This is a genomic window from Olleya sp. Ti.3.14 (assembly GCF_038154885.1).
Taxonomy (GTDB): domain Bacteria; phylum Bacteroidota; class Bacteroidia; order Flavobacteriales; family Flavobacteriaceae; genus Olleya.
The window spans coordinates 1-115,343 of sequence record NZ_JBAKAO010000007.1 but is presented as its reverse complement, the minus strand read 5'-3'; the positions used below and the strand labels follow the sequence as shown (position 1 = coordinate 115,343).

The following is a 115,343-nucleotide window of genomic DNA, read 5'->3' as shown; positions in this document are numbered from 1 at the left end:
TTGCAAGAGATGGAAGTGAGGCTTTAGAGATATTAAAACATCATATTCCTAACGTGGTTTTGTTAGATATTATGATGCCAAACGTTGATGGTTTTCAAACCTTAACGCAAATTAAAAATACAGATAGTTTAAAGGATACCAAAGTGGTATTTTTAACTGCAAAAAATAAAGCTTCAGATATTGAAAAAGGTTTAAAACTTGGAGCAGATAAGTATTTAACAAAGCCTTTTTCAGTAAAAAAAATAGTTTCAGAAATATTGGAACTAGTGACTTAAAACAGTTTTTTAAGTTTATTTAAAATTGGTTTTGTGTGCAAACAAACTAAGTTTAATTAAAGTTTAAAGACATGAAATTTCACATCAACCCATTAGCGTCAGATATTATAATTAGTATTTATATTATCGCTACGCTTTATCTTAGGTTTAAATTTGAAAGTCAAACCTATACAAGCCCAATGCTCTCAATTGTTTTGGGTCTCTGTTTTGTGCTTATAATCTATGCACTTGTCAAATTAAAAGTACTTAATCCCAATTGGTTCGGCTTATTTAATTCTAAAAAAGCCTAGCTATGTATTATCAAGAATTTTATAGAAAAAGTATAGATCAACCAGCGCAATTTTGGCAAGAACAAGCCATGCAATTGGAATGGTTTAAAGTGCCAAAAACCATATTGTCTAAGGATAAATATGACTATGATCAATGGTTTGAAGATGGGCAACTTAACTTAAGTTATCTGTGTATTGATAAACATATCAAGGAGGGTTTTGGCGATCAGAATGCTATTATTTACGACTCTCCTGTAACTAATGTAAAACAACATATTACTTTTAATCAATTACATCATGAAGTGTCAAAACTGGCAGGTGGATTACAACGTTTAGGATTGCAAAAAGGAGATACATGTATTATTTATATGCCAATGATTCCGCAAGCCTTATATGCTATGTTAGCTTGTGCTAGAATAGGCGTAATACATTCGGTAGTATTTGGTGGTTTTGCACCACATGAGTTGGCTATCAGGATAGACGATTGTAAACCCAAAGCAATTATAACAGCATCCAACGGAGTAGAGGTTCAGAAAATAATACCTTATAAACCATTTGTAGATCAAGCCATCACTAAAGCCAAAAACAAACCAGAACACGTTATCGTTTTTGATAGAACCTTAGGTGTTGAGATTCCGAAGAAAAGCTACGATATAGATTATACAACTTTAGTAGAGGCATCGCCCTCCATTGCTGCTGTTGCTATAGAGTCTACACATCCTTCTTATATTTTATATACATCAGGAACAACAGGCACACCAAAAGGTATTATTAGAGATACGGGTGGTTATGCAACCGCTTTAAAATTCGCTATGAAATATATTTATGGTGTAAACGAAGGCGAAACATTTTGGGCAGCAAGTGACGTTGGTTGGGTTGTGGGACATAGTTTTATTGCTTACGGACCATTATTAAATCGAAACACAACCATTCTGTTTGAAGGAAAACCAATCAAAACACCAGATGCATCGACTTTTTGGCGTGTCATTAGCGAGCATAATGTAAAAGCAATGTTTACAGCGCCTACCGCTATTAGAGCAATCCGAAAAGAAGACCCTAAAGGGCATATGATAAAGCGTTTTGATTTGTCGTGTTTAAAATATTTGTTTTTGGCAGGAGAACGTTGTGATGTGGCAACCTTAAGTTGGACTGAAGAAAAACTTCAAATTCCGGTAATTGACCATTGGTGGCAAACCGAAAGTGGATGGCCAATGATTGCAAATATGGTTGGTGTTGCTTTGCAAGACATAAAACCAGGTTCGGCTGGATTACCTGTATCAGGTTATGATGTTAGGATATTAAATGAAGAAGGAGAGGAAGTAGAATCTAGTGTGGAAGGCTACGTTGCTATAAAATTACCATTACCGCCAGGAACATTAAGTAACCTTTGGGGAAATCCACAGCGTTTTAAATCGGGCTATTTAGACCGTTTTCCTGATTATTATTTTTCTGGAGATGGTGGTTACAAAGACGAAGATGGTTATGTGTTTATAACTGGTCGTGTAGACGATATTATAAACGTTGCTGGACATCGATTATCTACTGCCGAAATGGAAGAAATTGTATCCTCACATAAATCTGTAGCAGAATGTGCTGTATTTGGCGTGCATTGCCAACTTAAAGGACAAAAGCCATTAGGCTTAGTGGTTTTAAAAACAGAAACAACTTTAAATAACGATGCTATTCAAAATGAAATTATACAAGATGTGCGTCGCGAAATAGGAGCAGTAGCCTCCTTTAGAGAGGTATTGGTAGTAAACCGATTGCCAAAGACACGTAGTGGAAAAATTCTTCGTAAATTGTTACGTAATATCGCTGATGAGCAACAATATAATATACCGTCAACCATTGATGATGTTACAATTATAGACGAAATAAAAATAGTATATAAAACCCATAGTATTGGGATTCATAAATAAGTTATGGATACAATGCGCTTTAAATTATACGTCACATCGAGTGATTTTTGAGGTATGAGAAAATTGTATCGAGATGTAAAAAGATAAATGGCTATTTGTCAAACTTAGCGTAGTCAAAGTGTCTCGAAAAAACAGAAAAAAAAACTAAATTAATAATATAAATATCCCAATAAACACAAGTAAAGTGTTTAATAAATTAAACTAATTATGAGTAATTATCACATAAAACATTTAGAAGAGTACTACCAAGTTTACCGTAAATCCGTCAGAAACCCAGAGAGTTTTTGGGAAGAAATAGCCGAAGAGCATTTTATGTGGCGTAAAAAATGGGACAACGTTTTAAGCTGGGATTTTGATAAACCTGAAGTCAAATGGTTTGAAGGAGCCAAATTAAATATAACCGAAAACTGTATAGACAGACATTTATATACAAGAGGAGATAAAACAGCTATTATCTTTGAACCTAACAGTCCAGACGAAGAAGCACTTCATATAACCTACAGAGAATTGCACGATCGTGTTTGTAGATTTGCAAACGTATTAAAAGAAAACGGAGTTGCTAAAGGAGACAGAGTGTGTATTTATTTACCAATGATTCCTGAATTGGCAGTTTCTGTATTAGCATGTGCACGTATAGGTGCAATTCATTCTGTTGTATTTGCAGGATTTTCTTCTACAGCTTTAGCAACTAGAATAAATGATAGTGATTGTAAAATGGTAATTACAAGTGATGGATCTTATCGTGGTGCAAAAACTATAGATTTAAAAGGTATCGTTGACGAGGCACTTCAGGATTGTCCTGGTGTAAATACTGTTTTAGTAGCAAAACGTATTAACTCAGACATTAATATGCAACAAGGTCGTGACCAATGGTTACAACCTTTATTGGATGACGCCTACCATGACTGCGTACCAGAAATAATGGATGCAGAAGACCCATTATTTATTCTGTACACATCAGGATCCACAGGGACACCAAAAGGAATGGTGCATACCACAGGAGGTTACATGGTATATTCGGCATATACGTTTAAAAATGTATTTCAATACAGAGAGCAAGACGTGTATTGGTGTACAGCAGATATTGGTTGGATTACAGGACACAGTTACATTGTTTACGGACCATTATGTAATGGAGCAACAACCGTAATGTTTGAAGGTGTTCCCAGCTATCCAGATTTTGGACGCTTCTGGGAAATTGTCGAAAAACATAAAGTCAATCAGTTTTACACAGCACCAACAGCAATACGTGCCTTAGCAAAAGAAGGCGTGGAGCATTTAGAAAAACACGATTTATCCTCATTAAAAGTATTGGGTACAGTTGGCGAGCCAATTAACGAAGAAGCTTGGCATTGGTACGATGATAACGTTGGTAAACGTAAAGCTCCAATTGTTGATACCTGGTGGCAAACCGAAACTGGAGGAATAATGATTACACCAATTGCATTTGCGACACCAACAAAACCAACCTATGCAACCTTACCATTTATTGGTATTCAGCCAGCATTAATGGACGAGCATGGACAAGAAATAAAAGGAAATCAAGTCGATGGTCGTTTGTGCATAAAATTCCCTTGGCCAAGTATGGCAAGAACCATTTGGGGAAACCACCAACGTTATAAAGACACTTATTTCTCTGCCTACGAGGGTAAATATTTTACAGGAGATGGCGCATTACGTGATGAGGTTGGCTACTACAGGATAACTGGTCGTGTGGATGATGTTATTATTGTTTCAGGACACAACCTTGGAACTGCACCAATAGAAGATGCTATTAACGAGCATCCGGCTGTGTCAGAAAGTGCCATAGTTGGCTTTCCACACGATATTAAAGGCAACGCATTGTATGGTTATGTAACGCTTAAAGAAACAGGAGAAAGTAGAGATCATGTCAACCTGCGTAAAGAAATAAATCAAATTATTACGGAACAAATAGGACCAATCGCTAAGTTAGATAAAATACAGTTTACCAATGGATTACCTAAAACACGAAGTGGTAAAATTATGCGTCGTATTTTACGTAAAATAGCAAGTAATGAGACAGAAAATTTAGGAGATACAAGTACATTATTAAACCCAGAATGTGTGCAAGAAATCATGGATAATGTACTGTAGTATCATTGTAAAAAAGCATGACAAAGCAAACTTAAATAGTAATATATAATTATTTATTTGGGCATTACACTTTTCCGCTTAAGCTACAAAGTGTCGGGCTTTCCGTTATATCTTTTGCAAAAAAAGCAAAAGGATGCCACTACAATCCCTAATGCAAAAAACGCAACCTTTTTAGGTTGCGTTTTTTTTATTAAAAAGCAATAATTTAGTCTGCATAATTTATTAAAAAGTACTTTTTTGTAACAAAAACAGATTAAAAACGTCTTATTTTTAGGATAAATTAACCATTAGCCTATATTCAAGTTAATTATTAGCATAAATCAAAACCATTACCAAAATGAAAAAACTAATAGTAATTCTTATCGTATTTATCGTCAGCTTTCAAGCTAAATCACAAGACGTTCTAATTCCAGATGAAGTTAAAACATACATTCAATCAAGAGTTAATAATCAAGTTAATGTTGGTATTGTAGTTGGATATATTGATGGTCAAAATATAGACTATTATAGCTTTGGTAACACTGCAATTAAGGATGGAACACCTGTAAATAAAAATTCAGTGTTTGAGATTGGATCTATTTCAAAAACATTTACGACCACTATTTTAGCATTAAAGGTTAATAATGGCGAAATGAGTTTAAACGACCCAATTTCAAAATACTTACCAGAAACAGTTAAAGTACCTACAAAAAATGGCAAAGAGATTACATTACAACATTTAGCAACACACACGTCAGCTTTACCACGTATGCCAGATAATATGGCTCCAAAAGACGTTAACAATCCGTTTGCAGATTATACCTATAAACAATTATATAGCTTTATTTCTAATTACGAGTTAACTAGAGATATTGGTGATTTTAGTGAGTATTCAAATTTAGGAATGGGATTATTAGGTCACATTTTAGAGCTTCAAAGTGGTCAAACTTTTGAAGAGTTAGTAATACAACATATTGCTAATCCCTTACAAATGGATGATACCAGAATAGTATTAACACAGCAAATGAAAAATCGTTTAGCAAAAGGACATGCAGGATTATCAGAAACTAATAATTGGGATATTATCACCTTAGCTGGAGCAGGAGGAATAAGGTCGACTACCAGTGATATGGTAAAATATATCCAAGCAAATTTAAACTGTGCTTCTGGAAACACACCATTAGATAAAGCGATGCAACTAGCACATCAGTCTACTTTTAAAAGTGAAGAACAGCGTATAGAAATGGCATTAGCTTGGCATATTGAAAATGGTAAATTTTTAATGCATAATGGTGCAACAGGTGGTTATTGCGCAATGTCTGCTATTGATAAAGCGGATAAAAAAGGCGTAATAGTATTGACAAATAGTAATGAAAACGTGGATGCTATTGCTATTAAATTAATGGTACCAACATATCCATTACAACCTGTCAAACCATCGATAGCAAAGGTGATGGCTAAAAAAATTGAAGAGAGTAGTATAGTTGAGGCTATCATGTTTTATAAAGATGCTAAGGTAAGTCAAGCCGATACTTTTAATTTTGATATAGACCAGCTCAACACTTTAGGTTATCAGTTTTTAAATGATGACCAAAACGAAATTGCTTTAGCATTATTTAAATTAAATGTAGCACAATTTCCGGAGGCTTCAAATCCATACGACTCATTAGGTGAAGCATATTTAAAATCAGGAGAACAAACATTAGCTATCACTAACTACAAAAAGTCTTTAGCATTAAATCCAGCAAACGACAATGCGATAGACGTTTTAAAATCGTTAGATGTGGTATTGGATGAGGTTGTTATATCTCCAGAAATACTAAAAACGTATGTTGGTAAATATCAATTAGCACCAGATTTTTTTATTACTATTTCAACAAACGATGGACGTTTATTTTTACAAGCAACTAACCAATCAAAATTCGAAATTTATCCTTCAGAAGTAAATCAGTTTTATTTAAAAGTTGTGGAGGCTAAAGTGGAATTTAAAGCAAACAAGGAAGGTGAAATAGACCAAATGATTTTATTTCAAAATGGTCAAGTATTACGAGGTCAGCGCGTAGAATAATAAAATTAATTCGCGATATTTGTAGTGTACATGCAAATATGATTAATATTAGAGAATATATAGAAAAAACAGTGGTTATATCTGATCAAGATTGGCAACTGTTTTCGTCTAAATTAGAGAATAGAACTTTTAAAAAGAAAAGCACAATACTAGACATTGGCGATACAGAAAACTATATTTCGTTTATAGAAAAAGGTATCGCTCGTTTTTTAATTCCTAAGGAAGAAAAAGAAATAGATTTGACCTTTGGATTTTGTTTTAAAAATGAGTTTGTAAGTGCTTACGATTCTTTTTTGACCAGAAAACCTTCATTATATAAGTTACAAGCGTTAACGGATATTACCATGTGGAGCATCTCATATGACGATCTGCAGGAAGTGTACGAAAAAAGTTTTGCAGGTAATGTAATTGGTCGTTTATCCTCAGAACGGTTGTTTTTAATTAAATCAAAACGTGAGCAATCGCTTTTAAATGAAACAGCTGAAGAGCGTTATTTAAATTTGTTTACAGAGCGACCAAACTTAATAAAGGAGATTCCGTTAAAATATATAGCATCTTATATTGGTGTTACTCCTCAGGCTTTAAGTAGGATTAGAAAGCGAATTTCTTAACTTAGGTTCATTGTATGAGCATAATAGTATGTAGACCTTTGTAAATAAAGTAAAGTCTATGGCTATTTTAATATTTATCATAATTTTATGGTATACAGGTTTGTTCTTTCAGACCTTCTTTTTACATCGTTACGCAGCACATCAAACCTTTACAATGTCCAAAGTGACAGAGCGTGTTTGCTTTGTATTAACATGGGTTTTTCAAGGATCAAATTACTTAAGTGCCTATGGTTACGGAGTAATGCATAGGATGCATCATGCTTATGCAGATACTGAAAAAGATCCGCACTCACCTAAATACGATAGTAATTTGTTTACTATGATGTGGCGCACAAAAAATATTTATCAGGATATTAATAAAAAACGTATTGCAGTAGCAGATAAGTTTACTAAAAATGTACCACAATGGAAGGCATTTGATAAGATAGCAAGTTCTAGAATTTCAAGATTGTCATGGGCTGCAGCCTATATTGTGTTTTTTAGTGTCTTTTCAACTGCTTGGTGGCAATGGTTATTATTACCTATTGCCTTTTTTATGGCACCAATCCACGGAGTTATTATCAACTGGTTTGCGCATATTTATGGCTATCGTAACTTTAAAGTTAGTGACACGTCTAAAAATTTACTGCCTGTAGATATTTTGATGATGGGAGAAGGATACCATAATAACCACCACTCGCATAGTGGACGTGCTAATTTTGGTGTACGTTGGTTTGAAATTGATTTTACATACTGCATAATGTATGTTTTAGATAAACTACATATTATAAAAATTAAAAAAACTGCTAATTAATTAGCAGGTTTTTTTTGAATAAATATTTAATCCAAAATGATTAATTTTTATATAGAGCTGTTTTTTAATGATTTACAAATGGCTTGGATTTAGCTAAATAAAAAGTAAAATAGACTATTTAGCTTTAGTGACTAAAAAGTAAATTTAGTGCTTAAATAACTAAATATAAGTTTCTATTTTAGAGGTATGAAAACCAACCTAAAATTATTTCTTCTTATATATATATGCATTACTTGTCTTATTAGTAATAAGGCTTTTTCGCAGCATCAAACAGATAGCTTATCATACTATACAAATGCTATAGAGAAAGTAACCTCTGAAGAAACGCTAGCTAAGGCATATCAATATTTAATAGAGCATTTAGAAATTAAAAAGAAAAAAAATAGCAAATTAGGTATAGCTTATGATTTATATTTTTTAGCAAGAATAGACTACAAAGTGGGTTTTTATGATGATAGTGAAGTAAGTGCTGTTGAAGCTTTAAAGATATTAGATGGTCTAAAAGTTAATGATTATAATACTAAACTAACAACAGGAGTTTTAAACCTTTTGGGTCAAGTATATAATCAAAAAAACATGTTTGATAAAGCTAATGAGACGTATTTAAAAGCGTTATCTATTACTTTGACTTCAAGAGATAGTTTGGTATTGTATAACAACATTTCTAATATTTACAAAAATCAAAAATTATATAATAACGCTCAGAGTACATTAATAAAAGCAACTAATTTATTTAATAGGGTAGAAGACTCAATAGAAAAGGCTAGAGTTATTGATAATTTAGGGGTTATAAAATTTAAATTAAATAATCAAGGTGCATTTGACGATTTTAAGACAGCCTACACCATACGTCAAAATGTTGATAATTTAGCCGAGTTATATCCAAGTTATAAAAATTTATCCGAATATTACTTAAGTAAAAAGGATACAGTCCAAGCTTTATCCTTTGCAATAAAAGCCTATGACGTTGCTAATAAGGTAAACAGTTTGTCCTACAAATTAGATGCAGTTAAAACAAGGTATAATTTAGGAGATAGTAGGGTGTTTAAGGAGTATTCATTTTTAAACGATAGCTTATTAAAGGCGACAAAACTGAGTCAAAATAAGTTTGCTTTGCTAAAATATAACGTTAGTAAAAGTCAATTACAGTCTCAAATAGAGAAAGCTCAAAAACAAATCTACCAATTATTAGCAGTTGTAATATTGATTTTAGCTTTGGGATTACTCTATTTTTTTAGAGCAAAACATAAAAAAGAAAAATTAAAAGAGGTTTATACAACAGAAACTAGAATATCTAAAAAAGTACATGACGAGGTAGCAAATGATGTCTATCAAATAATGACAAAATTACAGAGTAAAGCCACTATAAATGAAGACTTTTTAGACGATTTAGAAAAAATTTACATTAAAACTAGAGATATTTCTAAAGAAAATAGCACAATAAATGTTAATCAAGATTTTGAAATCCTACTTACAGATTTATTAGCTAATTATAGCAGTAATCAGGTTAATGTGATTACAAAGGACATTGCAAAGGTAGATTGGAAAAAGGTGTCAGATGTTAAAAAGACTGCACTTTACAGAGTCTTACAAGAGTTAATGACCAATATGAAAAAACATAGCAAAGCTAATATTGTAGTCGTAGTTTTTAGTCAAAACAATAAAAAAGTGACTATTAATTACAACGATAATGGTGTAGGAACACTATTAAAAAAGAATAATGGTTTGCAAAATGTGGAAAACCGTATTCAATCTGTTAATGGAACAATTACTTTTACATCCACAGTTAATAAAGGGTTTAAAGCAAACATTATATTATAAAGTATGTTTAGTAAAGTAATTATATCAGATGATTTAGGTAGTATTAGTCAAGGCGTTTTATCTGTCTTGGATAATTTATCCATAACTAATGTCACACAAGTACAATATTGTGATGATGCTTATCTTAAAATATCTAAAGCAATTCTAGATCAAGAGCCATTTGAGTTGTTAATTACAGATTTATCGTTTTTTGCAGATCATAGAGACCAGAAATATAAATCAGGAGAAGAGCTTGTTGCTGCTTTAAAGCAACAGAATCCTGATTTAAAAATTATTGTTTATTCTGTAGAAGATAGATTACAAAAAGTAAGAGTATTGGTTAATAAACATAACATTGATGGTTATGTTTGTAAAGGTAGACGTGGTTTGATAGAACTTGATCAGGCTATTGTTACAACATATAAAAATGGTCAATATTTATCACCTCAAGTACAACAAGCTTTAAGTCCAAAGTCTAATTTAGAGATTGATGATTATGATATTTTATTAATTAAATTACTATCTAATGGTTTGTCGCAAGAACAAATTAGAGAACAACTAAAAACAGATAATATTTCGCCTAACAGCTTGAGTACTATCGAAAAAAAGCTAAATAAACTACGTATACAATTTAAAGCTAACAATGCCATACATCTTGTTGCAATCGTAAAAGATTTAGGATTAATTTAAAAAAAAACAAGTCTTTACGGGAAACCGTAAAATACATAAGCTAACAAGTCTTAAAATTGTATGCTAATTAATTAATAATGTTTTTTCTAAGGGAAAAAACTTTAGGCAATCCTTAGTGATTGCCTTTTTTATGATTTACTATAACCAAGTAAATTGATTAGAGTTTACAGGAATAATTATAGCTAATTGACTTTATGTATTCTCGATTAAAGCCTTGCAAATTTATTGTAGGGCTTTTTTATTTTGTATTAATCTTGTAATCAAAAATAAAACTCAATTAATGGTTTTAATTTTAATTTGTATGCTACTTTTTATTACATTTAATTAATATGTAATTCATTATTAAAAACAATAATTATGGCTAAATCACAAGACGCAAAAAAAAATGTAAAAAAGGAAGCGACCTTATCGCCTAAAGAAAAAAAGGCTGCTAAACTAGCTAAAAAAGCAACACGAAAATAATAGCTTATCCATAGACTGTTAAAACCACTCAAAAATGAGTGGTTTTTTAATTTAAAGCTATTACCTTTAGCTACGTTATAAATTTCAACTTAGCACTTATGGATATAAAATTAGCAGTACTTATTGATGGAGACAATATTCCCTCAGCATATGTAAAGGAAATGATGGAAGAAATTGCTAAATATGGTAATCCAACAATCAAACGTATTTATGGAGATTGGACCAAACCAAATCTTAATAAATGGAAAAGTTTACTATTAGAAAATGCTATAACTCCAATCCAACAATATGGCTATACTACAGGTAAAAATGCTACAGATTCTGCTATGATTATTGATGCAATGGATATTTTATATTCAGAGAAAGTAGATGGCTTTTGCTTAGTATCTAGTGATAGCGATTTTACACGTCTTGCAACGCGTTTGCGTGAAGCTGGAATGAAAGTCTATGGTATTGGAGAAAAGAAAACGCCAAACCCTTTTATAGTCGCTTGTGATAAGTTTATTTACATAGAAATACTTAAAAACCTAACGGAAGACAGTACATTAGAACCTTCAACCAAATCTTCTAAGTCCAAAAATAATTACGACACCATCACACAAAAAGAAATTAAGCTTATTGCTACAACTATTGACGATGTTGCAGATGATGATGGTTGGGCATTTTTAGGTGATGTTGGAAGTTTATTACAAAAAAAGCAACCTAATTTTGATTCTAGAAATTATGGTTTTCAAAAACTAACACCTTTAATTAATAGTATTCCAGCGTTTGAAATAGATAGTCGTGAGGACACCAGAGGTCGCATGAAATTAATTTATGTCAGAATTAAAGAGGTAAAACCTAAAGGCCGAAAGCGATAATTAATCACACAATTATTACTACGATAATTTAAGGTAATTGCGACACTTTATATCGCGCAGCTAATAAATCTTGTACTTCTTTAATAGGTTTAAAGCAACCTTTAAGTTTTAACTTGTTGTTTTTACTAAGGTATTTTACGTCAATAAACTGACCAGAATCATTATTTTTCAATCCTTGTTTTGTTCTAAAGCGTAGCAATACTCTAAATGCGTTTATGCACGAGTCAAACAAATCTTTGTGCTGAGGTTCAATTTCAACTAGTTTTTGGTAGCGTGCTATGGTATTGTTTACATCCTTAATATCATGCGACAAAATTAAAACACGTGCAGCATCAACAAGTGGCATAATAGCTCTGGATTTAATATCAAATTGATCTTTATGTTCTCCAGAATGCTCTACTAAAAAGCTTCTAAAAAAGCTTAAAGGTGCAGGTTTTTTTAAAGCATTTCTACCCATAAAAGTTAAGAAAATTTCATGACTATGTATAGCTCTAAAAATATTGTCAGACATACCACTAACTAAACTTTGGTTTCCATAAACAAAGTTGTAATCAAAAAAAATGTTGCACAACATCATTTTATCCTCGTCAGAGTGGGTAATCCAATTGGTAAATTGAGATTTCCAATCAGAGACTGTTAAACACCATTTAGGGTTACTAGCCATCATATTATCAGGACACAACTTAAAGCCAACAATAGCTAGTTTTTGGTTTACTGCAGTGGCTAATTTTAAAAAGTAAGCTTTTGTTTTGTAGTCTTCCGTACTGTCTTCGTATACTAAAGCATTATCTTGATCTGTATATAATAATTGTTCTTTTCTACCTTGACTCCCAATGGCTAACCAAGCAAAAGAGACAGGAGGTTCTTGTTTAAATTCTGCAATTGTTAAATCAATAAGACGTGAAGTAATAGCATCATTTATTGCCGAAATTATTTTAGATATAAAACTAATTGGGATGCTTTGTTTAAGATAGCCTTTTAATAATTCTTGGGCTTTTTCTCTAATATATTTTAACGATTCAGCAGAATTTGCACGTTTTATCTCTTTAATTAAAACCGAAGGATTATTACCATAAATTACAATAATATCATGCTCTGATAGGATACCAATTAACTCAGAATATGGTGTCCCATCTTTGGTAATACATAGGTGTGAAATATCATTTTTCAGCATTGCAATTTGTGCTTCGGCAACAGATATACTGTCAGGAAACGTGATAACTGGAGAAGACATAATGGCTTCCACATTGTCCGTTATGGTGTGTAATCCAGTAGCCACTTTATTACGCAAATCTTTGTCTGTAATAATACCAATTGGCTGTTTGTTATTAGTAATTACAATAGATCCCACTTTATTAGTGCTCATTATTTGCGAAGCTTCTTGTATGCTAATTAATGGATTGCATACCACAGGGTTTTTAGAAAACTTAGCCGATTGCATTTCTGTAAAACTAGAGGCTTCAGGTTTTAAAACACCAATGTTGGCAAACAATGTACCCTTGTCTTCATCACTATAAGGGTTACGTGTATTAGTAGCAAAACTGGCAATTAAAAACTGATTGGCTTTTGCGTTATTTATTATAATGTCTTCAATAACCTGAGCAGGTATACTATAAATAATACTTTGCTCAATAGCTCTTGCATCCAATAAATAATGGTCTTTACGTATTATTGCACGCAATCCAAAAATATCTCCAGCATCACATTTGTCAACTAATTTATCATCTTTAAAAATACCAATTGCACCAGCCTTTACCACGTAAAACACCTCTTGTAAGGCTTCATTTTGTTTAAAAATAAAATTATCCTTTTCAATGTAAATTACCTCAACCTCAGACGCAATAACTGTCAACTGCTCATGACTTAAAGCATCAAAAGGAGGAAAGCCTTTAAGGAAATCTAAAATACGTTCTGTAATGGCGTTTTTCATCTTACTAATTTATGCAAAATTAATAGGTTAAAACTGGACTATTACTATCATTTTGTTAAAATAATTTGCACAATAAAAAGACATATTATTTGATTAACTTAGTCTTCTAATTATCAAGTTTATGAAAACCAAACTATTTATTTTAAGTCTATTGTTTGTTTTATGTTTTAATTGTAAAAAAACAGAAAAAATAACTATTGTAGAAACAGCTAATACTGCAGAAAATTATTTAAAACCTAATACAGAAGATCAATTTTTAGGAGGTATTAAAATGATTCCGATTACAACACCTAAAGGCGAATTTAAAGTTTGGACTAAACGCGTTGGAAATAACCCAACAATGAAGGTGCTTTTATTACATGGTGGTCCAGGAATGACACATGAGATTTATGAGTGTTTTGATGGTTACTTTCCGCAGGAAAATATAGAGTATTACTACTACGATCAATTAGGGTCGTATTATAGTGATCAACCCAAAGATTTAAGTTTATGGGATTTGGACAGATTTGTAGAAGAAGTAGAGCAAGTCAGAGTTGCATTAGGTTTAAATAAAGATAACTTTTATTTATATGGACAATCTTGGGGAGGAATTTTAGGCATGCAATACGCTTTAAAATATCAAGACAATTTAAAAGGCTTAATTATATCTAACATGGTAGCTTCAATACCTGACTATCAAAAATATTCTGACCAGGTGTTAGCACCAAAATTAGATCCTGAAGTTTTAAAAGAAATTATGAGCTATGAGGATAAAGAAGATTACACAAACCAAAGATATTTAGATTTAATAGTTGAAAATTATTATACCAAACATGTTATAAGAATGCCAGTCAAAGATTGGCCAGAACCAATTAATAGAGGCTTTAAGCATTTAAATCCTGATGTGTATGTAACAATGCAAGGACCAAGTGAGTTTGGTATTAAAGGTAATGCTACGCTTAAAAATTGGGATGTAAAAGACCGTTTAAAAGAAATAAAAACACCAACCCTTACCGTTGGAGCAACGCATGATACTATGGATCCAGAACATATGAAATGGATTAGTACCGAAGTCCAAAATGGACGTTTTTTGCTTTGCCCAAATGGTAGTCATTTATCTCAATTTGATGATCAAAAGGTGTTTTTTAAAGGGTTAATTAGTTTTATAAAAGATGTAGATTCTGGTGCGTTTTAATACGTGTCAGGTACATCTGTTAAGGTTTTTAGATAAGCTATAATGGCTTGCTGCTCGGTTTCTGTTAGGTTTAAATTATCAAAAGGAAGCGTTTGATGGTCCAAATCAAAACCTAATCCACCACCTCCACCAAGGTTGTAAAAATTTAGGACTTCTTCTAATGTAGTATAGACTCCATTATGCATATATGGACCTGTTATTGCAACGTTTCTAACCGTTGGTGTTTTAAACATACCTTTATGTAAGGCTTCTTTATACTTATAATAAAAACCAGAATCGTCGTCTAGGGTTTTATTTTGGGCTGTTTTTGGAACACCAATAACTTCTTTTTCAGTTTCAGTAAAAAAAGGTGGTACAGTTCCGCTAGTTAATGGCATAAAATGGCATGTGGCGCATAAGGCTTTTCCCATAAATAGGTTATAACCTAAGGTTTCTTCATCTGTAAAATTATTAAGTTCGCCTCTAATATTTTTATCAAATTTAGAGTCAAAACCGTTTAAAGTAGAAATATAAGCAGACAATGCTTTAATAACATTGGTATTATTTTTTGGAACTTGCCCATAGGCTTCCTTAAATAATGTAACGTAAGTTGAATCTTGTAAAATAGCTTCAGAAAAGGTGTGAACATTAGTATTAAATTCTTTATCATTTAAAAACACAGATGAAATTTGTTCAATCATCGTTTCTGATCTACCATCCCAAAAAAAGCTTTTTTGAAAGGCACTATTTATTAAAGTTGGTGTGTTGCGCTGTAATGGCTTACCGTTATTATCTAAGTTAACAGTCATAGCATCCGCATATCCTAAAGCAGGACTATGACAGGTAACACAAGCCATACTGTTATTAGCAGAAAGTTGTGTGTCAAAAAACAATTTTTCGCCCAAAGCTATTTGTCTGTCGCTTGGGTTACGGTTGGTTGTTGGTGTAAAATAATTTAAGTTGAAACTGTTGCTTTCAAAAAAAGTAGGTGCATCAAAATTGAATGGTTCGGTATTAGTAGGTTCCCAAATGTCAGCTGTTTTGCGGATAGATACCCAATGACCTGTGATTGGATTTAGGTAATCTCTGGTAAACGTAAACCTATCAAAAGTATCAAAATCCTGATGTTGATTAATGTAATTAATTGCTTTTAAAATCGAGTTGTTAAACGCATCATCTAAGGATTTGTCTTTGTTTACAATAGAAGATTTTATGGTTTTATTATAAACGTTTTGAAGGCTTTTTAATGAAATAGCACTCTCTTTTATACCTAAATGGCTAACAGGTGTATCAAATCCTGACATACCTAAACTTACAATACGTAATAACTGTTGGTGTGTAGCTATAAAAAAGCGTTGAGGTGTTAACGCTCTGTTTTGCATATTTTCTTTTAATATAGCAAATAACCCTTGTGTTACATAGATTTCTTGATTAAAATCTGTGACAGACGTCTCTTGCTCATAAATACTTTCTTCTATTTTTTGAAGACCAATTGGTTTTAATATTTTGCCTGTATCTTCTTTATACACAGGAAGTGCAGGACCATTAGCTCTGTGTCCTACTTCAGGATTTAAATACGAGGCAAAAGGCTCTGCTTTTTTAAAAGCCTTTCGTGCTAATGTAAAATAGTGTTTGGTGTTTTTACCAGTAAGACCTTCGGTTTTTAAACTATCTAAGTATTTAGAAGCAAGCTCTATATTGTTTATATAATACTTTTGAGCTTTGTCCCAATTTATGACGTCTACGGTTTCGGTTTTATCCGATTTGCAAGCTGATAATGTTACTAATAATACTATTATAATTAAAAATGAATGGTATGATTTCATGTTAAGATTGTAATAAACAAAATGAATCTCCATTAAAAAACAGAGATTCATTATTAATAATAAAAAGCGTTGTCTTATCTAGGTAATCCTTGTAATAAAACGATTTGTCCACCTTGATTGTGTGGTAAGTTTGTAGATATAAAATCGTCACTTTTCCAGTAGTGTGGTTGTAAGTTTAGGATAAAAGTATCTGGCACTCCAACTTTGTCAGAAATGTCAATTAAAGCACCAAACTCTCCTGATAAAGATGTGCTTCCTGTAGGAGATAAGTTGCTTTCAATTTTTAAATCTAAAACAGCTGTAGGGTTGTTACCGTTTAAATCTGTTTGGTAGATTCTAGCAGCATGTCCTCTAGAAAAAGAATTAGGATCTTCTTGGATATAAATATAGTTTTCTGTTACACAAATGTTATCAGGACTTTGTAAACTAGATAAGTTTCCATCTTGATTATTAGTGTCTGTGTTACCACTCACGACTTGTGTTAATTGACCTTGTAATGGATTGTTGGCATCTAAGTTTAATTTGTAAACGGTTCCCCAATCATTATAAGTTCCTGCTCCAGGACCTCTTCCAGTAACTGCAAAATAGACGTTTCTACCATTGGCATCACTTCCTTTTTGGTAATCAACATCTTCCACACGCATAAATTGTGAAGCAAAGACACCAGTGCAAGCTGTTTCCATTTCGTTTTTGGTCATCGATGCACCATTTTCTATTTCAACAAACTCGATATCGTACGTCATTCCAAAGTCTAAGCTTCCTTCGTTGTAGACTGTATTTGGAGCAACATCTTGAACACCTCCAATGCCATCAGACATTTCTTTTAAACGTAAAACGTATATTTTACCGTTAGTTAAGTCTGCGTCTCCATTTTCTGATAAGTACATAATAACTTGACCTTCAGATCCACTAGAGTCGTCATCTCCACCAATAATTACTGTTTTACCAGCAAAAGAGTTTTGAGGTAATGGTACTGCGTTTTCCCAAGAAAATTCACCTAAAGCATCCAATCCAAAATCGGCAGTAGGCGTAGGTGTTTCTATCCAAGGATCTATTGCTTTAACATCGTATGCTATACTTTCTGAAGCAGATAAAAAGAAATCTTGAGTACCACCATGTATTGCAGCTTCCCACATTGTACCAGAACATTGTCTTGCAAAATCAGCAACTCCAGCGTTTAATAACCATTCTCCTTTTATAGGTCTCATGTTTTCGTCAAATCTAATTCTAGAGACACTATAATCGTCCTCTGCATTGACAACATAAATATATTCGTTACCATCTTTTAATAAACCAGCACCATCTTGTGCACCAACTAAACGGAATCCATTAGGTAAATAATCTGTTGAGCTAATTAAAGAGTAAGCTTTTACAGTATTAAAATTAGAACTAATATCTACTAAAGGATCTAAAGCAGATTTGTTACTAAATAATTCTTCGGTAGGTGTAAAATCTTGTCCATCCTGACCGTTAGTTCCGTCTAATCCATTTTCTCCTTCACAGCCTACTAATCCAAATCCAAGACTTGAAAGTATACATAATTGAAAAAAACGTTGTTTAAATAATTTCATTGTATTTGATTGTTTAAGTGGTTAATTTTTGTCAAAACTAAGGTCAAGAGATGCAATGTGTGTTAACTTAAAATGAATGAAGTTTTAAGAAAACTTTACGCTAATGTTACTATGTAAACAAAGTGTTAATTAAATATTTTAAGCACATAATTTATTGATTTATAGTTGTTTAAATTTGTTTTAGTGCTTTTTTAGTATTTACGTTTTATTTAAGATTAGTTAATCTATGGATAACTTTAAAACGTTAAAAAAGAACGGAATTTGCAGAAAAAACAATGGAATTATTTTTAGCAGTATTTGGAGCTTTATTTTCAATTATGAACCCCTTAGGAACCGTACCTGTATTTGTTGGTTTAACAGGAGACCACAGTAAAAAAGCACGATCCGTAACAGCCTTTTGGACAGCAATAGATGTTTTGGTTATTTTATTGCTTTCGTTTTTTGCAGGTCAGTATATCTTATCATTTTTTGGAATTAGTCTTAATGCTTTAAAAATTGCAGGAGGATTAATTATCACCTCTTCTGGTTTTGCATTATTGACAGGGAAATTTAGAGAACACAAAGGGATGAAACGTAAAAAGGTACAAGAGGATATACAGACAAGAGATGGAATAAGTTTAACTCCTTTAGCAATACCTATGTTGGCTGGACCTGGAACAATTTCGTTATTAATTACTTATAATCAAGAATTTGATTTAACTGCAGAAAAATTCACCATAGTTGGTGCTATGTTTTTGGCAGCAATTACTATTTATATAATACTTAAAAGTGCTCATTTTATTGTTAAGTTTTTAGGAGCTTCAGGTATTAACGCGCTATCTAGAATTATAGGTTTTATTGTAATAGCAATAGGTGTGGAGTATATAATATCTTCCGTTGTAAATATACTTTCAACAATAAATTTATAAACTAAAGACTTAGGTGTCGTTTTCTAGTTCGTTTAATAAACAAAAACAATGCTAGAGACATAAAACCAAAAACGGTAAATCCAATAAATAATGGTAACGCTGTTGTGTCAACAAAACTACCAATATAATTTGCAATTGGTACAGCCATAATAGTCGATATAAATCCTGTTATAGCAGCTCCAATACCAGCAATATGTCCAATGGGTTCCATTGCTATAGCTCTTAAATTTCCAAAAATAAAGCCTATTGTAAAAAATTGGATAGCCATAAATATTAATATAATTGGTAATGCTGGGTTAGTGGTAGCATTCCAAAATAATAAGACATATAGTAAAGCATTAACACTAAAAACAATAATAGCTAAATAAGATAAACGCCACATACCAAGACGCATTACAAAACTACCATTTAGAAAAGTAGATAAACCAACACCACAAGCTAATCCAGCAAAGATGTAAGGAAACTCGTCTATTAAGCCATATTGGTTTTCAAAAATGACCTGAGATGCACTTAAATAAACAATAAAAGCACCAGAGATAAATCCAGAAATTATGGTAAATCCAATAGTTTCTTTATGCTTTAATAGCTCTTTTAAACCATCTATAAAAACATGCTTAGTAAATTTTATTTTATATTCAGGTTTTAAGGTTTCAGGTTGACGTTTCCAAAACCAAATAGCGACAGCTAAAGCCATAATTAATTGGACATAAAAAATGCCTGTCCAATCATAATGATTTAAAATAAACTTACCCATTACAGGTGCAATTACAGGAACTAAAATAAAAAATGTCGTAACAAACGACATAATTTTGGCCATATAATCACCTTTAAACATATCCCTAATAACTGCAATAGCAATAGTCCTTGGTGCAGCTAACCCAATACCTTGGATGATACGACCAACAACCATCATTTCTAAACTATGTGATAACACACAGACAATACTACCTACAGCAAATACAGCAAATCCAATATAAACAATTGGTTTTCTACCAAAACTATCAGATAAAGGACCAAATAATAGTTGTCCAAATCCTAAACCTAAAAAAATCATGGTTATTAGTAATTGGTTATTGCCAGTATCTAAACTATTAACAGAGATGCCAATAGCTGACATGGCTGGTAAAATAGCATCAATCGCTAATGCTACAATAGACATTAAGGATGCCATTAATAAAATAAACTCTAGCTTAACAGGTGGATTTTTTTGCATGCTGCAAAAGTAGTTTAAAAAAGATTTATCCTTGGTTTTATTAATGTGAAATAGGTGTTAAATTAGACCTAATTAATTTGATATTTATCAAACTTTTATAACAACTTTGCAAAACAATTTTATATGCAATAAATAATTATATTAGTATGTTGTATCTTGTAACAAACCTTTGATTTTCAATGAGAAATAATCTAATAATCAGCCTGATTTTTTTAATGGTTTCTAACCAAATATCAGCACAACAAATTGCTTCGGATGTCATACAGGAGCAAATTGCTAAATACAAAAATGATTTACGAGGTCCTTACAAAGATATTCGTTGGTTTTGTACAGATGGTAGCGTTAGGCAACCCAAAGACCCTTGTCCAGATAATATTGGTCCAGGAAATCAACATGCTAGATATAAGGGTGACGTCGAAAAATTAGCAGTAAGTAATCATATATTTTTAGGTCAAATTTTGGCCTATACAAAAACTGAAGCATTTTGGGATGCACCAGCTAGCCATTCTAGATTAAAACAATACCAATTAGATAAATATTTAAGAGGAGTTGATGATGGTTGGATTAACAGAAAAAGTCAGTTTTATAGAGGTGCCATTCAGTCGGAGGACGAAGAAGCTTGGGGAATTGATTTTTACAAATGGCTTTTGGCAAAGGACGATGTTATACAACAAAATTACTTTTTAGTAAGACAATCCTTAAAGGATATTCCGCATAATGGAGACGATAATTTAGCGCAATTAATGCGAAGCCAATCCAAAGTACTATCTGATGCTTATTTACCATTTATGGATTTGCGTGTTAAAATCCATGCACAACCAGAATTTAATGATATCGAAAAAGTAAAAACTTTTAAGGCTAAACACCTAACAAAATTATCTGTTAATCAAATCAAGTTGATTGACGAGCTAATAATTACTATGACTACCTTCTTTAAACCAATAGATTTAACTGCTGTATTGCAAAAAGCAACATTGATAAAAGACACAACTTTTGGAAAGGCATTTAAGGATTATGTATCTGAACAGCATGAAACAAGTAAAACTTCGGATTTAATCCAAAATACAGCAGAGGTATTAGCGCTATTAAAAAAGGCTGTCATGGATGAAAAACGTCCATTAGCACGTTTACAATTATTAGATATATCATTAAAATTAGAAGAAGTAATTTTTAAAAATGCACCACTTTGGGAACCAAAAACGGTAGAACAGTTAGTAGATAAAATTTGTTACCTAGGTATGGCTACAGCTGCTGCTGGTTATATCGAACAGCATGAGTGGGAAGCTCTAACACTTACACTATCTGCAAATACAACAAATGATACTACTTTAGGTGACTTAACCTCTGTTTTGCAAAATGGTAGAAGTTTGGTTGAATGGAGTTCTGGAATGGTTAAAGCCACTTATCAAGAAACCGTTAATACCTATACTACTTTTGAGCCTCTAGCTTATGGTTTTATTGATGATAAAATTAGAGGGTCTATTGCTTTACATTTAGGTAAAGCAGTAGGAGAATTAGGCGACTTTATAGCCAACGAGTCTGCATTGACTAACAAAGTGCTTAGTATTCCAAATCAAAGTACGATACGAGGTTTAAATCCTGGTTATGCGTTTGGAGAGTTAGTGGTCGTAGCAGGATCTCCTGATGATATTGAGGTATCTTCAAATAAAATATATATTTTCCAGCGTCCACCAGCAGATTTAAAGCCTATTGCAGGTATAGCAACGGTATCTGAAGGTAATATGGTGTCTCATGTACAACTATTAGCACGTAATTTAGGGATACCAAATGCAGCTTTATCAGATCAAAATTTAGCGGACTTAATGACTTATAGTGGTCAAAAAGTATTTTATGCTGTGTCAAATAAAGGCAATGTGATTATCAAAACAGAACAAGACATGTCTGAGGAAGAACGCGCTTTATTTGTTAAAAAAGAACGTCGTAACGAAAAAATAGAAGTCCCTGTTGAAACCATTATTTTAAACCAGAATAATGTTTTAAATCTCCGAAGTGTCGATGCGAGTAATTCTGGTAAGATTTGTGGTCCAAAAGCAGCCAATTTAGGACAACTTAAAAAAATGTTTCCGGAACAAGTTGTGGAAGGTTTAGTAATTCCGTTTGGGATATTTAGAGATCATATGAATCAAGAAATGCCTGACCAAAACAAAACTTATTGGCAATTTTTAGAAGCAATGTTTAATGAAGCAATTGCAATGGAAACAAATGGTATTGCAGAAGAAGAAATTGAGCATTACCAATTAAGACAATTAGAAACATTACGTGCTGCTATTAAAAAAATGCCTTTAAAAACAGAATTTATAGCGCAAATGGAAACTGATTTTAAAACAGTTTTAGGACAAGATTTAGGTGCTATTCCTGTGTTTTTAAGAAGTGACACCAATATGGAAGATTTAAAAGAATTTACAGGAGCAGGATTAAACCTAACACTGTTTAATGTTGTTGATAAATCCAAAATATTAGAGGGTATCAAAGATGTTTGGGCATCACCTTATACTGAGCGTAGTTTTAAATGGAGACAAAAATATTTATTAAATCCAGAAAATGTATTTCCATCAATTTTAGTAATTCCTAGTGTGGATGTTGATTATTCTGGAGTGCTAATAACAAAAGGATTAACGTCTGGAAATGATCAAGATTTAACGATAGCTTTTAGTAGAGGAGCAGGTGGAGCTGTAGATGGTCAATCCTCTGAAACGTATTTATTAAAAGATACTGGAGGTTATCAATTTTTAGCACCTTCGCGTGAGCGTTATTATAATAGTTTACCAATTACAGGTGGTACGCTTAAACAATCTGCAACCTTTGAGCAGCCTATTTTAAACGCTCAAAATATTGCAGATATAAAGCAATTAGCTAAAACCATTAGAGAAACCATGCCAAATGCTACAGATACCGAGTATGAAGGTGCTTATGATGTCGAGTTAGGTTTTAAGGATAACAAACTATGGTTGTTTCAAATTAGACCTTTTGTAGAAAATAAAAAGGCATTAAGTTCTACGTATTTACAATCCATAACACCAATAGTAAACACTAATAAAGCGATAGCGCTTTCAAAAAAAATATAAATGAAAAAAGTATTAATTGTTCTAGTTTTAGTGCTAATCTGTTCTGCTTTTACAACAGTAACTTTATATCCAATTGATGGTTATGAGTACACTGGAATCAAACGTTTAAAGCGTTTAGAATTGATTAAAAGTGGTGAAATAGTGGAGAAACAAACCTTACCTGAAGGTGCGTTTAAATCCTATTTGGATATCAAATTAAATTTAAAAGAAAAAGCAGCAGACAGTTTACATTGTTTTTTTAAAGAGAATGAAGCTTTTCAGAAAGACATTAATAATCTGTTTAGAGGATTAGATAAAAGTTACTCGTTAACTGTAATGGATATTACAGATTTAAACGATATTAAATATGCGCATCGTAATGAAACTTCTGGTTATCAGCCTGGAAGCGTTGGTAAGCTAGCTGTATTATTAGGGTTATTTGATCAATTATCTAAAATTTATCCAGATAATTTTGAAAAACGCATTGCATTATTAAAAACTAAAGTAGTTAAAGCAGGAGTTTGGGGATTAACAGATGAGCATACTATACCTATTTATAACATTGAAACCAAAAAATTAGTAAAACGTCAGGTTATAGCTAGTGACGAGTTTTCTTTATTTGAGTGGGCTGACCATATGTTATCTGTTAGTAATAATGGAGCAGCAAGTATTGTTTGGCGCGAAGTGTTATTGATGCAAGCTTTTGGCGAAAAATATCCTGAATTAACTGAAGCAGATGCCTTAACTTATTTTAAAACTACAGAGAAAAAAGTGTTAACAGATCTTGGTAACGATGTAGTAAATTTACCGTTACGCAACTTAGGTATTACAGCAGACGAATGGCGTTTAGGAAGCTTTTTTACAAGAGGAGCAAATACTTATGTAGGTGATAAAGGCGGAAGTATTGGAACGCCTTTTGGTGTCATGAAATTTTTAGTGCAATTAGAACAAGGTAATGTAATTGATGAGCAGTCAAGTTTAGAAATGAAACGTTTAATGTACATGACAGACAGACGTATTAGATATGCACAAGCTCCTGCTTTAAAGGAAGCTGCAGTCTATTTTAAATCCGGAAGTTTATATAAATGTGATAGAAGCAATGGACAAGCTTGTGGTAAGTATATGGGTAATGTTCAAAACTTTATGAACTCTGTTGCAATTGTAGAGCATCCTGATAAAACAACTTATATGGTTGTATTAATGACTAATGTATTGCGTAAAAACTCGGCAACGGACCACATGACTTTAGCTGCAAATATTGATAAACTAATTAGGAAGTAATACCTAAAAGTGTTTCGGTTTTTGCTCTAATTTTTTTGTTTGTTTCATTAATTAACACCAATTCTAAAAGTGGTTTAAAGCTGGTGTTATTTGATTTTTCTATGAGATATAAAACAGCAAATTTTAGTTTCACATCTTTTCGTTTTAAAAGCTCATTATAACATTCAATTTCACTAAAAACCTTAAGATTTAATTTTTTTAATTTCTCTTCAGAGTTGAAATCTAGTAACACAGATTCGGCAACTGGAATTAATTCTTTTTTAAGTTGACTATTTAGGATATTATCTAAAAACTCGATAGCATGAATACGTTGTTCTTCTTTACCATGCATAATGGTGTTAAGTATTGGGTCAACATCATTGGGTGGATATTTGATTCCTAAAAATCTAAAAATACGCTGTAATTGTCTGTCAAGACGTTGTTCTAGTAAATGGATTAGTCCGTTTCTTGCTTCGTTTTCATCTTTAGACTCTATGGTTACCGATTTCATTTTATATTGTAACACAATTTGAGTGTGTATAACAGCTAATGTATTTTGATATAATTGACATTCGTCTAAAATTTTATCCACTATAAAGCGATCTTTAATTTTTAGATGTGGATACTTCCATTTTAATCGTTTTAAGGCTTCTATAGCTTCAATTTTAACTGTATGTTCTGTATCACCAGTTAGCAACATTAATGTGTTAATGGCTTTTTGAGATTTAAACTTTTCGATAACCAAAATTACATAGGCAGCATCTTCAAAATCAATAGTTTCTTTAATCACTTTTTGGTAAAGTACATCAATAACAGGATCATTATAAAAATATAAGGCATCCACTGCAACTTGTCTGGTGTCTTTTATTGATAAATGCGAAATAATAGGCGCAATAAACTCTGGGTCTAAGGTTCTAGAAGCACTAATTATAGCGGTTTTTAAAACGTCTAAATCTTTGGATAGTAGTTGTGTTTTAAGGACGTTGTAATACATGGTTATTTTTGCATTACCTATACTTTCTAACACAGATTTAATGGTGTTATTTTTTAAATCGGTATCCTTAAGTTCTAAATATTTATTTAATGCAGCTTCTATTTTCTGTTCTAAGTTAAAACGATTTTGCAGTAATTGGTTGTTTCTTAACTCCAAGGATAAGCCTACTAAAGCTGCGTTAGCAATGGTGTTGTCTGTACTATTTATGTGGTTTTCAAATAAAACGATTGTATTTTGCTTATAATTTTTTAAAAGATATCTAAAGGCAGACGTTGTAACTTGCTGGTTATCGTCGTAAATCATAGCTTCAATTTGCGTTGATAAATTTTCTGTTTTTAAAAAGTATAAATTATCAATTGCTAAAGCTTTTATTTTAGGTGATTTATGATTTAGTAATGTTTTAATGGCATAAAAAAAACGTTCGTCCTTAACCTCTAAGGTTTTTTCAAGCATGTTAAGTATTTGATTTTCTTTTCCAGTATTTAAAACACGTAATACAGAACCAATAATGGAGCTGACTTTAAGTTCCTCTTTATGTACTTTACTTTTTTTGACTTCAGAATTATCTAAAAGTTGTTTAAATGCGATGACATATTGCTGTCTTAAAAAATAGATTAAAACCAACCATATAATAATTAAGACGATAATTATAATACTTATTGATGTAGATGAAATATCTAAACCGTTAATAAAAAATATTAGAATAAAACCTGCAATTCCGGTAGCAATACTATCCACTACAACATCTGTAAAAGTTTTGGTTTTCTTTTTAATATCCATTGGGATAGGTATGGACAACAACTCTGTAGATGCTTTGTTTACGGACTGTTTTAAACTGCCATCAATAACTTTTATAAATACTATAACCCATAACTCTGGTATAAAAAGAAGTAAAATAGAGCCAATTAAAATACCAGCAGGCAACCATAAAAGGGATTTGCCAACGCCAAAAGTACCAACAATACGCTTGGTTAAAAATAATTGTATTAATAATGAAATTACACTTAATGTAGAAAACCAAAAACCAAAAAATGAGGTTAACTCGTCTTCTGTAGCTATAAATCTAGAGGCATAATCACTGTATTGATAATCAATTAGTTTAGCTATTAAAACACTCATCCCAATGACTAATGCTATTAAGCTTAATAATTTGGATTGTCTAATAAGTTTAAAAGGGGATTTAGAATTAGTCTCATTTTTTATGGATAACTGAAACTCGTTTAGACTTTTAACCTCATGTTTCCAAATATATCTAGATAAAGGCACACATATTGTTACTAGTAAAGCAGCTATAAATAGTAAGTCTTCAGTATACAATAGCGCGGTTAGTAAGGAGGTAAGGTATCCACCAAATATACCACCAGCAATTGCTCCTGCACCAATAAATCCAAAAACACGTTTGGCTTCTCTAACATTATAAACCACATTAGCAAGTAACCAAAATTGTGAAGCAGTAAGCAGCCCATAAATGGCTACCCAAACATACGGAACGTATAAAAAGTTGCCAGAAATAACATTAAATTTTAATAATACACCAAATGCAATTAAGGATATTATAGAAGCAATTAGCGTTTTATCTATAATAATATTTAATGTGTATTTTTCTAAAGCTTTGGTGTAAAAAAACGAACCAACTATAGCCATTAAGGCAGTAAGTACGTAACCTAAAGGTAACGCGCTAGAGGTAAGCTCTGATAAAAAAAGCGAATTAATTGTAGGTTTTACAACCAACAAAGTTGTAATTAAAATAAAAATATTGAGTTGGAGTAGAAGCGTTTTATTTAACTCTTCTTCTTTAATATCAAATGCTTTTAAAATAAAAGTTTTAAGCTTCTTGTTAAAAGGAAGTGTGATTTTCAAAGTCGTATTTATAGGTCAAAAGTTATTATCAAATAACACTATAAAGGTATTGTTTTTATGTTTTATAACAGAAATTATGGTCTGAATTTAATAGCTAACTATTGTGTTCTTAAAACTTTTTCAATTGGTTTTATCAAATCTCTAATAATTTGTTCTCCAGCAGAATCTTCTATTAATGCTACCAAAATGTAACGTCTGTTACTGTCTTTTCCCCAAACTAAAACAGAGTCGGAATGGTAATTTTTCCAAGATCCAGATTTTCTAAATATTCTAGCATCAGGAGCAATTTTGTCCAAAGTATTTACAAATTTATGGTGTAACTCAGGGTTTTCCATAATATCTAACATTTGTTTAGAACGTTTTCTGTTAACTAATTTACCATTAGCTAACAAGTAATAATATCTACAAACTTGTGTAACAGTTGCAGCATGACTAAGGTTTTTTAAAGGCTCTCTGTTAGTGTTTCCGCCACCACCATAGCGTTTTCCAACCCAAAGACCACCACCAAAATTTTCGTCGTAAAACTTATATTTTGGACTTCTCATAACCGCTTCAATCTTATCATAACCTAAACGGTCTATCATTCTGGTTGTTGCTTGATTATTGGATTTGCTAATCATTAGACGCATATCCTTTTTTATGTCTTTGGTTTCAATTAATTCTTTTTTATCAATAGCATCCATTGCAGCAAGTAAAACAGCAATTTTTGGTAAACTTGCAGCGTACATCATGTGGTTGCCATTAAGTCGTGCAAATTTTACATTATTAGTGTCTCTTAAGTCTACTAAACCAATTGCCATTTTTTTCTGATTAATTAACGTTTTCCATAATGGATTTGCGTTAATTTCTTTTTCTAATGTTTTTTGAAGATTGTTATCTACCAAAGAGGTTAATAAAGCAATTCTGCCATCACTGGTAGGTAAAGGCAACTCGCCTTGAGCAAAACTATTGGTTACAAAAGCAGTAACTAATACAAGAAAAAAAAGTTTTGTTTTCATCTTAAATAATACGGTAGATATAATTTAGCAAATGTATATAAATAACTAGTAGTTAAAGTGTTAAATTTTAAAATAGTCTATTTTTAAATTTGTCAGCATTTGCGATACTTTTCTCATTATTGGTAATAGTTTTTAGTTAATTTATTAAAATTGCATCTGAAATTTAATCTTAAATCTACTTTTATTTTTAATGTTTGCAGTAAAGTAAATATTACATTTTATAAGAGTTTTAATTTACCTAAATTTGTCTTAAACCCTATAACTAAGTTAGATTTTAATGATTTTTAAGCAGTTCAAGATTAAATTTGTTTTTACTTTATTTATAACGCTTATTTTACATAGTGGATTAGCAGTTAGCCAGACTAATAACAAGCTAAATTATTATAGTTTAATTGACTCTGCAGACCTGTATATTGACAATAATCCCAAAGTTTCAGAACAATTTTTAAATAGTATTCCTGATCCAATAACATCTAATATTAAAGATCGCTTAGCGCATTATTACCAACTAAAAGGACTTATAAATGATGCTAATGATGAGCCTATTAAGCAGTTTCAAAACTTTTATTTAGCATTAAAATATGCTAAACTAGAGCAAGACTACGACATAGCAGGAATGGTGTCTTTAGAGCTTTTTTTTAACACTTATATAATTAAAAAGGATTCAACAGCATTTAAATATTTGGAGGATGCTAAACAGTTTTACACCAAAACTAATAACACAAATGGATTAGCAGAAGTGAGTCAAATGTATGCTTTTGTGGAGTATGATAAAACAAATTATGCTAAAAGTAATGCTTTGATATTATCAAATTTAGAGACTTACAAAAACATTAAGGAAGACCAATACTATTACATGTATGCTTTGTTTATGTTGTCTTCTAACTATGCGCATTTAAATAAGTTAAATACTGCTCATTATTATTTTAAATTACTTAAAAGTTTAAAAAATGATAAAACCATTTCACCTTCATTGCACAAATCCCATGTAGTGACAATTAATAATTGTTTTGGAGAAGTTTTTTTAGAGCAAAAAGCAATAGACTCTGTTGGTTTTTATTTAGAAGCTTCTAAAGACTTACGTCATTTTATGAATAGTTCTGATGTTAAACAATATTTTAATTTGTATGCAGATTATTATGAACAATTAGGTAAAGTTGAAGCTAAAAATAACTATCTAGATTCGCTGCGTATTTTTAATGAACAACAATTGCAAAAAGTAACCAACGCAAGTTTAGATATAAATAAAGCCTTGGTAAATACAGACGAAGCGTTGTTAGTGGTTACTGAAAAAAGAAATACTAACAGAGTTTGGATTGCAATACTTATTAGTGCTATTGTCATTTTTGGTTCTGTAATCGCATTACGTTACAAGAAAATTAAATTGAAGATTGTCGAGTTTACTAAGCGAAAAGATGAATACCAGTTTATGCAAACTAACCATGAAAAATTAAAAGTAAAGGTTAGAGGATTGGAGGATTATATTACAGAGCTTAAAAAAGAATTAAGGACAATCTCTTCCATTGACAATTCTACAGAACAAAAAGAAAAAACAAAAGCATTATATAAAAACATACACCATCAATCATCTACGTTTTTAGCTAAAGAAGAAAATTATTTAGAGCTAATTAATGATGTCAATATTGAGTTTTTTACTCAAATAAAAACCATGCATCCAAACTTAAATGATTCCGAAATCATTATTTGTTATTATCTGTTTTTAGGTTTCAAAAATAAAGAAATTGCTGCGTTTTTAAATACTTCAACACGTGCTGTAGAGAGTAAACGTTATCGTATATCAAAAAAAATTGAGGATTTAGATAATACACTTACGCTAATAGATTACTTGAATGATACGTTTAAGGATTCTAAAATAAGTACGCTTTAATTTAGTAAAACTCTCATTTACATATTTTTTAATATGTGCGTAGTCAATGCGTAGTTTATAATTTTATTAATGCAAATAGCCTTTAGTTATTTGTAGAGATATAAATTATAACTCTAAATTAACAATGAAAAAAATCTACTTAGTATTATTACTATTATCAACTGGACCATTGTTTTCGCAATCCAATGATTATAGTGAAATGATTAATAAAGGGACTTACACAGTCCAAGAAATTCAAGCAGCAGCTGAAGCCCATTTTGAAAATAAAGATAAAGGAAGAGGCACTGGTTACAAACAATATAAACGTTGGGAATATCAAGCTTTAAGATCCATTAAACAAAATGGAGTTTTAAGATCTAATAAATTTTATTATAATGAATTAGAGCGTTATAATAACTATATCAATCAAAAAGCAATTAACAGTAGAAGTGTATCTTCAGACAACGGTAACTGGGAGCAATTAGGACCATATTCATGGAATGCCACTTCTGGTTGGAATCCTGGGACAGGCAGAATTACTTCTATAGCTTTTGAAACAGGTAATCAAAACCATATTATTGTAGGTGCAGAAACAGGAGGTGTATGGAAAACATTAGATGGTGGAATCAACTGGTCACCGTTATGTGATAATTTTTCTAACATGAAGGTTTATGCGTTAGCTATGCATCCCACAGACCCTTCAACTTATTTTTGGGGATCAGATAACGGAACAATATTTAAATCTACAGATGCTGGAGCAACTTGGAATTTTGTAGCTGGCACAATAGGTGCTGGAGAAGTTAACAGAATTTTGATAGATCCAAATACACCTTCAAAAATGTACTGTAGTGTTGAGCATGGTGGGCTTTTTAAGTCTACTAATTCTGGTAGTTCTTGGTCATTAATTCATCCAGAAGCAGATTATAGAGGTTATGATTTCGAGTTTAAACCATTTGATTCTAATACAATTTATGCTTCTGGTACTTCTGTTTTTAAATCTACGGATGGTGGTACTACCTTCAATAAAATTGAAACACCAACAGGAATCCCTAATTTTGACACAGAATATGTTAATGGCTCTATTGATTGGACTTCTGCAGCTGTTGGTTTTCAGCATTTTGGAGTGACTTCTATAACACCTAAAACAGGAAATGGTCTGGGATTATTTGTTAGAGGAACCAATGGAGCGTCTGGTAATATTACTAAGTTAGTTATTCCAGCTTTAAATCTAGATTCTGCAACTAATCCAGTTGTAAAATTTTCATATACACAGCCTGATTATTTTGGGGATGTTGATGTTTTAAAAGTGTATTATAAAACCGCTTTATCAGGTTCATGGGTAGAACTAGCTAGTTATACGACTGCTCAAGAGTCATGGTCAGATATTACTTTAAATTTACCTAATCCTTCATCTGATTATTATATTGCTTTTGAAGGAGCTGTTACTAACGCTGGTGGTGGAGGTGTCACATTAGATGATGTGACTGTCGAAACTTCTAATTTAGGTGTGTTATTTAGTGATGGTTTTGAGTCTTCAACACCTAACGTGTTTAATTCAGGAGCTAAAATGTTAGCTGTTTCAGAAGCGGATCCATCTGTAGTTTATTTGGTGGAAGCAAGTGGTGTTTCTGGAGCGCATTTTAATGGGTTATATAAATCTACAGATAGTGGAAACAATTTTATAACATTAGAGCACTCTGGTAAAAATTATTTTGGATATAATGTAGTTGCTACAGACCCAAGTGATGCAACAAGTGGGCAAGCACCAAGAGATATGGATATTGCAGTAAGTCCTACTAATGTTAACGAAGTGCATATTGCAGGTATTAATACTTGGCGTTCTTTGGATGGTGGTGTTACTTTTAATCCAACAACAAACTGGAATATTTCTGATACGGAATCAAATAATTTAGGTTATTCTCATGCTGATGTAGATTTATTAACTTTCGTTGGAAGTACATTGTATACAACAACTGATGGAGGTGTTTTTAAAGCTACAAACAGCGCAGGACCAATAAGTACAAGCTATTTTACAGATATAACAGCAGGATTAGGGATTAGACAGTTTTACGCTTTTGGTATTAGCCAAACTAATCCAGTAGTAGTTACAGGTGGTGCTCAAGATAATGGAAGCGCTACATTAACTTCAACAGGTGTTTGGAGAGATTGGATTGGTGGAGATGGTATGGACGGTTTTGTAGATAAAACAAATAGCCAAATTATTTACGGTACAGCTCAACAAGGTAGTTTAAATAAATCTATTGATGGTGGTCAAACCTTGGCTGGTATCACTATTCCTGATAATAAAACAGGAAATTGGGTTACACCTTTTGAGCAAGATCCAGTTGCTGTAAATGTTATTTATGCTGGTTACGATCAAGTTTATAAGTCTTTAGATGGTGGGTTAAATTGGACTGCAATATCGCAAGTATTTAGTTCTAAATTAAATCATCTTAAAATAGCTCAATCTGATCCAAATACAATGTATGCATCATACCAAAATAAATTATATAAAACAATAACAGGTTCAGGAACTTGGACAGAATTATCTAGCTATTCTGGTGATAATATAAATTCTGTTGCTATTCACCCAACTAATGCCAATAAGGTTGCAATTGCAACTATAGGTACAGAAAAAGTATATGTTACAAATGATGGTGGTACAACATGGACGTCTTATAAATTTGATTTACCGGATTTTAGTGCTTTAGCTTTAGTTTGGGATAATAATGGTAATGATGGATTGTATTTAGGTATGGATTATGGTGTGTATTACATTGATAATACTACTAATAATTCATGGCAACCATTTATCAATAATTTGCCTAATGTAAAAATTAGCGAGTTAGAAATTAATTATTCAGATAATAAATTATACACTGCTACCTATGGTCGTGGAGTTTGGCGTACACCTCGTTACGATGTTACGACTTTAGGAATAACGGATAATTTAACCAAAAAATCTGGTATTAAAATGTATCCAAATCCAGCATCACAAACTTTTAATTTAGTATCTAATTCAGATGAATCAGTAGATGTTAGAGTATTTAATGCCTTAGGAAAATTAATGTTCTTTAAAAAGAATATTAACTTAATCGAAGATTATAAAATTGATATTTCGCAGTATCAAACGGGATTTTATTTTGTTAGAATCAATAATGAAAACGGAATATTTACATATAAGTTGATAGTTAAATAATAGCAATAATTAACTATGTTAGGAATCCTCAAGAGCAGCTGCTTTTGGGGATTTTTTTATTTAAAACAAAAGTGCGTAGTCAATGCGTAGTCTTTGTTTACAATGTTTTCAAGATGTTAATAGATATTTGTGACGTTCAAATAACAACATAAAAACATGAAAAAAACAATTACTTTTTTATTCTTGGTCTTCACGATTGTATCCTATGCTCAATCTATAGACTACAAAAAGACACCTTATATAAAAGGTAGTAATTATTACCAGATCATAAAACAAGTTAGAGAGGATTTGGGAGCATTCAATAAAAATGCATCTAAAACCGAAATTAAAAAGCATAAGCAATTTGAACGTTGGGCTTATTTTTGGAAAGATAGAGTAGATCTAAACGGAAACTTTCCTAATGCCTTTTCAGGTTATTATAATGCTGGTATTATTGATGCGAATGGTAAATTTAAAGACAATATAAGTTTAGCAAGTCAGACTAGTAGAATTTCAAATACAGGACAAACATGGACAAATATTGGACCACAAGAAGTACCAGATGCTAACGGTTATCCTAATCAACCACAATTAGGACGATTGACTAACTTTTTAAGGTACACACATGCTACTGATCCAAGTCAAAATGTATTGTTTGTAAGTGCTCCAGTTGGAGGTGTATGGAAATCTACAGATAACGGAACCTCTTGGACACCTAAATTAGATCATTTAGCAGGTATTGGTGTTACAGATATTAAAAGTAGTAGTGCAGATATTAATAATCCAGGCACTATTTATATCTCTACTGGAGATTTTGATGCTGGACATATCAAATCAATAGGTGTGTATAAGTCAACTGATTTTGGAGAAACCTATCAGCCTACAAATTTGACTTTCAATTTAAATCAACAAGAGTCAACTTCTAATTTAATTGTTCTTGATGCTAATACAGTCATAGTTGGAACTAACAAACATATCAAAAAAACAACAGATGGAGGTATCACTTGGACCAATGTATATACTCATAATTATGACGATGCTGTAATAGGTAAGTTTCATAGAAATGGTAATAATATTATCTGTTCGGATAGTTGGGGTGGATTGTTTTTCTCTTCAAATAATGGAAGTACATGGAGTGTTTTAGTGTCAGAAGGCACAAGTAGTCAGCGTCATGCTATTACATCAGATCAATCAGGTGTGTTTTATGTACAAAATGATAATGGACAGGTGTCTACTTATAATACTACTTTAGCATCACCAGTTTTAACGACTATTGGTGTGCCAGCAGTAGGATATAATACACAAGGTTCTTATAACCAATGTTTAACTGTAAAAGATGGATTGATTATTAGTGGAGTAGTGGATGGAATAAATTCTGATGACTCAGGTAATACATGGTATGTAACTTTAAACAATTCTTGGTCAGATAACACTTCTGCTGGTTCTTATGGACATGCAGATATACATGAAATGGGACCTTTAGATGATGGCTATTCTTTTTGGAATGTAAACGATGGAGGATTAAATTTTGTTACTTATAGCACTATTGCAGATGAAAAACCTACGGTAGAATATAAGTCAAACGGAGTAATAGTAACGCAGCTATATTCAGTAGCAATAACACCACAAACCACAACAGATAACATGATTATGGGAAACCAAGATAATGATGGATACAGTTTAGAGTTAGTTGGAGGTGTACCAACATGGGTAACAGCAGGAGCAGGAGATGGTACTTGTACAGCAGTAGATTATACAAATCCTCAAATTAGATATTTAGGGTCGCAAAATGGTGGATTAACAAGAGCAGATAATGGCTTTTTAGGTGATGTTTGGGGAACAAGTTTAACAACACCAACAGCAGGAGCACCTTTTGTTTGGACGCTAAAAATGCACTCCACAAATTCTTCAATATTATATGGTGGTTTTGCAGATGTTTATAAATCGGCTAATAAAGGAGACACATGGACTAACTTAAACTCTGGAGCAGGAGCTATAGAGTATATCGAAACTTTTGGAAATAATTTAATAGTTATTGGAGAAACTACGGTTAGAAAATCAAGTAATGATGGAAGTACATGGACCACAGTTAATCAACCTGAAGCTGGTGCTAAAATGAATTCTGTTTCATTAAACCAAAATAACACTAATATTTTATATGCAACAGTAAATGGTTATGTAGACGGATCAAAGGTTTTTAAATCTATGGATGGCGGATCGACTTGGACTAATATTTCAGCAGGATTACCAAATATTGTTGCAAAACAAGTGGTTTTAAAACAAAATCAAGGTCAAGAGATTTTGTTTTTAGGTACAGAAATAGGCGTGTATTATAAAACAGGAACTGAAGATTGGACTAAGCTAGGTCAAGGATTGCCAAATGTGGTTATTAATGATTTAGAAATTAACTACACGCAGGACAAATTGGTAGTTGGAACATATGGAAGAGGACTTTGGGAAATTAGTATTTTAAATGAAACATTAGGTGTAGAAGAAGTTCAATTATCAAGTGAAACAGCACCTTTAGTGTATCCAAACCCAGTGAATGCAGGTCTTTTGAATATTAAATTAAACACTGCTAATAGTAATTATGAGTACCAAATGTACAATGTCATTGGAGGTTTAGTCAAAAAAGGAAGCTTAACAGCAGGATTAAATACTTTAGATGTTAGCACGATAGCGTCAGGGATTTATGTTGTAAGAATGACAGATGGAATCACAGTATCTGCTCAAAAAGTGATTATTGAATAGAGTATAGCTAGTAATCTCTAATTTTTTAGGGAAACTAAAAAGAGCCTCAATTGAGGCTCTTTTTTTATGCTTTCTTTATGTATTATTTTTTCTATAAAGGAATATTACCATGTTTTCTATTTGGTAAAACTTCTTCCTTATGTTCTAACATTTTAAACGCTTTTATTAATTTACGTCTAGTGTTTTCAGGAAGAATAACTTCATCTATAAAACCACGTTCTGCAGCTTTATAAGGATTAGCAAACAGCTCAGCATATTCGGCTTCTTTTTCTAAAAGTTTTTCTTCAGGATTATCTGCTGCTTTTATTTCTTTTCTAAAAATAATTTCACTTGCACCTTTTGCTCCCATAACAGCAATCTCAGCACTTGGCCAAGCGTAATTTAAGTCCGCTCCAATGTGTTTAGAGTTCATAACGTCGTAAGCACCACCATAAGCTTTTCTTGTAATTACAGTTACTTTAGGCACTGTAGCTTCGCTTAAAGCATATAATAGTTTTGCTCCATGCACTATAATTCCGTTCCATTCTTGATCTGTTCCTGGTAAAAATCCTGGTACATCTACTAACACTAATAACGGAATATTAAAGGCATCACAAAATCGTGTAAATCTTGCTGCTTTACGCGAACTATTTACATCTAAAACTCCAGCTAAAAATAAGGGTTGGTTGGCTACAATACCAACGCTTTTACCACCAATTCTTGCAAATCCAACAATAATGTTTTCAGCATAATCTTTATGGATTTCAAAAAAGCTATCTACATCAATTATGCCTTTTATAACATTATGCATGTCATATGGCTTGTTGGCATTTAAAGGAATGATTGTTTTAAGTTCGTCTCTAATTTCATCACCTAACTTAAATGGTAAATCTTTTGGTTTTTCTAAGTTGCTTTGTGGTAAATAGCTAAGTAAACGTTTAACATCTTCTAGACATTCTATATCGTTAGACGATGTGACGTGGGCTACACCAGATTTAGTCGAGTGTGTACTTGCTCCACCAAGTTCTTCGCTGGTAACTTCCTCGTTAGTTACTGTTTTAACCACGTTTGGACCTGTAACAAACATATAACTTGTATCCTCTACCATCATAGTAAAATCCGTCATTGCAGGACTGTAAACAGCTCCTCCAGCACATGGACCCATAATAGCAGATAGTTGTGGGATAACACCAGATGCTTTTACATTTCTATGAAAAATATCTGCATATCCACCTAAGGATCTAACACCTTCTTGGATACGTGCACCACCAGAATCATTAAGACCAATAAAAGGCGCACCAACTTTAAGTGCTAAGTCCATTATTTTACAAATTTTTTCGGCATGTGTTTCAGACAAAGCACCTCCAAATACTGTAAAATCTTGTGCAAAAACATACACTAATCTTCCGTTTATTGTTCCGTAACCTGTAATAACACCATCACCATAAAATTTTTGGTTTTGCATTCCAAAATCAACCGTTCTATGTGTTACTAATGCACCAATTTCTTCAAAAGAACCTTCGTCCATTAAATAGGTAACACGTTCTCTTGCGGTTAATTTTTTCTTTTGGTGTTGTTTATCTATTCTATCTTGACCACCACCTAATTTGGATAGCTCAAGTTTTTCGTTTAGGGTTTTTATTTTAGATTCCATATCTCTATTTTAATCACGTATGGTCGTAAACGCTATACGTTATGTAATTATCTAATTAGTTGGTAGTCTTAATTGCTTTTGATCCTCTAGATACTGTTTTACAGCAAAAAGAGCAGCTAATTTAGCTTCGTGTTCTGCATCTTGTTTTAAAGCTTCAGGAGAATAGTACTTTTTTACAAAATGGGTGTCAAAGTTTCCTGATTTAAACGCCTCATGATTAAAAACAAACGTCCCGAAAGGCAGCGTGGTTGCGATACCTTTAACATCGTAATCTGCAATAGCTTGACGCATTAGTTGCATGGCTTCTTCACGTGTTTTACCGTAAGTAATTAGCTTGGCTAACATTGGATCGTAGTAAATAGGAATATCCATACCTTGTTCAAAACCATTATCCACTCTTATCCCTTTTCCTTCTGGAAGTTTATAAACGTCTAAATGTCCAACACTAGGTAGAAAATCGTTTAAAGGATCTTCAGCATAAATACGTAATTCTAAAGCGTGACCATTAATTTTTAAATCAGATTGTTTTATGTCTAAAGCTTCGCCACTAGCCACTTTTATTTGTAATTCTACTAAGTCAACACCAGCGATAATTTCTGATACAGGATGCTCTACTTGTAGTCTGGTATTCATTTCAAGGAAATAGAAATTCTTGTTTTCATCTAATAAAAACTCGACAGTTCCAGCGCCAACATAATCACATGCTTTTGCTACTTTAATTGCAGCTTGTCCCATTTCTTCTCTTAACTCTGGCGTTAAAACAACACTTGGCGCTTCTTCGACTACTTTTTGATGGCGACGTTGTATACTACATTCACGCTCAAAAAGATGAATGACATTACCATGTGTATCTGCCATAACTTGTATTTCGATATGACGAGGCGATCCAACGTATTTTTCAATAAAAACAGAACCATCACCAAAAGCATTAACGGCTTCACTAATAGCACGATTCATTTGAGATTCAAATTCGTCTTCGTTTTCCACAACACGCATTCCTTTTCCACCACCTCCAGCAGAGGCTTTTATTAAAATAGGAAAGCCAATAGTCTTAGCTATTTTTTTAGCTTCAGGAATATCTGTAATAGCTTGGTCTGTTCCTGGTACCATTGGTATATCATAACCTTTAACAGCATCTTTAGCTGCAAGTTTACTACCCATGACTCTGATCGCATGCGATTTTGGTCCAATAAAGGTGATGTTGTTTTTTTCGCAAAGCTCTGCAAAATCTGCATTTTCACTCAAAAAACCATAACCAGGATGTATACCGTCAACATTTAAGCTTTTGGCTACTTCTATAATTTTATCGCCTAACAAATACGATTGATTAGAAGGTGCTTCTCCAATTAAAACAGCTTCGTCAGCAAATTTTACGTGAGGCGCATTACGATCTGCAGTAGAGTAGACTGCTACGGTTTTAATTCCCATTTTCTGGGCTGTACTCATAACTCTTATTGCGATTTCGCCACGATTGGCGACTAGTATTTTTTTCATGTTATTCAAATTCAATTAACAATTCACCTTTATCTACAGTACTTCCTTTTGTTCCTGTTACAGACTTTATAACACCATCTCTAGGCGATACAATACTGTTTTCCATTTTCATAGCTTCCAGGATAAGTAAAGGTGTATTTACAGAGACTTCATCACCAGGCTTAACCATAATATCCAAGATTAATCCTGGCATTGGTGCTTTTATGTTATCAATTTTTTTGGAAGCACCAACTTCAAATCCCATTGCTTTTATTAAAGCATCCAATTGGTCTTCTATTTGGACTGTATATAGGTTGTTGTTAACTTTTACGGTGTACGCTTTTTTTAGAAAATCACTTTCCGTGATTTCGACTTTAAAAGGTTTGTTGTTGTCTAAAAGATGAAATGTATTCTGTTTAACTTCAACAGAATCAATGCTTTTTATAACATCTGAGTCTATCTCAAATTGATTAAGACCATTTGTTTTTACATTAAATTTTTGGCTCATTTTGTCTAAAATTATGAGCAATAAAGATAAGTAACTATATCGTTTTAGTAAAACAGAAATCCAATATATTATTCTTTAATAGTTAACAATTACATCTATTAGGTTTATTTTTACGTAATTAAGTTATATACACCATAGATTATGAAAATAAAATTACTTCTTTTATTATGCTTATTATTTCAGGTTAGTTACGCTCAAGACTTGTCCTTAGGATATAGTGCAAACGACTTAGCACAGCATCCAATGCAAGATTTAGCTAAACCAGGTTATTTGCAATCTGCAGCAGACCCGTCTTTTCCCGCAACCCAAATACGACGTATTACTAATGCAGGAACAGGTAATTCTATTAAGCCTATGTATAGCACAATACAAGCTTGGAATGCAGATGAAAGTTTAATGATAGTTTATGGCGGAGGAAATCACCAATTATTAAATGGTCAAGATTATACGTTTATAAGAAACCTAACAGATGTCAATCCAGATGATATCGAGACTATTTTTTGGTCGTTTTCAAACCCAGATATATTCTTTTATATGGATGGCGCTACGGATGATTTGATTAGTTACAATGTGCAAACCCAAGTAAAAACGGTATTGGTTAATATTAGAACAATTAGTGGTTGTATTGCTAGTAATGGCTTAACTGGAGGTAATGACGTCCAAATGATGTCATGGGATGATGATGTATTTGCTTTTAGATGCGGAAATACTGCTGCATATTATTACAGAATCTCTACAGGAACACTAACACAATTTAATTTATCAGACGTTGCTTATACAGCACCAATGCCTTTTCCTAGTGGTAATTTGTTTTTTCATAGAGGAGATGTTTATGATGCTAATGGTGATTTTGTGAGAAGTTTAAATATAGCAGGCGTACAGCATTCTTGCTTAGGAAAACTAAGTAATGGAGACGATGCTTATTACAACGTTAATTTTGAAGAAGGTGTAAATGGTGGTTGTCAAGGGACTTTAGTGGCGCACAATGCGACAACAGGAGACTGTTTTGCTGTTACAACTTATAGTGATTATGCATATCCAAAATCAGGAACACATATATCGTCTTTAGCGCATAAAAATACTGGAGATGGTTGGGTTGCAGTTTCTTGTTTAGGTTTTCAGCGTGATGGTGTACAGATTTTAGATCAAGAATTATTTATCGCGAAAGTCAATGAGTTTGATGCCGATGTTTATAGAGTAGCACATCATAGAAGTGATCCTGATGAGTTTGGTTATTTTGCAGAGCCACATGTGACTATCAGTCCAACAGGGACCAGATTATTATTTGGTAGTGATTGGAGTGGAACAGAAGACGGAGACTCTGTAGATAGTTATGTAGCTGAACTAAATAGTTATACGCTATCAACAGCACAGGTTGTAAACACTACTAAATCGATAGTTTTATTTCCAAATCCAGTTAATAATACGCTACAATTACAGTCTGCTTTAAATAGAACCATACAATTTTCTATTACTGATATTACAGGAAAGCAAGTTTATGATGCTAGCTTTTATAACAATGCATCAATAGATGTTAGTGCTTTAGCTAATGGTTTGTATTTTGTTACTTTTAATAATGAAAGTACTTTGGGTGTGATAAAATTTGTTAAGAAATAGAATTTAAATCGTCTTTAAAAACAGAACTATTTTGATGGTATCTAATGGCTCTTCTAGATAAGAAAATTCCAATTGCTAGAGATACAAAAGCACCAACCCAAATACCAGGTACAAAGTCTATAAATAAGAAAAAGTCATAGGCTCCATGAAATAAAACAGCAAAAAATAAGCCTAATAAATTTAAGTATAATTTGTTAGGTGCAAATTTTGCTTTACCCATAAAGTATCCCATTAAAATTCCAAATGTAGCGTGGGCAGGTACTGCGGTAAATGCTCGGGCAATTGCTGTTGCTGGCCCACTTTGCATGACGTACATGATGTTTTCGGTTGCTGCAAACCCCATAGATACCATAACAGCATAAACAATACCGTCAAAGGGCTCATTAAACTCTTTATGGCGTTGTGCAAAAAGTAATACGATTAAAAATTTACTTAATTCTTCAGAAAAACCAACCACGAAAAAGGCTTGTTTAAATTGTTCCCAAATGCTTAGTTTATTCTCTAAAGGGACTAATATATTAAAGACAGAGTAGAGTAGTGTGGTAATAATAATACTAACAATAGCACCCAATAAAAACGAAATTATTAATAAACGTTTAGGTTCTTTCTCGTACTTATCTTTTAGATAAATGTAAAATATGATAATAACAATTGGCGCTAAAGCCATCAATAGTAGTTGCATAGGTTTAAATTATAATATTTTTTCAGAAATTTGGTTTAGCACGAGTACATAATAATCTTTATTGCTTGCAACAAAATGACCATTTGCTTTACTATTTTCTAGAAGCGATTTAAACTGAGAAATAGTGACTAGCTTAAGTGCTTCAACTTCTTCTAACTGCGGTTTTAGTGTAGATATTGACACTGTTAATGGGGTTATATATGTATGATGAAACTCGTAATCTTTTATTCCGTTAGGGTAATTTTGAAAGCACTCAAAAACACCAATTTTTTGTAAATCAGTAGGTTTTATTTGTAATCCAATTTCTTCCTTAATTTCTCTAATGGCGCCATTCTCAATAGATTCTCCTGCATCAATATGTCCAGCTACAGAAACGTCCCAAAGTAAGGGATAGATTGCTTTTGAAGCTGCACGTTGCGCTAATAGTATTTGACCTTGGTTAGTATAAAACCAAATGTGTGCTGTATTGTGGTAAAGTCCGTTGTTATGAATCTCACTTTTTAAAGCAGATTGGCCTGTGGGTTTACCATTTTTGGTGACTATATCTATTAACTCATCCATACTTTATACGATTAAAAAAGCCTCTTTTAATAAAAGAGGCTTAATTATTAGTTGCTTATTAGCCAAGTTTGACTGAGCTATTATTTAAAATAAGAAAATGTTTCGCCATCTTCAATTTTAAGTAATGTTTCATAAATTAATTTAATTACGTTTTCTACATCATCTTGATGTACCATTTCTACAGTAGTATGCATGTAGCGTAATGGTAACGAGATTAATGCAGATGCAACACCACCATTACTATATGCAAACGCATCAGTATCAGTTCCTGTTGCTCTACTTAAAGCAGCACGTTGAAACGGTATTTTATTATCATCTGCAGTGTCTGTAATTAAATCACGTAATTTTTGTTGTACAGCAGGTGCGTAAGCAACAACAGGACCTTTACCAATTTCTACATGACCTTGTACTTTCATGTCAATCATTGGTGTTGTAGTATCATGTGTTACATCTGTTACTATTGCTACGTTTGGTTTGATTGTTTCCGTAATCATTTGTGCACCACGTAATCCAATTTCTTCTTGAACAGAGTTTGTGATGTAAAGTCCAAATGGTAGCGTTTTCTTGTTTTCTTTAAGCAAACGTGCCACTTCAGCAATCATAAAACCACCCATACGGTTATCTAAAGCACGACAAACAAACTTGTCTCCATTTAAAATATGAAACTCATCTGGATAGGTAATAACACAGCCAACGTGCACACCCATTTTTTCTACCTCCTCTTTATCTTTTGCACCAACGTCTATTGTAATATTGTTTGGTTTTGGAGCTTCTTCCTTGGCTTTATTACGTGTATGTATTGCAGGCCATCCAAAAACACCTTTTACAATACCATTTTTAGTATGAATATTAACAATTTTACTAGGTGCGATTTGATGATCACTACCACCATTTCTTACTACATAAATTAATCCATTATCAGAAATATAGTTAACGTACCAAGAGATTTCGTCAGCATGACCTTCAATTACCACTTTAAATTTTGCATCAGGATTTATAACTCCAACAGCAGTTCCGTAGGTGTCTGTAAAAAACGTGTCTACATAAGGTTTTAGGTAATCCATCCATATTTTTTGACCATCCCATTCGTAGCCAGTTGGTGATGCATTGTTTAGATATGTTTCTAAAAAGTCCATAGACTTTTTGTTTAGTATGCTTTTTGTTGCCATTTAATTTAATTTTTGTCTAAAATAACAATATTCACACTTATTTAATAGTTAGCAATACGTTAATTCTTAATTTTACAGTATAAGTTTCCGTTTTGGAATAGTTTTAGTAGTTATTTATTTATGAAATACATCCTTTTTATATTATTATGCATACCTACTTTTCTTGTTGGACAAGAAGATAATATTATAGAGCAAGACTCAACAGAAGTTGAGTATATTATAATAGAAGGTGATTCAATACCTCAAAAATCTATTTATTTAGACGAAGTAATGATTTTGGATAAGCTTTCATTTAAATCTAAAGAAGACAGAAGACGTTACCTTATTTTAGGTCGCAAAACCTTAAAAGTCTATCCTTATGCTAAGTTAGCAGCGGACAGGTTAAATGCTTTAAATACAAGATTGCAGTCTTTAGATAGAAAACGTGATAAGAAAAAGTATGCTAAAAAAGTTCAAAAATATATTGAAGAAGAGTTTTCTGAAGAGCTTAAAAAGTTAACACGAACAGAAGGTCAAATTTTAGTAAAACTAATACATAGACAAACTGGTAAAACGACTTTTGATTTAATTAAAGAATTACGTAGCGGTTGGAGAGCTTTTTGGTTTAATAGTACTGCCTATTTATTTAATATCTCATTAAAGCGAGAGTATGACCCAGAAAATGTTGAAGAGGATTATTTAATTGAAGATATATTAATACGCGCTTGGCAAAACGGTCAATTAAAATTAGTAAAATCACCTTTAGATTTTGAATATTTTAAGTTGAATAATAAATGGTCAAAAACAGAATAAAATTTATAAAATGCGAAAACAAACTCCTTTTGAAGAAAAGCTAAACGCACTGACGCATGGTATTGGTGCTGTTTTTGGGATTGTAGCTTTAGTATTATTAATTGTTTTTGAAACCAAGAAAACCGAATTTAGTTTATTTAGTGTCGTGGTTTATGGACTATCCATAATAATCCTATTTACAGCATCAACTTTATATCATATTATTACTGACGAAAAAAAGAAACACTATTTTAGAATTGTTGATCATGTTAGTATTTACTTACTAATAGCAGGAACTTACACTCCTGTTTTGCTAATTACTTTAGAGCAAAGTTTAGGTTGGATGCTGTTTTATATTGTTTGGGGAATCGCTGCTTTTGGAGTGGTATTAAAATTGTTTTTTACTGGACGCTTTAACACTTTTTCAACTTTACTGTACTTAGTAATGGGTTGGTTAGTGGTTTTTGATTTTTCAACACTATCTAGTTTAATGGATGCTAATGGTATTCTTTTACTTATGGCTGGAGGATTATCTTATACAGTAGGAATTGTTTTTTATGCTATCGAAAAAATACCTTATAATCATGTAATATGGCATCTATTTGTGTTAGCAGGAGCTATTTGCCACTTTTTTATGGTGTTATTTTACGTTATTTAAACTTGTGTTGTTTAAAACATGTAACTTAACTTAGTATTGCTTTTTAAAAGCCATAGGTGTTACGCCTGTTTTAGACTTAAAAAATTTAGAAAAATAAGCGTAATCAGAAAATTCTAAAGTATCTGATATTTCAGTTAAGTTGCTTTTAGAATGTACAATTAGTCGTTTGGCTTCCAGTAATATCCTCTCAGAAATTAATTGACTAGTGGTTTTATTTAAGGTTTGCTTTACCACTCGGTTAAGATGTTTGGTTGTAATGTTTAGTTTATTAGCATAAAAATTAGGCAGTTTTTGCGTGTAAAAATATTGATTAATCAAGATTTCTAGCTGCTCTAAAATTTTAGAATAGCTAGATGTTATCAAGTTTTCAGGTTTTACATTTGCGGTATATGCTCTAGTCAAATCAATATAAATACTACTAATTATAGTAATTAGTTTTAATTCTTTTAATAGATTATTGCTAGAGTACTCATTGTACAATACCTCAAATTTAGTGTTTAAATCCAAAGTTTGCTGTGTGTCTAATTTTAGTGTTGGTGGATTTTGATAGGAGTAATAAAATGGAAAATTTTCCAATGCATGACTTAAAAAATTAAGATCATAAAAATCCTGTGTATGAAAAAAGATATAACCTTCCGGATTAGTGTCAAACTTCCAAGCGTGCGTTTGACCTGGTTTTAAAAAAAACACCTTACCAGGTAAAATACTATAGCTATTAAAATCAATTTCATGCGTTCCAGTTCCTTTGGTAAATAAGACACACAAATAAAAATTATGACTATGTGGTTTTGTTATCAAGTCTTTGTTTAACTGTATATGATTTAAAAAATCATTAACATAAAGGTCATTAAAAGTCTTGATTTTCTTAAACTGATTTATTTTTAAAACAGGAATTTTCATATAAAATGTCTTAAAAGTACAAAAAATAGCGTTTTTATTATAGGTTTAAATATATAACATATGCTTAATTTTGCCCTATAAATATGTTAGTTTTATGAATACCGTTTTAAATGTAATACAATGTAAATGTCCTAATTGTAAAAAAGGAAAAATGTTTAGCACTCGTGGAAATATATTGTTTTTTAAAATTCCTGAAATGAATACTAGATGTGAAGTATGTGATTTTAAATTTGAAAAAGAACCAGGTTTTTTCTTTGGAGCTATGTTTGTTAGTTACGCACTTGCTGTAGGACAAATGATTATAAGTTTAGTAGTATTCTGGCACCTAATAGACTTTTCGCCATTAAAAGTCTTTTTAATAATAGTATTAATCACGTTATTATTAAGCACCTTAAATTATAAAATTTCTAGAGCTATTTGGGTTCATATATTTTATAAAAAACCTTTAGAAAGTACAATTAACAAGGTGGACTAACCTTCAATAACATCCTTATATTCTTCAAAAAAAGCTTCTAGAAGCGACATATGTGTATTAAAAAACACCATAACTTCCTGCCATGTGTTTTTATTATGGATAGATACTTTGTGACCTAAAGGCACATAAATACGTGATATTTCTTTACCATTATCTAATAAAAATTCTTCATCATAAATAGCGTCAGGTAAGTAATCGTCCATTAAAATAGACTTTAAAGCCATTAGTTTTTCCCAATAATTAATGCGGTTTTCTAAGTCGTCTTCTAAGTCAAGCGCTATCAAGGCTTTTTTATTATCAAAATAAAACTTTAAGCTTAAGCCTTTTAGTTTAGTATTATATAAAATCCATTTTCTAGGAAATGACTTCCCAAAACTGGTCCAAAATAGTTCTTTAATTTGTCTAGATTCTTCTTTAGAAAACATAATTTTAATACATTATTGGATGAAATCTTTTTTGATATGATTTCAAAATTTATAAAACAGAAAACGTCTTTTATTTTAAATTAAATAAGCAATGACAATACCCAAAATAATGGTACTTAGTTTGGCTAAATTAAATTTATGACCTTCGCTACTTTCAAATAAAATGGTAGTACTAATATGTAAAAATATACCAATAACTAAGGCAGAAACTTCGTAATAATAGTTTTCAAAAAACTGAAATTGTGTTGATAAAAATACACCTAAAGGCGTCATTAAAGCAAACAATAATAAAAATAAAATAATTTTATTTCGACTTAAATTAGACGCTAAAAAAAAGGTTGATAATATAATAGCAACAGGCAATTTGTGGATAATAATTCCGTAAATTAAGTGATCATGAGCTTCTATTGGAATGCCTTCTAAAACACTATGGATACTTAAACTAATAAATAATAACCACGGAAACTCTACACTGTTTTTATTAATATGCACATGACCATGCTCTGCACCTTTAGAGAAAAATTCTAAAATTATTTGCAACAAAATACCAATCATAATAAACAACCCAATAGGCTTGCCTTGACTATTATAAACTTCTGGTAAAAAATGAAAAACAGTTATAGATAATAAAAAAGAACCACTAAACGCTAGTAGTAATTTAAGATTACGGTTATGTTTTGGTTTAAAAATTAGGACAATTAAAAAGCCTAAAACAACAGCAATAATTGGTAATAAAAAATTTTTCATGTCCTTAATTATTTAAAAATCATGATTAAACGTTCAGACGTTTTTTTATGAAACTTACTAAGCTTATAATCTCCAAAAACATCTAATAAATAAACACCAGCTTGCTCAAATAACGCCTCAAAATCTGCTAGACTAAACGCTTTAACACGTTCTTGAAATTGATAGTCTTCACCTTCAAAACTAAAGCTAATGTCTTTAATTATATAGCCATTTTCAACACGTCTTTTTTGTAAAAAGTCAATCCCTTCAACCGTTTTAGTATTCTCAGGCACTAAGTTTTCAATAATATATTCGGTATTCATAAAGTCAATAACACCAAAACCAAAATCGTTTAAATTTGCTTTAATCGCTTTTATCGTTGCTAAATTATCAGATTCATTTTCAAAATATCCAAAACTGGTAAATAAGTTAAACACAGCATCAAAAGTTTCGCCAAAAGGCTGACACATATTATGTACCTTAAAGTGCAAGCTATCGTTTTCAAATTGTTTGGCGTAATTAATACTGTTTTCAGACAAATCTGCACCTGTAACATTGTAACCAATCGAGTTTAAATACACAGCATGACGACCTTTTCCGCAAGCCAAATCTAAAATTTTTCCTTGTTCCGGAATATTCAAATAATCCGTTAAATTGGACATAAAAGCCTCAGCTTCAGTATGATCTCTGTCCTTGTAAAGTATGTGGTAAAATGGACTATCAAACCAAGATGCGTACCATTTATTTTCGTTTTTATTCATATATTATTTTTGGGGTTTAAACTTCCGCTTAATCTCCAGTTTAACAGGCTCTCGCAACTCGCTCTCTGCGAGGAGCTCAAACAAATTGCTCCATCCTTAACCCATTTATTTATAAAGGTTATATTTCCGACAAAAATAGAGTATTTTTGCAAGGTAATAGACGAAAAGAATGGAAGAAAATTTCAATATGGTTGCCAAAACTTTATTTGGCTTTGAAGAGTTACTATCAAAAGAGCTTAGACAACTTGGCGCACAGAACATTAAAATAGGTGTGCGTAATGTTAGTTTTTCTGGTGACAAAGGGTTTATGTATAAAGCAAATTTAGCTTTACGTACAGCCACGAAAATATTAAAACCAATACATAGCTTTAGGATAAAAACTGAGCAAGATTTATACGATCACGTTTACAAAATGGACTGGACGCCTTATTTAAAGCCTACAGGTACTTTAGCAGTAGATGCAACAATAAACTCGACTGTTTTTACACACTCGTTATATATTGCTCAAAAAACTAAAGATGCTATTGTAGATAGGTTTAGAGATGATACAGGTGAGCGTCCAAGTGTAGATCTAAAATTTCCGGATGTAAAAATTAATGTCCATATAGATAGAGAACAATGTAATATCTCGTTAGATTCTTCTGGAGATTCCTTACACAAACGTGGTTACAAATTAGCAACTAACATTGCACCAATTAACGAAGTTTTAGCAGCAGGAATTATTATGTTGTCAGGTTGGGATGGACAATCAGATTTGATAGATCCTATGTGTGGTAGTGGTACCATTTTAGCCGAAGCAGCAATGATTGCTTGTAACATACCACCAAATTTAATGCGAAAAGAGTTTGCTTTTGAGCGTTGGAACGATTGGGATGTTGATTTATTTGAAAAAATAGAAGAGTCTTTAATTAAAAAAACTAGAGATTTTCATCATAAAATAATTGGTTATGATAAGTCACCAAGTGCTGTAGCTAAGGCTAAAGAAAACATTGCAAATGCACATTTAGAAGATTTTATAACTATACAACACGAGGACTTTTTTAAAACCCAAAGAGGAGGAGAGTCTAAACTACATATGGTCTTTAATCCACCTTATGGTGAGCGTTTGGATATTGAGATGGAAAGTTTTTACAAAAACATTGGAGATACTTTAAAACAAAATTATCCTAATACCAATGCTTGGTTTATAACTTCAAATTTAGATGCTTTAAAGCATGTAGGTTTACGACCGTCTAGAAAAATCCATCTTATGAATGCGATGCTAGACTCGAGATTAGTTAAATACGAGATTTATGCTGGAAGTAAAAAAGGGAAGTACATGGATAAAGACTAATGAAAAAACCGCTTAAGTATAAATATTAATTTAAATCTTAAGCGGTTTTTTTAATTGTTGTAATTATGATATTATTCCTCGTCTTCGTTTTTTACTGTTTTGGATTTATTCTTTTTAAATAAAGGTATTAAATAGGATATACTGTAGCCATATCCAACACCAATACGACCAGAATCAAAAGTTTTATTAAATCCTGGAACAAATAAATTTTCAAAACCAACAGGTTGATCTTGCGTTATCATACCTTTTAGTTGTGCATTTATTCCAAAATATAAGTTGTTTAAAACTTCAGCTTTAATACCAATAATCAATTCAAACCATATGGCAGACAGTCCACTGTATTCTTCTGTTTCTGTACTAGAAAATTGAGGTTGCCAATATTGATCAGTGTTATATATTGTGTAATTATTTCTGGTTTGACTAAATGTACTTGCACCAAGTCTAAACCCAGTGTAAATCATGTTGTCTAAACCATCCCAGTTGTTATGCATATTATAATCAACACCTGCTTTAAAGTAGCTACCTTTAGCAGTGACGCTTAAATAATCATTAGATGTGATTTTTTCTTCAGTACCAATTTCTCCAGCTAAAAACCAATCTCTAGTAAGTCTATAGTCCGCGTTTAGTTCAAACCCAGAATAATCATCATCTAAAGCAGTTCTAATTAACTTACTAGCGTCAGTTCCTATTCTTAAACCGTATTTTAACTTGACTGTATCTTTTTTTATAGTAAGTTCTTCCTCTTGTGCTTGCAGTGAGAAACATAAGCACAATAAAAGACTAATGGTTAAAGTAATAGTGTGTTGTTGTTTCATCTTCAATTGTTAAATTATCGTTTTCTGGTTGCGCAAGTATTATCCAATTTCCGTCTGTTCCGCCATCTATAGCTACTATTACGTTATTAAATATGGTTTTATAACCGCATGCTCTAGAGACGTAAACATCTTCAGTTTCATAAGTTATTGTAACAGTATCACTATTACCAGAGGTAACATTACCATCCGTATCTAAAACGGTATCACTAATTAAAATATAGGTTGTGCTATTTTGATCAGTTCTAAGCGGTAAAATTAATTCGTCTTCATCTACAACACTATAACCAGGTAATACATTGTCATTATCTAGACCAATTACATATAAATTATTTACAGTTTTTGGGTTTTCTGGCAAAGCATTATTAAAAAAGCCAATAATTAGACTAGGCGTTGTAGGTGTGGTTTCTGGACACAAATCGTCACGTTCGCAAGTCAAAAGACTTATGCAACAAATTGTAAGTAGAATTAATTTTATTTTTTTCATAAACTTAAAAAACTATTTCTTTTCTAAAAGTACAATATTTTCAACATGATGTGTTTGCGGAAACATATCTACTGCTTGCACTTTAGTTATTACGTATTGCGCTTTCATTAAAGCCAAATCTCTTGCTTGTGTTGCACTATTACAACTTACGTAAACCACCTTTTTAGGTGCTATGTTTAATATTTGTTGTACAACATCCTTATGCATACCATCTCTTGGTGGATCTGTTATAATCACGTCAGGTTGACCATGTGTATTAATAAACTCTTGATTAAATACGTTTTTCATGTCTCCTACAAAAAACTCGCAATTTGTAATATTATTGCGTTTAGCATTTTCTTTTGCAGCACTAATAGCATCTGGAACAGCCTCTACACCAACTACTTTTTTTGCTTTTTTAGACACAAATTGTGCAATAGTACCAGTACCTGTATATAAATCGTACACTAGTTCGTCTCCATTTAAATCGGCAAATTCACGAGTTAATTTATATAATTCAAATGCTTGATTAGAATTAGTTTGGTAAAAAGATTTAGCATTAATTTTAAATGTTAAACCTTCCATTTCTTCAAAAATATGGTCTTCCCCTTTATAGCAGATCACATCTTGATCGTAAATAGTATCATTAGCTTTTTCGTTAATAATATATTGTAATGAAGTAATTTCAGGAAATGTGTTAGCTACATAATCTAATAATAGTTCACGTTTAGCTTTATCTTCTTTAAAAAACTGAATAACAACCATAATATCCTTAGTTGAGGATGTACGAATCATCATGGTACGAAGCAATCCAGTTTGATTTCTAGTATTAAAAAATTCTAAATCATTTTTAATCGAAAAATCTCTTACCGCGTTTCTAATAGCATTAGAAGGATCTGCTTGTAAATGACATTTTTTAATGTCTAATATTTTGTCCCACATTCCTGGAATATGAAAACCTAAAGCATTTCTATCGCCTAAATCATTCTCTGACTGTACTTCTTCTAAAGTCAACCACCTAGAATCACTAAATGAAAACTCCATTTTGTTTCTATAAAAATACTGCTCAGCAGAACCTAAAATAGGTGTTACTTCAGGTAACTCCAAATGACCAATCCTTGTTAAGTTATTAGTAACTTCTTTTTGTTTGTAAAACAATTGATGCTCATAACCCATGTCTTGCCACTTACAACCACCACAAACACCAAAATGTTGACATTCTGGAGTAGTTCGTTTATCACTAAGTTTATGAAACACGGTAGCCTTACCTTCAAAATAAGCCTTACGTTTTTTAAATGTTTGTACATCGACAATATCTCCTGGTACTGCATTAGGTAAAAATATAACGCGTCCATCAGGTGCTTTTGCTACAGTTTTACCTTTTGCAGCTGCATCAATTACCTCGACATTGGTAAATATTTGTTTTCTTGTATTTTTTCTAGCCATGTGGCAAAAGTACTTTCTTTTTTATTAGTAAAAAACTACACACAATAATTTTAATTAGCAAGTTATATTTATTAATTTGCAACTTCTTAGGGATGATTTCTCTCCCACGCTGAATTTTCGAGCTTTCGAAAGGATAAAGGTACAGAAGGAATGGCTACTTTATAACTTTTTAAATAATAAAAAAAATGGCTGTTTTAAACCAATTAACGTCGCAAGAAGCGATGGACTTAGAAAACAAATACGGAGCACACAATTACCATCCATTACCAGTTGTATTAAGCAAAGGTGAAGGTGTATATGTTTGGGACGTAGAAGGAAAAAAATATTATGATTTTTTATCTGCATACTCTGCAGTTAATCAAGGACATTGTCATCCAAAAATAGTAGGAGCAATGGTTAAACAAGCACAAACATTGACGTTAACATCACGTGCTTTTTATAACGACATGTTAGGTAAATTTGAAAAATTTGCAACAGAAACGTTTAACTACGATAAGTTATTACCAATGAATACAGGTGCCGAAGCAGTTGAGACTGCTTTAAAACTATGTAGAAAATGGGCTTATGAAGTTAAAGGAATTGACGAAAATGAAGCTGAAATTGTTGTTTGCGAAAATAACTTTCATGGTCGTACGACTACAATTATATCGTTTTCTAACGATCCTGTAGCACGTAAAAACTTTGGACCTTATACTAATGGATTTATTAAAATTGAATACGATAATCTTCAAGCTTTAGAAGATGTATTAACAAGTAACAAAAATGTTGCAGGTTTCTTGGTTGAGCCAATCCAAGGTGAAGCTGGAGTTTATGTACCAAGTGAAGGGTATTTAGCAAAAGCAAAAGCATTATGTGAAAAACATAACGTTTTATTTATTGCAGATGAAGTGCAAACAGGTATTGCTAGAACAGGACGCTTATTAGCAACTTGTGGTAATTGTACTTGTGCTGACAAACATTGTTCTGGAACACCTGAAGTAAAAGCAGATATTTTAATTTTAGGAAAAGCGTTATCTGGTGGTGCATATCCTGTAAGTGCTGTATTAGCTAATGATAATGTAATGAATGTTATTAAACCTGGTAATCATGGTAGTACTTTTGGTGGTAATCCTGTAGCAGCTGCAATTGGTACTGCAGCTTTAGAGGTTATTAAGGATGAAAAGTTAGCACAAAACGCTTTTGATTTAGGAGAATTATTTAGAGCTGAATTATCTAAATTTATCGAGACCTCAAATATTGTAAACTCGGTTAGAGGTAAAGGGTTGCTTAATGCTATTTTAATTAACGATACAGAAGATAGTGACACTGCATGGAACATATGTATTGCTTTACGTGATAATGGTTTATTAGCTAAACCAACACACGGAAACATTATTAGATTTGCGCCACCATTAGTAATGACTAAAGCGGAATTATTAGATTGTGTTAGTATTATTACAAGTACTTTAAAACAATTTGAAAAGTAATTTAGTACGATTTGAAATAAAAAAAGACTGTCATTGACAGTCTTTTTTGTTTATAAAATATTTTTAATCTATTTATTAGTTATGATTACTTTTTTACTAATTGTACTTCCATCTTTAGTTTCAATTTTAGTAACATAAACACCATCGCTTAAGTTTTTGGTCGAAAAAGTAACTCTTGTTTTAGTTTCAATATCTGATTTGTCAAAAATCTGTTTTCCAGTAATATCAAAAAGTTTTACCGATTTTAATGCAATAGCATTAGGGTTTTTAATAATTAGTTGGTTTAATTTATTTTCTTGAAGAATTACAAACGAAGCTTCATCAAATGTTTGGTTAGATAATGTTTGTGCTTCTTGAAAAACAATCTCAAAACGTTCATTATAGTTTCCTTGTGGTAAGCTTACTTCAAAGTCTTGCACTTTTAGGTTAATGTAAAGGTTTTGTGCTTTATCATGTAAAAAAATAGGTTGTGAACTTTCAAAATTTTGAATATCAAATATTCTAAACCTAATTAATTGTTGATTATCTAGTTTAAGACCTATCGGTATAGTCAATTCAACTTCAAAGTTATCTGCTTTAGTATTGTAAGCCTTTTCATTTTGTATCCAATTAGCATCAGTATTTAACGCAGAAAACACCTTACTTTCCAAACCATAATCAAAATTAGGTGTTGCAGTTTCATGAAAATTATGTAGTAACTGTCTAGTATAAAGATTGTTAAAATCAATATTTAATCTAAATCTTTTGTAGTCGGAAGGTAGTATTTGTAATCCATTACTATCGTACTGGATTTCGTACACTTGGTCTTCATTATTTGTTTGATTTTGGACTGAGATTCTATAAAACTCACTGTTGGTTGCAGATTCTCTGTAAAAAACACGATGACTATCAGAGGTTAAAAGTGATCCAGTAGCTGCACCTTTTACCATAAAACCTTGTCCAATTGGTATATAGCGTCTGACTTGTTTTCCTGATGTTGACGAAGTACCTGTAGTGTTTAATGTTCCGTCAGAATTGTAAGCGTTAAAGGTTGGAGGTACATAAGATCCAACAGTTCCGGAAGCGGTAATAGTAAATGACCCATATCCACCTCTGTAAGCCTCTAAAATATGAGAGCTTATCGTTTGGTCTTGTTCCCAAAAATAAAGTGTACCAGAGTCCAATAAAGGCGTATTATTAGCATCATGTATAAAAGCACGAGCATCTAAAGCAGAAGGATAAGGGTTACCAATTAAGGTTTCTTGTCCTAAAACAACAGCTGTATTAATTTCTCCTTCGTTAGGTTTACCTCTAAAATCATATTGCTGACCAGCAGCAGCAGTTGAGCCTATGGTTCCTTTCATGGAAAAACCATATCCAGCATTTACTGTTCCTGATTGACCTACAAAATCCCAATCGCTATAAGCAGCTCCTGGATTATATTTCCAAAGCCAATAACTTTCTATATTTAAAGGACTACTTGTACCATTATAACCAGACGTACTGTAACCTGCTAAGTTACTGTTGGTTAAATCTACTATATCAAAAATGTTTTGATTGGGTATAAAAGGAGTGTTTCCAGTGCTATTTGTAGCAACATTTCCGACAGGAGAGGACCAATAATTATAAGCGTAATTATTTACAGTACCTTCTTGATAAACACTAAGTCTACCTAAGCCAGAATTACCAGTATTACCAGCACCTTGTATTATTTGTGCTTCATTACGTAAATATAGGTTGGAGTTTACTTCTTTTAAATTAATATCATCCTCGACATAAATTACTACGTCATTTCCAAAAATGTAGGAATCGTTTCTAACCGTAAGCTGCGCAAAGGATTGTTGGCCGAGTAAAGTTAGTATTAATAGGTAGAAAGTAGGTTTCATATTCTATTTTTTGACAAAGCTAAAGATTTAAGTTAAACTATTGTTATAATAAAGATTAATTTAACATTGTTATTTGTTCATTATCAGGTTTTTAAAGGTGTAGTTTTTTTCTGTCTTTTTTAATAAATCAGTTAGTATTTAGATTGTTTTTTTTATCAAGAAATAAATAAAAGTTTAAATTTGCGACATATAACTTGAATACTAAACTATGTTTAAATCGCCTAAAATATATTACTTTTTAATTGTAATTGGTGCTGTAGTAGCGATATATGCTAATGCCAACGAGGAACAAAATATTCTGGTATTAATTGTTGGAATTATTGTTTTGATGTTTGGTCTTTTTAAAGTTCAAGCTACCATACCTAGTAAAAGGGAAAAAGAATCGTTTGTTGAAACGGAAACAAGTGACGAAAAATAATGAAATTTAAAATAGGAGATACGGTAGATGTTTTGGATGATGTTTTATCTGGAATTGTAACCTTAATAAAAGGAGATGTTATTACTATTGAAACCAATGAAGGTTTTGATTTAGATTTTAATGCATCAGAGTTAGTCAAAATTAAATCATCTACGTTGAGAGATAATATTTTTGACTCGGCTTCCATTAACGAAGTTTTATCTGAAAAAACTGAGAAAAAGCGTCACTCTACCACAAAAGTTAAAGCTAAAGAGCGTTATCAACCTACCATGGAAGTAGATTTGCATTTGCACCATTTAGTGGATAATGAAAGAGGCATGACTAGCTACGACAAACTGTCAATACAGTTAGATACTGCAAGACAACAATTAGAATTTGCGATAAGAAAACGCATCCAAAAAATTGTTTTTATTCATGGCGTTGGAGAAGGTGTATTAAAAATGGAATTAGAAACACTATTTAGCAGATACGATAAAGTAAAGTACTATGAAGCCGATTATAAAAAGTATGGTTTAGGTGCAACAGAGGTATATATCTTACAAAACCCAAATACAAATTAAATAAATGGTGGTGTTAACGTTCTTGTAGTTGATAAAGAGGAGTCCTCTAAAGTTCCAAAAACAGTTTCTTCATATAATATTGTAGGAAACTCAACACCTTCTAAAATTAAAGTTATAGTAAATGTTTGTGTGATAGTATGACTTCTAAATGATGTTGGCGCATTATCGTTGGTGTAATCAGGATTTAAATAATCTGCAACAGTGCTACTACCTGAAACATCATTAGTTGGATTATTATCAAAAGAATTAATTTCTTCATTTCTAGTCGGTATACCATCACCATCATCATCATTATCTAAATAGTTAGGGATGCTATCTCCATTAGGTAAATCTAAATCTGTATTTGTAGCACTTAAATTTAATTCGGCTAATGTCATACCTTCAACATAATTTACACCTTCGCTTATTGTTAAGACGTTGTCTCCATCATCATCTGCATCTAAAAAGTTAGGTAAACCATCCTCATCTGTATCATCATCATAAAGGTTTCCGTTACCATTTAAATCTTCCAATGCTGCAGGAATACCATCATTATCATCCTCTAATAATTCCATTGTAAAATAGGCACTACCACTACTAGCTGTAAACTCTTCAGTTATTTGTATCCCACTTGGTGGTACATCATTGCAAAAAAAGTTGGAGGGATTGCTAGTATAACTTCTAAATTTAAACAAATTAGCAATACTAAAATCAGTAGTTTGTTCAGCAACTAAATTAAGTAACAAAGCATTGTCTGGATCGGCTTCGGTTTCAATTAAATCTGCAATTGTAAAACCAGGCTCTGTAAGTTGTATGGATAAGGTTTCGTTAGGATCCGTTTTTACTTTGTAAAGTACCAAATCACCACACGTTTGAAAGGTGTCTCCAAATTCTAACTCAGTAGTTATAATATCTCCATCATCACATGATAAAAAGCTTAAAAACAAGGTAAATAAAACAGAAATTTTACGCATTATAATTTAATTTTGAAAGACAAAAATAATAGAATTGTCAAACTTATAACGCTGCTTAAGGCAATTAATTTTATTTAAGCTATTTTTGTGCCCATTAATAGCAAAATTCTCAATGAAACCAGTATATTTTGACAGTGCTGCCACAACGCAGTTAAGACCAGAAATTATAGAAAAAATGACGCAAGTCATGCAACAATGTTATGGTAATGCTTCCTCGACACATAGTTTTGGACGTTCTGCCAAAGCAATGATTGAGCAAGCTAGAAAGACGGTTGCTAAATATTTAAATGTGTCTGCATCAGAGATTGTTTTTACATCAGGAGGTACAGAAGCAGATAATTTAGCCTTATTAAGTGCTGTTAGAGATTTAGGTGTTAAAAAAATTATTACTTCTAGGATTGAGCATCACGCAGTATTGTACACAGTACAACAATTGGAAAAAGAATATGGTATTAGCATAGATTATGTAGATTTAGATAATTATGGTCATGTGGATTATAAGCATCTTGAAAGTTTATTACAATCATCCCAAAAGACTTTAGTCAGTCTTATGCACGTTAATAACGAGGTTGGTAATATACTAGATATTGCCAAAGTTAGTAAATTATGTAAAGCTAATAATGCCATGTTCCACAGTGACACTGTACAATCTGTTGGTCATTACAAGTTAGATTTACAAGAGTTAGCAATAGATTTTATGGCAGTTAGTGGTCATAAGTTTCATGGACCAAAAGGTGTTGGTTTTGCTTTTATAAGAAAAAACTCTGGATTAAAACCTTTAATTTTTGGAGGAGAGCAGGAACGTGGTTATCGTGCAGGTACAGAAGCTGTACATAATATTGTTGGTTTAGAAGAAGCTTTAAAATTGTCTTATGAGAATTTAGAAGAAGAAAGAGCTTATATTACGGACCTAAAAAAGTACTTTATTGAAAAGTTAGTTTTAAACTTTTCTGGAGTATCATTTAACGGAAGCAGTGCGGATTTTGATAAAAGCACTTATACTGTTTTAAACGTTTGTTTACCAATAGCACCAGAAAAAGGACCAATATTATTGTTTCAATTAGATTTAAAAGGTATTGCTTGTTCTAAAGGTAGTGCCTGTCAAAGTGGAAGTGCAAAAGGTAGTCATGTATTATCACAGATTTTATGTTATGAGGACATGCAAAAACCTTCAATAAGGTTCTCTTTTAGTAAATACAATACAAAAGAAGAAATAGATTATGTTATTGAGGTGTTAAAAGAATTTATTTAAGAATTTTTATATTGTACTTTTACAATTCAAAAAAATAATTGCTAAACTACTCAACATATTTACATTCGCATTCTAATGAATGGGTCACTTTTGTTCATGGAGCAGGAGGAAGCAGCTCTATATGGTATAAGCAAATACGAGATTTTAAAGCCGAATTTAATGTGCTTATTCTGGATTTACGAGGTCATGGTAATAGTAAGCCTAAGTTAAAAGATGCATTTAATACTAAATATACTTTTGATTCTATTACTAATGATATTGTTGAAGTTATAGATTTTTTAAAAATTGAAAGCTCGCATTTTGTTGGTATATCTTTAGGTACAATATTGATTAGAAACATAGCCGAAAAGCATCCTGCTAGAGTTAAAAGTATGATTATGGGTGGTGCCATAATGAAACTTGATTTTAGATCTCAAATACTTATTAAAGTAGGCGTATTATTTAAAAGCGTGGTACCATACATGTATCTGTATAGACTGTTTGCATTTATAATTATGCCAAGAAAAAATCACAAAAAGTCAAGATTACTTTTTGTTAACGAAGCAAAAAAACTATACCAAAAGGAATTTGTCAGGTGGTTTAAATTAACCTCTGAGTTAAATCCATTATTACGCTTTTTTAGAGCAAAGGATATTAAAATACCGACCCTTTATGTTATGGGAGCAGAGGATCATTTGTTTTTACCTTCAATAAAAAATATTGTAAGTAAACACTCGACGTCTATTTTGTATGTTGTGGAAAAATGTGGTCATGTGGTAAATGTGGAGCAACCTTTACTGTTTAATAAAACAAGTTTAGATTTTATCAAAAATAGGGTAAAAGCTATTTAATTGAAATCACCTTTTATTTATTAGTTTAAATTGGATAATAGTCCTATTCCTTTTTTCTTAAGCTTATGTTTTACCCAAATAATAAGCTATGCATATAGCGACCAGGCATAAACGTAAACGTTCCAGCAACAAGTATTGCACCAACATATAGTCCTATCATTTTAAATTTATGACGTTTAACCTCTCCTTTTTTAATGGCTATATAAGCTGTTGGGACAGTGTAAATTGTTAAAAAACTAAACAGGTGTATCCATCCAAAATGGTTTAAAAATCTTGAACCAACAAAAGCAGGCATAAACAAAGTTATAATAGCTGTAAATAGCATTAGTAGCATGTAGATTCTGCCTATTATTTTATGAGTGTTATTTCCTTTTTTTAAAATAAAACTAACTGTTCCTAAAACAAAAGCTGGAAGTATAGTTGCAAGATGAAGATACATTAGGGTAGTGTAAGACATGGTTTTTGGTTTTGTATATCTCAAATGTACTACCAATACTATTTGTAGAATAATAGTACTTACTCAATTGTAACTTTTTAAGGCTAGACTGTAATTTGTTATTTAAAACTAATACTATCTAATATTAGCAACGCACTGTTTAGATGTTTTTTAAAGCTTTTATCTATTGCAGAATATTTATATTGATAATAGTGTCCATTATTTTGAAAATACATAACAATGACTTGGTGTGTTTCAGTTTCAAATTTATGGATATATACCGTTCCTAAGTGATTGTTTACTTCTTTTAATGACGCATTATAAATTGATACCACATCTTTATATTGTTTAATTTGATTATCAACAAACGTATTAAATGGTAAAGCTTTTGTATTTATGTTATGTTGAAAAATAGACACAATGGTTTTAAAATGATTGTCATTTGGTTGTATTGGTGTATAACTAACATAACCATGATGAAACACCTCGAACCAATCATGAGGTTTAGTAATCGTAAAGTTTTGATTGGCTTTAAACGCTTCAATTTTGGATAGATTAGTAGAGCTTGTTACGTGATTATTGCTTTGACCAGAAACTTCTTTAGCTACATCATAAACCATTTCTGGGTAGTATTCACCATAGTTAACTATATATCTACCGTCAGATTTAATGATAACAAAACTACCAAATGGAATTTGATATTTAAAAAACAGGTTTTTAAAAACAGAAGCGTCGTCTTTAATCCAATTTATATTTTTTTTATTGCGGTATTTTATGTTTTTATCATCTTTAAAGACCCAAAATTGATTGCAATCGATAATTGTATTAAGTTGTTTTTGATAATCAGTTTTGTATATATAAGCTGTGCTTTCGCTACTTAAATCTTTATTTGGAGTATCACCAGAGTTATAATTTATAACAATATAATCTTTAAAGGTATTTTGAGTTTTTGAGATTTTGTTAATATAGTTTTTAACCGAGTCTAGTTGGTGTTTTTTTAATATACCATAACGTCTTGCAGGATGTATCATCTTATAAAAAATACTATCGCTTTCAAAATTTAATTCAAAATTCCTGTTTCCTTTAATTGAATTATATAATAGACTATCAAATTTTGATGGTTCTATTTTTTGTTTAAAGTCATAAGTGTAATGTTCTACTTTTTTAATGTCTTTTTTTATTTCTTCAGCGATTTGATAAACCATATCTTTATTATGCTCTCCATGTAATGATATAAAAGTTCCATCCGATTTGATAATCACAAAACTTCCGTAGGGAATTTGGTAATAAAAAAACAAGTTTTTAATAACACCTAAATCATCTTTTATCCAGAGTTTTTTATTGTCAAAATATTTAATATCTTTTTTTTCCTTATAAATAGAAAACTGATTACAATTTAAAAGTTTTTTGATTTTTTTGATATACCCTTTATCTACGACATAACTTTTAGTCTCAGAATTAAACGATTCATAAGGCTCGTCACCAGAAAAGTAGTTAATAACAATATAATCTTTAAAGACGTTTTTTTTATTAGTTAGATAGTTTAAATACCCTTTTAAGGAATCTAAAACTATTGGATCTAATACATCAAATTGTTTTCTGGGGTGTAACATTTTAATAATACTAGTATCATTTTTTTTTATTTCAACAACATTTTGAGAGGTGTCATAGTTAGAATATCTTTTTTCAAATTCGTCTTTAGTTATTTCTTTTTCTAAATTAAATGTATAGTAATGTGTGTTTATATCCTGAGCTAAACTGTAACTAGAGACTAGTATTGATAAAAGTAGTAATACGGTTTTCATGGTATTTAATTTTAATTTCTTTTAATTACGGTTTCACTCTGTTCTTTTAAAATAAACGTGTCACCATTAAACTTAAATAGGCAATAACATTCTTTTTCTAAGGTACTATCATCCTCAAAATTAGCATTGTTTTCCTCGTTATTTTGTTCGCAAAAACATTCAGGACCACTTAAGTCATCTGTTTGATAATTTACTGTTATGGTTTGATTGTTAATGTCATAATCTAGTATGGTATCGTACGATCTAGAATCTGTTGTGTATTCAAAATCTACTGTAAATACATCGTTTTCAAGATGCAAAAGTGTAATGTAATTATAAAAACACATACCACAAGTTTTGACACTTCCTTGTAACAAATATTTTACCTGAGTGTTAGTGGTTAGTGTCTGTAAGTTATCATAGCCATCAGGTTTAAATAGAGTGCTATCACCTTCATCTGTGTAAGTATCGTAAACTTTTTGGTATTCGGTGTTTTGTTTATAATAAATAACAGATATTCTGGATTGATAAGAGCCTCCAGATTTGACATAAAATACTAGGTTGTGAAGCTTGTTATCGTCACTTTTTAGGTAACTAATGTTGTTATATAATTTGTCTGTTAAATCAAAATCTTCAGTGGATTTCAAAATAAAAATAACATTAATTAAGGTTAATATTTTATGCTGAATGGTTTCAATAGCAGCATAGGGTTGCAAGGAATCGTTTATAGCATCATCACTTCCATCAAATGACTTAATATCAGTTTTGGATAGTTTTAAATCTTTATATGAATACAAATCTCCATGAGGCGAAAGGGTTTCATAAATTTTTAATTGTTCGTTTAATTGGTCAATTGTTTGTTGTGCTAATTTGTTTTGAGAAATACAAAAGGAGCTGCAAAGCCAAATGATTAAAACGAAGCAACTTTTCATTTTAAAAACGCATCGTGGTTCTTACATTAAAAACACGTGGTGTTAAATAGTTTGGTATAGCGTATTGACGTTTACTGTACACATCCCTTACCCAAGTATTAGTGATGGAATTTTGTACATTAAAGACATTAAAAATTTCAAATCCAAACGACAAATCTTTAAATGGTTTTTTCCAACCACTATCAAATTGCTTGTCTTTATCTACTAACACAAACTGAAAACCAATATCTGCACGTTTGTAGTCTGGTAATCTATTTTGAAACACATAAGGATCTGCATAACTTGGCGATCCACCTGGTAATCCTGTATTATAAACTAAGTTTAAATACATTTTCATGCTAGGTATATTTGGTACATAATCCTGAAACAATGCAGCAAATTTAAGACGTTGATCTGTAGGTCTAGCAATATAACCTCTGTCGTTAATATTCTCTTCTGTTTTTAGATACCCAAAACTAAACCAGCTTTCCGTACCAGGAACAAACTCGCCATTTAGTCTTAAATCTAATCCATAAGCATAGGCTTCAGCATTATTTGTAGCACGATATCTAATACGCACGTTTTCTAATGTATATGGATTAACGTCTGTAAGTTTTTTATAATACGCCTCACTAGTTAATTTAAAGGGTCTGTCCCACATTTTAAAGCTGTAATCGTTACCTAATACTAAATGTACAGATTTTTGAGCTTTAACGTTAGGTTGTACAACTCCGTTTTGATCACGTAACTCTCTGTAAAAAGGAGGCTGATAATATAAACCACCACTTAGTCTAAATAGCATGTCTTTGTCCCAATTTGGTTTTATTGCAAATTGCGCACGAGGACTAAAAACAGATTGTGATACGTCTTGATTGGTCCCTTGGTCGTTAACAGTCCAACTATGACTTCTAACACCAGCGTTGTACCACACATCATGTTCTCCAATGGAGGATCTTTTACTCCATTGCACATAAGCTTGTAATCTACTTATGGTTGTATTGTTTCTGGCTTTAACATTTTGGTAAGCTTCTAATGGGCCTTCATATGGCGTGTAGGGTTGGTCATTAAAAGCGTCAGAACTTGGTGGATTTATAGAAAATCCTGCTGAATCGATAACTTCCCATTCTACTAACCGATCTCTAATATCTTCATTAGTATACTTGATAGAAAATTTAAATTCGTTTTCATTTTTAGTATAAGTACCTTTAGCTTCAACATTAGTAATTAATGCATCTAAATCGTTACGACCATGATTTAATTGGCTACCTATGCCTTCTGCAAATTCTACTTCACCTAAATTTTCATCACCAATATTACTATTAACTTCTCCTAAAGCATATTGCGCTAAAATGTCAAAATATTCTTCTTCAGTGGTATGATAGGTAGAGGTTACTAAGGCTAAAGATAAATCATCATTTACATCGTAATTTGCACATAAAGCACCAAAAAGCGTTTGGTATCTGTCTTTTTCTTGACCTTGATATTGTACAATTAAAGCTTGAGGATTATCTAAGGTCCCAAAGTTAGTTTGTCTAGTTAATGGAATATAATTGTATTTATTAAGTGATGCATTACCTAAAAAGCTAACTTCTAATTTGTCTGTAAATTGGTAAGTTAAATAACTTTGTACGTCTGCAAAGGTTGGATTAAAATTAGTTTCGGTTTCTTTAGCATTTACCAATAAGCTATTATCTCTGTAACGTAATCCAACGATACTTGTAAATTTTGAATCTTTGCTAACGTTTTCTAAAGCGACACTTGCACCTAATAAACTGGCGTCAATTGCTACTGTGTTGTCTGTTGGTTTACGATACGTAATATCTAGTACAGACGATAATTTGTCTCCATATTTAGCTTGGAATCCACCTGCTGAAAAATCTACATTTTGTACTAAATCCGAGTTAACAAAACTTAAGCCTTCTTGTTGTCCAGATCTTATTAAAAAAGGTCTATACACTTCAATTCCGTTCACATAAATTAAGTTTTCGTCATAATTCCCACCTCTAACCGAGTATTGTGTGCTTAGCTCATTATTACTACTAACACCTGGTAATGTTTTAAGTAAATTTTCTACACCTGCTTGAGCACCAGGTATTTTTTTCAAGGTGGCTGGATCAATATTTACAATACCTTCCACATCCTTTCGTCTTTTTCCACTAATAACGACCGTTTCTATTTGCTCTACATTTTCTTTTAAAACGGGATTAAACTCTAATATTTCTCCATTTTTTAAATTGAAGGTGGCAATGATATTTTTATGCGAAACATGAGAAAATATAATTTTCACATTTTTATTTGCAGGAATTTTAATTTCGAAAAAACCGTTGTTGTTGGTTTGCACTCCATTATCGTCACTTTTAATATTAACAGCATCAATAGGCTGATTAAATTCGTTTAAAATGACGCCTTTTATAGTTCCTGTTTGCGCTAAGCAAAATAAAGGGAATAAAAAAGCTAATAATCTAATGGTATAGTTAGGTTTGTCCAAGGGTAGGTGTGTTATTTTCTAAAAAAGCTTGCTTCAAATGTACTGCTATTTCCTACATTATCTGTTACAATAATTTTTAAATTGTTTTTAGTGTCTGTAACGACTTTATCATTAAAATCGTATGTTAAGGTTTTCTTTTTGTAATCATATTCCATTAAAATCCACTGACCATTTAAGGTTGCTCTATAGTTGGATATACCTGTATGTTTGTCGTCAATTTTAACTTTTAAAAAACGGTATTTACTTAACCACTGACCATCTTTAAAACTAATAGGTGTTATTGTTGGATTAACAGTATCTCTAGCTAAACAGTAAGTTCCTAAGTTTTTAGTTCTAGTAAAAAGGGTATTATCTTTTCTTTGAGTAGAGGAGTAGCTTAAAAAATTATTCCATCCAACTAATCTGGCAATATAAACTTGTTTTAAATCTTCAGGGTTGTAATTACTTACATCGTAGCTTATGGTAAAATATTTTTTAGACGCTAGGTTGTTTTCGTGTAATTTTAAAGTATCACCATTAACTCTAAAATCTATAAAAAAATCGTCATAAAAGGTCTCCCTAGGAAATTCTACTTTTATATTTTGGTTTTCTAAAACGTTTGCTTCTCCTGATTTGATGTAATAGGGAGACGTAAAGTTTTTAGAAACATCATTTGGTTGTTTATCCTCACCTTTAATGTTTACATCAATATTAGTTTCGTTGCCTTCAAAATCTGAGATTTTAACTTTATAAACGTTAGAAACAGTATCGTAAATAACTAAATACCCATCATCAATCTTGTCTTTGTATAGGCTTAACGGGTTATTGGTGTCTAAAAATAATTTTTGAAGACGCTCTTTTTCATCTTTATAATGCGTGTAATCTATTAATCTATTTAGATGCTTAGTTTCGTCAAAAGAAAATTTTCTAAAATCAATTGTAAAATTTTGTGCTCCATTATAAAAGGTTTCAATTTTGTAAACACCATTTTTATTAGCAGCTAAATCTTGTTGATCTATAGTGTTAACAGCAAAGCCTATTTTTCCGTAAGCAGTTAAATCTTCTACTTTATAATCTCCATTTTTTTGAGGAATTACACGCAGTTTTTGTTTTAAATTACTACCATTAACATGTGATAAATCATTTATTGGATAAGCATACATGCTTTTTACAATTGGCTTTTTACTGTCTTTAACTTTTAATCCAAATAGTAAAGGATTAATAGGTCGTTCTTGATTATCTCTAATTTCAAAATGAAGGTGTGGTCCACCAGAACCACCTGTATTTCCGGAATAAGCAAAGACTTCACCTTTAGTGACTATTAAATCGTTCATGTCCGGAAATAATTCTATTTCAAAACTTTCCTTTTCATATTGATGCTTTTTTACATAGGCTTCAACCTTGTCCGAAAAACGTTGTAAATGTCCATGGACAGTAACATATCCATTAGGATGTGTAATATAAATAGCTTTACCGTAACCGTAATGCGAAATTTTAATTCTGCTTATATAACCACTAGCAGCAGCATAGACACTTAAACCTTCTCGTTGCTTAGTTTTAATATCTAATCCAGAATGAAAATGATTGCTTCTAAGCTCAGCAAATGTCCCTGATAAGACCAACTCTATATCCAAGGGAGATCTAAAGTAATCCTGTGGATAAATGTTTTGTGCAATAGACGATGTTGTTAAAAAAACGAGTAATAAAAGTATGTGTCGCATAAATAAATGGTTACTGCTAAAATATAAATTAGGTTTTAATTACCAAAGTAAAATCAAAGACTAAGCCATTTAATTGATAATGAGTTAAATTTAAGATATAATAAAAATTTATGAAAAATTAATTGCAAAGTGTTAAGGTTTGATTAACTTTGTAAGATAAGTATAGTATTAGTTAATGAGTAAGATTGAAACCATTGTTGATGCGCTAGAAAATAAAATTAGAAAGGTCTTATCAAGGCAACAAGTTTTAAAACTAGAAAACGCAAAGCTTAAAGAAGCTTTAGAACAATCACAATCTAAGTTAGTTGCTAAGGATTTAGAATTAAAGAGTTGGCAAGAAAAGTATGACACTTTAAAAATGGCTAATACCATACTAGGCAGTGACAACGATAAACGAGAAACAAAGCTCAAAATAAACACATTAATTAGAGAGATTGACCATTGTATAAGCCAACTTTCTAGTTAATATTATATAGTTTTTATGGCAGACACGCTTAAAATAAAGTTATCTATTGCAAATAGAGTCTACCCTTTAACTATTGTACCTAGTCAAGAAGAAGGACTGCGTTTAGCAGCAAAGAAGATAGAGGCTATGATTACCAAATTTGAGCAAAGCTATTCTGTGCGAGATAAGCAAGATGTTTTAGCCATGTGCGCTTTACAATTTGCTAGTCAAGTAGAACAGAAAGCCTTAGATAAAAACCATGTGGAGGAGCATGTTCAGGATAAGTTAGAAGCTTTAAATGACATGTTAAAATCGCATCTTAGTTTATAATACGTTCTTATAACATAACAATATTAGGTTACTGCCTACATTAATTATTTTTTTGATAAACTCAACGTTAATTCTTTAAAAAGGGTGAGTTTTAAGTTGTAAAAGCATGCTGCTAATAGTGATTTATCACTGTTTGGGCAGATCCTTGATCAGCTTGTTAGCCCTAAACTTGTTTTTAAGGAGTTTATACAAAACTAAATTAGTGTAGGCTTTTTTTATATACATAAACAATCAAAAATGGATAATACAATTTTAATTATAGCAGGTCTTGCTATTGGAGCCATAGTAGGTTTTATAATTGCTAAAGTGCTTGAAAAAAATAACGCTTCTAAACTTATTAAAGGCGCTAAAAAATCGGCAGCAGGCATTTTAAAAGAAGCAAATGTTGAAGGAGAAGGCATCAAAAAAGACAAAATACTTCAAGCAAAAGAAAAATTTTTAGAATTAAAAGCAGAACACGAAAAGGTAATCTTATCGCGTGATAAAAAAATGGCTGATACAGAAAAACGTATCAGAGATAAAGAGTCTCAAGTATCTAGTGAGTTATCAAAAAACAAAAAACTAAATACAGACATAGAAGAAAAAGTAAAAGATTATAACCATAGACTTGATGTTTTAGAAAAAAAACAAGAAGAGTTAGATAGATTACATAAAAGTCAAGTAGAGCAATTAGAAGTTATCTCTAGTCTATCTGCAGAAGAAGCTAAATCACAATTAGTAGAGTCTTTAAAAGGTGAAGCTAAAAGTGAAGCTATGTCTTACGTACAAGACAAGATGGAAGAAGCTAAATTGACTGCTCAACAAGACGCTAAAAAAATTATTATTAATACCATTCAACGTATAGGTACAGAGGAAGCTGTAGATAATTGCGTATCTGTATTTAACATTGAAAGTGACGATGTAAAAGGACGTATTATTGGTCGTGAAGGTCGTAATATTCGTGCAATTGAAGCTGCAACAGGAGTAGAGATTATTGTAGATGATACACCAGAAGCAATTATTTTATCATGTTTTGATTCGGTTAGAAGAGAAGTAGCCCGTTTATCATTACATAAATTAGTAACAGATGGACGTATACATCCAGCACGTATTGAAGAAGTTGTTCAAAAAACAACTAAGCAAATAGAGCAAGAAATTATTGAAGTAGGTAAGCGTACAGTTATCGATTTAGGTATTCATGGATTGCATCCAGAATTAATTAAAATGGTAGGTCGTATGAAGTATCGTTCATCTTACGGACAAAATTTATTACAACACTCGCGTGAAGTCGCTAAATTATGTGGTGTTATGGCAGCAGAATTAGGTTTAAATCCTAAACTGGCTAAACGTGCAGGATTATTACACGATATTGGTAAAGTGCCAGATGCAGAAGCAGATATGGAAACACCACACGCTATTTTAGGTATGCAATGGGCAGAAAAATATGGCGAAAAAGAAGAGGTTTGTAATGCTATTGGAGCCCATCACGATGAAATAGAGATGAAATCTTTATTATCTCCAATAATCCAAGTTTGTGATGCTATATCAGGAGCAAGACCAGGAGCAAGACGTCAAGTTTTAGATAGTTATATCCAGCGTTTAAAAGATTTAGAAGAAATAGCATTTGGATTTAATGGAGTTAAAAAAGCATACGCTATACAAGCTGGTAGAGAATTACGTGTAATTGTCGAAAGCGAAAAAGTAAGCGATCAAAATGCTGCAGACTTATCCTTTAGTATTTCTCAAAAAATACAAACAGATATGACATATCCAGGACAAGTAAAAGTTACAGTAATCAGAGAAACTAGAGCAGTTAATATTGCTAAGTAGTTTTAATATAGTTCAAATAAAAAATCCAGCTTATAGCTGGATTTTTTTTTGCTTTGGTATAATAATATTAAATGTGGATCCTACATCTTTAGTACTATCTATAGTTATTGTACCTCCAAAAGCTTCTAATTGGCTTTTAATTAAATACAAACCAACACCTTCAGCATCTTTATTTTTATGAAACGTTTTATATAATCCAAAAACCTCGTTACCATATCTATCTAAATCTAATCCTAAACCGTTATCAGTAATGGTTAACTCCAAATTGTCCTTTGTGCAATTAGATGATATTGTTATTTCTGGTTTACGATCTGGATGTTTGTACTTAATTGCATTAGTAATTAAGTTGTGCATTATACTTTGGAAGTAAGACGAGCTAAAACAAATATTGTAATCATGCTCGACATTATTATACAATATAGTGCTACTTTCGGCTATAAGATATGATAAATCGTTTACTGCTAAATTTACCTCATGACTAACAGATATTACACTGCCTTTAACGTGTTTTTTAGACTGTACGCTTACAATTTGACGTAGGTTAAGTAATGTTTTAGATAACGCCTTAGAAACAGTCCTTAAATGTCTAAACATCTCTTGCTTTTCCGCTTGCGTATCTGCTTCATCATGAAATGTGATAATGCTTTCAAAATTACTAGCGTATTCTTTTAAATTATGAGATACTATATGCGCAAAACTTTGAAGTCTATTGTTTTGCACTGTTATTAAATCTATAGATTTTTTTAAGGAGCGTTCCGTTTCTTTTTGTTTGGTAATATCAGTATGTGTGCCTATTATTCTAACAGGTTTACCATTATCATCATACTCAATAATTTTACCTTGATCCAAAATCCATCTGTAGGTATTGTCTTTATGCAGTATTCTATGTATGTTTTTATATTCTGGATTGTCTCCATTAATATGATTATTGAAGTCTTCATAGTAATCATCAATATCATCTTTATGCACACGCTTATCCCATTCTGAAGCTTCAGAGCTTATTTCGTCATCATTAAAACCTATAATTTGTTTAGATTCTCTTGAGTAAAAAACTTTACTTGTTTTAGAATTCCAGTCCCAAAGTCCTATACCTGAATTTTGTAAGGCAAATTTCCATTTCAACTCTTCAAAAGTTGAATCTTCATTTTTAGCATTTTCATTAATCTTCATTTTAGACTGTATTTGACGTGCAAGCAAATATCCAAATTTATGATTGATTACAAGATGCTTAGATGAAATAAATAATTATATCGATAAAGCGCATTATTTTTAGATTAAATACTAATATCATCGATTAAGTGTGATTCTATTTTTTGTTTAGGAAGATTATTCTTGTTAATTAAGGAGCGTTATAGTAAACGTGGTTCCTAAATTTACAGTACTTTCTACAGTAATTGTTCCACCAAAAGCTTCAATTTGATTTTTTACTAAATATAATCCCACACCTTCAGAGTCATGGTTTTTATGAAACGTCTTATATAATCCAAAGATATCCTTACCAAACTTTTTTAAATCTATACCGCAGCCATTATCTGTAATTTGTATTTCAATAGTCTGTTCCGTGCATGTGCTACTTATATGTATTTCTGGATGACGTTGTGGATGCTTGTACTTTATAGCGTTTAATACTAAGTTTTGTATAATACTGTGAAAATAAGAGGTGTTAAAATTTAAAAAACAGTCTGGAGTTGTATTATTATGTATTAATGCGTGGTTTTCTGATATATGATAATTTAAGTCCGTTAAAACGGTATTAATTTCAGTATTAATACATAGCTTGTCAGTATCTGTTTTTTGCTTGGATTGTACAGTAACTATTTCGTTTAAATTACTTATAGTTTTGGATAAAGATTTAGATAAAGTAATTAAATACTCCATCATTTGGTCTTTTTCAGACACAGTTTGCGCTTCTTTATAAAAGTCTAAAAGGCTTTCAAAATTTCCTGCATGTTGCTTTAAATTATGAGTCACAATGTGTGCAAAGTTTTGCAGTTTACTATTTTGCTTAACTACTAAATCTAAAGTTTCCTGTACTTTTAATTCATTTAAAGCGTATTTTGTTATATCTACATGTGTTCCAATAAATCTAGAAGCTTCTCCTTGCTTATTTTTTTCGATAACTTTACCACGATCTAAAACCCATCTATAAGATCCATCTTTATGCTTTACCCTATGTTTGTTTTCGTAATAGGGTTTTATTCCATTAATGTGCTCTTGAAAATCCTTATGGTATTGTTCCTTATCTTCAGGATGTACACGATCATTCCAATCGTTTATATTTTGCCCAAATGTGTCGTCGTTTTCAAAGCCTATAATAGCTTTAGATGGTTTAGAAAAAAAAACGGATTGACTGGACGCGCAAAAATCCCAAATACCTACCTTAGATATTTCTAATGTAGATTCCCAGTTCTCGTTTCTAATTTGAAAAGAATTTTGATTGTTTAGAATACCCTTAATTAACTCTGACATAAAGTAGTGTTTATTAAATAGTTAGTTATATAGGGATTCAGTCAATTTGCTTTAATCAACAACACAAATATATGTTAAAATACTGATTTTTAGCAACATGTTTTTAATTTTTTTTTATTTCCTTGGGTGAAAATTATTTATCACAGTTGTTAAATGCGATCGGTCTAAATGTGTGTAAATCTCTGTGGTAGTAATGCTTTCATGACCAAGCATTAATTGTATAGCTCTTAAATCTGCACCATTTTCTAGTAAATGTGTTGCAAATGAATGTCTAAATGTATGCGGAGAAATAGTTTTTTCCAACTTAATCTTTTTTGCTAAATCTTTTATTATCGTAAAAATCATAGCTCTAGTTAATTGTTTCCCTCTTCTATTTAAAAACAAAATATCTTGATGGTCAGGATTTATGTTTAAATGATTTCTAATTTGGTTTTTATAAATCAAAATATATTTTTGAGTGTCCTCCAATATTGGCACAAAACGTTGCTTGTCACCTTTACCAGTAATTTTTAAAAACCCTTCATCAAAAAATAAATCTGATAGTTTTAAATTAGTAAGTTCACTAACACGTAGACCACAACTATATAATACTTCCAATATGGCCTTATTGCGTTGACCTTGTGGATGTGTTAAGTCAATTGCGCTAATTAAATTATTGATGTCATTTTCGCTTAACGTATCAGGCAATTTACGTCCAATTCTTGGCGAGTCTATGGTATCTAACGGATTGTCCTTTCTGTAATCTTCAAAAATTAAATAATTAAAAAAGCCTTTTAAACCAGATATTAATCTAGACTGTGACCTTGGATTTAAATTTTTGGCAGCATCATAAATAAAGGCTTTTATAATAGCGTTATCTACGGTAATAGGTGAGTGGCTAATTGTGTTAGCTTCTAAATATTTAATAAGTTTTTTTACGTCTAATAAATAACTATTAACAGAATTAACAGAAAGTCCTCTTTCTATTTTTAAATACATGGAATAATCCTCTAATGCTTGGTGCCATTTCATAGGGTTTAAAGGTATTAATTTAATAATCATGTTATATTAAAACACTCTTGTTTTTGTAAGGGATTGAATATTAATGATTAAAGATTTAAATCTTCCCTCAAGTGTTAATAGTGTGTTAAAGCTATTTTTTGTTTTGTTAAAGAATTGCTAAATTGCCAAAGTATTAATCAAAACAAATTTTTAAATTATGAAAAAATTATTTACAATCGCAGCAGTTGCTGTATTAGGGATGACAGGTGTAAATGCACAAGACATCAATTTTGGAGCAAAAGCAGGTGTTAACTTTGCTACTGTAGGTGGTGATATTGAAGATGTTGATGCACGCACATCTTTTCATGTTGGTGCTGTTGCAGAAATAATGATATCTGATAAATTTTCTGTTCAACCAGAATTAATGTATTCTTCTCAAGGTTTTGGATCTGAGTACTCTGATGAGATATTAGGAACAACAGTAAATTATGAAGAAACTTTGAAATTAGATTACATTAACCTTCCAGTTATGGCTAAGTATTATGTTACTGAAGGATTAAGTATTGAAGCAGGTCCTCAAATAGGGTTTTTAATGTCTGCTGATTATGAATTTGAAGCATCTGCTGGTGGTGACAGTGAGTCAGAATCTGAAGATGCAAAGGATGACTTTAAAAGTATCGATTTTGGTTTTGGAGCAGGTATAGGGTATAAATTAGATAATGGTTTGAATTTTTCAGCTCGTTATACTTTAGGTCTTGCTAATATTGCTGAAGATGCAGAAGAGGGTGAAAGCGATTTTAGTATTCAAAATAACGTTTTCCAAGTATCAGTTGGATTTTTCTTCTAAGAAAACATAACATATATAATATATCAAACCGAAGCTTTATAGCTTCGGTTTTTTTTATTCCATATTTAATATCCAAATTAATTATAAGTTTTGGCTTTTAAAAATGATTTTAAATCTTGTATTATGTATGTGATTTTAATACTTTTTTAATGATTATAATATATCTAATTAATTCCTAATAATATTGTTTATAAAATTGTTAATAAAGTGATTTTAATGCTGAATTAAGGCATATTTATTTAATAATAATAAGTAATTAAATTTACGATAATCTTTCTGATAGCAAGGCTTAACATAAATTTTATCAAAATAAAACGTTAAATTTTATTTTTAATGATTTGATTTATAAACAGTTGTTAATAACCGTGTTTCTTTTGTGTTATTTTTCTTGTTTAAAGTCTTTATTGCAACTAATTTTGTGCCCTCAAATAATTTAAAATTTAAATTTAATTATGAAAAAATTATTATTTACAGCTGCAATTGCAGTATTAGGATTTACAAGTGTTAATGCACAAGATGATGCTACTGTTGGTGGTTTCGAAAAAGGAGATGTTTTTATTTCTGGTTCTGTTGGTTTTGGTACTGAAACTACTGGAGATTTAGATTCAAACGTGTTTAACATTGCTCCAAAAGTAGGATACTTCGTATCTGAGAACATTGCAGCAGGTTTAAAAGTTGGTTATACTTCTTTATCTTCTGATAATGATGGTACTGATTTAGTAGACGCAAATGAATTTGCAGTTGGTGTATTTGGAAGATATTACTTCGCTCCAGCTAGCCAATTTTCTTTATTTACTGAATTAGGTGTTGATTATACTTCAGGAGAAGATAAATTAGCAGATGCTAAGTATGACGGATTTGACATTGCTTTTGCTCCTGGTATTAGCTATTTCGTATCTAAAAACTTCGCTATCGAAGCTTCTGTAGGTGTTTTAGGATACTCTACAACTGAGCCTGATTTTGATGGTGCTGAGTCTACTGATACTTTTAATGTAGGATTAAACTTAAGCGATATTAACTTTGGAGTTGTTTACAAATTCTAAGTTTTTTTAAACTTTATTATAAAAAGACCGAAGCTTAATCGCTTCGGTTTTTTTATGCCATAACTTTTGTATTTTTACTTTATGAAAAAACTAATTATAATAAATGGACCTAATCTTAATCTATTAGGTAAACGCGAACCAAATATATATGGGAGTCTATCTTTTACCGAATTTTTGGATCAAATTCAATCTAAATATCCATCTGCAACCATACAGCATTTTCAATCTAATATTGAAGGCGAATTAATAGATAAATTGCAAGAGGTTGGTTTTAGTTATGATGGCATAATTTTAAATGCTGCAGCTTATACGCATACTTCAATTGGTATTGGTGATGCTGTGAAAGCAATAGAGACTCCTGTGGTCGAAGTACATATTTCTAACACCTTTGGAAGGGAAGAGTTTAGACATCAATCCTACGTGTCTCCAAATGCAAAAGGAATTATTCTTGGTTTTGGATTACAAAGTTATGAATTAGCCATTCAAAGTTTTTTATAATATAAAGCGCATTAATAATTTAGGTTTTACTTAACTTTTAAAAGCATAACTCTTAAAATAAATTTAATTTTTTAGTATAAAATAAGGTTTCTATTAAATACTGTTAAATACAGCCCTATTGCTGTTAAACGTTGTTAACAGAACATCTGAGCTTAGATACAGTTCGTAATTTTGATGTATTAACCTTAAAAAATATACAATGAAAAAATTAATTTTAAGTACAGCACTATTTGTTTCTGGATTAGCATTGGTAAATGCACAATCAGATTCAAGAGAAGTCCAATTAGGTATAAAAGGTGGATTAAACTCATCAACAATTAGTGGAGATGATTTAGGTGATTTAGATTCTAGAACTAGCTTTAATGCAGGTTTAGTTGCAGAAATTCCATTAACTGATAGATTATCATTCCAGCCAGAGGTATTGTATTCTGGTCAAGGATTTGATGTTAGAGAGATTGATCAAGATAATATAGTGGATACTGACGAAAATATTGAGTATCAATTAGATTACATTCAAGTACCATTATTACTAAAAGCATATATTGTTAAAGGGCTTAGTGTAGAGGCTGGACCACAATTTGGATTTAAGATTCACGAAGAGTTTGATTACCAACCAAACAGCGATGGTGGAGATATCGAAATTGATTCTGATGACTCATACGTAAAAGACTTTGATACAAGTATCGCCTTAGGTGCAGCTTATAAGTTTGATAATGGCTTTTTCTTAAGTGGACGTTATAACTTAGGTGTTACTGATATTTTTGAAGATGGTACACCATTTGAAGGTGTAGACGCAAAAAATAACGTTTGGCAATTTGGTATTGGATTTATGTTTTAATCCAATACAGCCTATATAAATAAAAAAAGTTCCAGATAATTCTGGAACTTTTTTTATGCTTTAAAGTGTTTAAAATAAATTTTAAAACTCTTATAAATGTATTACTTCGTCATAAGCATCTGCAACAGCTTCCATAACCGCTTCACTCATAGTTGGGTGTGGATGTACTGCTTTTAATACTTCATGTCCTGTAGTTTCTAATTTACGTCCTAAAACAGCTTCTGCAATCATATCAGTTACACCTGCACCAATCATATGGCAACCTAACCACTCACCATATTTAGCATCAAAAATCACTTTTACAAAACCATCTTTTGCTCCAGAAGCACTTGCTTTACCAGATGCTGAGAAAGGGAATTTTCCAACTTTAATATCGTAACCTTGATCTTTAGCTTGCTTTTCGGTTAAACCAACACTTGCAATTTCTGGACTTGCATAAGTACAACCAGGTATATTACCATAGTCTAAAGCTTCTACGTGCATACCAGCAATTTTTTCGACACATAAAATTCCTTCAGCAGAAGCAACATGTGCTAAAGCTTGACCAGGAGTTACATCTCCAATTGCATAATACCCAGGAATGTTTGTTTGGTAGTAATCGTTTACTAAAATCTTATCTCTATCAACAGCAATACCAACGTCTTCTAATCCTATGTTTTCAATGTTAGTTTTAATACCAACAGCACTTAAAATAATGTCAGCTTCTAAAACCTGTTCTCCTTTAGCAGTTTTAACTGTTGCTTTAACACCTTCTCCAGACGTATCAACTTTAGTAACTTCTGCAGATGTCATGACGTTTATACCACTCTTTTTAAAAGACTTTTCTAATTGCTTAGACACGTCAATATCCTCAACAGGTACAATGTTTGGTAAATATTCTACAATTGTAACTTCAGTTCCCATAGAGTTGTAGAAGTATGCAAACTCAACACCAATTGCACCAGATCCAACAACAATCATCTTTTTAGGTTGTGTTGGTAAAGTCATTGCTTCTCTGTAACCAATTACTTTTTTACCATCTTGTGGTAAACTTGGTAACTCTCTAGAGCGTGCTCCAGTAGCAATTACAATATGATCAGCACTGTAAACGGTTCCGTCTACTTCAACTTTTTTTCCTGGTTTTAATGTACCAAAACCATTGATTACCTCAATTTTGTTTTTTTTCATTAAAAACTGAACACCTTTACTCATGCCTTCAGCAACACCACGACTACGTTTAACAACAGCATTAAAATCTTTATCATAATCTGTTACAGATAAACCATAATCACTTGCGTGCTTTAAGTATTCAAAAACCTGAGCAGATTTTAGTAACGCTTTAGTTGGAATACAACCCCAATTTAAACATACACCACCAAGACTTTCTTTTTCAATTACAGCTGTTTTAAGGCCTAATTGTGAAGCGCGAATTGCGGTTACATAACCTCCAGGTCCACTTCCAAGAACAATTACATCGTATTTACTCATTCTATTATTTTTTGTAGTTTTAAGAAGTTACGAAGTTACAAAACCAAATTTGAATAAAGAATTTAGATTCTTAAAAAATTATAACTTTATATTACCTTTGTCATGCAAGTTTTTTTATATGAATATACCTAAATCTAGTTTTCCTCGAATTATAATAATTGGTGGTGGTTTTGCTGGCATTGCGTTAGCTAAAAAATTATCTAAACAAGAAGTACAAGTTGTTCTGTTAGATAAGCACAATTATCATACATTTCAACCATTGCTATATCAAGTCTCAACAGGAGGATTAGAGCCAGACTCCATTGCGTATCCTATTAGGAAGGTTTTAGGAGATTTTCCTAACTTTTTCTTTAGGTTAGCAGATGTTTCTGAAATTAATACAGAAAAAAACAAGATCATTTCTAATATTGGAGCACTTAAATACGACTATTTAGTGGTAGCTTCAGGCTCAAAAACTAATTACTTTGGTAATACGTCTATTGAAGCCAATAGCATGGAAATGAAAACGGTACCACAATCTTTAAATCTTAGAAGTCTTATTCTTGAAAATTTTGAAGAGGCACTTTTAACTTCGGATTTAAATGAAAGAATAGCTTTAATGAATTTTGTTATCGTTGGTGCAGGTCCAACAGGAGTAGAGTTAGCAGGTGCTTTAGCAGAAATTAAAAAAGGTATTTTACCCAAGGATTATCCAGATTTGGACACACGATTGGCACAGATTAATTTAGTGCAATCTGGTGATAAGATTTTGAAAGAAATGAGTCTTCAAGCGTCTCAAAAAGCAGAAGATTTTTTAGAAAAATTAGGCGTTCATGTTTGGAAAAATGTAAGAGTAACTGGTTATGATGGTAAAACAGTAACTACAAATAGTGATTTAACCTTTGATGCAGCAACAGTTGTTTGGGCAGCAGGAGTTAAAGGAGCAGCTATAAAAGGGTTGGACTCAGACCAGTTTGTGTCTAAAGGCAATAGGATTATGGTTAATGAGTTTAACCAAGTTAAAGGTTTAAATAATGTTTTTGCGGTTGGAGATGTTGCACAAATGGAAACAGAAAATACGCCTCATGGTCATCCAATGATGGCACAACCAGCAATACAACAAGGTAGGTTATTAGGTGATAATTTACTTAAAATGTTAGAAAATAAGCCAATGAAACCTTTTATTTACAAAGATAAAGGCTCTATGGCTACAGTAGGACGTAATAAGGCTGTTGTAGATTTGCCAAACATTAAATTTCAGGGTGTTTTTGCTTGGTTTGTTTGGATGTTTGTTCACCTATTTTTTTTAATAGGTTTTAGAAACCGAATGATTGTTTTTATTAATTGGGTATATAACTACATTAGGTTTGATCGTGAAGCACGTTTAATTATTAGGCCTTTTAAAAAAGAGATAAAGTCTAATTCTTAGTCTAATTAAATTTAGAGTCATTAAATGATTTAGAAGTCCCTTTTGGTATGGATAAAGATTGCCAATCTTCATTTTTAATTATAATGCCAATGTAGGCTATTTGACCAATATGGTATGAATAGTGACCTAGTTGCCTAAAAATAGCGTCAGAGACTGTTTGGCTTTCGTTTCTTATATAAACAATACGCTCTAAATCGTTATTTTTTAATGGAGTAATAGCATCGTAAAGACATTGCCAACCTTTTTCCCAATCAGCAATTAATTCAGCTTTATTCGTATAAGTGGCTTCAAATTCTTGTTCACGTTGTCGCCATTGTTTTTCGCCATCTTCAGTTAAAAAATTGGTCCATCTGCTTAGCATATTTCCAACCATATGTTTGACAATTATGGATACGCTATTAGAGTTGTCGTGAGATTGCCAATTCATTTCATTAAATGATAACTGCTGAAGGGTTTTGTCTCCAGCAGTTTTATAATAATCAAATTGTTTGATTAGGCTTGTAATGTAATTATTCATTTTTAAAATCTACACTTGCCGAGTTGATACAAAATCGTGTTCCAGTTTCAGTTGGTCCATCATTAAATACGTGACCTAAATGACCACCACAATTAGAGCAAACTACCTCTGTTCTAATCATACCATGGGACTTGTCTAGTATATTAGTAACGCTACCTGGAATAGCTTCGTCAAAACTAGGCCAACCGCAATTAGACTCAAACTTACTATTACTTTCAAAAAGTTGTTGGTTACAGGCAGCACATGCATAGGCTCCATTTTCAAAATGAAGGTTATATTTACCAGTGTGTGGCATTTCTGTACCTTTTTTGCGTAAAATACGATATTGTTCATCCGTTAATTCATTACGCCATTCTTGTTCTGATTTTGTGACTTTATAATTACTCATTATCTGGTTTAAAATTTAATGCAACTCCGTTAATACAATGTCTTTCTCCTGTCGTTTCCTTAGGCCCATCATTAAAAACGTGACCTAAATGTCCACCACAAGTTGCGCAATGTTCTTCATCTCTAGTATAACCAATTTTGGTATCTGTACCAAAAGCGACATTTCCTTTAATTTCTTGATCAAAACTAGGCCATCCTGTTCCGGAATCAAATTTGTTTTCACTTTTAAATAAAGGTGTGTCACATGCAGCGCAATGGTAAGTTCCTGATCTATGCTCTTTATTTAAAGCACTAGAAAAGGGACGTTCTGTTCCTGCTTGTCGTAAGACATAATACTCAGCATCAGATAATTCTGCTTTCCACTCGGTTTCTGTTTTAGTGATTTCAAAATTTTCTTTTTCTTTTTCTTTTGTGTCTTGCGCGTTGCCTTTACAATTAAATAAGGCACATGCAAATACTAATAATGCAATTTTTTTCATATTTTCTTCTTTTTTTTAAAGATATCCTAAAATCTTAAAATAGAATTAATACAGTCGTAATTTTAATTTAAAAATAACATTTTACTGTTTGTGATTTTAAGTGTAACTTTTCAACGTCTAATAAAAATGTAATACATGAAAATATTTCATATAAGTGCAGAATGTTATCCTATAGCTAAAGTTGGAGGTTTGGCAGATGTTGTTGGAGCGTTACCAAAATATCAAAATAACCTAGGAGCAACATCTAGTGTTGTTATGCCTTTTTATGATAATGCTTTCACCCAAAAAAATAATTTTAAGTCAATTTATGAAAGTAAATTAGACTTTAATGGTCATAAAATAAATTACAATATTTTAAAAACTAAAGCTGCAGTTTTAGATTTTGAGACTTATTTTGTGGATATCCCAAATCTTTTGCACAAAAATTATGTGTATTCTGCAGATGATACAGATCGCTTTTTAGCCTTTCAAATCGCGACATTAGATTGGATATTAACATTACAAGATTTACCAGAAATTATTCATTGTCATGATCACCACACTGGATTAATACCTTTTATGTGTCAGGAGAGTTTTAAATATAAAAACTTAAATACAATTCCGGTAATTACTACCATCCACAATGCACAATACCAAGGTTGGTTTGGCTATGATAAATTACATTTAATACCAGAATTTGAGTCTACAAAAACAGGATTGTTAGATTGGGACCATTGTATAAATCCTTTGGCTGCAGCAATAAAATGTGCTTGGCGTGTAACCACTGTATCGCCTAGTTATATGGACGAGTTAAAACAAGAGGCCAATGGACTACAAGATTTGTTACAACATGAAAGTAATAAATGTATAGGTATATTAAACGGAATAGATACAGCAGTTTGGAATCCCGAAACAGACCATTATATAGATCATAAGTATAATATAAAAACATTAGAAGCTGGTAAATTAGCTAATAAATTAGCGTTGTGTAAAACCTTTAATTTAGATGAAAGCAAACCGTTAATTACATTTATTGGACGATTGGTGCATGAAAAAGGTGCAGACGTTTTTCCTTTGGCAATAAAAAAAGCATTGGAAGACGAAAATTGTAGTGTTTTGGTTTTAGGCTCTGGACATGACGAAGCTGAACAGGCTTTGCTTCAGTTAAAAGAAAATAATACAGGTCTTTACAATGTATTTATTGGCTATGACGAAAAACTGTCGCATAATATTTATGCAGGAGCAGACTTTTTACTAATGCCATCAAGGGTTGAACCTTGTGGATTAAATCAATTATATGCGCTGCGTTACGGAACAATTCCTGTAGTGAGAAGTATTGGAGGTTTAAAAGATACCGTTGTAGATATAGACAAAAATGAAGGTTTTGGAATTAGTCATGAAGAAGTCACAGTAGCGCAAATTTACAAAGCCATTACCCGAAGTGTTGATTTATATAATAAAACAACTATCTTTAAATCAATAAGAAAGCATATTATGACCATTGATCATTCATGGGATGTGTCTGCAAAAGCATATATTAATTTATACCAATCTTTAAAAAAATAACTATGATTAATAATAAAGTGTTATCTATAATTTTAGGAGGAGGACAAGGATCCAGATTATATCCATTAACTGCAACTAGATCTAAACCTGCAGTACCTATTGCTGGAAAGTATAGATTGGTAGATATTCCTATTTCTAATTGTATAAACTCAGACATCAAACGCATGTTTGTATTAACACAGTTTAACTCGGCATCCTTAAATCGTCATATCAAAAACACTTATCATTTTAGTTTTTTTAGTTCGGCTTTTGTAGATGTTTTAGCAGCCGAGCAAACACCAGGTAACGAAGGTTGGTTTCAAGGTACAGCAGATGCGGTTAGACAAAGCATGCATCATTTTTTAAGTCATGATTTTGAGTATGCCTTAATCTTGTCTGGAGACCAATTGTATCAAATGGATTTTAACGAGATGATTGATGCACACATTAAAGCTAAAGCAAAAATATCTATAGCAACTATTCCTGTAAATGCTAAGGATGCAACGTCATTTGGGATTTTAAAAACAGATGATAAAAACGTAATTACTTCTTTTATAGAAAAGCCAGACAAATCATTGTTACCAGATTGGACATCAACTGTTAGTCCAGAAATGGAAAGTCAAGGTAAAAACCATTTAGCATCAATGGGAATCTATATTTTTAATAGAGATTTATTGGTAGAGCTAATGAGTAATCCAGATACAAATGACTTTGGAAAGGAAATCATTCCGCAATCCATTGCAAAACATAAAACACTTAGTTATCAATTTGAAGGGTATTGGACAGATATAGGGAACATAGATTCCTTTTTTGAAGCTAATTTAGGCTTGACGGATGAAATACCTAAATTTAACTTATACGATAAAGATCAAAGTGTTTACACACGTGCTAGGATATTACCAACTTCTAAAATATCGGGAACCGCTTTAGATAGAACAGTTATTGCAGAAGGATGTATTGTTAATGCAGCCAAAATTGAAAAATCAGTCATTGGTATTAGATCTAGAATAGGTAAAGAAACCACCATTATTAATACTTACATGATGGGTTGTGATTCCTATGAATCTTTAGAAGAAATAGAGTCTAACAAGATTAATATTTTAATGGGAATAGGAGAGCGTTGTTTTATTAAAAATACAATTATTGATAAAAATATAAGGATAGGAGATGATGTTAGAATTAATGGTGGAAAGCACTTAGAAAATAAAGAAACCGATACTTATGTTATTAAAGATGGTATTGTTGTTATTAAAAAAGGAGCTGTAATACCTAATGGATTTGTAATATAGCTTATGGCAGAAGTCACTGTGTTTAGTCTTTTTACGGACTTTGATATTAATCTTTTTAAAGCTGGAAAACATTATCGATTATACGAGAAATTTGGATCTCATATAACTACGGTTAATAATGTTGAAGGTACTTATTTTGCTGTTTGGGCACCAAGTGCGACACAAGTGTCTGTAGTAGGTGACTTTAATACATGGACAGAAGGTGACCATCTTTTAAATGTACGATGGGATAAAAGCGGAATCTGGGAAGGGTTTATACCAAACATTGGTAAAGGCAGTTTGTACAAGTACAAAATACAAAATAGTACTAATGGTAGCGTGACAGAAAAAGCAGATCCTTATGCTAGACGTTGCGAACATAATCCAAGTACAGCCTCTATAGTTTGGGAAGATAATTATTCTTGGAAAGATAAAAAATGGATGGCCTCCAGAAAGCAAAAAAATGCTTTAGATGCGCCTTATTCTGTTTACGAAGTACATTTAGGATCTTGGAAAAAGCAGGTTGAAGACAATCGTTTTTTATCATATGTAGAGTTGGCAGACGACTTAGTAAATTACGTCAAGGAAATGAATTTTACGCACGTCGAGCTGATGCCAATAATGGAATTTCCGTACGATCCAAGTTGGGGTTATCAAATCACAGGATATTTTGCACCAACATCACGATTTGGTTATCCAGAAGAGTTTAAACTTTTGGTAGACACATTACACCAAAATGATATCGGAATTATACTGGATTGGGTACCTTCTCATTTTCCAGAAGATGCACATGGATTAGGACTATTTGATGGTTCATGTTTGTATGAGCATCCTGATAAGCGCAAAGGGTATCATCAGGATTGGAAAAGCTTAATATTTAATTATGGTCGTAACGAGGTTAAATCATTTTTAATAAGCAATGCTTTATTTTGGTTAGATCAATACCATGCAGATGGTTTACGTGTGGATGCTGTAGCGTCTATGCTGTTTTTGGATTATAGTAGAGAAGATGGTGAGTGGGAACCTAATATCCATGGAGGAAGAGAAAACCTAGAAGCCATAGCTTTTATACAAGATTTAAATATAGCAATTTACGGAAACTATCCTGATGTACAGTCTATTGCAGAAGAGTCTACTGCGTTTCCGGGAGTCTCAAAACCTGTGTTTTTAGATGGTTTGGGATTTGGAATGAAATGGATGATGGGTTGGATGCATGATACCTTACAATATTTTTCAAAAGAACCAATTTATAGAAAACACCATCAAAATGATATTACCTTTTCATTAACCTACGCATTTACAGAAAATTTTATGTTGCCTTTAAGTCATGATGAAGTGGTGTATGGTAAAAAATCAATTTTAGGAAGAATGCCAGGAGATGAGTGGCAACGTTTTGCTAACGTAAGACTGTTATACAGTTATATGTTTGCTCATCCAGGTACAAAACTACTATTTCAAGGTGCAGAGATAGGTCAAAGTGAAGAATGGAATTTTGAAACTAGTCTTGATTGGCATTTATTGGATTATCCATCGCATAAAGGGTTAAATCAGTTTATAAAAGATATTAATGTGTTTTATAAAACTGAACCAGCACTTTATCAAAAACAATTTTCAAGTGATGGTTTTGAGTGGATTGATTATGGAGATTCAGAACATTCTGTAATAGTGTTTATGCGTAAAGGAAATAAGCCTAAAGACAATATTATTGTAGCTTGTAATATGACACCAGTTCCTCTAAATAATTACAGAATTGGACTACCTAAAAAAGGACAATTAATAGAAGTATTTAATAGCGATAATAAGCAATACTTTGGAACAGGAGATTTTCAAAATAAGCCAATAGTTAGTCAACTAAAACGATGGCATTCTAGAAAAAATTCAGTTGAAATTACAATACCACCTTTAGGCATGATCGCCTTAAAATATCAACCTTAAAAAAAAATATTACGATTATATATTATATGTAATTCTCATTTTTAATGTTTGATAATTAAGGTTTTAATAAATTTAATTATCGAAAACGTTATAGTTAATAATTTGTAACAATATCTAATAGCAAAGCTTTTGTAACAGGTTTATTTTGCGTTTTTTTACTATAAATAATTAGGACATTCAATTATGATTGTAAATACAGAATTAGAACAAAAAGGAAACTTATTTCCTTCACAAATAATAAAATTTAAAAAAGATGTAGACACATTATATTTCTATACAGAAAATAACGTAGTACTTCAATTAACAGTCTTAAGGGATAGTGTCCTAAGATTTAGATACACAACAACAGGAACGTTTGATAACGATTTTTCTTATGCGATAACCAAATACGCAAGTACAGGTTATAATAAGTTAGAAATTGTAGAAAATGATGAGTTTTACATTATAATCACTTCTAAATTAAGATGTGAAGTCTCTAAAAAAGATGCCAGAGTCTCTATTTATGATGCTATAACAGACGAGCTTATTAACCAAGATGAAATAGGTTTTCATTGGGAAGAAAGCTATGAGTTTGGTGGTAACATCGTTAAAATGAGTAAAACCGTTAATGAACGTGAAAGTTACTTTGGTTTAGGTGATAAGCCTGACCATTTAAATTTAAAAGGAAAACGATTTCAAAACTGGGTAACCGACTCATATGCTTTTGGTAAAGAAACAGATCCTATTTATAAAGCAATTCCATTTTTTACAGGTTTACACCATGGTAAAGCTTACGGAATCTTTTTTGATAATACCTTTAGATCGTATTTTGATTTTGGTCAAGAACGACGTAACGTAACCAGTTTTTGGGCTCAAGGAGGTGAGATGAATTACTATTTTATTTATGGTCCAAAAATGCAGGATGTTGTTGAGAATTACACAGACTTGACAGGAAAACCACATCAATTACCACCATTATGGGCTTTAGGGTTTCATCAATGTAAATGGAGTTATTATCCCGAAGCAGAGGTTAAAGCGGTAACCTCAAAATTTAGAGAGCTTCAAATACCATGTGATGCCATTTATTTAGATATAGATTATATGGATGGTTTTAGATGTTTCACTTGGAATAAAGACCACTTTCCAGATCCAAAACGTATGGTTAAAGAGTTGTTAGATGATGGCTTTAAAACCGTAGCTATTATTGATCCAGGAATTAAAATAGACAACGAATATTCAGTTTTTAAAGAAGCTTTAGACAAGGATTATTTTTGTAAACGAGCTGATGGTCCATACATGAAAGGTAAAGTGTGGCCAGGAGAATGTTATTTTCCAGACTTTACAAAACCAGAAGTTAGAGATTGGTGGTCAGGATTATTTAAAGAATTAGTTGAAGACATAGGTATACAAGGCGTTTGGAATGATATGAATGAGCCTGCTGTAATGGAAGTGCCAAATAAAACATTTCCGGATGATGTGCGTCATGATTATGATGGTAATCCTTGTAGTCACAGAAAAGCACACAATGTTTATGGTATGCAAATGGCTAGAGCCACTTATCATGGAATGAAAAAGTTTAACTATCCTAAACGTCCTTTTGTCATAACTAGAGCAGCATACTCTGGTACCCAACGATACACGTCTACTTGGACTGGAGATAATGTGGCCACTTGGGAGCATCTTTGGATAGCAAATGTACAAGCACAACGTATGGCAATGTCAGGATTTAGTTTTGCAGGAAGTGATATTGGAGGTTTTGCCGAACAGCCTCAAGGCGAATTGTTTACACGTTGGATTCAATTAGGAATTTTTCATCCATTTTGTCGTGTGCATTCTTCTGGAGATCATGGAGATCAAGAACCTTGGGCTTTTGATGAAGACGTGACAGATGTTGTTAGAAAATTTATTGAAATTAGATATCAACTTTTACCTTATTTATATACCGCTTTTTGGAACTTGGTAGAGCATGGTACACCTATATTAAAGTCTCTAGTCATGTATGATCAAGAGGATAATCAAACACACTATAGAACAGACGAGTTTGTTTATGGAGATCAAATTTTAGTTTGCCCAATACAAGAACTTAATGCTAAAGGTCGCAGAATGTACATACCTAGAGGTAGCTGGTATAACTTTTGGACCGATGAGTTAGTAGAAGGAGGAAAAGAAAAATGGGTTGATGCAGAAATAGATAGTATGCCTATTTTTATAAAAGAAGGTGCAATCATACCTAAATTTCCAGTTCAGCAATATGTAGATCAAACAATAATTGAAGAGTTATCATTAGACGTGTACTTTAAGTTAGGTAAAGAGTCGTCACAGTTATTTGATGATGCTCATGATGGTTATGATTATACTAAGGGACGTTATAGTTTCAGGACATTTAAATTAACAGGTAAGTCGCAGGAATTAATTATTCAACAGCATAAAGAAGGAAAGTATGAAGCGACTTATAAGACTTTCAAATTAAATATTCACGCATTACCGTTTGAAATTAATGAGATTCAAATAGATAATGAAACTGTAGCTATAGATCAAATTAAAGACAGCGGAATAGTGTCTATGGTTATTGATAAAAACTTTTCTGAAATTCATTTAATAGGAAAATAAACATAAGTAATATACTGTTTAAAGACTATATGTGACTTTAATCGATGTTTTGTTTGCAAATAAAAATACCGTTTGTTAAAATATGGCTAAGTTTTTGTAGATTTATAAAAAGAATAAATTATAATAAATATGAAATTAAAAAATAGCGTAGCGCTTGCTTTAACATTAGTAATGTTTTTGTCATGTTCTACTAATCCATTTACAGGAAAAAAAACATTAGCTTTTGTGTCTAATGCAGAATTGTTTCCAACAGCTTTCGCGCAATATAACCAAGTGTTAACAGAAAGTAAAGTAGAAACAGGAACAACAAGAGCAGAGATGATTAAACGTGTTGGTCAACGTATATCTGTCGCAGCAGAACGTTGGTTAAATGCTAATGGACAACAAGGTTATTTAAATGATTATAAGTGGGAATACAATTTAATTGAAGAAGATGTTGTAAATGCTTGGTGTATGCCAGGAGGAAAAATTGTGTTTTATACCGGAATTTTACCAGTAGCAGAAAACGAATCTGCAATTGCAGCAATTATGGGTCATGAAGTAGCGCACGCTTTAGCAAATCACGGACAACAACGTATGAGTGCTGGAATGATACAACAAGGCTTAGGAGTTGTTGGTAATGTAGCTTTAGCAAATGACGAAAAAACTTTAGGAATCTTTAATCAATCTTATGGTATTGTTTCTAACGTAGGAGGTATGTTACCTTTTAGTAGAAGTCACGAAACTGAAGCGGATAGAATTGGTTTATATCTTACAGCTATTGCTGGTTACAATCCAGATGAAGCAGCTAATTTATGGAGACGTATGGCACAAGCAAGTGGAGGTCAAGCACCACCAGAATTTTTAAGTACGCATCCAGCAAATCAAACACGTATTGATAATTTAACAGCCTTATCTCCTTCAGCTAAAGCAGAAGCACAAAAATTTGGTGTCACTAGTTTTAGACCTTTAGGTAAATACTAGTTTTTTAAAAATATTTAATTACTTTCGAAGCTGCTCTTTATAAGAGCAGCTTTTGTATTTTTAAGCACTAACTAATTACTATTTAATGGCACATCTTAAAAAAGGAAGTAAAAAACTGCTTAATGCTTGGGCATTTTATGATTGGGCAAATTCAGTTTATACGTTAACTATAGCATCGTCAATATTTCCAATATTTTACTCAGCGCTTTTTGTCTCTCAAGTAGAAAAAACGGTTCCTGCTTTTGGAATGGTTTTTAAAAGCACAGCATTAATAACATATGTAACAGCTTTTACATTTTTAGTAGTAGCTTTTACATCTCCTATATTATCTGGTATTGCAGACTACGTAGGTAACAAGAAAAATTTCATGAAGTTTTTCTGTTATTTAGGAGGTTTAGGTTGTATTGGTTTATACTGGTTTAGTTTAGAGTCCATTCATATTAGTTTGTTGTTTTACTTTATGGGTTTAATTGGTTATTGGGGAAGTTTGGTGTTTTATAATTCTTACTTACCAGATATTGCATTTCCAGAACAACAAGACAGTATAAGTGCTAAAGGTTTTAGCTTAGGGTACGTTGGAAGCGTTTTGTTATTATTAGTAAATCTTGCGATGGTAATGACACAAGAGACAGGAGAGGCTAAATTGCAAATGATGCGTTATTCTTTTGTTATGGTTGGTGTATGGTGGATTGGGTTTAGTCAATATTCATTTTATATATTACCAAAAGGAGTTAAAACAGGTGAAAAAGTAACAAGAGCGATAGTACTTAATGGTTTAAAAGAATTAAAATTAGTATGGATTCAATTAAAACAAAACTTAAGATTAAAACGCTATTTAGCAGCCTTTTTTGTGTTTAGTATGGCAGTACAAACCATTATGTTAGTCGCTGTGTATTTTGGAGAAGAAGAAATTGCTTGGGGAAGCTCTGATGCTAAAACACAAGGATTAATAGTTAGTATTTTAGTAATACAATTGGTAGCTATATTAGGTGCTTTTTTAACGTCAAAAGCATCCGAAAAATTTGGTAACATTAAAACACTTATAATCGTTAATGTTATATGGATGGCATTATGTTTTTACGCTTATTTTATGGTTACACCTTTTCAATTTTACATAGCAGCTGGCTGTGTAGGATTGGTAATGGGAGGCGTGCAAAGTTTAGCACGATCCACATACTCTAAATTTTTACCAGAAACAGAGGATACTACATCGTATTTTAGTTTTTTTGATGTTGCAGAAAAAATAGGTATCGTTATAGGAATGGTGATTTTTGCAACTATAGATCAATTAACAGGTAGCATGCGAAATGCTATATTGTTTTTGTTTGTATTCTTTTTAGTAGGTATCTTTTTGCTGTTTAGAGTGCCAAAACAAGGTGAGTTAAATTAATTTTATTATGTTTATAATCTAAAATATTAAAAATGAAAAAAATATTACTACCATTATTATCTTTAGCTTTTGTGTTTTTAAGTTGTGAAAACGAACCATTAGAGGGTTTTGAATTAGATGCTACAGGTGGTAGCACAGGAGGCGGAAGTGTTGGAGGAGGTGAAGTTATTATAGGAGAACCTGGAGGAGAGACTACAGGCGACTATTGGCCTATGGCAGAAGGTAACAAATGGACTTACGACTACAGTGTGGATGGTGTTGCTGAAGAAGATTCTGTAATGGAAATTTCTAATCAAGAGGATTATTTAGGTTTTCCTTCTTATTTATATAGTTCATTTTTTCAAAATTCTACAAGTACAGATGGATCAACAACTGGAGATGTAGAGTTAAATTCGTATTCTAGTAAAAATGGTGGAGATTATCACTTTAGTGTAGCAAGTACGAATATTAATGTTGGTGGTTTTATTGAGATTTCTCAGTCAGCTTATGGATTTATAATGTTAAAAGACTATTTAAATGTAGGCGAAAGTTGGACTAATACATATACAATTACAACAACTACTGAAGTTTTGATTGAAGATTTACCAGAAGTGCCTACTACTAATTTAAACGTAATTTATACTAGCCAAATCATGGAAAAAGATAGTGCTGTTGAGGTTAATGGTACAAGTTATAGTCCAGTAATTAAAGTTAAAGCAACAACTACCTATCAATTAGCAGGAACTCCTGATAGCTCTGCAGAGTATTTTTACTACTTTGCTAAAGATGTTGGGTTAATCAAATATGAAGGAAGTGTTTATGATGCAGACGATAATATTACTTCAAATGTTTTAGGTGAATTAAACGATGTTATTTTAAACTAAGATTTTTATTTAAATAAAAAAAGCCACAATTCTAGTTTCAGAATTGTGGCTTTTTTAATAGCTAATTTTTGTATTAATTACTAATATCTCCAGATCCAGTAACCTTTTTGTCTACTTTACTTGGACTACCTTTATATTCAATATCTCCAGAGCCTGTTACTCTTGCTTTGATAGCTTCTTTAGCATTAACAACCACGTCACCTGATCCAGTTACTTTAGCTTCTGTAAAGTCAGCCATTAAGCGTCCACCATGAAAATCTCCAGAGCCTGTCACACTTGCATTTAAATTAGTTGTTTGACCAGTTAGTGTCAAATCTCCAGATCCAGTAATTGAGGCTTCAACGTTGGTTGATTTAACATCCAGAGTTACATCACCAGAGCCTGATACTTTAGCTTCAAAGTTTTTAGAAACTATGGTTGCATTAGACGTAACATCACCAGATCCTGAAAGTGATACTTTGTCAATATCTTTAAACGGAATGGTAATCTTGATAGTTTTATTTCCGCTAGGTTTTAAATTAATGTTATTTTCTGTTTTAACTATTAACCCGTTGCCTTCTACTTCAGTTAAAATATAATCTAAAAGGTTTTCTTCTCCTTCAATAGTAATTGTACCTTCTTCGCCTTCAACTAATTCAAATTCCATCCAACCTGCAAGTCTAATTGCATCATAATCTGATGTTGTTCTAGTTATTGTAGTAAGGTTTCCGTTTCCTTTAATTGTTTTTCCTTTTCCCCATTGCGCATTACAAGAAGTAAAGGCAATAAGCGCTAAGGTTAATACTAGTGTTTGTTTTAATGTTTTCATGATGATTGATTTTGTTAAATTATTATTTTTTATCAAAGGTTACGCTTCCGTACTCTGAGTTTATTTTTATTAGGTTGCCTGAGTTACTCTTATTGTGGTATCCAGAATAGTATTTATCAGAATGTTTGATGCTTTTGTTATTAATCTCAAAGTCATCTTCGCCATTCAAACTTCCGTATTCCAATTTTATATCAAAATCAAAAGCGTATTCTGGATCAATACCTATTTTAATACCAACATAATCAGATTCAATATTAACATCTCCAGCATTTTTGGTCATTTTGCCTATTTTAATGGAGCCATAATCTGCATTTAAAGTTACATTTTTATACACGTCACCCAAAACAACCGTTAGGTAGTCTCCATTACCAGAGATACTATTTAGTTTGTTTACACGTAAGCTTCCGTAATCACAGTTATAATTTACGTTTTCGGCTATTTCTATTAACGATTTTGTGTAATCTGCTACAATGGTTAAGTCTTTAGTTTTTGCAACTGTAAACCCACTATAGTCAGCATTAATTTTTCCACTTTTGATGTATTCAAAGTAGCTGTTATTAGTGTAATCAAAATTGATAACATTATTATCTGCTAACAACTCTTTGGTTGTGATTTTACCATAATCACAAGATATTTCGGCACGACCTTCAAGAGTCCCCAAAGTAATATTTCCGTAATCGTTACTTAAATTAACATGGTTAGTTATTGGCATTTTAACAACGTAATTTATTTTCATATTAACATCGTTGTTATTAGACCAATTCCACCAAGAGCTTTTCTTCTTTTTACCAATTAAAGTCTCAGCAGAAACGTAATTGGATGTTCCAGAAAATTCGACATCAATTTCATCTAATCTTGATTGTACTTCTTCCAAATCATTACCATTGGTAGTTATTTTAACTTCAATAGCAATAGTATTGCCTGTCCATGTTACAATATCTAGGTTACCATATTTATTGTCTATTTTTAAGGTGGCATTATTGTTAACGGTATATTCTTTTTTTAATGTTTTTTGTCTAGTATGTTTGCCATCCAAATCGCCATTATTAGATAAGGCAATTACCGGAAGTAAAAGGCAAAGTGTTAATTTATATAGTAGTTTCATAATTGTTTTGTTTTAATGTTTTAAGCGCTTCAATTTGTAAAAGTGTGCTTTGTAACACGTCTATTCTGTTTTGAAAGTTGGTTATCATTGCATAAATGACGCGTTGGTCTTCACCACTTTCTGTTAGGTTTAATTTTAAATTTTTGTATTCTAATTCTAACTTATCTAATCTTGATAAAGCATCATCAACAAGTTTTTGTGTTTCTGGGCTTTTTTCTGTTTTAAGTTTATTTAACTCAAAAGCAATAGTGTTAGAAAAAAAGTTCTGAGTTTCTGCCAATTCTGGAGAGATACTTGCTAAGTCTTTTTGGGTAGTATCAGGTTTTAAATTAAGTGCAATACTTAAAATTAACACAACAGATGCTGCTACTGCCAATAAAGGCTTCCAATAATTAGTTTTACGATTAGCTACTTTAGTTTCTGTTTTATTTAGTTTGTCAATAAAACGCTGTTGATGTCCTAAATTAGGTGCTTCAATGTCAAATTGATTGTCTAAATTTGTAAATAATTGTTCTATATTATCTTTCATCACAATTAATTTAATTGTTCTAATTTTTTTCTTAAACTCTCTTTTGCTCTAGAGACTGTTGTTCTGCAATTAGCATAACTAATTTGCATGACTTCACTAATTTCTTCGTAATCATAACCCTCAATAAGATTTAAGGTTAATGCAATTCTGTAATTAGATTTTAGAGTATTTAAAGTGTCTAAAATTTGTTTTGCTTTAACAGAAGTAAACTCGGTTGTTGTATCAACGCCTTGATGGTCTTCAATTTTATATAATACATCGTCCAGAGCTACGTCTTCATTTTTTTTATTTTTATTAAAAGCATGTATGCTATTATTAACAACAATACGTTTTAACCAAGCACTAAATGTGCTTATTTCTTTAAGTGTATTCAGCTTAGTAAATGCAGTCAAAAATGATTCTTGCATAATGTCTTCAGCTTCAAAACTATTATTCACAATTCTAAATGACGTATTATACATTGCCTTGTAGTACCTGTTGTAAATCTCCAATTGTGCTAATTGGTTACCAGATAGGCAAAGCATTATAAGCGCTTCAATATTGTGTTTGGTTAGTGTCAAAAAATGGTTTGTTTTATATAAAGAGGAAAGTTAAAACACTTTGTTACACTTTTTGAAAAAAAATATTTTTATTTTTTATTATTGATTATAACAAGATAGTATTAAACTTTTTGCGATTTAGAGTAGCATCATAAAGTATGGCACATTAATTGAAATTTTATACTTGAAAATATGCTGTTACTTATGGTTAACTATAAGTTTATCAATGTAATAGTGAAAGTTTAATTTGTAATTTTAAAACATAATAGCTTAAATGAAACGATTACAGTGACATTTTGGCTTACATATATCTATGAAAAAATCTAACTTTATATCGCTTGACAGTTTGTCATTACAAGATTTTGATGAAAATTCAGAATTAATCCCTTTAATGACGCCAGAAGATGAAGAAAAAATAGCAAAAGAGGAACTGCCAGAAACACTTCCAATTTTGTCACTACGTAACACAGTATTGTTTCCAGGTGTTGTAATACCTATTACTGCAGGACGTGATAAATCTATTAAATTAATTAATGACGCTAATAAAGGCGGTAAGGTCATTGGTGTTGTTTCTCAAATAGATGAAGATGTAGAAGACCCTAAGGCAGAGGATTTACATCAAATTGGTACTGTAGCTAGAATTTTAAAAGTTTTAAAAATGCCTGATGGTAACACAACAGTTATTATACAAGGTAAAAAACGTTTTGAGATTGATACGGTTATAACAGAAGAACCTTACATTAAAGCGACTGTTAAGGAAGTACCACAAGCAAAACCTGCAGCAAAAAACAAAGAGTTTGCAGCGATAATTGAGTCTATTAAAGAGTTAGCTGTACAAATCATTAAGGATAGTCCAAATATACCAACTGAGGCGACGTTTGCTATTAAAAATATAGAAAGTGATTCGTTTTTAATCAATTTTGTATCGTCTAACATGAATTTGGATGTAGATGAAAAACAGGCGCTTCTAGAAATGAATCACCTGAAGGATCGTGCTCTAGAAACATTACGTTATATGAACGTCGAGTTTCAAAAGCTAGAACTTAAAAATGACATCCAATCTAAAGTTCAAAGTGATTTAAATCAACAACAACGTGAGTACTTTTTAAATCAGCAACTAAAAACGATTCAGGAAGAACTTGGTGGTGGTAATGCTGAGGAGATTGAAGACATGAAAAAGCGTGCTAAATCAAAAAATTGGGATGAGAAAGTCGGAAAGCATTTTGATAAAGAGTTAGCAAAAATGCAACGTATGAATCCTCAGGTTGCCGAGTATTCTATACAACGCAATTATTTGGACCTATTTTTAGATTTACCATGGAGTAAGTTTAGTAAAGATAAATTTGATTTAAAGCGTGCCGAAAAAATATTAAATCGTGATCATTATGGTTTAGATGATGTCAAACAGCGTATCATCGAGCACTTAGCAGTGTTAAAATTACGTAATGACATGAAGTCGCCAATCTTATGTTTATATGGACCTCCAGGAGTTGGTAAAACATCATTGGGTAAATCTGTAGCAGAAGCATTAGGTCGCGAATATGTACGTATGAGTTTAGGTGGTTTGCGTGACGAAGCAGAAATACGTGGACATCGTAAGACTTATATTGGTGCTATGCCAGGACGTATCTTACAAAGCCTTAAAAAAGCAGGTACCTCTAATCCAGTTTTTGTACTAGACGAAATTGATAAATTATCCAACTCTCATCAAGGTGATCCTTCTTCTGCATTATTAGAAGTTTTAGATCCAGAACAGAATGCTGAGTTCCATGATAACTTCTTAGAGATGGGTTACGATTTATCTAAAGTTATGTTTATAGCTACTACTAATAGTTTAAATACTATTCAGCCTGCTTTAAGAGACCGTATGGAAATTATTAACGTTACAGGTTATACTATTGAGGAAAAGGTAGAAATAGCTAAAAGACACCTGTTACCAAAACAATTAAAAGAACACGGTTTAGAAGATAAACACATTAAAATAGGTAAACCGCAACTAGAAAAAATAGTAGAAGGTTATACAAGAGAATCTGGTGTACGTGGTTTAGAAAAGCAAATTGCAAAAATGGTGCGTTATGCAGCTAAAAATATTGCAATGGAAGAAGAATATAATATCAAGATTTCAAACGACGATATAGTAGAAATATTAGGTGGTCCAAAATTAGAACGTGATAAATACGAAAACAATAATGTTGCTGGCGTTGTTACAGGTTTAGCCTGGACAAGAGTAGGTGGAGATATTTTGTTTATTGAATCTATTTTATCTAAAGGAAAAGGCGCATTAAATATTACCGGAAACTTAGGTAAGGTAATGAAGGAATCGTCTACCATTGCTATGGAGTTTATTAAGGCTCACGCTGAAGAGTTAAATATTAACCCTGAGGTATTTGAAAAATATAATGTGCACATCCACGTACCAGAAGGAGCAACACCTAAAGATGGACCAAGTGCAGGAGTTACTATGTTAACGTCATTAGTCTCTTTATTTACACAACGTAAAGTAAAGAAAAGTTTAGCAATGACTGGCGAGATTACATTGCGTGGTAAAGTATTACCAGTAGGAGGTATTAAAGAAAAAATACTAGCTGCTAAGCGTGCAAGAATAAAAGAGATTTTATTATGTGAAGACAATAGAAGAGATATAGAAGAAATTAAACCAGAATATTTAAAAGGTCTAACGTTTCACTATGTGTCAGATATGTTGGATGTTATTAAAATTGCAGTGACAAGTCAAAAGGTAAGTAATGCTAAAAAGTTATAAGACATCAAGTCTTTTTAAAAGGTTATTCTTTATTGTAGTTATACTAAATTCAGCAATAGCTTTAGCTCAAGATCAAAACTTGGTTAATGTTATACTGGATGGTAAACCTGCAGTTTTAAATACTAAAACTGGAATTACCAAGTTTGTTGACAATAATTCAGACAAGAAACAAGAGGTAGTAAATGGTGAAACAGATTTAATAACAACCCATATTGTAGAACAAGGAGATACACTATACGCCATATCTAATAAATATGGCGTAAGTATTTCACATATTAAAGCAATTAATAACTTAAGTACTAACCTGATTTCAATAAATCAAAGATTAAAAATAGGTTATGCTAATTCAGCTAAAGTAAAAGTTAGTACTGTGTGGATTGTAAAAAAAGGCGATACATTGTATAGTATTTCTAAAAAAACAAGTGTGCCAATTGCAACTATACAAAGCCTTAATAATATAAAGGATAACATAATAATTGTAGGAAAAACACTATTTTTAAGATAGTTTGAATCAATAGTTTATATTTGTTAAAATTAATTTAATTTATAATGAAAAAACTACTATTTATTCTAACCATATTAACTGTTACTATTGGTTTTTCTCAAGACATTGAAGAAGAGTTTTTACCTATAGAAGTAGAAGGTAAGGAAGCCTTTATGTCAACTAAGACAGGTGAGTATGTATTTAGATCGCATGCAGACACAAATCCTGAAGAATTGACAACAACTTCCAGTGGTGTTGTTTATAACGATATATCCTATCATACAGTTGTAAAAGGAGAGACATTATCTGCAATTTCTAAAAAGCACAATTTAAGTGTAGATCAAATTGTAAATGATAATAAGTTAGCAAATAATGCTTTAAGCTTAGGACAAAAGGTTAAAATTGTAAAACGTATTTTAGTACCATCTAGTAGTCCAGTAATAAGTTATGTAGGCGAAGAGCGAATAATAGCTAGATTGCCAGTAGGAGAATCTCCTGCAACATTACCACCTCCTCCAGTACCAACACAAACCAATAAAGTAGCAATGCCTGCTCCAAAAAATACCAGCTATTCTAAGCCTAACATAGTGCCTTTAGTTGTGGAAGAAGATGTGATAATACAAGAAGAAGATTCTGCAGAAGTAATTGCAGCAAAAAAACAATTAGAAGAAGCTAAAAAACAATTAGAGCTAGCTAGACAAAAAGCTGTTTTAAAAGAAGAGGCTAACGTTAAATTAGAAGAAACTAAATCGGTTTTTAAAGAAGAAGAGCTTGTTACTGAAAATGAAAACACTAAACTTGAAACAGAGGAAGTTGTTTTGGAAGATAAAGTAGAGGCAACCATTGAAACCGAAGTGTTAGATAATAACACTTTAAATAATACTGAAGAAGCTGATAAAACACCTGAATATCATGTTGTTGTAAAAGGAGATAACTTATACAATTTATCTAAAAGGTATAATACAACGGTTGAAAACTTAAGTAAGTTAAATGATATTCAATTCAACAATTTAAAGATTGGACAAAAGTTAAAATTGAAGTAAAAAAATAAATCTACAATAACTACGTTTTAATGTAGATTTATTTACTTTGCAAACTATGTTTAAGAAAAAGATTGTCCCACTTTTAATTTTATTTTCTAGTACTATTTGCTTTGCGCAATTAGGTGGACAATCAACATATCAATTTTTAAATTTAGTCTCATCACCACGTCAAGCAGCATTAGGAGGAAAGGTCTTAACTAATATAGATTACGACGTTACTCAAGGTTTGTACAATCCAAGTGCAATTAATCCAGAAATGGATAATCAATTTTCTTTAAATTTTAGTAACTATTTGGGTGGTATTACTTATGGTACTGCTGCTTATGCTTATACTTGGGACAGACGCACACAAACATTACATGCTGGAATGACCTATATTAATTATGGTGATTTTGATGGTTATGATGAAAATGGAATATCTACAGGTACTTTTACAGGTACAGAAGCAGCTTTATCGTTAGGATACGCTTTACAAATAGGATATTCAGATTTTTATTTTGGCGGAAACTTAAAGTTTATCACTTCAAGTTTAGAACAATACAGCTCTTTTGGTATTGCTACAGATTTAGGTTTAATGTATGTTGACGAAAAATTAGAGTTTCAAGCAGCATTAGTAGTCAGAAATTTAGGTACACAAATCACAACTTATGCAGGACAACGCGAAAGTTTGCCATTAGATATTACACTAGGATTGTCTCAGACGTTAGAAAATGTCCCATTGCGTTGGCACTTAACTTTTGAAAACTTGCAACAGTGGCCAATTGGAGAAGCTAATCCAGCTAGAGTTACTACAGATTTAGAAGGTAATCAAACACAAGAAAAAGTAGGGTTTATTAATAATGTAATGCGTCACACTATTATAGGAGCCGAGTTATTTCCTGATAAAGGCTTTAATATAAGATTAGGTTATAATTTTAGACGTGCAGAGGAGCTTAGAATTGTAGACCAACGTAATTTTTCTGGATTATCTGCAGGTTTTGGTCTTAAAATTAATAAGTTACGTTTTAGTTATACACATGCTAAATATACAGCAGCAAGTAACGCAAATTTCTTTGGGTTAAATATAGATTTACAGTAAGTCTAAATAATAAGTTTTTCTAGGCTGTAACTATAAATCATTACATTAATCATCTTTAAATGTTCAAAAATTAATGTTTATTTTTGAATTCTAAAAATAAAAATAAGTGCAAAAAATCACCATAGCAATAGACGGTTTTTCATCAACAGGTAAAAGTACAGTAGCTAAGCAATTGGCAAAACATTTAGGTTATGTGTATGTAGATACAGGAGCCATGTATAGAGCAGTAACTTTATTTACCATGCAAAATGGATGGATTGATAAAAATCATTTTGACGTCTTAAGTCTAGTTTCTAATTTGGATAAAGTAACTATAAGTTTTAAGTTTAATTCAGAATTAGGTTTTGCAGAGGTATATTTAAATGGTGTAAATATCGAGCGCGAAATTAGAACATTAGAAGTCTCCAGTTTTGTTAGTCAAGTATCTACTATTCCAGAAGTAAGATATCAGTTAGTTAAGCAGCAACAAAAAATGGGTAAGGATAAAGGTGTTGTTATGGATGGTCGCGATATTGGTACAGTTGTGTTTCCGTATGCAGAGTTAAAATTATTTATGACAGCATCTGCGGACAAACGTGCAACAAGACGTTATAACGAGTTAATTAATAGAGGAGACGATGTACAATATAACGACGTGTTACGTAATGTGCAAGAACGTGATTATATAGACTCTAATAGAGAGGACTCCCCTTTAGTAAAAGCAGATGATGCTATAGAAATTGACAACTCTGATTTGTCGCTAACAGAGCAATTTGATACGATATTAAATTTAGTTACGCAAACACTAGATAAATTAAAATAGAATCTTAAATTTTAATCATAAAAAAAGCGAATTGTTAGCTTTCGCTGAAACAATTCGCTTACATAGTTTGCTATTAAACTCCTACAAATTTGGAATTTTTAACTCTTGATCTGGGTGGATTACATCAGGATTATTTAAAATATCCTTGTTAGCCTCAAAAATAGCAGTATATTTTCCTGCATTACCGTAATAATGTTTAGCAATTTTTCCTAAAGTATCACCACCTTTTACAGTGTGTCTTGCGTAAACAGACTCGTCAGCAACTTCAATATTTGCTAAAATGTCAGTAGGACTATCTCCACCAGCAGCTTTAATAGCGTCCCACATTAGATTTTTTTCATATTGTGTAGCAGCAGTTCCTTTAACTTTTAATACACCATTCTCTTCAGTAACGTTTCCGTTAGCGATGTTTAATTTTTCTCCTAAATCAAGTACACTTTGATATTTTGCTTTTACAGCCATAATTAATTTGTTTTTAAATGTTATTCTTTCTTAAAGATAGTAATTATATTAAGACATTTCTCAAGGAAAATAGTATTTCAAATATTCTTAGTTAAAGTGTTTAAAATATCCGATAAAGTGAAATTTTTAATAAAAAATTATATTTTATAGAGTATTGATAGTCAGCTAATTATTATTTTTATAATAGTATTTGGCAATATTGTCAAAAAGTAGTATTTTTGCACACCTTTTTAGCGCACTCAAGAATGATGAAAAGGAATCAAACAATTTTATTTATAACACTTCTGTGTGTTAGCGCCTAAATCTTCTAAACATAACAGAATACAAAACATAGTGTATTTATATTTCAGCGAAAGCGAAACGTACACTATTAAAATTTTTTAAATGGCTGAAAAAGCAAAACAAGCGGAAGTAGAAGCTCAAGTAGCAGACACAAAAAATGCTCCAGTAGTATCTGAAGCACAAGCAAACCCTGAAAAATTCTTAGCAGAATTTAACTGGCACAACTACCAAGAAGGTATTGATGAGGTTGAAGATTCTCAATTAAAAGAATTTGAAAAATTAGTATCAGAAAATTTCGTAGATACTTTAGATGATGAGGTTGTTGAAGGAACAGTAGTACACATGACAGATCGTGATGCTATTATTGATATCAACGCTAAGTCTGAAGGAGTTATTTCTTTAAACGAATTTAGATACAATCCAGACTTAAAAGTAGGAGACAAAGTAGAAGTATTAATTGATGTACGTGAAGACGCAACAGGACAATTAGTATTATCTCACAGAAAAGCTCGTGTAATTAAGGCTTGGGATAGAGTAATCAAAGCTAACGAAACTGGTGAAATTGTTAACGGTTTTGTTAAATGTCGTACTAAAGGTGGTATGATTGTAGATGTTTTTGGTATCGAAGCATTCTTACCAGGATCTCAAATTGACGTTAAGCCAATTAGAGATTACGATCAGTACGTAAACAAAACTATGGAATTTAAAGTTGTTAAAATCAACCACGAATTTAAAAACGTAGTAGTTTCTCATAAAGCTTTAATTGAAGCTGATATTGAAGAGCAGAAGAAAGAAATCATTGGTCAACTAGAAAAAGGACAAGTATTAGAAGGTGTTGTTAAAAACATTACTTCTTATGGTGTGTTTATTGATCTTGGTGGTGTTGATGGTTTAGTTCACATTACAGATTTATCTTGGTCTCGTATCAACCATCCAAATGAGATTGTTGAATTAGATCAAAAATTAAATGTTGTAATCTTAGACTTTGATGAAGATAAGTCTAGAATCCAATTAGGTCTTAAGCAATTATCTAAACACCCATGGGATGCTTTAGGAGAAAATGTTGCTGTAGGTGATAAAGTTAAAGGTAAAGTTGTTGTAATCGCTGATTATGGTGCATTTATCGAAGTTGCAGAAGGTGTTGAAGGTTTAGTACACGTGTCAGAAATGTCATGGTCTACTCACTTACGTTCTGCTAACGACTTTGTAAAAGTTGGAGACGAAATTGATGCGGTTATCTTAACTTTAGATAGAGAAGATCGTAAAATGTCATTAGGTATCAAGCAATTATCTGCAGATCCTTGGACTGACATTACAACTAAATACCCAGTAGCGTCTAAGCATACAGGTATTGTACGTAACTTTACTAACTTTGGAGTTTTTGTTGAATTAGAAGAAGGTATTGATGGATTAATTTACATCTCTGACTTATCTTGGACTAAGAAAATCAAACACCCATCTGAGTTCTGTAACGTAGGAGATAAATTAGATGTAGTAGTATTAGAGTTAGATGTTGAAGGACGTAAATTATCTTTAGGTCATAAACAAACAACTGAGAATCCTTGGGATAAATACGAAACTGAATTTGCTTTAGATACAACTCATACTGCAGAAATTGCTGATGTTGTAGATAAAGGAGCTACAATTGAATTTAACGAAGATATCGTTGCTTTTGTACCATCTCGTCACCTTGAAAAAGAAGACGGTAAGATGTTGAAAAAAGGTGATACTGCTGAATTTAAAATCATTGAATTTAATAAAGAATTCAAACGTGTTGTAGCATCTCATACTGCTATCTTTAAAGCTGAAGAAATGGCTAACGTAAAAGCTGCTGTTAAGAAAGCTGCTGATCAAGCTGCCGAGTCTAAACCAACTTTAGGTGATGCAAACGAAGCTTTACAAGCATTAAAAGATAAAATGGACGGGAAAAAATAATTTCCTCTTTTTATTATAAATTTAAAAGCCTCTCAGTAATGAGAGGCTTTTTTTATTGTATCAATCCTAGCAATTTATACTGTTAATTATGTGGTTTTAATTAGTTATAGCCTTATTAACTAGTTGCATCTATTATATATAAGTTGCGTAATATAATTTCCTTTTTCATTTAAAATCAGCTATTTATATTGTAAGAATATTATTTCAGAAATTATCATATCATGGCTATAATTGTTAAAATTATGGTCATTTCATCGATAACATTTTGATAAACAGCATAATATTTTTAATTTAATGTTGAATCAAATTTTTCGTATTGCAATACATTGATTTATTTTTTAAGTGTTTTTAGTTTCCCTAAACTGATTGTTAGCTTAATATTAATTTAAATCTTTTTATTATGAAAAAATTATTACTATTAGTGTTAGTAGTAGGATTTACTACTGCACATGCGCAGACAGGAAATACTGTGGCTGAAGCCATTCCTGTGAACGGTTCAAATCTAAGCGTTAATCTTATTAACTTTACTTCAGCAACAGCGTCATCAGTACCTTATAGTTGTTCAGGACCTTTTGATGAGGACGTTTTTTATAAGCATTCCATTAATTCAGGTGCTAATAAGTTAACTATAGGTATGTTTAGTTTGGGGTTAAGTGTTTTATCTCAATTTGATTACCAAATACTATTAGCTCCAGGAGGAGATACGTCTAATTTACAAGAAGTAGTTTGTAGCAATTACAATGTTTTAATACTTGCTAACGGAAGTTTTACTTTTGTAATTGATAATTTTGACCCAAACGATGTATACTACCTAAGGGTCAACACACCTCAAGGTCTTTTAGCGCCTTTATTATCAAGTTTGTTATCTACAACGACAGTAACGATGTATAGCGAATATGATGCTACATTAAGTATAGCTACAGAGGAGGTTAAAGAGTATAAAATTATTAATAAACCAAACCATTTACAGATAGTAACAAATAATGATTTTGAATCTTATCAAATATATAGTTTAGACGGTAAGCAGGTAAAAACAGTTAATAGTCTAGATCAACTAGATACAATAGATATTTCTACATTAAATACAGGAGTATATGTTTTACTGTTGGAGGATGATACTTCAAAATATCACCACAAATTTATAAAAAGTTAGAGGCTATATATTTTAAATTTATAAAAGGAGTTTTAGAAATAAGACTCCTTTTTTATGCTAAAACAAAAAACAACTTTCTTGTTATCATAATTTACTTTACATTTGTTTACCAAACCCGTTTGGAACACTATGAGTCAAAAAGTGCTACTTAATGCAACAGAAGTCAACATCATCTTACATAGATTGGCTTGCCAACTCATTGAAAAACATAACGATTTTTCTAATACTGTATTAATAGGTATTCAGCCTAGAGGTAAATATCTTGCAAATAGGATAGCTTCTTTATTAAAAGAAGAATATAAAATCAAAAATCTGCAATTAGGTCATTTGGATATTACATTTTATAGAGATGATTTTAGAAGAAGTGATAAACCTTTGGAAGCAAGTACCACAGAAATTAATGTACAAGTAGAGGATAAAAAAATTGTGTTTATTGATGATGTATTATACACAGGTCGTAGTATTAGATCAGCTTTAACAGCAATACAATCGTTTGGTAGACCTAAAGAGATTGAATTGCTAACACTTATTGATAGACGTTTTAGCAGACACTTACCAATACAACCAGATTACAGAGGTAGACAGGTAGATGCAATTAATAATGAAAAAGTCAAAGTTAATTGGGTTGAAAATGAAGGAGAAGACACAGTATATCTAATAAATAATTAAAGTTATGAGCGAATTAAGTGTCAATCACTTATTAGGAATTAAATATCTTAACAAACAAGATATTGAGCTTATTTTTAAAACAGCAGACCACTTTAAAGAAGTGATTAATCGTCCGATTAAAAAAGTACCTTCGCTTCGTGATATTACAATAGCCAATTTATTTTTTGAAAATTCTACAAGAACTAAATTGTCTTTTGAGTTAGCTGAAAAACGTTTATCTGCAGATGTAATAAATTTTTCAGCCTCGCAATCCTCAGTCAAAAAAGGAGAAACATTAATAGATACTGTAAACAACATATTATCCATGAAAGTGGATATGGTAGTTATGCGTCATCCTAATCCAGGAGCAGGCGTTTTTTTATCTAAACACGTTAATGCAAGTATCATAAATGCAGGAGATGGAGCGCATGAGCATCCTACACAAGCCTTATTAGATAGTTATTCTATTAGAGAGCGATTGGGTAGTGTAAAAGGTAAAAACGTCGTTATAGTTGGAGACATATTACACAGTCGTGTGGCATTATCTAATATTTACGCTTTAAAACTTCAAGGTGCCAATGTAATGGTGTGTGGTCCTAAAACATTACTACCAAAGCATATTGATAAATTAGGTGTAAAAGTAGAGACAGATTTACGCAAAGCTCTAAATTGGTGTGATGTAGCCAATATGTTACGTGTACAAAACGAAAGAATGGATATTAGTTATTTTCCATCTACTAGAGAGTATACACAGCAATTTGGTGTCAACAAAGCATTATTGGATAGCTTAGATAAAGAGATAACTATTATGCATCCTGGACCAATAAATCGAGGAGTGGAGATTACCAGCGACGTTGCAGACTCAAAACAAGCCATAATTTTAGATCAAGTGCAAAACGGAGTTGCTGTTAGAATGGCAGTAATATACCTTTTAGCATCCAAAATAAAACAATAGTTATGATTATAGATCAAAATGAAAATTTAACTATTATAACCCAAGAAAATGCTTCGGTTATTGAATTAGTAAAAAAAATAGAAACCCTTTATCCAAAATTTAAAAACAATAATTTAATTATTAATTTAAATACTATCAAACCAATTTCTTTAGAACAAATTATCGAGTTTTTAAGATTATCCAATCAACATCGTGCTGCAAAACATTCTTTTGTAATCGTAAACGAAGGAATCAATACTGACAAAACTCCAGAAGAAATTGTCATTGTACCTACATTGCAAGAAGCTAAAGATATTATTGAAATGGAAGATATGGAACGCGATTTAGGGTTCTAATACGTGTGTTTTTCACTTTACTAAAAGTAATAAACTACCAATCAATAATTAAACACAATGAAATTAAATATCTTAGGTTGCTACAGCGCAACACCACGTACTTTTACCAATCCAACCTCTCAGGTTTTAGAAATAAACAATCATCTTTTTATGATAGATTGCGGAGAAGGTACACAAGTACAGTTACGTAGGCATAAGATTAAATTTAATAGAATTAAGCATATTTTTATTTCGCATTTACATGGCGATCATTTTTTTGGTTTGATTGGATTAATTTCAACCTTTAGACTATTAGGACGCGAAGCAGACTTGCATATACACGCACCAAAAGGCTTAAAGGATGTTATTACACTTCAAATGAAATTAGCCAACTCATGGACTAATTACAATCTTTATTTTCACGAATTAAATAGTAAGTCGTCTGAGTTAATTTTTGAAGATGACAAGGTCGAAGTTCGTACAATTCCGTTAGATCATCGTGTTTATACTAATGGATTTCTTTTTAAAGAAAAAGCAGGAGATCGTAAATTAGATATGAATGCAGTATTGAATAATAATATTGATGTGGCCTATTACAGAAAGTTAAAACAAGGCTTTGATGTTGTTAACGAAGATGGACAGTTAATAAAAAACGAAACCGTTACACTGCCTCCAAATAAAGCTAAAAGTTATGCATTTTGCAGTGATACAGCCTACAACGAAGCAATTATCCCTATAATTAATAAGGTGGATGTATTATACCACGAGTCCACTTTTTTAGATCAACATTTAAAGTTAGCTAAACCTACAAAGCACAGCACAGCAAAACAAGCAGCTAGTATCGCTAAACAAGCTAATGTTGGTCAATTAATACTAGGACATTACTCGACCAGGTACGAGGACTTAAATCAATTTAAAATAGAAGCTCAAACTATCTTTAATAATGTCATGTTAGGAGATGATGGTAAAGTTTTTGAATTTTAAAACTGGCTTTACTACTTTGTTTTAACATCTAAACTTGTACTTAATTTTTAAATGTTTTGACATATTAAAAAATAATTTAATCTCTTAAATTTACAGTAAAAATTCAGTTATGGAAAAAGACTTAAGTAATTACAGAAAATCTTACGAAAAAGGAGCACTATTATTAGAAGATACTCCGGAAAATCCAATTGAACTTTTTAGATCTTGGTTTAATGAAGTGGATAATTTTTTCCCACAAGATGAAACTAATGCCATGACTATTTCTACCATTGGTACAGACGGTTTTCCTAAAAGTAGAGTAGTGTTACTTAAAAAATTCACTTATGAAGGTTTTATATTTTATACAAACTATGAGAGTGAAAAAGGTAAAGCTATCCAACATAACCCTAATGTTTGTCTTTCATTTTTTTGGCATGGAGCAGAACGTCAAATTATAATTAAAGGACAAACAGAAAAAATTGCTACAAATTTAAGCGATGGTTATTTTGAGTCGCGACCAAGAGGAAGTCAATTAGGAGCAATAGTATCTAGGCAAAGTAGTGTAGTTGCTAATAGGCAAGTGTTAGAGGATGATTTAAAAAGATTAGAGGAAGAATATCAAAATAAAAACATAGAACGACCTGAATATTGGGGAGGTTATATAGTTAAGCCTGTGTCAATGGAGTTTTGGCAAGGTAGACCTAATAGATTGCATGATCGCGTAGTTTACACCTTAGATTCGGATTTTAACTGGCTGAAAAATCGTTTATGTCCATAAAATAGTCGCTAAAATGCATCTAAATTATGTATTTCATCGATAAAATGCATAGTACTTCGTCAAAAAGCATGTTTTTCATCGATTTTAACATTTCTTTAACAGTTTAATAGACTAAGCTGTTATATTTTTGGAGTCCCAGATAACCTTAACTCCTTAAAAAATGAGAAGAATTACTAGCCTACTTATTGTTTTTTGCATTGCAATTTCATTAACATCCTGTTCTACAGATACAATGGATGAAACTTTTGAAGACTCTAGCGTTTTAGTTATTCCTGATGCTAAACCTATTGAAATTGAAATTTTAGAATTAATTAATCAACACAGGATTAGTCTTGGTTTAAATACTTTAGACAATCTTAATATTATTAAAGGTCAAGCATTTTCTCATACTGATTATATGGTTAATATTAATGAAGTAAACCATGATAATTTTTATAGCAGAAAAAACTATTTAGTAAATAATGCAAACGCTTTAAAAGTGTCAGAAAACGTTGCTTATGGTTTTTCAAGTGCAAGTTCAGTAGTAAACGCTTGGTTGAATAGTGATGGTCATAAAAGGACTATTGAAGGTGATTTTACAGATTTTGATATATCTGCAGAGTTAGATGAAAACAACAAATGGTACTTTACAAATATTTTTGTAAAGAAATAAAACCTAGTAAACATATAAAAAAACGCCTTTCTAATTTAGAAAGGCTTTTTTTATATATAGTGATTAGTAATTCTTAATTTAGGTAGTTTATTACAATAAACTTCTATGTCATCGCTTTTATAAAGTTAATGTACTTAGCTGAATAATACTTTTAATAATAGGCTTAAAAGTACTACGCAATAGCATGGATTTTAACTATCATAGCTTTGTTTGTGTTCAAGATTAATTTTATTAATTAATATATGAGTCTAACTTTTTATTGAAATTTTATGTTTATTTATATAATCATAAACTGTTTACTACAAGACTTTTAATACTTAACTTTATTAAATTAATAATTAAAGATTGTGATTTATCTTAAAATTTACTTGACGTTAGTTAAAGGTGATAACCACGTATTTTCATTCAGAACTAATAATTAGTAACATATAAAAAAAAGCCTTTCTAAATTAGAAAGGCTTTTTTTTTATTTATACTGATTGGTAATTATAAACTTAGATCGTCTATTAAACTCATGTTCTTCATCAGAGCATTTAACTCCGTTGGTACATTTGTTAAGTATTTGTGACTCTCCATAACCAATAGCGCTTTGTATACGATCGTTTTCAATACCTCTAGAGTACAAGTAATCTCTTGTAGATTTAGCACGTCTATCTGATAGCTTAAGGTTATAAGCATCACGACCACGACTGTCTGTATGAGACTCTATTTTAATAATCATCCTTGGATGTTCTCTCATTACTGCAACAATATTTTCTAATTCGTATGCAGCATCAGATCTTATATATGACTTATCATAATCAAAGTAAATAGGGTTGATTACAATTTCATTATCGATAATTAATGGTTTTAAATATAAATCAATTTCAGTATTTTCTCCGTTAACTGGAGTTGTAGTAAATTCTTTGGTATCAGGTCTATACACAACACGTTCTGCCATAACAGTAAATGTTTTATCACAATCAACTTCTTTAAATTCATACTTACCATCGTTTTCTGTAAAATAAGTATCTAGGACTTTACCATTAGCATCCAATATCACAACTCTAACTTTATCTAAAGGTTCTTTAGTTAAATCGTCATAAGCAATACCAGAAACAGTTTGATTACATTGGTATTTTCCAAAAGCATAAATATCATCTCCACCTTGACCACCTTCTCGATTAGAGGACAAGTAACCTGTTTGAGTTTCGGTGTCAATAAAAAAACAGAAGTCATCGTATGGACTGTTAAATGGTGCACCTAAGTTTTTAATGTAAACTTGAGTGGTATCATTTTTTTTAATTTTTAATAAGTTACTTTCAAAAATATCAAGTAAACCAAGATTTAAGTTTGCATCACTAGAAAAATACAGCGTAGAGTCCTTGGCTACAAATGGAAACTTTTCGTTCCCTTCGGTATTTATTTCAGGACCTAAATTAACAGGTGTACCATAGCTACCATCATTTTTTATTGCTACTTTATATAAATCAGTTTGTCCAAATCCACCATCCATATCAGATACAAAATATAGTGTTTTGTTATCAGGACTCAGCGCAGGAGCACCACATGAGTACGAATCTTTATTAAATGGTAATTCGGTTACATTAGTCCAGGTACTTCCAGATAATGTTGCTTTGTATATTTTTAAAAAAGAAGTCCCTTCTTTAGAGTACTTTCTTTTTTCTTTTTTATTTACATTGTTTCTAGTAAAGTACATGGTCTTACCATCGTTAGTAATGGTTACTAACCCTTCATGGTCATCTTTTGTATTTACCGTAGCGTTTAGTTTTTTTGAATCGTTAAAAGATTTAATAGCATTTTCAATTTTTATATCAGCTTCAAAAATATTTAAGAAAGGTTCGTTATTCCAATCATATAATTCATTTTCATCTGTGATAGAATCTTTAACCCAAGTAGAGTAGTAGTATAACTTATCTTTAAACTCATAACCTCCAAAATCTGAATATCTGGTATTAATAGGAAGGTTTTCAAATTCGACATATACCTTCTCTGTATTAGTTAATTGATTATAGTTTTCAATATTAAAGTTGTCAATATTTTTAATACGATTATCCTTTTTGTTTTTATTATTAAACGTTCTTAAATAGTCGTTTGCTAATTCGTATTTTTTTTGACTTCTTAAAGTTTGTACATATTTATATATGTATTCAGTATCGATAGAAGGATATTTGTTTATGGCTTTATTATACCAAAATTCTGCTTTTTCAAGCTTGCTAATATTGAAATAGCAGTCACCAATTCTTTTCAATATATGCTCTGTACTATCTTCTTTTTTTATTGCTTCCTTATATAGCTCTGCAGCTTTTTCATAAGAAAAATCTCTAAAAAAGTTATCTGCAACTTTAGTTTGTGCAACAGCTTGTTGTACAAATAAAAATAAAACTAGATATGCGGTTATTTTCATTTTCATTTTAAAAATATCTTGGTGATTTAACACGTTTTGTAGGTTTAAAGACTTCAAACATTAGTAATATTTCATGCGTTCCTCCAGTGTATGGTCTTAGATCTGTTATATAATGTTCATAGGCATAACCAATTCTCATTTGAGGTGATACCTGAAAATCTGCCAATGCACCAATAGTTGATGTATCTCTATTATATCTATAACTTCCACCAATCCAAAACTTTTCGTCAAATAGTAAATGTGCACTTAGGTCAAATGATACAGGAGCACCATTTGTTAATTTAACTAATGCAGATGGTTTAAGTTTAGTAGATTCATTTAATTCAAATACATAACCAGCAGTCAAATAATATCCAACACGCTCTAAAGCTATGTAGTCTACTTCTGGATCTAAAGCACTTTCGTTATAATCTGTATTCAATATTCTTGGGGCAGATAAACCAACGTACCATTTGTTTTGATGTAAATAAGCACCAACACCAACATTTGGATTCCATCTATTTGTAAAATTACTAAAGAAAGGGTCTATTGCTACAGTTGGATCATCTAGAAAACCTTCTTGGTCTAGGTTATAATGAGTAAATCCAGCTTTTAAACCAAATGCCAATTTTGTTTTTTCTGAAAGCTCAATAGTGTAAGAAAAATCACCATAGGCATAAACAAAATTTTCGTAACCTAACTCGTCATTAATAATAGATAGTCCTAAACCTATTTTTTCATTTTTTAATGGCGCATGTACAGAAACCGTTGATGTTGTCGGAGCACCAGCTAATCCAACCCATTGACTTCTATGTAGACCTACCACACTAATAGTTTCTCTACTTCCAGCATATGCTGGATTTATTGAAATAGTATTAAACATGTATTGCGAAAATTGGGGCAACTGTTGTGCTAATAGTTGTGCTGAACTACATATAAACACTAGAGCAATACTGAATATATTTATTTTTTTCATTTATAATCGTTATTTAGTTCCTAAATAAAGAGGACCAGCTAATGGTTTAATACCACTATCTTTTATATCTATTACGTAATAATATGTTCCGTTTGGTAACCTTCCTGCAGATCCTACTGAACCGCTTGGGCTTTGACCATTCCAATTGTTTTGGTAATCTCTAGATTCGTAAACAATATCTCCAAATCGGTTAAAGATTTTTATGTCGATAATAAATCCACATTCTTCAACACCACCTACAGTGAAAAATTCGTTATAAGCATCACCATTTGGTGTTACAGCTTTAGAAATTTTTAAATCATCTTCACCACATGGTAAAACGGTACAATCATCATGAATAGTTATTGTTAATTCGAAAGTATTTAAACAACCGTTATTTAAAGTTGTGTAAGTGAATACATAATCACCAAGCTCAACTTCTAATGGATCAAAAATACCATCTATTATTGTAACACCTTCAGTAACTGCAACCCATTCTATCGTGTTATCCGAAACTTCTGGTAAATAATCGTATAAATCAATTAAACCATCTTCGATACATTTTTCACCTTCTAAAGGTGTTGTAAAGTTTTCTGTTATCACATTAATTGTATGAGTAATCACATTTTCATTTCCGCAATCATCAGTAGCAGTCCATGTCCAAATGATATCATAAATCTCTTCTTCGCCAGTAAATGTAGTTGTTTCGTTAAATTCAACTGTCACTGGGTTTAAAGAACAAGTGTCTTCAAAGTCTAATTGTGGTACCTCTGGTACATTAGAACATATTACACTACTTGGTAAATCTAATGTACTTAATAATGCTGGACCAGTTGTGTCTTCCAGAGTAAGTGTAGCAGTTAACTGAGATGTGTTACCACAATCATCAGCTACAGTATAAGTAACAGTAATCATACCACTAGCACCACAAGTTGACACTAAGTTAGTAAAGTCGTAATCAGACGTTACAGTATTAGTTGGATCAACATCACAAGTATCAGTACCACAAGATTGAAGTGCAGTCATGTTTTCTGTATTCCAAGCATCAGCAATTGTTTGGTTATCTGTTCCACCACATTCGATAGTTTCATCAATCACAGTACAAGCAGTTAAGTCAGGACCAGTTGTGTCTTCTAGAGTAAGTGTAGCAGTTAACTGAGATGTGTTACCACAATCATCAGCTACAGTATAAGTAACAGTAATTGTACCACTAGCACCACAAGTTGACACTAAGTTAGCAAAGTCGTAATCAGACGTTACAGTATTAGTTGGATCAATATCACAAGTATCAGTACCACAAGATTGAAGTGCAGTCATGTTTTCTGCATTCCAAGCATCAGCAATTGTTTGGTTATCTGTTCCACCACATTCGATAGTTTCATTAATCACAGTACAAGCAGTTAAGTCAGGACCAGTTGTGTCTTCTAGAGTAAGTGTAGCAGTTAACTGAGATGTGTTACCACAATCATCAGCTACAGTATAAGTAACAGTAATCGTACCACTAGCACCACAAGTTGACACTAAGTTAGTAAAGTCGTAATCAGACGTTACAGTATTAGTTGGATCAACATCACAAGTATCAGTACCACAAGATTGAAGTGCAGTCATGTTTTCTGCATTCCAAGCATCAGCAATTGTTTGGTTATCTGTTCCACCACATTCGATAGTTTCATCAATCACAGTACAAGCAGTTAAGTCAGGACCAGTTGTGTCTTCTAGAGTAAGTGTAGCAGTTAACTGAGATGTGTTACCACAATCATCAGCTACAGTATAAGTAACAGTAATTGTACCACTAGCACCACAAGTTGACACTAAGTTAGCAAAGTCGTAATCAGACGTTACAGTATTAGTTGGAACAACATCACAAGTATCAGTACCACAAGATTGAAGTGCAGTCATGTTTTCTGCATTCCAAGCATCAGCAATTGTTTGGTTATCTGTTCCACCACATTCGATAGTTTCATTAATCACAGTACAAGCAGTTAAGTCAGGACCAGTTGTGTCTTCTAGAGTAAGTGTAGCAGTTAACTGAGATGTGTTACCACAATCATCAGCTACAGTATAAGTAACAGTAATTGTACCACTAGCACCACAAGTTGACACTAAGTTAGCAAAGTCGTAATCAGACGTTACAGTATTAGTTGGATCAACATCACAAGTATCAGTACCACAAGATTGAAGTGCAGTCATGTTTTCTGCATTCCAAGCATCAGCAATTGTTTGGTTATCTGTTCCACCACATTCGATAGTTTCATCAATCACAGTACAAGCAGTTAAGTCAGGACCAGTTGTGTCTTCTATTGTGATTGTAGCAGTATACATACTAAAGTTTCCAGTAGCATCTGTAAGAGTATAAGTTACTAGGATTGTTCCACTATTTCCACATGTAGATATTAGATTATTATAATCGAAATCAGATGTTACTTCTATAGTATCATCACACGCATCAGTAGCACAATTCTCTAAAGCTAATATGTTAGCATTATCCCAATTTGTTGCTAGTTCTAAGTTATTATCTCCATTACATTCGATAGTCTCATCTAGTATTTCACAAGTAGAAGAATCAGGTGGAGTAATATCTTCTATTAATTCAGTTGTTATTTGATCAGTATCAGTTACTATTTCACCATTAACAATTATAACAGAATTTACTGTTGCTATATTAATTACTTCTGTAGCATCTATGTCTATTTGAGTAACTAAATATGTCGCGGTATAGATCCAAGTTTCAGTTGGCTCTAAGATATTATTGTTGTTTAGGTCACCAGATATTAATGAAATAGTTACCGTAGGAATAGCATTATCTAATAAAGAATCCGTTATAACAATGTTACCTAATGAAACATTACCAGTGTTTGTAACAGTGAAAGTATAAGATATAGTTTCGTCAATTTCAGTACATTCATTGTCATTATCATTATTGAAAACACCAGTTTTAACAATATTTATTGAGCCTGTAGGAGGACAGAACATTACGTCCGTATTATTTTCATCAATCACGTAAGTATCATTAGCAGAAACTTCAGTGTTATTAAGAATTTCATTACCAGTTACAGTTACGGTGTTAGTAATTACACCAGCATCAATATCCGCTTGAGTCACGGTGTAGTTAGGCGCAGTAAAGATCCAAGTTTCCGTAGGTTCTAATACACCATTAGTGTTAGTAT

Annotated in this window: 95 protein-coding genes and 1 other RNA gene (1 of these 96 running past the window's edge); 55 read left to right on the top strand and 41 right to left on the bottom strand. The window is 31.7% G+C overall.

Going from position 1 to position 115,343, the window contains the following annotated elements; genetic code table 11:
* The 9 genes from V6251_RS10860 to V6251_RS10820 form a co-directional block, all read left to right on the top strand.
* Nucleotides 1-275, top strand: the 3' portion of a protein-coding gene (locus V6251_RS10860) for a response regulator transcription factor (protein WP_028283086.1). It extends 91 nt beyond the left edge of the window; only the last 275 of its 366 coding nucleotides appear in the window; the start codon falls outside the window, past its left edge; the stop codon is at nt 273-275.
* 292 nt (nt 276-567) lie between these two features.
* Nucleotides 568-2,463, top strand: a complete 1,896-nt coding sequence (locus tag V6251_RS10855) for an acetate--CoA ligase (RefSeq protein ID WP_341588242.1) — start codon at nt 568-570, stop codon at nt 2,461-2,463.
* 207 nt (nt 2,464-2,670) lie between these two features.
* A complete protein-coding gene (gene acs, locus V6251_RS10850) occupies nt 2,671-4,578 on the top strand; it encodes an acetate--CoA ligase (protein ID WP_341588241.1) in 1,908 nt (635 codons plus the stop codon).
* A gap of 337 nt (nt 4,579-4,915) precedes the next feature.
* Complete coding sequence (locus tag V6251_RS10845) at nt 4,916-6,625, top strand: serine hydrolase (protein WP_341588240.1); 1,710 nt, start codon at nt 4,916-4,918, stop codon at nt 6,623-6,625.
* A 38-nt stretch (nt 6,626-6,663) separates the two neighbouring features.
* Nucleotides 6,664-7,236 (top strand): Crp/Fnr family transcriptional regulator, encoded by a 573-nt coding sequence (locus tag V6251_RS10840; RefSeq protein WP_341588239.1) that lies wholly within the window; start codon nt 6,664-6,666, stop codon nt 7,234-7,236.
* A gap of 58 nt (nt 7,237-7,294) precedes the next feature.
* On the top strand, nt 7,295-8,029 hold the full coding sequence (locus V6251_RS10835) for an acyl-CoA desaturase (protein WP_341588238.1): 735 nt from the start codon (nt 7,295-7,297) through the stop codon (nt 8,027-8,029).
* 186 nt (nt 8,030-8,215) lie between these two features.
* Nucleotides 8,216-9,850 carry a tetratricopeptide repeat-containing sensor histidine kinase gene (locus tag V6251_RS10830; RefSeq protein ID WP_341588237.1) on the top strand — a complete coding sequence of 545 codons (1,635 nt, stop codon included), beginning with the start codon at nt 8,216-8,218 and terminating at the stop codon, nt 9,848-9,850.
* A gap of 3 nt (nt 9,851-9,853) precedes the next feature.
* The gene (locus V6251_RS10825) at nt 9,854-10,519 is read left to right on the top strand and encodes a response regulator (protein ID WP_341588236.1); all 666 of its coding nucleotides are present in this window, start codon (nt 9,854-9,856) and stop codon (nt 10,517-10,519) included.
* 560 nt (nt 10,520-11,079) lie between these two features.
* Nucleotides 11,080-11,841 (top strand): NYN domain-containing protein, encoded by a 762-nt coding sequence (locus V6251_RS10820; protein ID WP_145001473.1) that lies wholly within the window; start codon nt 11,080-11,082, stop codon nt 11,839-11,841.
* Nucleotides 11,842-11,869: 28 nt separating this feature from the next.
* Here V6251_RS10820 and V6251_RS10815 read toward each other — a convergent pair whose 3' ends face one another.
* Nucleotides 11,870-13,771 (bottom strand): DUF294 nucleotidyltransferase-like domain-containing protein, encoded by a 1,902-nt coding sequence (locus V6251_RS10815; protein ID WP_341588235.1) that lies wholly within the window; start codon nt 13,769-13,771, stop codon nt 11,870-11,872.
* 121 nt (nt 13,772-13,892) lie between these two features.
* Here V6251_RS10815 and V6251_RS10810 point away from each other — a divergent pair, with 121 nt between their 5' ends.
* Nucleotides 13,893-14,945, top strand: a complete 1,053-nt coding sequence (locus V6251_RS10810) for a proline iminopeptidase-family hydrolase (protein WP_341588234.1) — start codon at nt 13,893-13,895, stop codon at nt 14,943-14,945.
* On the opposite strand, the gene V6251_RS10805 is transcribed toward V6251_RS10810, so the two are convergent.
* Together V6251_RS10805 and V6251_RS10800 are read right to left on the bottom strand one after the other, a co-directional pair.
* Nucleotides 14,942-16,750 (bottom strand): cytochrome-c peroxidase, encoded by a 1,809-nt coding sequence (locus V6251_RS10805; protein WP_341588233.1) that lies wholly within the window; start codon nt 16,748-16,750, stop codon nt 14,942-14,944. The genes V6251_RS10810 and V6251_RS10805 overlap by 4 nt on opposite strands.
* A 74-nt stretch (nt 16,751-16,824) precedes the next feature.
* The gene (locus tag V6251_RS10800) at nt 16,825-18,321 is read right to left on the bottom strand and encodes a hypothetical protein (protein ID WP_341588232.1); all 1,497 of its coding nucleotides are present in this window, start codon (nt 18,319-18,321) and stop codon (nt 16,825-16,827) included.
* Nucleotides 18,322-18,596: 275 nt separating this feature from the next.
* On the opposite strand from V6251_RS10800, the gene V6251_RS10795 reads away from it, so the two are divergent.
* Nucleotides 18,597-19,229 (top strand): MarC family NAAT transporter, encoded by a 633-nt coding sequence (locus tag V6251_RS10795; protein ID WP_341588231.1) that lies wholly within the window; start codon nt 18,597-18,599, stop codon nt 19,227-19,229.
* Nucleotide 19,230: 1 nt separating this feature from the next.
* Here V6251_RS10795 and V6251_RS10790 read toward each other — a convergent pair whose 3' ends face one another.
* Nucleotides 19,231-20,442: a multidrug effflux MFS transporter gene (locus V6251_RS10790; RefSeq protein WP_341588230.1), complete on the bottom strand. Its 1,212-nt coding sequence runs from the start codon at nt 20,440-20,442 to the stop codon at nt 19,231-19,233.
* Nucleotides 20,443-20,621: 179 nt separating this feature from the next.
* On the opposite strand from V6251_RS10790, the gene V6251_RS10785 reads away from it, so the two are divergent.
* Both V6251_RS10785 and V6251_RS10780 read left to right on the top strand, forming a co-directional pair.
* Nucleotides 20,622-23,528: a PEP/pyruvate-binding domain-containing protein gene (locus tag V6251_RS10785; protein ID WP_341588229.1), complete on the top strand. Its 2,907-nt coding sequence runs from the start codon at nt 20,622-20,624 to the stop codon at nt 23,526-23,528.
* Nucleotides 23,529-24,788, top strand: a complete 1,260-nt coding sequence (locus V6251_RS10780) for a serine hydrolase (RefSeq protein ID WP_341588228.1) — start codon at nt 23,529-23,531, stop codon at nt 24,786-24,788. It begins immediately after the preceding gene.
* Here V6251_RS10780 and V6251_RS10775 read toward each other — a convergent pair.
* The gene (locus tag V6251_RS10775) at nt 24,778-27,621 is read right to left on the bottom strand and encodes an Npt1/Npt2 family nucleotide transporter (protein ID WP_341588227.1); all 2,844 of its coding nucleotides are present in this window, start codon (nt 27,619-27,621) and stop codon (nt 24,778-24,780) included. The two genes, V6251_RS10780 and V6251_RS10775, sit on opposite strands and share 11 nt — an antisense overlap.
* Nucleotides 27,622-27,719: 98 nt before the next feature.
* Entirely contained in the window at nt 27,720-28,619 is a 900-nt protein-coding gene (locus V6251_RS10770; RefSeq protein WP_341588226.1) for a serine hydrolase, read from the bottom strand.
* 277 nt (nt 28,620-28,896) lie between these two features.
* Here V6251_RS10770 and V6251_RS10765 point away from each other — a divergent pair, with 277 nt between their 5' ends.
* The 3 genes from V6251_RS10765 to V6251_RS10755 all read left to right on the top strand — a co-directional run bounded on the left by V6251_RS10765 (nt 28,897) and on the right by V6251_RS10755 (nt 36,415).
* Nucleotides 28,897-30,507, top strand: a complete 1,611-nt coding sequence (locus tag V6251_RS10765) for a helix-turn-helix transcriptional regulator (protein ID WP_341588225.1) — start codon at nt 28,897-28,899, stop codon at nt 30,505-30,507.
* Nucleotides 30,508-30,631: 124 nt separating this feature from the next.
* On the top strand, nt 30,632-33,685 hold the full coding sequence (locus V6251_RS10760; RefSeq protein ID WP_341588224.1) for a T9SS type A sorting domain-containing protein: 3,054 nt from the start codon (nt 30,632-30,634) through the stop codon (nt 33,683-33,685).
* Nucleotides 33,686-33,841: 156 nt separating this feature from the next.
* Nucleotides 33,842-36,415, top strand: a complete 2,574-nt coding sequence (locus V6251_RS10755; protein WP_341588223.1) for a T9SS type A sorting domain-containing protein — start codon at nt 33,842-33,844, stop codon at nt 36,413-36,415.
* A gap of 91 nt (nt 36,416-36,506) precedes the next feature.
* Here the strand turns inward: V6251_RS10755 and V6251_RS10750 are convergent, their stop codons facing one another.
* Genes V6251_RS10750 through V6251_RS10740 form a run of 3 tightly spaced genes read right to left on the bottom strand, consistent with a single transcriptional unit; the run spans nt 36,507 to nt 40,029 of the window.
* Nucleotides 36,507-38,048 carry an acyl-CoA carboxylase subunit beta gene (locus V6251_RS10750; RefSeq protein WP_341588222.1) on the bottom strand — a complete coding sequence of 514 codons (1,542 nt, stop codon included), beginning with the start codon at nt 38,046-38,048 and terminating at the stop codon, nt 36,507-36,509.
* Nucleotides 38,049-38,099: 51 nt separating this feature from the next.
* Entirely contained in the window at nt 38,100-39,542 is a 1,443-nt protein-coding gene (gene accC, locus V6251_RS10745; RefSeq protein WP_341588221.1) for an acetyl-CoA carboxylase biotin carboxylase subunit, read from the bottom strand.
* A gap of 1 nt (nt 39,543) precedes the next feature.
* Nucleotides 39,544-40,029, bottom strand: coding sequence for an acetyl-CoA carboxylase biotin carboxyl carrier protein subunit (locus V6251_RS10740; protein ID WP_341588220.1), 486 nt, complete (start codon nt 40,027-40,029; stop codon nt 39,544-39,546).
* A gap of 141 nt (nt 40,030-40,170) precedes the next feature.
* Between V6251_RS10740 and V6251_RS10735 the strand changes: the two genes are divergently transcribed.
* Nucleotides 40,171-41,646, top strand: coding sequence for a T9SS type A sorting domain-containing protein (locus V6251_RS10735; protein WP_341588219.1), 1,476 nt, complete (start codon nt 40,171-40,173; stop codon nt 41,644-41,646).
* Here V6251_RS10735 and V6251_RS10730 read toward each other — a convergent pair.
* From V6251_RS10730 to V6251_RS10720, 3 genes are all read right to left on the bottom strand, one after another.
* Nucleotides 41,636-42,328 (bottom strand): PrsW family intramembrane metalloprotease, encoded by a 693-nt coding sequence (locus V6251_RS10730; protein ID WP_090838637.1) that lies wholly within the window; start codon nt 42,326-42,328, stop codon nt 41,636-41,638. The two genes, V6251_RS10735 and V6251_RS10730, sit on opposite strands and share 11 nt — an antisense overlap.
* 9 nt (nt 42,329-42,337) lie before the next feature.
* The gene (locus V6251_RS10725; protein ID WP_341588218.1) at nt 42,338-42,889 is read right to left on the bottom strand and encodes an NUDIX hydrolase; all 552 of its coding nucleotides are present in this window, start codon (nt 42,887-42,889) and stop codon (nt 42,338-42,340) included.
* Between the two features lie 80 nt (nt 42,890-42,969).
* Entirely contained in the window at nt 42,970-44,058 is a 1,089-nt protein-coding gene (locus tag V6251_RS10720) for a M42 family metallopeptidase (RefSeq protein WP_145001490.1), read from the bottom strand.
* 120 nt (nt 44,059-44,178) lie between these two features.
* Between V6251_RS10720 and V6251_RS10715 the strand changes: the two genes are divergently transcribed.
* Both V6251_RS10715 and trhA read left to right on the top strand, forming a co-directional pair.
* The gene (locus V6251_RS10715) at nt 44,179-44,850 is read left to right on the top strand and encodes a DUF4294 domain-containing protein (RefSeq protein ID WP_341588217.1); all 672 of its coding nucleotides are present in this window, start codon (nt 44,179-44,181) and stop codon (nt 44,848-44,850) included.
* Between the two features lie 10 nt (nt 44,851-44,860).
* The gene (trhA, locus tag V6251_RS10710) at nt 44,861-45,487 is read left to right on the top strand and encodes a PAQR family membrane homeostasis protein TrhA (RefSeq protein WP_341588216.1); all 627 of its coding nucleotides are present in this window, start codon (nt 44,861-44,863) and stop codon (nt 45,485-45,487) included.
* A 30-nt stretch (nt 45,488-45,517) separates the two neighbouring features.
* On the opposite strand, the gene V6251_RS10705 is transcribed toward trhA, so the two are convergent.
* Nucleotides 45,518-46,387 carry an AraC family transcriptional regulator gene (locus V6251_RS10705; RefSeq protein ID WP_341588215.1) on the bottom strand — a complete coding sequence of 290 codons (870 nt, stop codon included), beginning with the start codon at nt 46,385-46,387 and terminating at the stop codon, nt 45,518-45,520.
* A gap of 196 nt (nt 46,388-46,583) precedes the next feature.
* Between V6251_RS10705 and V6251_RS10700 the strand changes: the two genes are divergently transcribed.
* On the top strand, nt 46,584-46,862 hold the full coding sequence (locus V6251_RS10700; protein WP_341588214.1) for a DUF983 domain-containing protein: 279 nt from the start codon (nt 46,584-46,586) through the stop codon (nt 46,860-46,862).
* On the opposite strand, the gene V6251_RS10695 is transcribed toward V6251_RS10700, so the two are convergent.
* The 3 genes from V6251_RS10695 to V6251_RS10685 form a co-directional block, all read right to left on the bottom strand.
* Entirely contained in the window at nt 46,859-47,287 is a 429-nt protein-coding gene (locus V6251_RS10695; RefSeq protein ID WP_341588213.1) for a DUF4268 domain-containing protein, read from the bottom strand. The two genes, V6251_RS10700 and V6251_RS10695, sit on opposite strands and share 4 nt — an antisense overlap.
* Nucleotides 47,288-47,362: 75 nt before the next feature.
* On the bottom strand, nt 47,363-48,034 hold the full coding sequence (locus tag V6251_RS10690; RefSeq protein WP_145001496.1) for a ZIP family metal transporter: 672 nt from the start codon (nt 48,032-48,034) through the stop codon (nt 47,363-47,365).
* Between the two features lie 8 nt (nt 48,035-48,042).
* Nucleotides 48,043-48,774 (bottom strand): class I SAM-dependent methyltransferase, encoded by a 732-nt coding sequence (locus V6251_RS10685; protein WP_341588212.1) that lies wholly within the window; start codon nt 48,772-48,774, stop codon nt 48,043-48,045.
* A 169-nt stretch (nt 48,775-48,943) separates the two neighbouring features.
* Between V6251_RS10685 and V6251_RS10680 the strand changes: the two genes are divergently transcribed.
* Complete coding sequence (locus tag V6251_RS10680) at nt 48,944-50,107, top strand: THUMP domain-containing class I SAM-dependent RNA methyltransferase (protein ID WP_341588211.1); 1,164 nt, start codon at nt 48,944-48,946, stop codon at nt 50,105-50,107.
* Nucleotides 50,108-50,178: 71 nt separating this feature from the next.
* Here the strand turns inward: V6251_RS10680 and V6251_RS10675 are convergent, their stop codons facing one another.
* The 3 genes from V6251_RS10675 to rlmD are packed head-to-tail and all read right to left on the bottom strand — an operon-like array spanning nt 50,179 to nt 52,831.
* Complete coding sequence (locus V6251_RS10675) at nt 50,179-50,922, bottom strand: DUF6048 family protein (protein WP_341588210.1); 744 nt, start codon at nt 50,920-50,922, stop codon at nt 50,179-50,181.
* Nucleotides 50,888-51,406 (bottom strand): DUF6452 family protein, encoded by a 519-nt coding sequence (locus V6251_RS10670; protein WP_341588209.1) that lies wholly within the window; start codon nt 51,404-51,406, stop codon nt 50,888-50,890. Before V6251_RS10670 ends, V6251_RS10675 begins: the two co-directional genes overlap by 35 nt.
* 12 nt (nt 51,407-51,418) lie before the next feature.
* Entirely contained in the window at nt 51,419-52,831 is a 1,413-nt protein-coding gene (rlmD, locus tag V6251_RS10665) for a 23S rRNA (uracil(1939)-C(5))-methyltransferase RlmD (RefSeq protein ID WP_341588208.1), read from the bottom strand.
* A gap of 185 nt (nt 52,832-53,016) precedes the next feature.
* On the opposite strand from rlmD, the gene rocD reads away from it, so the two are divergent.
* Complete coding sequence (gene rocD / locus V6251_RS10660; RefSeq protein ID WP_341588207.1) at nt 53,017-54,297, top strand: ornithine--oxo-acid transaminase; 1,281 nt, start codon at nt 53,017-53,019, stop codon at nt 54,295-54,297.
* A gap of 68 nt (nt 54,298-54,365) precedes the next feature.
* Here rocD and V6251_RS10655 read toward each other — a convergent pair whose 3' ends face one another.
* Nucleotides 54,366-56,162 (bottom strand): T9SS type A sorting domain-containing protein, encoded by a 1,797-nt coding sequence (locus tag V6251_RS10655; protein ID WP_341588206.1) that lies wholly within the window; start codon nt 56,160-56,162, stop codon nt 54,366-54,368.
* A gap of 208 nt (nt 56,163-56,370) precedes the next feature.
* Here V6251_RS10655 and V6251_RS10650 point away from each other — a divergent pair, with 208 nt between their 5' ends.
* Both V6251_RS10650 and V6251_RS10645 read left to right on the top strand, forming a co-directional pair.
* Nucleotides 56,371-56,580 (top strand): hypothetical protein, encoded by a 210-nt coding sequence (locus V6251_RS10650; protein ID WP_341588205.1) that lies wholly within the window; start codon nt 56,371-56,373, stop codon nt 56,578-56,580.
* Nucleotides 56,580-57,140 (top strand): Smr/MutS family protein, encoded by a 561-nt coding sequence (locus tag V6251_RS10645; RefSeq protein WP_341588204.1) that lies wholly within the window; start codon nt 56,580-56,582, stop codon nt 57,138-57,140. Before V6251_RS10650 ends, V6251_RS10645 begins: the two co-directional genes overlap by 1 nt.
* Here the strand turns inward: V6251_RS10645 and V6251_RS10640 are convergent.
* On the bottom strand, nt 57,137-58,093 hold the full coding sequence (locus tag V6251_RS10640; RefSeq protein WP_341588203.1) for a hypothetical protein: 957 nt from the start codon (nt 58,091-58,093) through the stop codon (nt 57,137-57,139). The genes V6251_RS10645 and V6251_RS10640 overlap by 4 nt on opposite strands.
* 112 nt (nt 58,094-58,205) lie before the next feature.
* Between V6251_RS10640 and V6251_RS10635 the strand changes: the two genes are divergently transcribed.
* Together V6251_RS10635 and V6251_RS10630 are read left to right on the top strand one after the other, a co-directional pair.
* Entirely contained in the window at nt 58,206-59,345 is a 1,140-nt protein-coding gene (locus V6251_RS10635; RefSeq protein WP_341588202.1) for a cysteine desulfurase family protein, read from the top strand.
* Between the two features lie 38 nt (nt 59,346-59,383).
* Nucleotides 59,384-60,175 carry an alpha/beta fold hydrolase gene (locus tag V6251_RS10630; RefSeq protein WP_341588201.1) on the top strand — a complete coding sequence of 264 codons (792 nt, stop codon included), beginning with the start codon at nt 59,384-59,386 and terminating at the stop codon, nt 60,173-60,175.
* Between the two features lie 70 nt (nt 60,176-60,245).
* Here V6251_RS10630 and V6251_RS10625 read toward each other — a convergent pair whose 3' ends face one another.
* From V6251_RS10625 to V6251_RS10605, 5 genes are all read right to left on the bottom strand, one after another.
* On the bottom strand, nt 60,246-60,632 hold the full coding sequence (locus V6251_RS10625; RefSeq protein ID WP_341588200.1) for a DUF2306 domain-containing protein: 387 nt from the start codon (nt 60,630-60,632) through the stop codon (nt 60,246-60,248).
* Between the two features lie 98 nt (nt 60,633-60,730).
* Entirely contained in the window at nt 60,731-62,416 is a 1,686-nt protein-coding gene (locus tag V6251_RS10620; RefSeq protein WP_341588199.1) for a hypothetical protein, read from the bottom strand.
* An 11-nt stretch (nt 62,417-62,427) separates the two neighbouring features.
* Nucleotides 62,428-63,327: a hypothetical protein gene (locus V6251_RS10615; RefSeq protein WP_341588198.1), complete on the bottom strand. Its 900-nt coding sequence runs from the start codon at nt 63,325-63,327 to the stop codon at nt 62,428-62,430.
* A gap of 1 nt (nt 63,328) precedes the next feature.
* Nucleotides 63,329-65,794 (bottom strand): TonB-dependent receptor, encoded by a 2,466-nt coding sequence (locus V6251_RS10610; protein WP_341588197.1) that lies wholly within the window; start codon nt 65,792-65,794, stop codon nt 63,329-63,331.
* An 11-nt stretch (nt 65,795-65,805) separates the two neighbouring features.
* On the bottom strand, nt 65,806-67,494 hold the full coding sequence (locus V6251_RS10605) for a M23 family metallopeptidase (protein WP_341588196.1): 1,689 nt from the start codon (nt 67,492-67,494) through the stop codon (nt 65,806-65,808).
* A 175-nt stretch (nt 67,495-67,669) separates the two neighbouring features.
* Here V6251_RS10605 and V6251_RS10600 point away from each other — a divergent pair, with 175 nt between their 5' ends.
* From V6251_RS10600 to rny, 4 genes are all read left to right on the top strand, one after another.
* Nucleotides 67,670-67,960: a hypothetical protein gene (locus V6251_RS10600; protein ID WP_341588195.1), complete on the top strand. Its 291-nt coding sequence runs from the start codon at nt 67,670-67,672 to the stop codon at nt 67,958-67,960.
* Between the two features lie 15 nt (nt 67,961-67,975).
* The gene (locus tag V6251_RS10595) at nt 67,976-68,269 is read left to right on the top strand and encodes a cell division protein ZapA (protein WP_341588194.1); all 294 of its coding nucleotides are present in this window, start codon (nt 67,976-67,978) and stop codon (nt 68,267-68,269) included.
* Between the two features lie 59 nt (nt 68,270-68,328).
* Nucleotides 68,329-68,455, top strand: a non-coding RNA gene (ssrS, locus tag V6251_RS10590) — 6S RNA.
* A gap of 51 nt (nt 68,456-68,506) precedes the next feature.
* The gene (gene rny, locus V6251_RS10585; protein WP_341588193.1) at nt 68,507-70,078 is read left to right on the top strand and encodes a ribonuclease Y; all 1,572 of its coding nucleotides are present in this window, start codon (nt 68,507-68,509) and stop codon (nt 70,076-70,078) included.
* 30 nt (nt 70,079-70,108) lie between these two features.
* On the opposite strand, the gene V6251_RS10580 is transcribed toward rny, so the two are convergent.
* The 3 genes from V6251_RS10580 to xerA all read right to left on the bottom strand — a co-directional run bounded on the left by V6251_RS10580 (nt 70,109) and on the right by xerA (nt 73,558).
* Nucleotides 70,109-71,248, bottom strand: coding sequence for a sensor histidine kinase (locus V6251_RS10580; RefSeq protein ID WP_341588192.1), 1,140 nt, complete (start codon nt 71,246-71,248; stop codon nt 70,109-70,111).
* Nucleotides 71,249-71,413: 165 nt separating this feature from the next.
* Nucleotides 71,414-72,547, bottom strand: a complete 1,134-nt coding sequence (locus V6251_RS10575) for a sensor histidine kinase (protein WP_341588191.1) — start codon at nt 72,545-72,547, stop codon at nt 71,414-71,416.
* A 114-nt stretch (nt 72,548-72,661) separates the two neighbouring features.
* Nucleotides 72,662-73,558: a site-specific tyrosine recombinase/integron integrase gene (xerA, locus tag V6251_RS10570; protein ID WP_341588316.1), complete on the bottom strand. Its 897-nt coding sequence runs from the start codon at nt 73,556-73,558 to the stop codon at nt 72,662-72,664.
* Between the two features lie 187 nt (nt 73,559-73,745).
* On the opposite strand from xerA, the gene V6251_RS10565 reads away from it, so the two are divergent.
* The 4 genes from V6251_RS10565 to V6251_RS10550 all read left to right on the top strand — a co-directional run bounded on the left by V6251_RS10565 (nt 73,746) and on the right by V6251_RS10550 (nt 76,754).
* Nucleotides 73,746-74,375 carry a porin family protein gene (locus V6251_RS10565; RefSeq protein ID WP_341588190.1) on the top strand — a complete coding sequence of 210 codons (630 nt, stop codon included), beginning with the start codon at nt 73,746-73,748 and terminating at the stop codon, nt 74,373-74,375.
* A 452-nt stretch (nt 74,376-74,827) separates the two neighbouring features.
* Nucleotides 74,828-75,418 carry an outer membrane beta-barrel protein gene (locus V6251_RS10560; RefSeq protein WP_145001522.1) on the top strand — a complete coding sequence of 197 codons (591 nt, stop codon included), beginning with the start codon at nt 74,828-74,830 and terminating at the stop codon, nt 75,416-75,418.
* A gap of 81 nt (nt 75,419-75,499) precedes the next feature.
* Entirely contained in the window at nt 75,500-75,916 is a 417-nt protein-coding gene (gene aroQ / locus V6251_RS10555; RefSeq protein ID WP_028283145.1) for a type II 3-dehydroquinate dehydratase, read from the top strand.
* Nucleotides 75,917-76,115: 199 nt separating this feature from the next.
* Entirely contained in the window at nt 76,116-76,754 is a 639-nt protein-coding gene (locus V6251_RS10550; protein ID WP_341588189.1) for a porin family protein, read from the top strand.
* Between the two features lie 90 nt (nt 76,755-76,844).
* Here the strand turns inward: V6251_RS10550 and lpdA are convergent, their stop codons facing one another.
* Nucleotides 76,845-78,221, bottom strand: coding sequence for a dihydrolipoyl dehydrogenase (gene lpdA / locus V6251_RS10545; RefSeq protein ID WP_341588188.1), 1,377 nt, complete (start codon nt 78,219-78,221; stop codon nt 76,845-76,847).
* Nucleotides 78,222-78,339: 118 nt separating this feature from the next.
* On the opposite strand from lpdA, the gene V6251_RS10540 reads away from it, so the two are divergent.
* Entirely contained in the window at nt 78,340-79,629 is a 1,290-nt protein-coding gene (locus tag V6251_RS10540) for an NAD(P)/FAD-dependent oxidoreductase (RefSeq protein WP_341588187.1), read from the top strand.
* 1 nt (nt 79,630) lies between these two features.
* Here V6251_RS10540 and V6251_RS10535 read toward each other — a convergent pair whose 3' ends face one another.
* From V6251_RS10535 to msrB (V6251_RS10525), 3 genes are read right to left on the bottom strand one after another with little or no spacing between them, the layout of a single operon-like run.
* Nucleotides 79,631-80,146, bottom strand: coding sequence for a DUF1572 family protein (locus tag V6251_RS10535; protein ID WP_341588186.1), 516 nt, complete (start codon nt 80,144-80,146; stop codon nt 79,631-79,633).
* On the bottom strand, nt 80,139-80,534 hold the full coding sequence (gene msrB / locus V6251_RS10530) for a peptide-methionine (R)-S-oxide reductase MsrB (RefSeq protein ID WP_292948928.1): 396 nt from the start codon (nt 80,532-80,534) through the stop codon (nt 80,139-80,141). Before msrB (V6251_RS10530) ends, V6251_RS10535 begins: the two co-directional genes overlap by 8 nt.
* Nucleotides 80,527-81,012, bottom strand: coding sequence for a peptide-methionine (R)-S-oxide reductase MsrB (msrB, locus tag V6251_RS10525; protein WP_341588185.1), 486 nt, complete (start codon nt 81,010-81,012; stop codon nt 80,527-80,529). Before msrB (V6251_RS10525) ends, msrB (V6251_RS10530) begins: the two co-directional genes overlap by 8 nt.
* 135 nt (nt 81,013-81,147) lie before the next feature.
* Here msrB (V6251_RS10525) and V6251_RS10520 point away from each other — a divergent pair, with 135 nt between their 5' ends.
* The 7 genes from V6251_RS10520 to V6251_RS10490 all read left to right on the top strand — a co-directional run bounded on the left by V6251_RS10520 (nt 81,148) and on the right by V6251_RS10490 (nt 91,544).
* Nucleotides 81,148-82,557 (top strand): glycogen synthase, encoded by a 1,410-nt coding sequence (locus V6251_RS10520; RefSeq protein WP_341588184.1) that lies wholly within the window; start codon nt 81,148-81,150, stop codon nt 82,555-82,557.
* 2 nt (nt 82,558-82,559) lie between these two features.
* Nucleotides 82,560-83,825 carry a glucose-1-phosphate adenylyltransferase gene (locus tag V6251_RS10515; RefSeq protein ID WP_341588183.1) on the top strand — a complete coding sequence of 422 codons (1,266 nt, stop codon included), beginning with the start codon at nt 82,560-82,562 and terminating at the stop codon, nt 83,823-83,825.
* 3 nt (nt 83,826-83,828) lie between these two features.
* Nucleotides 83,829-85,739 carry a 1,4-alpha-glucan branching protein GlgB gene (gene glgB, locus V6251_RS10510; RefSeq protein WP_341588182.1) on the top strand — a complete coding sequence of 637 codons (1,911 nt, stop codon included), beginning with the start codon at nt 83,829-83,831 and terminating at the stop codon, nt 85,737-85,739.
* 183 nt (nt 85,740-85,922) lie between these two features.
* Nucleotides 85,923-88,328 carry a glycoside hydrolase family 31 protein gene (locus tag V6251_RS10505; protein WP_341588181.1) on the top strand — a complete coding sequence of 802 codons (2,406 nt, stop codon included), beginning with the start codon at nt 85,923-85,925 and terminating at the stop codon, nt 88,326-88,328.
* 129 nt (nt 88,329-88,457) lie between these two features.
* Nucleotides 88,458-89,291 carry a M48 family metallopeptidase gene (locus V6251_RS10500; RefSeq protein WP_341588180.1) on the top strand — a complete coding sequence of 278 codons (834 nt, stop codon included), beginning with the start codon at nt 88,458-88,460 and terminating at the stop codon, nt 89,289-89,291.
* 85 nt (nt 89,292-89,376) lie between these two features.
* The gene (locus tag V6251_RS10495; RefSeq protein WP_341588179.1) at nt 89,377-90,681 is read left to right on the top strand and encodes an MFS transporter; all 1,305 of its coding nucleotides are present in this window, start codon (nt 89,377-89,379) and stop codon (nt 90,679-90,681) included.
* Nucleotides 90,682-90,713: 32 nt separating this feature from the next.
* Nucleotides 90,714-91,544: a hypothetical protein gene (locus tag V6251_RS10490; RefSeq protein WP_341588178.1), complete on the top strand. Its 831-nt coding sequence runs from the start codon at nt 90,714-90,716 to the stop codon at nt 91,542-91,544.
* A 73-nt stretch (nt 91,545-91,617) separates the two neighbouring features.
* Here V6251_RS10490 and V6251_RS10485 read toward each other — a convergent pair whose 3' ends face one another.
* From V6251_RS10485 to V6251_RS10470, 4 genes are read right to left on the bottom strand one after another with little or no spacing between them, the layout of a single operon-like run.
* Nucleotides 91,618-92,352 (bottom strand): head GIN domain-containing protein, encoded by a 735-nt coding sequence (locus V6251_RS10485; RefSeq protein WP_341588177.1) that lies wholly within the window; start codon nt 92,350-92,352, stop codon nt 91,618-91,620.
* A gap of 22 nt (nt 92,353-92,374) precedes the next feature.
* On the bottom strand, nt 92,375-93,457 hold the full coding sequence (locus V6251_RS10480) for a hypothetical protein (protein WP_341588176.1): 1,083 nt from the start codon (nt 93,455-93,457) through the stop codon (nt 92,375-92,377).
* Nucleotides 93,441-93,986, bottom strand: a complete 546-nt coding sequence (locus V6251_RS10475) for a hypothetical protein (RefSeq protein ID WP_341588175.1) — start codon at nt 93,984-93,986, stop codon at nt 93,441-93,443. Before V6251_RS10475 ends, V6251_RS10480 begins: the two co-directional genes overlap by 17 nt.
* 5 nt (nt 93,987-93,991) lie before the next feature.
* Nucleotides 93,992-94,546, bottom strand: coding sequence for an RNA polymerase sigma factor (locus V6251_RS10470; protein ID WP_339808912.1), 555 nt, complete (start codon nt 94,544-94,546; stop codon nt 93,992-93,994).
* A gap of 292 nt (nt 94,547-94,838) precedes the next feature.
* On the opposite strand from V6251_RS10470, the gene lon reads away from it, so the two are divergent.
* The 5 genes from lon to cmk all read left to right on the top strand — a co-directional run bounded on the left by lon (nt 94,839) and on the right by cmk (nt 100,693).
* A complete protein-coding gene (gene lon, locus V6251_RS10465) occupies nt 94,839-97,286 on the top strand; it encodes an endopeptidase La (RefSeq protein ID WP_341588174.1) in 2,448 nt (815 codons plus the stop codon).
* A complete protein-coding gene (locus V6251_RS10460) occupies nt 97,270-97,791 on the top strand; it encodes a LysM peptidoglycan-binding domain-containing protein (RefSeq protein ID WP_341588173.1) in 522 nt (173 codons plus the stop codon). The genes lon and V6251_RS10460 overlap by 17 nt, the downstream gene beginning before the upstream one ends.
* A gap of 44 nt (nt 97,792-97,835) precedes the next feature.
* Nucleotides 97,836-98,813 (top strand): LysM peptidoglycan-binding domain-containing protein, encoded by a 978-nt coding sequence (locus V6251_RS10455; RefSeq protein WP_341588172.1) that lies wholly within the window; start codon nt 97,836-97,838, stop codon nt 98,811-98,813.
* A gap of 55 nt (nt 98,814-98,868) precedes the next feature.
* A complete protein-coding gene (gene porQ / locus V6251_RS10450; protein ID WP_341588171.1) occupies nt 98,869-99,891 on the top strand; it encodes a type IX secretion system protein PorQ in 1,023 nt (340 codons plus the stop codon).
* Nucleotides 99,892-99,997: 106 nt separating this feature from the next.
* The gene (cmk, locus tag V6251_RS10445) at nt 99,998-100,693 is read left to right on the top strand and encodes a (d)CMP kinase (RefSeq protein WP_145001544.1); all 696 of its coding nucleotides are present in this window, start codon (nt 99,998-100,000) and stop codon (nt 100,691-100,693) included.
* An 81-nt stretch (nt 100,694-100,774) separates the two neighbouring features.
* On the opposite strand, the gene V6251_RS10440 is transcribed toward cmk, so the two are convergent.
* The gene (locus tag V6251_RS10440; protein ID WP_145001545.1) at nt 100,775-101,155 is read right to left on the bottom strand and encodes a LysM peptidoglycan-binding domain-containing protein; all 381 of its coding nucleotides are present in this window, start codon (nt 101,153-101,155) and stop codon (nt 100,775-100,777) included.
* 384 nt (nt 101,156-101,539) lie between these two features.
* Here V6251_RS10440 and rpsA point away from each other — a divergent pair, with 384 nt between their 5' ends.
* From rpsA to V6251_RS10400, 8 genes are all read left to right on the top strand, one after another.
* Nucleotides 101,540-103,372, top strand: a complete 1,833-nt coding sequence (gene rpsA, locus V6251_RS10435) for a 30S ribosomal protein S1 (protein WP_341588170.1) — start codon at nt 101,540-101,542, stop codon at nt 103,370-103,372.
* Between the two features lie 400 nt (nt 103,373-103,772).
* Entirely contained in the window at nt 103,773-104,525 is a 753-nt protein-coding gene (locus V6251_RS10430) for a T9SS type A sorting domain-containing protein (RefSeq protein ID WP_341588169.1), read from the top strand.
* A 129-nt stretch (nt 104,526-104,654) separates the two neighbouring features.
* Nucleotides 104,655-105,194, top strand: coding sequence for a bifunctional pyr operon transcriptional regulator/uracil phosphoribosyltransferase PyrR (gene pyrR / locus V6251_RS10425; RefSeq protein WP_292948890.1), 540 nt, complete (start codon nt 104,655-104,657; stop codon nt 105,192-105,194).
* 4 nt (nt 105,195-105,198) lie between these two features.
* Nucleotides 105,199-106,128, top strand: a complete 930-nt coding sequence (locus V6251_RS10420) for an aspartate carbamoyltransferase catalytic subunit (RefSeq protein ID WP_292948887.1) — start codon at nt 105,199-105,201, stop codon at nt 106,126-106,128.
* A 2-nt stretch (nt 106,129-106,130) separates the two neighbouring features.
* Entirely contained in the window at nt 106,131-106,463 is a 333-nt protein-coding gene (locus V6251_RS10415) for a ribonuclease Z (protein ID WP_341588168.1), read from the top strand.
* Nucleotides 106,464-106,520: 57 nt separating this feature from the next.
* Nucleotides 106,521-107,426, top strand: a complete 906-nt coding sequence (locus V6251_RS10410) for a ribonuclease Z (RefSeq protein WP_341588167.1) — start codon at nt 106,521-106,523, stop codon at nt 107,424-107,426.
* Nucleotides 107,427-107,535: 109 nt separating this feature from the next.
* Nucleotides 107,536-108,183 carry a pyridoxamine 5'-phosphate oxidase gene (gene pdxH / locus V6251_RS10405; protein ID WP_341588166.1) on the top strand — a complete coding sequence of 216 codons (648 nt, stop codon included), beginning with the start codon at nt 107,536-107,538 and terminating at the stop codon, nt 108,181-108,183.
* Between the two features lie 160 nt (nt 108,184-108,343).
* Complete coding sequence (locus V6251_RS10400; protein WP_292948877.1) at nt 108,344-108,835, top strand: CAP domain-containing protein; 492 nt, start codon at nt 108,344-108,346, stop codon at nt 108,833-108,835.
* Nucleotides 108,836-109,301: 466 nt separating this feature from the next.
* Here the strand turns inward: V6251_RS10400 and V6251_RS10395 are convergent, their stop codons facing one another.
* The 3 genes from V6251_RS10395 to V6251_RS10385 all read right to left on the bottom strand — a co-directional run.
* Entirely contained in the window at nt 109,302-111,242 is a 1,941-nt protein-coding gene (locus V6251_RS10395; RefSeq protein ID WP_341588165.1) for an OmpA family protein, read from the bottom strand.
* A 7-nt stretch (nt 111,243-111,249) separates the two neighbouring features.
* On the bottom strand, nt 111,250-112,197 hold the full coding sequence (locus V6251_RS10390) for a PorP/SprF family type IX secretion system membrane protein (protein WP_292948870.1): 948 nt from the start codon (nt 112,195-112,197) through the stop codon (nt 111,250-111,252).
* Nucleotides 112,198-112,206: 9 nt separating this feature from the next.
* Nucleotides 112,207-115,343: gliding motility-associated C-terminal domain-containing protein (locus V6251_RS10385; RefSeq protein WP_341588164.1), on the bottom strand; the 3,137-nt coding region annotated here is incomplete at its 5' end.

What these genes read in the sequence shown, in the direction of transcription:
- V6251_RS10855 (WP_341588242.1), top strand. Translation starts at nt 568, where the DNA reads ATGTATTATCAAGAATTTTATAGAAAAAGTATAGATCAACCAGCGCAA.
- V6251_RS10430 (WP_341588169.1), top strand. Translation starts at nt 103,773, where the DNA reads ATGAAAAAATTATTACTATTAGTGTTAGTAGTAGGATTTACTACTGCA.
- V6251_RS10735 (WP_341588219.1), top strand. Translation starts at nt 40,171, where the DNA reads ATGAAAATAAAATTACTTCTTTTATTATGCTTATTATTTCAGGTTAGT.
- V6251_RS10820 (WP_145001473.1), top strand. Translation starts at nt 11,080, where the DNA reads ATGGATATAAAATTAGCAGTACTTATTGATGGAGACAATATTCCCTCA.
- V6251_RS10830 (WP_341588237.1), top strand. Translation starts at nt 8,216, where the DNA reads ATGAAAACCAACCTAAAATTATTTCTTCTTATATATATATGCATTACT.
- V6251_RS10460 (WP_341588173.1), top strand. Translation starts at nt 97,270, where the DNA reads ATGCTAAAAAGTTATAAGACATCAAGTCTTTTTAAAAGGTTATTCTTT.
- V6251_RS10420 (WP_292948887.1), top strand. Translation starts at nt 105,199, where the DNA reads ATGAGCGAATTAAGTGTCAATCACTTATTAGGAATTAAATATCTTAAC.
- V6251_RS10755 (WP_341588223.1), top strand. Translation starts at nt 33,842, where the DNA reads ATGAAAAAAACAATTACTTTTTTATTCTTGGTCTTCACGATTGTATCC.
- V6251_RS10840 (WP_341588239.1), top strand. Translation starts at nt 6,664, where the DNA reads ATGATTAATATTAGAGAATATATAGAAAAAACAGTGGTTATATCTGAT.
- V6251_RS10490 (WP_341588178.1), top strand. Translation starts at nt 90,714, where the DNA reads ATGAAAAAAATATTACTACCATTATTATCTTTAGCTTTTGTGTTTTTA.
- V6251_RS10565 (WP_341588190.1), top strand. Translation starts at nt 73,746, where the DNA reads ATGAAAAAATTATTTACAATCGCAGCAGTTGCTGTATTAGGGATGACA.
- aroQ (WP_028283145.1), top strand. Translation starts at nt 75,500, where the DNA reads ATGAAAAAACTAATTATAATAAATGGACCTAATCTTAATCTATTAGGT.
- V6251_RS10485 (WP_341588177.1), bottom strand. Translation starts at nt 92,352, where the DNA reads ATGAAAACATTAAAACAAACACTAGTATTAACCTTAGCGCTTATTGCC.
- V6251_RS10725 (WP_341588218.1), bottom strand. Translation starts at nt 42,889, where the DNA reads ATGGATGAGTTAATAGATATAGTCACCAAAAATGGTAAACCCACAGGC.
- V6251_RS10575 (WP_341588191.1), bottom strand. Translation starts at nt 72,547, where the DNA reads ATGTCAGAGTTAATTAAGGGTATTCTAAACAATCAAAATTCTTTTCAA.
- pdxH (WP_341588166.1), top strand. Translation starts at nt 107,536, where the DNA reads ATGGAAAAAGACTTAAGTAATTACAGAAAATCTTACGAAAAAGGAGCA.
- V6251_RS10400 (WP_292948877.1), top strand. Translation starts at nt 108,344, where the DNA reads ATGAGAAGAATTACTAGCCTACTTATTGTTTTTTGCATTGCAATTTCA.
- V6251_RS10705 (WP_341588215.1), bottom strand. Translation starts at nt 46,387, where the DNA reads ATGAAAATTCCTGTTTTAAAAATAAATCAGTTTAAGAAAATCAAGACT.
- V6251_RS10540 (WP_341588187.1), top strand. Translation starts at nt 78,340, where the DNA reads ATGAATATACCTAAATCTAGTTTTCCTCGAATTATAATAATTGGTGGT.
- V6251_RS10550 (WP_341588189.1), top strand. Translation starts at nt 76,116, where the DNA reads ATGAAAAAATTAATTTTAAGTACAGCACTATTTGTTTCTGGATTAGCA.
- V6251_RS10475 (WP_341588175.1), bottom strand. Translation starts at nt 93,986, where the DNA reads ATGAAAGATAATATAGAACAATTATTTACAAATTTAGACAATCAATTT.
- V6251_RS10625 (WP_341588200.1), bottom strand. Translation starts at nt 60,632, where the DNA reads ATGTCTTACACTACCCTAATGTATCTTCATCTTGCAACTATACTTCCA.
- V6251_RS10650 (WP_341588205.1), top strand. Translation starts at nt 56,371, where the DNA reads ATGTTTAAATCGCCTAAAATATATTACTTTTTAATTGTAATTGGTGCT.
- V6251_RS10415 (WP_341588168.1), top strand. Translation starts at nt 106,131, where the DNA reads ATGATTATAGATCAAAATGAAAATTTAACTATTATAACCCAAGAAAAT.
- rny (WP_341588193.1), top strand. Translation starts at nt 68,507, where the DNA reads ATGGATAATACAATTTTAATTATAGCAGGTCTTGCTATTGGAGCCATA.
- V6251_RS10615 (WP_341588198.1), bottom strand. Translation starts at nt 63,327, where the DNA reads ATGAAAAGTTGCTTCGTTTTAATCATTTGGCTTTGCAGCTCCTTTTGT.
- V6251_RS10690 (WP_145001496.1), bottom strand. Translation starts at nt 48,034, where the DNA reads ATGAAAAATTTTTTATTACCAATTATTGCTGTTGTTTTAGGCTTTTTA.
- V6251_RS10720 (WP_145001490.1), bottom strand. Translation starts at nt 44,058, where the DNA reads ATGGCAACAAAAAGCATACTAAACAAAAAGTCTATGGACTTTTTAGAA.
- V6251_RS10505 (WP_341588181.1), top strand. Translation starts at nt 85,923, where the DNA reads ATGATTGTAAATACAGAATTAGAACAAAAAGGAAACTTATTTCCTTCA.
- V6251_RS10740 (WP_341588220.1), bottom strand. Translation starts at nt 40,029, where the DNA reads ATGAGCCAAAAATTTAATGTAAAAACAAATGGTCTTAATCAATTTGAG.
- V6251_RS10680 (WP_341588211.1), top strand. Translation starts at nt 48,944, where the DNA reads ATGGAAGAAAATTTCAATATGGTTGCCAAAACTTTATTTGGCTTTGAA.
- V6251_RS10455 (WP_341588172.1), top strand. Translation starts at nt 97,836, where the DNA reads ATGAAAAAACTACTATTTATTCTAACCATATTAACTGTTACTATTGGT.
- msrB (WP_292948928.1), bottom strand. Translation starts at nt 80,534, where the DNA reads ATGAGTAATTATAAAGTCACAAAATCAGAACAAGAATGGCGTAATGAA.
- V6251_RS10495 (WP_341588179.1), top strand. Translation starts at nt 89,377, where the DNA reads ATGGCACATCTTAAAAAAGGAAGTAAAAAACTGCTTAATGCTTGGGCA.
- V6251_RS10675 (WP_341588210.1), bottom strand. Translation starts at nt 50,922, where the DNA reads ATGAAACAACAACACACTATTACTTTAACCATTAGTCTTTTATTGTGC.
- V6251_RS10795 (WP_341588231.1), top strand. Translation starts at nt 18,597, where the DNA reads ATGGAATTATTTTTAGCAGTATTTGGAGCTTTATTTTCAATTATGAAC.
- V6251_RS10515 (WP_341588183.1), top strand. Translation starts at nt 82,560, where the DNA reads ATGATTAATAATAAAGTGTTATCTATAATTTTAGGAGGAGGACAAGGA.
- V6251_RS10580 (WP_341588192.1), bottom strand. Translation starts at nt 71,248, where the DNA reads ATGAAGATTAATGAAAATGCTAAAAATGAAGATTCAACTTTTGAAGAG.
- V6251_RS10750 (WP_341588222.1), bottom strand. Translation starts at nt 38,048, where the DNA reads ATGGAATCTAAAATAAAAACCCTAAACGAAAAACTTGAGCTATCCAAA.
- V6251_RS10395 (WP_341588165.1), bottom strand. Translation starts at nt 111,242, where the DNA reads ATGAAAATAACCGCATATCTAGTTTTATTTTTATTTGTACAACAAGCT.
- V6251_RS10700 (WP_341588214.1), top strand. Translation starts at nt 46,584, where the DNA reads ATGAATACTAGATGTGAAGTATGTGATTTTAAATTTGAAAAAGAACCA.
- V6251_RS10595 (WP_341588194.1), top strand. Translation starts at nt 67,976, where the DNA reads ATGGCAGACACGCTTAAAATAAAGTTATCTATTGCAAATAGAGTCTAC.
- V6251_RS10805 (WP_341588233.1), bottom strand. Translation starts at nt 16,750, where the DNA reads ATGAAATCATACCATTCATTTTTAATTATAATAGTATTATTAGTAACA.
- V6251_RS10715 (WP_341588217.1), top strand. Translation starts at nt 44,179, where the DNA reads ATGAAATACATCCTTTTTATATTATTATGCATACCTACTTTTCTTGTT.
- lon (WP_341588174.1), top strand. Translation starts at nt 94,839, where the DNA reads ATGAAAAAATCTAACTTTATATCGCTTGACAGTTTGTCATTACAAGAT.
- V6251_RS10410 (WP_341588167.1), top strand. Translation starts at nt 106,521, where the DNA reads ATGAAATTAAATATCTTAGGTTGCTACAGCGCAACACCACGTACTTTT.
- xerA (WP_341588316.1), bottom strand. Translation starts at nt 73,558, where the DNA reads ATGAAATGGCACCAAGCATTAGAGGATTATTCCATGTATTTAAAAATA.
- V6251_RS10815 (WP_341588235.1), bottom strand. Translation starts at nt 13,771, where the DNA reads ATGAAAAACGCCATTACAGAACGTATTTTAGATTTCCTTAAAGGCTTT.
- V6251_RS10730 (WP_090838637.1), bottom strand. Translation starts at nt 42,328, where the DNA reads ATGCAACTACTATTGATGGCTTTAGCGCCAATTGTTATTATCATATTT.
- acs (WP_341588241.1), top strand. Translation starts at nt 2,671, where the DNA reads ATGAGTAATTATCACATAAAACATTTAGAAGAGTACTACCAAGTTTAC.
- V6251_RS10845 (WP_341588240.1), top strand. Translation starts at nt 4,916, where the DNA reads ATGAAAAAACTAATAGTAATTCTTATCGTATTTATCGTCAGCTTTCAA.
- rlmD (WP_341588208.1), bottom strand. Translation starts at nt 52,831, where the DNA reads ATGGCTAGAAAAAATACAAGAAAACAAATATTTACCAATGTCGAGGTA.
- V6251_RS10500 (WP_341588180.1), top strand. Translation starts at nt 88,458, where the DNA reads ATGAAATTAAAAAATAGCGTAGCGCTTGCTTTAACATTAGTAATGTTT.
- V6251_RS10600 (WP_341588195.1), top strand. Translation starts at nt 67,670, where the DNA reads ATGAGTAAGATTGAAACCATTGTTGATGCGCTAGAAAATAAAATTAGA.
- V6251_RS10635 (WP_341588202.1), top strand. Translation starts at nt 58,206, where the DNA reads ATGAAACCAGTATATTTTGACAGTGCTGCCACAACGCAGTTAAGACCA.
- trhA (WP_341588216.1), top strand. Translation starts at nt 44,861, where the DNA reads ATGCGAAAACAAACTCCTTTTGAAGAAAAGCTAAACGCACTGACGCAT.
- V6251_RS10670 (WP_341588209.1), bottom strand. Translation starts at nt 51,406, where the DNA reads ATGAAAAAAATAAAATTAATTCTACTTACAATTTGTTGCATAAGTCTT.
- V6251_RS10825 (WP_341588236.1), top strand. Translation starts at nt 9,854, where the DNA reads ATGTTTAGTAAAGTAATTATATCAGATGATTTAGGTAGTATTAGTCAA.
- rocD (WP_341588207.1), top strand. Translation starts at nt 53,017, where the DNA reads ATGGCTGTTTTAAACCAATTAACGTCGCAAGAAGCGATGGACTTAGAA.
- V6251_RS10780 (WP_341588228.1), top strand. Translation starts at nt 23,529, where the DNA reads ATGAAAAAAGTATTAATTGTTCTAGTTTTAGTGCTAATCTGTTCTGCT.
- V6251_RS10620 (WP_341588199.1), bottom strand. Translation starts at nt 62,416, where the DNA reads ATGAAAACCGTATTACTACTTTTATCAATACTAGTCTCTAGTTACAGT.
- V6251_RS10810 (WP_341588234.1), top strand. Translation starts at nt 13,893, where the DNA reads ATGAAAACCAAACTATTTATTTTAAGTCTATTGTTTGTTTTATGTTTT.
- lpdA (WP_341588188.1), bottom strand. Translation starts at nt 78,221, where the DNA reads ATGAGTAAATACGATGTAATTGTTCTTGGAAGTGGACCTGGAGGTTAT.
- V6251_RS10800 (WP_341588232.1), bottom strand. Translation starts at nt 18,321, where the DNA reads ATGAAATTATTTAAACAACGTTTTTTTCAATTATGTATACTTTCAAGT.
- msrB (WP_341588185.1), bottom strand. Translation starts at nt 81,012, where the DNA reads ATGAAAAAAATTGCATTATTAGTATTTGCATGTGCCTTATTTAATTGT.
- V6251_RS10835 (WP_341588238.1), top strand. Translation starts at nt 7,295, where the DNA reads ATGGCTATTTTAATATTTATCATAATTTTATGGTATACAGGTTTGTTC.
- V6251_RS10790 (WP_341588230.1), bottom strand. Translation starts at nt 20,442, where the DNA reads ATGCAAAAAAATCCACCTGTTAAGCTAGAGTTTATTTTATTAATGGCA.
- V6251_RS10560 (WP_145001522.1), top strand. Translation starts at nt 74,828, where the DNA reads ATGAAAAAATTATTATTTACAGCTGCAATTGCAGTATTAGGATTTACA.
- V6251_RS10605 (WP_341588196.1), bottom strand. Translation starts at nt 67,494, where the DNA reads ATGCGACACATACTTTTATTACTCGTTTTTTTAACAACATCGTCTATT.
- rpsA (WP_341588170.1), top strand. Translation starts at nt 101,540, where the DNA reads ATGGCTGAAAAAGCAAAACAAGCGGAAGTAGAAGCTCAAGTAGCAGAC.
- V6251_RS10480 (WP_341588176.1), bottom strand. Translation starts at nt 93,457, where the DNA reads ATGAAACTACTATATAAATTAACACTTTGCCTTTTACTTCCGGTAATT.
- V6251_RS10520 (WP_341588184.1), top strand. Translation starts at nt 81,148, where the DNA reads ATGAAAATATTTCATATAAGTGCAGAATGTTATCCTATAGCTAAAGTT.
- V6251_RS10645 (WP_341588204.1), top strand. Translation starts at nt 56,580, where the DNA reads ATGAAATTTAAAATAGGAGATACGGTAGATGTTTTGGATGATGTTTTA.
- V6251_RS10695 (WP_341588213.1), bottom strand. Translation starts at nt 47,287, where the DNA reads ATGTTTTCTAAAGAAGAATCTAGACAAATTAAAGAACTATTTTGGACC.
- accC (WP_341588221.1), bottom strand. Translation starts at nt 39,542, where the DNA reads ATGAAAAAAATACTAGTCGCCAATCGTGGCGAAATCGCAATAAGAGTT.
- V6251_RS10785 (WP_341588229.1), top strand. Translation starts at nt 20,622, where the DNA reads ATGAGAAATAATCTAATAATCAGCCTGATTTTTTTAATGGTTTCTAAC.
- porQ (WP_341588171.1), top strand. Translation starts at nt 98,869, where the DNA reads ATGTTTAAGAAAAAGATTGTCCCACTTTTAATTTTATTTTCTAGTACT.
- V6251_RS10440 (WP_145001545.1), bottom strand. Translation starts at nt 101,155, where the DNA reads ATGGCTGTAAAAGCAAAATATCAAAGTGTACTTGATTTAGGAGAAAAA.
- V6251_RS10685 (WP_341588212.1), bottom strand. Translation starts at nt 48,774, where the DNA reads ATGAATAAAAACGAAAATAAATGGTACGCATCTTGGTTTGATAGTCCA.
- V6251_RS10640 (WP_341588203.1), bottom strand. Translation starts at nt 58,093, where the DNA reads ATGCGTAAAATTTCTGTTTTATTTACCTTGTTTTTAAGCTTTTTATCA.
- V6251_RS10535 (WP_341588186.1), bottom strand. Translation starts at nt 80,146, where the DNA reads ATGAATAATTACATTACAAGCCTAATCAAACAATTTGATTATTATAAA.
- V6251_RS10765 (WP_341588225.1), top strand. Translation starts at nt 28,897, where the DNA reads ATGATTTTTAAGCAGTTCAAGATTAAATTTGTTTTTACTTTATTTATA.
- pyrR (WP_292948890.1), top strand. Translation starts at nt 104,655, where the DNA reads ATGAGTCAAAAAGTGCTACTTAATGCAACAGAAGTCAACATCATCTTA.
- V6251_RS10390 (WP_292948870.1), bottom strand. Translation starts at nt 112,197, where the DNA reads ATGAAAAAAATAAATATATTCAGTATTGCTCTAGTGTTTATATGTAGT.
- glgB (WP_341588182.1), top strand. Translation starts at nt 83,829, where the DNA reads ATGGCAGAAGTCACTGTGTTTAGTCTTTTTACGGACTTTGATATTAAT.
- V6251_RS10770 (WP_341588226.1), bottom strand. Translation starts at nt 28,619, where the DNA reads ATGAAAACAAAACTTTTTTTTCTTGTATTAGTTACTGCTTTTGTAACC.
- V6251_RS10655 (WP_341588206.1), bottom strand. Translation starts at nt 56,162, where the DNA reads ATGAAACCTACTTTCTACCTATTAATACTAACTTTACTCGGCCAACAA.
- V6251_RS10760 (WP_341588224.1), top strand. Translation starts at nt 30,632, where the DNA reads ATGAAAAAAATCTACTTAGTATTATTACTATTATCAACTGGACCATTG.